General features: G+C 61.3%; 96 protein-coding genes and 3 tRNA genes (1 of these 99 running past the window's edge). 64 read left to right on the top strand and 35 right to left on the bottom strand.

Features of this window, described 5'->3' with window-relative positions; all coding sequences use genetic code 11:
- The first annotated feature begins 199 nt into the window (after positions 1 to 199).
- From AC09SL_RS05105 to nudC, 11 genes are all read left to right on the top strand, one after another.
- Positions 200 to 1180 carry a LysR family transcriptional regulator gene (locus AC09SL_RS05105; protein ID WP_058546008.1) on the top strand — a complete coding sequence of 327 codons (981 nt, stop codon included), beginning with the start codon at positions 200 to 202 and terminating at the stop codon, positions 1178 to 1180.
- A gap of 178 nt (positions 1181 to 1358) precedes the next feature.
- Positions 1359 to 1856: a GNAT family N-acetyltransferase gene (locus AC09SL_RS05110; protein ID WP_058546007.1), complete on the top strand. Its 498-nt coding sequence runs from the start codon at positions 1359 to 1361 to the stop codon at positions 1854 to 1856.
- Positions 1857 to 1955: 99 nt separating this feature from the next.
- Positions 1956 to 2450, top strand: coding sequence for a hypothetical protein (locus AC09SL_RS05115; RefSeq protein WP_058546006.1), 495 nt, complete (start codon positions 1956 to 1958; stop codon positions 2448 to 2450).
- 92 nt (positions 2451 to 2542) lie between these two features.
- On the top strand, positions 2543 to 3214 hold the full coding sequence (locus AC09SL_RS05120; protein WP_058546005.1) for a DUF3313 domain-containing protein: 672 nt from the start codon (positions 2543 to 2545) through the stop codon (positions 3212 to 3214).
- A gap of 282 nt (positions 3215 to 3496) precedes the next feature.
- Positions 3497 to 3997, top strand: coding sequence for a thiol peroxidase (tpx, locus tag AC09SL_RS05125; protein WP_046065784.1), 501 nt, complete (start codon positions 3497 to 3499; stop codon positions 3995 to 3997).
- A 177-nt stretch (positions 3998 to 4174) separates the two neighbouring features.
- Positions 4175 to 5491, top strand: coding sequence for an MdtA/MuxA family multidrug efflux RND transporter periplasmic adaptor subunit (locus AC09SL_RS05130; RefSeq protein ID WP_058546004.1), 1317 nt, complete (start codon positions 4175 to 4177; stop codon positions 5489 to 5491).
- On the top strand, positions 5488 to 8583 hold the full coding sequence (locus AC09SL_RS05135) for an MdtB/MuxB family multidrug efflux RND transporter permease subunit (protein ID WP_058546003.1): 3096 nt from the start codon (positions 5488 to 5490) through the stop codon (positions 8581 to 8583). Before AC09SL_RS05130 ends, AC09SL_RS05135 begins: the two co-directional genes overlap by 4 nt.
- A gap of 169 nt (positions 8584 to 8752) precedes the next feature.
- Positions 8753 to 11857 (top strand): efflux RND transporter permease subunit, encoded by a 3105-nt coding sequence (locus AC09SL_RS05140; RefSeq protein ID WP_058546002.1) that lies wholly within the window; start codon positions 8753 to 8755, stop codon positions 11855 to 11857.
- A complete protein-coding gene (locus AC09SL_RS05145) occupies positions 11854 to 13341 on the top strand; it encodes an efflux transporter outer membrane subunit (protein ID WP_058546001.1) in 1488 nt (495 codons plus the stop codon). The genes AC09SL_RS05140 and AC09SL_RS05145 overlap by 4 nt, the downstream gene beginning before the upstream one ends.
- A 169-nt stretch (positions 13342 to 13510) precedes the next feature.
- Entirely contained in the window at positions 13511 to 14323 is an 813-nt protein-coding gene (locus AC09SL_RS05150; protein ID WP_058546000.1) for a crotonase/enoyl-CoA hydratase family protein, read from the top strand.
- A gap of 6 nt (positions 14324 to 14329) precedes the next feature.
- Positions 14330 to 15160, top strand: coding sequence for an NAD(+) diphosphatase (gene nudC / locus AC09SL_RS05155; protein ID WP_058545999.1), 831 nt, complete (start codon positions 14330 to 14332; stop codon positions 15158 to 15160).
- On the opposite strand, the gene AC09SL_RS05160 is transcribed toward nudC, so the two are convergent.
- Complete coding sequence (locus tag AC09SL_RS05160; RefSeq protein WP_058545998.1) at positions 15128 to 15907, bottom strand: TSUP family transporter; 780 nt, start codon at positions 15905 to 15907, stop codon at positions 15128 to 15130. The genes nudC and AC09SL_RS05160 overlap by 33 nt on opposite strands.
- 397 nt (positions 15908 to 16304) lie before the next feature.
- On the opposite strand from AC09SL_RS05160, the gene AC09SL_RS05165 reads away from it, so the two are divergent.
- The 3 genes from AC09SL_RS05165 (at position 16305) to AC09SL_RS05175 (ending at position 17356) form a co-directional block, all read left to right on the top strand.
- Positions 16305 to 16378 (top strand) — tRNA-Cys (locus AC09SL_RS05165).
- Between the two features lie 193 nt (positions 16379 to 16571).
- Positions 16572 to 16658, top strand: a tRNA-Leu gene (locus tag AC09SL_RS05170).
- A 230-nt stretch (positions 16659 to 16888) separates the two neighbouring features.
- Positions 16889 to 17356 carry a hypothetical protein gene (locus AC09SL_RS05175; protein ID WP_064106846.1) on the top strand — a complete coding sequence of 156 codons (468 nt, stop codon included), beginning with the start codon at positions 16889 to 16891 and terminating at the stop codon, positions 17354 to 17356.
- A 128-nt stretch (positions 17357 to 17484) separates the two neighbouring features.
- On the opposite strand, the gene AC09SL_RS05180 is transcribed toward AC09SL_RS05175, so the two are convergent.
- Positions 17485 to 17847 carry an NUDIX hydrolase gene (locus AC09SL_RS05180; RefSeq protein ID WP_058545996.1) on the bottom strand — a complete coding sequence of 121 codons (363 nt, stop codon included), beginning with the start codon at positions 17845 to 17847 and terminating at the stop codon, positions 17485 to 17487.
- A gap of 283 nt (positions 17848 to 18130) precedes the next feature.
- On the opposite strand from AC09SL_RS05180, the gene AC09SL_RS05185 reads away from it, so the two are divergent.
- Together AC09SL_RS05185 and AC09SL_RS05190 are read left to right on the top strand one after the other, a co-directional pair.
- The gene (locus AC09SL_RS05185) at positions 18131 to 18316 is read left to right on the top strand and encodes a hypothetical protein (protein ID WP_003201747.1); all 186 of its coding nucleotides are present in this window, start codon (positions 18131 to 18133) and stop codon (positions 18314 to 18316) included.
- Positions 18317 to 18389: 73 nt separating this feature from the next.
- A complete protein-coding gene (locus AC09SL_RS05190; protein ID WP_014338117.1) occupies positions 18390 to 18617 on the top strand; it encodes a PLD nuclease N-terminal domain-containing protein in 228 nt (75 codons plus the stop codon).
- Between the two features lie 28 nt (positions 18618 to 18645).
- Here AC09SL_RS05190 and AC09SL_RS05195 read toward each other — a convergent pair whose 3' ends face one another.
- From AC09SL_RS05195 to AC09SL_RS05205, 3 genes are all read right to left on the bottom strand, one after another.
- Positions 18646 to 19071, bottom strand: coding sequence for a hypothetical protein (locus AC09SL_RS05195; protein ID WP_058545995.1), 426 nt, complete (start codon positions 19069 to 19071; stop codon positions 18646 to 18648).
- 119 nt (positions 19072 to 19190) lie between these two features.
- A complete protein-coding gene (locus AC09SL_RS05200; protein ID WP_058545994.1) occupies positions 19191 to 19421 on the bottom strand; it encodes a hypothetical protein in 231 nt (76 codons plus the stop codon).
- A gap of 151 nt (positions 19422 to 19572) precedes the next feature.
- The gene (locus tag AC09SL_RS05205; RefSeq protein ID WP_058545993.1) at positions 19573 to 19827 is read right to left on the bottom strand and encodes a DUF6555 family protein; all 255 of its coding nucleotides are present in this window, start codon (positions 19825 to 19827) and stop codon (positions 19573 to 19575) included.
- 238 nt (positions 19828 to 20065) lie between these two features.
- Here AC09SL_RS05205 and AC09SL_RS05210 point away from each other — a divergent pair, with 238 nt between their 5' ends.
- Positions 20066 to 20965 (top strand): polysaccharide deacetylase family protein, encoded by a 900-nt coding sequence (locus AC09SL_RS05210; RefSeq protein ID WP_058545992.1) that lies wholly within the window; start codon positions 20066 to 20068, stop codon positions 20963 to 20965.
- Positions 20966 to 21067: 102 nt separating this feature from the next.
- Positions 21068 to 21259, top strand: coding sequence for a DUF2188 domain-containing protein (locus AC09SL_RS05215; protein WP_081264414.1), 192 nt, complete (start codon positions 21068 to 21070; stop codon positions 21257 to 21259).
- Between the two features lie 135 nt (positions 21260 to 21394).
- Here AC09SL_RS05215 and AC09SL_RS05220 read toward each other — a convergent pair whose 3' ends face one another.
- The 3 genes from AC09SL_RS05220 to AC09SL_RS05230 all read right to left on the bottom strand — a co-directional run bounded on the left by AC09SL_RS05220 (position 21395) and on the right by AC09SL_RS05230 (position 24523).
- Complete coding sequence (locus AC09SL_RS05220) at positions 21395 to 23191, bottom strand: DAHL domain-containing protein (protein WP_058545991.1); 1797 nt, start codon at positions 23189 to 23191, stop codon at positions 21395 to 21397.
- Between the two features lie 266 nt (positions 23192 to 23457).
- Positions 23458 to 24312, bottom strand: a complete 855-nt coding sequence (locus AC09SL_RS05225) for a prohibitin family protein (RefSeq protein WP_081264418.1) — start codon at positions 24310 to 24312, stop codon at positions 23458 to 23460.
- A gap of 123 nt (positions 24313 to 24435) precedes the next feature.
- A tRNA-Ser gene (locus tag AC09SL_RS05230) sits at positions 24436 to 24523 on the bottom strand.
- 124 nt (positions 24524 to 24647) lie between these two features.
- On the opposite strand from AC09SL_RS05230, the gene AC09SL_RS05235 reads away from it, so the two are divergent.
- Positions 24648 to 25316, top strand: a complete 669-nt coding sequence (locus AC09SL_RS05235; protein ID WP_058544159.1) for a Bax inhibitor-1/YccA family protein — start codon at positions 24648 to 24650, stop codon at positions 25314 to 25316.
- Between the two features lie 356 nt (positions 25317 to 25672).
- On the opposite strand, the gene AC09SL_RS05240 is transcribed toward AC09SL_RS05235, so the two are convergent.
- Together AC09SL_RS05240 and AC09SL_RS05245 are read right to left on the bottom strand one after the other, a co-directional pair.
- Positions 25673 to 25951 (bottom strand): DUF1652 domain-containing protein, encoded by a 279-nt coding sequence (locus tag AC09SL_RS05240; protein WP_003201764.1) that lies wholly within the window; start codon positions 25949 to 25951, stop codon positions 25673 to 25675.
- Positions 25952 to 26144: 193 nt separating this feature from the next.
- Positions 26145 to 27608 (bottom strand): MFS transporter, encoded by a 1464-nt coding sequence (locus AC09SL_RS05245; RefSeq protein WP_058544158.1) that lies wholly within the window; start codon positions 27606 to 27608, stop codon positions 26145 to 26147.
- Positions 27609 to 27741: 133 nt separating this feature from the next.
- Here AC09SL_RS05245 and AC09SL_RS05250 point away from each other — a divergent pair, with 133 nt between their 5' ends.
- The 9 genes from AC09SL_RS05250 (at position 27742) to AC09SL_RS05290 (ending at position 41634) form a co-directional block, all read left to right on the top strand.
- Entirely contained in the window at positions 27742 to 28647 is a 906-nt protein-coding gene (locus AC09SL_RS05250; protein ID WP_058544157.1) for a LysR family transcriptional regulator, read from the top strand.
- A gap of 332 nt (positions 28648 to 28979) precedes the next feature.
- Entirely contained in the window at positions 28980 to 30437 is a 1458-nt protein-coding gene (locus AC09SL_RS05255; protein ID WP_058544156.1) for a serralysin family metalloprotease, read from the top strand.
- Between the two features lie 149 nt (positions 30438 to 30586).
- Positions 30587 to 31009, top strand: coding sequence for an AprI/Inh family metalloprotease inhibitor (locus AC09SL_RS05260; protein ID WP_058544161.1), 423 nt, complete (start codon positions 30587 to 30589; stop codon positions 31007 to 31009).
- 139 nt (positions 31010 to 31148) lie between these two features.
- Positions 31149 to 32948 carry a type I secretion system permease/ATPase gene (locus AC09SL_RS05265; protein WP_064106831.1) on the top strand — a complete coding sequence of 600 codons (1800 nt, stop codon included), beginning with the start codon at positions 31149 to 31151 and terminating at the stop codon, positions 32946 to 32948.
- Positions 32945 to 34279 carry an HlyD family type I secretion periplasmic adaptor subunit gene (locus AC09SL_RS05270; protein WP_058542494.1) on the top strand — a complete coding sequence of 445 codons (1335 nt, stop codon included), beginning with the start codon at positions 32945 to 32947 and terminating at the stop codon, positions 34277 to 34279. The genes AC09SL_RS05265 and AC09SL_RS05270 overlap by 4 nt, the downstream gene beginning before the upstream one ends.
- 14 nt (positions 34280 to 34293) lie before the next feature.
- The gene (locus tag AC09SL_RS05275; protein ID WP_058542495.1) at positions 34294 to 35643 is read left to right on the top strand and encodes a TolC family outer membrane protein; all 1350 of its coding nucleotides are present in this window, start codon (positions 34294 to 34296) and stop codon (positions 35641 to 35643) included.
- 232 nt (positions 35644 to 35875) lie between these two features.
- The gene (locus tag AC09SL_RS05280) at positions 35876 to 38968 is read left to right on the top strand and encodes an autotransporter serine protease (RefSeq protein WP_064106830.1); all 3093 of its coding nucleotides are present in this window, start codon (positions 35876 to 35878) and stop codon (positions 38966 to 38968) included.
- 267 nt (positions 38969 to 39235) lie between these two features.
- Complete coding sequence (locus tag AC09SL_RS05285) at positions 39236 to 41089, top strand: polyurethane esterase (RefSeq protein WP_058543089.1); 1854 nt, start codon at positions 39236 to 39238, stop codon at positions 41087 to 41089.
- 158 nt (positions 41090 to 41247) lie between these two features.
- Entirely contained in the window at positions 41248 to 41634 is a 387-nt protein-coding gene (locus tag AC09SL_RS05290) for a hypothetical protein (protein WP_058543090.1), read from the top strand.
- A gap of 41 nt (positions 41635 to 41675) precedes the next feature.
- Here the strand turns inward: AC09SL_RS05290 and AC09SL_RS05295 are convergent, their stop codons facing one another.
- Positions 41676 to 41900, bottom strand: a complete 225-nt coding sequence (locus AC09SL_RS05295) for a YgdI/YgdR family lipoprotein (protein WP_058543094.1) — start codon at positions 41898 to 41900, stop codon at positions 41676 to 41678.
- A 222-nt stretch (positions 41901 to 42122) separates the two neighbouring features.
- Between AC09SL_RS05295 and AC09SL_RS05300 the strand changes: the two genes are divergently transcribed.
- From AC09SL_RS05300 to AC09SL_RS05310, 3 genes are all read left to right on the top strand, one after another.
- The gene (locus tag AC09SL_RS05300; RefSeq protein WP_064106829.1) at positions 42123 to 43853 is read left to right on the top strand and encodes a VRR-NUC domain-containing protein; all 1731 of its coding nucleotides are present in this window, start codon (positions 42123 to 42125) and stop codon (positions 43851 to 43853) included.
- Positions 43850 to 46180 carry an ATP-dependent DNA helicase gene (locus AC09SL_RS05305; RefSeq protein WP_058543095.1) on the top strand — a complete coding sequence of 777 codons (2331 nt, stop codon included), beginning with the start codon at positions 43850 to 43852 and terminating at the stop codon, positions 46178 to 46180. Before AC09SL_RS05300 ends, AC09SL_RS05305 begins: the two co-directional genes overlap by 4 nt.
- A gap of 172 nt (positions 46181 to 46352) precedes the next feature.
- Positions 46353 to 48281: a hybrid sensor histidine kinase/response regulator gene (locus tag AC09SL_RS05310; protein ID WP_058543091.1), complete on the top strand. Its 1929-nt coding sequence runs from the start codon at positions 46353 to 46355 to the stop codon at positions 48279 to 48281.
- 213 nt (positions 48282 to 48494) lie between these two features.
- Here the strand turns inward: AC09SL_RS05310 and AC09SL_RS05315 are convergent, their stop codons facing one another.
- Positions 48495 to 48725 carry a hypothetical protein gene (locus AC09SL_RS05315; RefSeq protein ID WP_058543092.1) on the bottom strand — a complete coding sequence of 77 codons (231 nt, stop codon included), beginning with the start codon at positions 48723 to 48725 and terminating at the stop codon, positions 48495 to 48497.
- Positions 48726 to 48877: 152 nt separating this feature from the next.
- Between AC09SL_RS05315 and AC09SL_RS05320 the strand changes: the two genes are divergently transcribed.
- Positions 48878 to 49414, top strand: coding sequence for a hypothetical protein (locus tag AC09SL_RS05320; protein ID WP_058543093.1), 537 nt, complete (start codon positions 48878 to 48880; stop codon positions 49412 to 49414).
- A gap of 12 nt (positions 49415 to 49426) precedes the next feature.
- On the opposite strand, the gene AC09SL_RS05325 is transcribed toward AC09SL_RS05320, so the two are convergent.
- Positions 49427 to 50764: a cation:proton antiporter gene (locus AC09SL_RS05325; protein ID WP_064106828.1), complete on the bottom strand. Its 1338-nt coding sequence runs from the start codon at positions 50762 to 50764 to the stop codon at positions 49427 to 49429.
- A gap of 379 nt (positions 50765 to 51143) precedes the next feature.
- On the opposite strand from AC09SL_RS05325, the gene AC09SL_RS05330 reads away from it, so the two are divergent.
- From AC09SL_RS05330 to AC09SL_RS05360, 7 genes are all read left to right on the top strand, one after another.
- A complete protein-coding gene (locus AC09SL_RS05330) occupies positions 51144 to 52529 on the top strand; it encodes an iron-containing redox enzyme family protein (protein WP_058543712.1) in 1386 nt (461 codons plus the stop codon).
- A gap of 10 nt (positions 52530 to 52539) precedes the next feature.
- On the top strand, positions 52540 to 53553 hold the full coding sequence (locus AC09SL_RS05335) for a methyltransferase (RefSeq protein ID WP_058543711.1): 1014 nt from the start codon (positions 52540 to 52542) through the stop codon (positions 53551 to 53553).
- On the top strand, positions 53525 to 54688 hold the full coding sequence (locus AC09SL_RS05340; protein ID WP_058543710.1) for a carboxylate-amine ligase: 1164 nt from the start codon (positions 53525 to 53527) through the stop codon (positions 54686 to 54688). Before AC09SL_RS05335 ends, AC09SL_RS05340 begins: the two co-directional genes overlap by 29 nt.
- Entirely contained in the window at positions 54685 to 57288 is a 2604-nt protein-coding gene (gene ligD, locus AC09SL_RS05345; RefSeq protein ID WP_058543709.1) for a DNA ligase D, read from the top strand. Before AC09SL_RS05340 ends, ligD begins: the two co-directional genes overlap by 4 nt.
- 167 nt (positions 57289 to 57455) lie before the next feature.
- The gene (locus AC09SL_RS05350) at positions 57456 to 58292 is read left to right on the top strand and encodes an AraC family transcriptional regulator (RefSeq protein WP_058543708.1); all 837 of its coding nucleotides are present in this window, start codon (positions 57456 to 57458) and stop codon (positions 58290 to 58292) included.
- Positions 58293 to 58346: 54 nt separating this feature from the next.
- Positions 58347 to 58949, top strand: coding sequence for a LysE family translocator (locus AC09SL_RS05355; RefSeq protein ID WP_058543707.1), 603 nt, complete (start codon positions 58347 to 58349; stop codon positions 58947 to 58949).
- 124 nt (positions 58950 to 59073) lie between these two features.
- Positions 59074 to 59400 carry a four-helix bundle copper-binding protein gene (locus AC09SL_RS05360; protein WP_081264413.1) on the top strand — a complete coding sequence of 109 codons (327 nt, stop codon included), beginning with the start codon at positions 59074 to 59076 and terminating at the stop codon, positions 59398 to 59400.
- A gap of 70 nt (positions 59401 to 59470) precedes the next feature.
- Here AC09SL_RS05360 and aldA read toward each other — a convergent pair whose 3' ends face one another.
- Genes aldA through AC09SL_RS05380 form a run of 4 tightly spaced genes read right to left on the bottom strand, consistent with a single transcriptional unit; the run spans position 59471 to position 64226 of the window.
- The gene (gene aldA, locus AC09SL_RS05365; protein ID WP_058543706.1) at positions 59471 to 60904 is read right to left on the bottom strand and encodes an aldehyde dehydrogenase; all 1434 of its coding nucleotides are present in this window, start codon (positions 60902 to 60904) and stop codon (positions 59471 to 59473) included.
- A gap of 12 nt (positions 60905 to 60916) precedes the next feature.
- Positions 60917 to 61717 carry an aldolase/citrate lyase family protein gene (locus AC09SL_RS05370; protein ID WP_058543705.1) on the bottom strand — a complete coding sequence of 267 codons (801 nt, stop codon included), beginning with the start codon at positions 61715 to 61717 and terminating at the stop codon, positions 60917 to 60919.
- The gene (gene rhmD / locus AC09SL_RS05375; protein WP_058543704.1) at positions 61714 to 62913 is read right to left on the bottom strand and encodes an L-rhamnonate dehydratase; all 1200 of its coding nucleotides are present in this window, start codon (positions 62911 to 62913) and stop codon (positions 61714 to 61716) included. The genes AC09SL_RS05370 and rhmD overlap by 4 nt, the downstream gene beginning before the upstream one ends.
- 17 nt (positions 62914 to 62930) lie before the next feature.
- Positions 62931 to 64226: an MFS transporter gene (locus AC09SL_RS05380; protein WP_058543703.1), complete on the bottom strand. Its 1296-nt coding sequence runs from the start codon at positions 64224 to 64226 to the stop codon at positions 62931 to 62933.
- Between the two features lie 124 nt (positions 64227 to 64350).
- Between AC09SL_RS05380 and AC09SL_RS05385 the strand changes: the two genes are divergently transcribed.
- Together AC09SL_RS05385 and AC09SL_RS05390 are read left to right on the top strand one after the other, a co-directional pair.
- Positions 64351 to 65301, top strand: coding sequence for a LysR family transcriptional regulator (locus tag AC09SL_RS05385; protein ID WP_058543702.1), 951 nt, complete (start codon positions 64351 to 64353; stop codon positions 65299 to 65301).
- 132 nt (positions 65302 to 65433) lie between these two features.
- Positions 65434 to 70536, top strand: a complete 5103-nt coding sequence (locus AC09SL_RS05390; RefSeq protein ID WP_058543701.1) for a leucine-rich repeat domain-containing protein — start codon at positions 65434 to 65436, stop codon at positions 70534 to 70536.
- A 160-nt stretch (positions 70537 to 70696) separates the two neighbouring features.
- Here AC09SL_RS05390 and AC09SL_RS05395 read toward each other — a convergent pair whose 3' ends face one another.
- Positions 70697 to 71644 (bottom strand): class I SAM-dependent methyltransferase, encoded by a 948-nt coding sequence (locus AC09SL_RS05395; protein WP_058543700.1) that lies wholly within the window; start codon positions 71642 to 71644, stop codon positions 70697 to 70699.
- A 278-nt stretch (positions 71645 to 71922) separates the two neighbouring features.
- Positions 71923 to 72606 (bottom strand): murein L,D-transpeptidase catalytic domain family protein, encoded by a 684-nt coding sequence (locus AC09SL_RS05400; RefSeq protein WP_058543713.1) that lies wholly within the window; start codon positions 72604 to 72606, stop codon positions 71923 to 71925.
- Positions 72607 to 72768: 162 nt separating this feature from the next.
- On the opposite strand from AC09SL_RS05400, the gene AC09SL_RS05405 reads away from it, so the two are divergent.
- Positions 72769 to 74331 carry a L,D-transpeptidase family protein gene (locus AC09SL_RS05405; protein WP_058543699.1) on the top strand — a complete coding sequence of 521 codons (1563 nt, stop codon included), beginning with the start codon at positions 72769 to 72771 and terminating at the stop codon, positions 74329 to 74331.
- 2 nt (positions 74332 to 74333) lie between these two features.
- On the opposite strand, the gene AC09SL_RS05410 is transcribed toward AC09SL_RS05405, so the two are convergent.
- Entirely contained in the window at positions 74334 to 74966 is a 633-nt protein-coding gene (locus AC09SL_RS05410; RefSeq protein ID WP_058543698.1) for an NAD(P)H-dependent oxidoreductase, read from the bottom strand.
- An 86-nt stretch (positions 74967 to 75052) separates the two neighbouring features.
- Between AC09SL_RS05410 and AC09SL_RS05415 the strand changes: the two genes are divergently transcribed.
- The 4 genes from AC09SL_RS05415 (at position 75053) to AC09SL_RS05430 (ending at position 79675) form a co-directional block, all read left to right on the top strand.
- Positions 75053 to 75676: a TetR/AcrR family transcriptional regulator gene (locus tag AC09SL_RS05415; RefSeq protein ID WP_058543697.1), complete on the top strand. Its 624-nt coding sequence runs from the start codon at positions 75053 to 75055 to the stop codon at positions 75674 to 75676.
- 451 nt (positions 75677 to 76127) lie between these two features.
- Positions 76128 to 78689, top strand: coding sequence for a nitrite reductase large subunit NirB (gene nirB, locus AC09SL_RS05420; RefSeq protein WP_058543696.1), 2562 nt, complete (start codon positions 76128 to 76130; stop codon positions 78687 to 78689).
- A complete protein-coding gene (nirD, locus tag AC09SL_RS05425; RefSeq protein ID WP_058543695.1) occupies positions 78689 to 79075 on the top strand; it encodes a nitrite reductase small subunit NirD in 387 nt (128 codons plus the stop codon). The genes nirB and nirD overlap by 1 nt, the downstream gene beginning before the upstream one ends.
- Positions 79076 to 79234: 159 nt before the next feature.
- Complete coding sequence (locus AC09SL_RS05430) at positions 79235 to 79675, top strand: CBS domain-containing protein (RefSeq protein ID WP_003202071.1); 441 nt, start codon at positions 79235 to 79237, stop codon at positions 79673 to 79675.
- 44 nt (positions 79676 to 79719) lie between these two features.
- Here the strand turns inward: AC09SL_RS05430 and AC09SL_RS05435 are convergent, their stop codons facing one another.
- Together AC09SL_RS05435 and AC09SL_RS05440 are read right to left on the bottom strand one after the other, a co-directional pair.
- Complete coding sequence (locus AC09SL_RS05435) at positions 79720 to 80757, bottom strand: AraC family transcriptional regulator (RefSeq protein WP_058543694.1); 1038 nt, start codon at positions 80755 to 80757, stop codon at positions 79720 to 79722.
- Positions 80754 to 81668, bottom strand: coding sequence for a GGDEF domain-containing protein (locus tag AC09SL_RS05440; RefSeq protein ID WP_058543693.1), 915 nt, complete (start codon positions 81666 to 81668; stop codon positions 80754 to 80756). The genes AC09SL_RS05435 and AC09SL_RS05440 overlap by 4 nt, the downstream gene beginning before the upstream one ends.
- Positions 81669 to 82140: 472 nt before the next feature.
- On the opposite strand from AC09SL_RS05440, the gene AC09SL_RS05445 reads away from it, so the two are divergent.
- From AC09SL_RS05445 to AC09SL_RS05465, 5 genes are all read left to right on the top strand, one after another.
- Complete coding sequence (locus AC09SL_RS05445; protein ID WP_058543691.1) at positions 82141 to 84663, top strand: TonB-dependent receptor; 2523 nt, start codon at positions 82141 to 82143, stop codon at positions 84661 to 84663.
- A gap of 94 nt (positions 84664 to 84757) precedes the next feature.
- Positions 84758 to 86674, top strand: a complete 1917-nt coding sequence (locus tag AC09SL_RS05450) for a phytase (protein ID WP_231139232.1) — start codon at positions 84758 to 84760, stop codon at positions 86672 to 86674.
- A 64-nt stretch (positions 86675 to 86738) separates the two neighbouring features.
- The gene (tolQ, locus tag AC09SL_RS05455; RefSeq protein WP_058543689.1) at positions 86739 to 87446 is read left to right on the top strand and encodes a protein TolQ; all 708 of its coding nucleotides are present in this window, start codon (positions 86739 to 86741) and stop codon (positions 87444 to 87446) included.
- A gap of 13 nt (positions 87447 to 87459) precedes the next feature.
- Positions 87460 to 87906 (top strand): protein TolR, encoded by a 447-nt coding sequence (gene tolR / locus AC09SL_RS05460; protein ID WP_058543688.1) that lies wholly within the window; start codon positions 87460 to 87462, stop codon positions 87904 to 87906.
- Positions 87903 to 88718 (top strand): energy transducer TonB, encoded by an 816-nt coding sequence (locus AC09SL_RS05465; protein WP_058543687.1) that lies wholly within the window; start codon positions 87903 to 87905, stop codon positions 88716 to 88718. Before tolR ends, AC09SL_RS05465 begins: the two co-directional genes overlap by 4 nt.
- Before the next feature lie 470 nt (positions 88719 to 89188).
- Here AC09SL_RS05465 and AC09SL_RS05470 read toward each other — a convergent pair whose 3' ends face one another.
- The 3 genes from AC09SL_RS05470 to AC09SL_RS05480 all read right to left on the bottom strand — a co-directional run bounded on the left by AC09SL_RS05470 (position 89189) and on the right by AC09SL_RS05480 (position 90942).
- Positions 89189 to 89590 (bottom strand): hypothetical protein, encoded by a 402-nt coding sequence (locus AC09SL_RS05470; RefSeq protein WP_058543686.1) that lies wholly within the window; start codon positions 89588 to 89590, stop codon positions 89189 to 89191.
- Between the two features lie 263 nt (positions 89591 to 89853).
- On the bottom strand, positions 89854 to 90333 hold the full coding sequence (locus AC09SL_RS05475; protein ID WP_058543685.1) for a nuclear transport factor 2 family protein: 480 nt from the start codon (positions 90331 to 90333) through the stop codon (positions 89854 to 89856).
- Between the two features lie 45 nt (positions 90334 to 90378).
- Positions 90379 to 90942, bottom strand: coding sequence for a TetR/AcrR family transcriptional regulator (locus AC09SL_RS05480; RefSeq protein WP_058543684.1), 564 nt, complete (start codon positions 90940 to 90942; stop codon positions 90379 to 90381).
- Between the two features lie 122 nt (positions 90943 to 91064).
- On the opposite strand from AC09SL_RS05480, the gene pssA reads away from it, so the two are divergent.
- From pssA to AC09SL_RS05535, 11 genes are all read left to right on the top strand, one after another.
- Positions 91065 to 92408 (top strand): CDP-diacylglycerol--serine O-phosphatidyltransferase, encoded by a 1344-nt coding sequence (gene pssA / locus AC09SL_RS05485; protein WP_058543683.1) that lies wholly within the window; start codon positions 91065 to 91067, stop codon positions 92406 to 92408.
- 11 nt (positions 92409 to 92419) lie between these two features.
- Complete coding sequence (locus AC09SL_RS05490) at positions 92420 to 93436, top strand: AraC family transcriptional regulator (RefSeq protein ID WP_064106845.1); 1017 nt, start codon at positions 92420 to 92422, stop codon at positions 93434 to 93436.
- A gap of 244 nt (positions 93437 to 93680) precedes the next feature.
- Positions 93681 to 94652 carry an NAD-dependent epimerase gene (locus AC09SL_RS05495; RefSeq protein ID WP_058542150.1) on the top strand — a complete coding sequence of 324 codons (972 nt, stop codon included), beginning with the start codon at positions 93681 to 93683 and terminating at the stop codon, positions 94650 to 94652.
- A gap of 33 nt (positions 94653 to 94685) precedes the next feature.
- Entirely contained in the window at positions 94686 to 95429 is a 744-nt protein-coding gene (locus AC09SL_RS05500) for a glycosyltransferase family 2 protein (RefSeq protein WP_058542151.1), read from the top strand.
- Position 95430: 1 nt separating this feature from the next.
- Positions 95431 to 95724, top strand: a complete 294-nt coding sequence (locus AC09SL_RS05505) for a lipid-A-disaccharide synthase N-terminal domain-containing protein (protein WP_058542152.1) — start codon at positions 95431 to 95433, stop codon at positions 95722 to 95724.
- Between the two features lie 67 nt (positions 95725 to 95791).
- Complete coding sequence (locus AC09SL_RS05510; RefSeq protein ID WP_058542180.1) at positions 95792 to 97249, top strand: ArnT family glycosyltransferase; 1458 nt, start codon at positions 95792 to 95794, stop codon at positions 97247 to 97249.
- Positions 97250 to 97509: 260 nt separating this feature from the next.
- The gene (locus AC09SL_RS05515; RefSeq protein ID WP_058542153.1) at positions 97510 to 99174 is read left to right on the top strand and encodes an AMP-binding protein; all 1665 of its coding nucleotides are present in this window, start codon (positions 97510 to 97512) and stop codon (positions 99172 to 99174) included.
- Positions 99175 to 99190: 16 nt separating this feature from the next.
- Entirely contained in the window at positions 99191 to 99952 is a 762-nt protein-coding gene (locus AC09SL_RS05520) for an SDR family NAD(P)-dependent oxidoreductase (protein WP_058542154.1), read from the top strand.
- A 12-nt stretch (positions 99953 to 99964) separates the two neighbouring features.
- Positions 99965 to 101155: an acetyl-CoA C-acyltransferase gene (locus AC09SL_RS05525; RefSeq protein WP_165826027.1), complete on the top strand. Its 1191-nt coding sequence runs from the start codon at positions 99965 to 99967 to the stop codon at positions 101153 to 101155.
- Positions 101156 to 101164: 9 nt separating this feature from the next.
- The gene (locus AC09SL_RS05530; protein ID WP_058542155.1) at positions 101165 to 102292 is read left to right on the top strand and encodes an acyl-CoA dehydrogenase; all 1128 of its coding nucleotides are present in this window, start codon (positions 101165 to 101167) and stop codon (positions 102290 to 102292) included.
- Positions 102293 to 102421: 129 nt separating this feature from the next.
- Positions 102422 to 103195: an enoyl-CoA hydratase gene (locus AC09SL_RS05535; RefSeq protein WP_058542156.1), complete on the top strand. Its 774-nt coding sequence runs from the start codon at positions 102422 to 102424 to the stop codon at positions 103193 to 103195.
- 261 nt (positions 103196 to 103456) lie between these two features.
- Here AC09SL_RS05535 and AC09SL_RS05540 read toward each other — a convergent pair whose 3' ends face one another.
- The 8 genes from AC09SL_RS05540 to AC09SL_RS05575 form a co-directional block, all read right to left on the bottom strand.
- Entirely contained in the window at positions 103457 to 104608 is a 1152-nt protein-coding gene (locus AC09SL_RS05540; RefSeq protein ID WP_058542157.1) for an acyl-CoA dehydrogenase family protein, read from the bottom strand.
- A 3-nt stretch (positions 104609 to 104611) separates the two neighbouring features.
- Positions 104612 to 105718 (bottom strand): enoyl-CoA hydratase/isomerase family protein, encoded by a 1107-nt coding sequence (locus AC09SL_RS05545; protein WP_058542158.1) that lies wholly within the window; start codon positions 105716 to 105718, stop codon positions 104612 to 104614.
- A gap of 134 nt (positions 105719 to 105852) precedes the next feature.
- On the bottom strand, positions 105853 to 106560 hold the full coding sequence (locus AC09SL_RS05550) for an HPP family protein (RefSeq protein ID WP_058542159.1): 708 nt from the start codon (positions 106558 to 106560) through the stop codon (positions 105853 to 105855).
- A 178-nt stretch (positions 106561 to 106738) separates the two neighbouring features.
- Positions 106739 to 108118: a UDP-glucose dehydrogenase family protein gene (locus AC09SL_RS05555; RefSeq protein ID WP_058542160.1), complete on the bottom strand. Its 1380-nt coding sequence runs from the start codon at positions 108116 to 108118 to the stop codon at positions 106739 to 106741.
- A 97-nt stretch (positions 108119 to 108215) separates the two neighbouring features.
- On the bottom strand, positions 108216 to 109151 hold the full coding sequence (locus tag AC09SL_RS05560; RefSeq protein ID WP_058542161.1) for a LysR family transcriptional regulator: 936 nt from the start codon (positions 109149 to 109151) through the stop codon (positions 108216 to 108218).
- A 56-nt stretch (positions 109152 to 109207) separates the two neighbouring features.
- Positions 109208 to 109741 carry a hypothetical protein gene (locus tag AC09SL_RS05565; RefSeq protein ID WP_058542162.1) on the bottom strand — a complete coding sequence of 178 codons (534 nt, stop codon included), beginning with the start codon at positions 109739 to 109741 and terminating at the stop codon, positions 109208 to 109210.
- 40 nt (positions 109742 to 109781) lie between these two features.
- The gene (locus AC09SL_RS05570) at positions 109782 to 110573 is read right to left on the bottom strand and encodes a putative hydro-lyase (RefSeq protein ID WP_058542163.1); all 792 of its coding nucleotides are present in this window, start codon (positions 110571 to 110573) and stop codon (positions 109782 to 109784) included.
- Positions 110574 to 110665: 92 nt separating this feature from the next.
- On the bottom strand, positions 110666 to 111613 hold the full coding sequence (locus AC09SL_RS05575; RefSeq protein ID WP_058542164.1) for a LysR family transcriptional regulator: 948 nt from the start codon (positions 111611 to 111613) through the stop codon (positions 110666 to 110668).
- A 250-nt stretch (positions 111614 to 111863) separates the two neighbouring features.
- Here AC09SL_RS05575 and AC09SL_RS05580 point away from each other — a divergent pair, with 250 nt between their 5' ends.
- Positions 111864 to 113105, top strand: coding sequence for an OprD family porin (locus AC09SL_RS05580; protein ID WP_058542165.1), 1242 nt, complete (start codon positions 111864 to 111866; stop codon positions 113103 to 113105).
- 341 nt (positions 113106 to 113446) lie between these two features.
- The gene (locus tag AC09SL_RS05585; protein WP_058542167.1) at positions 113447 to 114019 is read left to right on the top strand and encodes a phosphoglycerate mutase family protein; all 573 of its coding nucleotides are present in this window, start codon (positions 113447 to 113449) and stop codon (positions 114017 to 114019) included.
- Here the strand turns inward: AC09SL_RS05585 and AC09SL_RS05590 are convergent.
- Complete coding sequence (locus AC09SL_RS05590) at positions 114008 to 114688, bottom strand: class I SAM-dependent methyltransferase (RefSeq protein ID WP_058542168.1); 681 nt, start codon at positions 114686 to 114688, stop codon at positions 114008 to 114010. The genes AC09SL_RS05585 and AC09SL_RS05590 overlap by 12 nt on opposite strands.
- 55 nt (positions 114689 to 114743) lie before the next feature.
- Positions 114744 to 115343, bottom strand: partial view of a TerC family protein gene (locus AC09SL_RS05595; RefSeq protein ID WP_058542169.1) — the 3' end only. Its footprint extends 948 nt past the window's final position; the window shows 600 of its 1548 coding nt (coding positions 949-1548); its start codon lies beyond the right edge, outside the window; its stop codon occupies positions 114744 to 114746.

Raw genomic sequence — 115343 nt, forward strand, 5'->3', positions numbered from 1 at the left:
TTGATCTTGATCTTGATCTTGATCTTGATCTTGATCTTGATCTTTCGCTTGGAATTCAAGTGTCTTTGGAAAGATCGCAGCCTCGTTGCACTCGACAGCTCCTACACAGCTCCTACACAGCTCCCATACAGTTTCTTCGCAGTTTCTTCGCAGTTCCTACACAGTTCCACGCATTCGTACAACCGACAGGGAGTCACCCATGACCTTCACCGAGCCCGCAGGACGCCAGGCTGTCACCGCATACCGCACGCCATTGCGTGTCCCCGATCCCTGGCTGACATTGGCCGGCGGTATCGAGCCGCAGGTGGCGCAGTGTTTTCTGGTCAGTGCCCGCTGCGGCTGCTTCATGCAAGCGGCCCGTAGCCTCAACGTCAAGGCAACCTGGCTGCGCAAGCAGTTGGCGCAGTTGGAGACGCGGCTGCAACGCTCGCTGTTCAGCTTCCAGGGCAGCGCCTTGACTCTCACCCGTGAAGGTCGGCAGTTGCAGGCGCGATTGATCACTCTGGCCCACGAAAGTGCCCCGCCGCTGAACGATCAACCGTTGATTCGCCTCGCCGTGGCCGAGTCGATTCTGCATGACATCCTGGGCCGCGACCTGATCTCGTTGCTACGGCGCAATGCCAGCGTGCGACTGCAGATCATCACCCTGGACAGTGAACTGGCGCTGCAAGCCGTCAGCGCCGATCTGGTGCTTTGGTTGAGTGATGCCCACGTGTCGGTGTCAGGGCCGAGCTTCGCTACGTTGCCAGCGGACCGACTGGCGCGCCTGGACTATGTGCCGCACATCGCCAAGCGTTACTCACGATCGGCCACACGCCCGGATTGCCTGGACGACCTGAACGACTACATGCTGGTGCAATGGCAGACGGACCGACACGTAGATGGCTTTGCCCCGTGGAACGCCCTGATAGACCAGCGCCGGGCCGGCGTGGTGCAGGTGCAATCCTACGAATTGATGCTGGAAATGATTCGCTGCAGCGCCTGCATCGGCCTGTTGCCGCTGTACATGAGCCGTTTCGACCGAGGCCTGGTCGCCTTGCCGGAAATATTCGGTCCGTCGATGCAGCGGTACTTGTGGATGGCCGTCAATGTCCAGGCCGAAGGCTCGCCAGAGGTGCAGATGCTTCGTGAGCTGATCCATCACACGCTGGATGAGCGCCGGGATTGGTTCCAAACATAACCGAAAAAGGAAGTCTCCCTCTTGTGGGAACGAGCTTGCTCGCGATAGCGGTCTTTCATTCAACACCGACGCCGGCTGAAAGGGCCTCATCGCGAGCAGGCTCGCTCTCACAGGCTCGCCCTAGAGCCTGGCACGGCTTATAGTGATCGGCCTTGTCACGCCTCCAGGGAGGAGCCGCATGTCCGAATCATCGATCACCCTCGCACGCTTCACCGAAGCCCATATCGCCGGTGTCACCGCGCTCTACAACGATCCGGCGGTGACTCGCCAGGTGCTGCAGATGCCGTTCCAGTCCACCGAAATCTGGCGCAAGCGCCTGGCAATGGAAGACGAGCGCTTGTTGAAGCTGGTGGCCCTGCACGAGGGTGAAGTCATCGGCAACCTGGGGCTGGAGCAGTTTTCGCGCGTGCGGCGTGCCCATTGCGGCAGCCTCGGCATGGGCGTGGCTGTCGCCTGGCAGGGCAAGGGCGTGGGTTCGATGCTGCTGGCCGCCGCGCTGGAGGTCGCGGACAACTGGATGAACCTGCGGCGGGTCGAGCTGACGGTCTACGCGGACAATGAGGCGGCCATCGGGCTGTACCGCAAGTTCGGCTTCGAAACCGAAGGCCTGATGCGCGACTATGCCGTGCGTGACGGGCGCTGGGTGGACACCCTGGCGATGGCGCGGCTGCGCTGAAGGATCCGTCGCGCAGGCAAAGAGGGCTTTTACGTACGCCAACGTCTTGAACCTGTCATCATCGCGTTTCGCAGTACTCCCTTAATCGAGGACCGGCCCATGGACGACGTACAGCAATTGGGCGAGATGCTTCGTCACTACGCCGACAGCGAAGCGCACAAGAAACAATTGCACCAGGCCCAGTCGGCTGTTTGGGCCGAGCAGATCAAGGCGTTGTATGGACAAATCGAACAATGGTTGGCGCCAGTCCTGGCGCCCGGTCTTTTGACGTTGAGCCGTGAGGGGTATGTGGCTCACGGGCCGAGCGTTCCGGTAGAGGTATCCAGTTTCAAGACGGAAAAATTGACCTTGACCATTACCGGGAAACCGGTGGAGTTCGTGCCGGAGGTGATGGGCGCGGGCGGGCAGATATCCTTGTCGATCATGGGCCTTGCCGCGACCCGTCACGGCAGTATTTCCCTGGTTTGCCAACCGCCATCGACGCAATGGCAATGGCGTCGGACCAACGGCTTGAAGGACCCCGATACGTTTGCTTTCGATGCCAACTTCCTTGCACAACAATTGCAGAGCCTGATACCGCGCGAGCGCAACTGAATCATGCATTCTTTTCCGAGCAGGCAAAAACCTGCCCATCGGCTATACCTGTAGTTCCGGCCCCGCCTGGTGTGGCTTATAGGAGTGACAGCATGAAGTTTTCGTCGATGATAGGCACTGTTTGCATCGCCTCGCTCGCCTTGGCGGGTTGCTCCAGCAAAGTTACCCAGCCGGATGAGTACTCCGGGTTCCTGGGTGATTACAGCCGGCTCAAGGAGGAGAAGTCGCCGTCGGGGGCCGTGGTGATGCGTTGGGTCGATCCGAAGATCGATCCGGGCAAGTACACCAGTCTGTATATCGAGCCGACGCAGCTCTACCCCAAGCCGCAGCCGACCGCGAAGATCCCCCAGGCCACGCTGTCGGGCATCACCGCTTATTACGACCAGGCCCTCAAGCGCGAAGCGGGGAAATCCTTGCCCTTGGCGACCAGTCCAGGGCCGGGCGTTCTGGTGATGCGGGCGGCCATCACCGCTGTCAGCAGCAAGACCGAAGGCTTGAAACCGTATGAGGTGATCCCGATTGCGCTGGTGGCGGCCGCTGTCAGCACGGCCAGCGGCATTCGCGACCAGGAAACCACCCTGGGTACCGAAGCGGTTTTTCTCGACGGCGGCAACAACGCGGTGGTCGCACAAGTGGTGCGCAAAGGCACGGGCAAGCCGCTGTCCAACGAGTCCCAGGTGATGAAGCCCGATGACGTCAAAGGGGTCATCGATGGCTGGGCGTCGGATTTGCATCAGTCGTTTCTGAAATTCAAGGCCAAATAGCCACGAATCCCCCTATGGGAGCGGAGCCATGCAGGAGCCATGTAGGAGCCATGTAGGAGCCATGTAGGAGCTGTCGAGTGCAACGAGGCTGCGATCTTTCCAAAGACACTTGAATCCCAAGTGAAAGATCAAAAGATCAAAAGATCAAAAGATCGCAGCCTTCGCCAGCGCCCACACAGGATGGCGAAGCTACGACTTTTTATGTCCAGCGGTAGGTCGCGCAGGCATTTCGTGGTTAACTCCGGCCTCACCATTTTCAAACCTGTCAGAAGGAATCCGTTCATGGCTCAAGTCACCCTCAAAGGCAACCCGGTCCAAGTCAACGGCCAGTTGCCACAAGCCGGTTCCAAGGCGCCAGCCTTTTCCCTGGTTGCCGGCAATCTGTCGGACGTTTCCCTGAAAGACTTCGCCGGCAAGCGCAAAGTGCTGAACATCTTCCCAAGCGTCGACACGCCGACTTGCGCCACCTCCGTGCGCAAGTTCAATGCCCAGGCCAATGATCTGACCAACACTGTGGTGCTGTGCATCTCCGCCGACCTGCCATTCGCCCAGGCGCGTTTCTGCGGCGCCGAAGGCCTGGAAAACGTCCAGAACCTGTCGACCCTGCGCGGCGCCGAGTTCATCCAGGACTATGGCGTGGCAATTGCTGATGGCCCGTTGAAAGGCCTGACCGCCCGTGCCGTGGTGGTGCTGGACGAAAACGACACTGTGCTGCACAGCGAACTGGTCAAGGAAATTGGTGAGGAGCCGAACTACGACGCTGCGCTGGCCGTTCTGAAATAAGGTATTTATTACAATTGTTAACGGCCTGGCCCTGTCCAGGCCGTTTTCTTTTGTGCTTCAAGGCGTTAGCCGACTATGTGCCAGATAAGCCCAACGTAAATTGCCGGTAAAGGCGCTTTGCTAAACACCCGTCAGTGCTTATCGTTCAGCCTCCCGTAAAAGAAGTCCACGCGCCCAATGGTTGATCACTCCATGCAATCCTCTGTTTCCCGCAATTCCCTTCGCTGGCTGTTTGGCCTGTTCATCGTATTGGTCGTCGCGGCGCTAGCCTGGAAGTTCTGGCCCAGTGGCTCGGCGCAGAAGCCTGGAGCAGGGGAGAAAGCGGCGGCGGGGCACGTGGGGCGCTCGGGCAGCATGCGGCCAGGGTTCGGTGGGGCGACGGGGCCGATTCCGGTGCGGGTGGCGCCGGCGGTGACCGGCGATTTCCCGCTGTACTTCAAGGCGTTGGGCACGGTCACGGCCCTCAATACCATCAATGTGCGCAGCCGCGTGGGTGGCGAACTGGTCAAGATCGCCTTCGAAGAGGGGCAAATGGTCAAGGCCGGGGACCTGCTGGCCGAGATCGACCCGCGTCCGTACCAGAACGCCTTGCTCCAGGCCGAAGGCACGCTGTTGCAGAACCAGGCCCAGTTGAAAAACGCCCAGGTAGACCTTGAGCGGTATCGCGGCCTGTACGCTGAAGACAGTATTGCCAAGCAGACCCTCGACACCGCCGCCGCGCTGGTGGGGCAGTACCAGGGCACGGTCAAGACCAACCAGGCGGCGGTCAATGACGCCAAGCTCAACCTCGAATTCACCAAGATCCGCGCGCCCATCTCCGGGCGGGTCGGCCTGCGGCAACTGGACACCGGCAACCTGGTGGCGGCCAACGACACCACGTCCCTGGCGGTCATCACCCAGACCCAACCCATCAACGTCGTGTTCACCCTGCCGGAAAACAACCTCGACACGGTGCTCGCCCGTTACCGCAGCGGGGCGAAACTGCCCGTCGAAGCCTGGGACCGGAGCGATGTGAAACTGCAGGCCAGCGGTGTGCTGCAAAGCCTGGACAACCAGATTGATATCACCACCGGCACCTTGAAGTTCAAGGCCCGCTACGAGAACCGCGACCAGTCGCTGTTCCCCAACCAGTTTGTCAATGTCCGCCTGCTGGCGGACACCCTCAAAGGCGTGACCCTGGCGCCGACGGCGGCCATCCAGTTCGGCACCAACGGCACCTTCGTCTATGCCCTGGATGGCGACAAGAAGGTCACCATCAAAAAACTGAAGATCGGTGCCAGCGACGGCGCGAACACCGTGGTCACCGAAGGTTTGGCCGCCGGTGACCGGGTGGTGCTCGAAGGCACCGATCGCTTGAAGGAAGGCAGTGAAGTAGAAGTGGTCAGCGACAGCCAGGCAGTGCCTGCCACGCCGACCGAACACTTGCAGGGCAAGTCCGCAGCGGTGCCCACTGAGCCGGTCGCGGCTGACAAGGCGAAAAAGGGCGGCGCATGAATCTCTCGCGGCTGTTCATCCTTCGCCCGGTCGCCACCACCCTGAGCATGCTGGCGATCATCCTGGCCGGCCTGATCGCCTATCGGCTGCTGCCGGTGTCGGCATTGCCCCAGGTCGATTACCCGACCATCCGTGTGATGACCCTGTACCCGGGCGCCAGCCCCGATGTGATGACCAGCGCGGTGACCGCGCCCCTGGAGCGCCAGTTCGGGCAGATGCCGGGCCTGACGCAGATGGCCTCCACCAGTTCCGGTGGCGCCTCGGTGATTACCCTGCGCTTCAACCTCGACATCAACATGGACGTCGCCGAGCAGCAGGTGCAGGCCGCGATCAATGCGGCCACCAACCTGCTGCCCAAGGACCTGCCGGCGCCGCCGGTGTACAACAAGGTCAACCCGGCCGACACCCCGGTGCTGACCCTGGCTATCACCTCCAAGACCATGCTGCTGCCCAAGCTCAACGACTTGGTGGACACCCGCATGGCGCAGAAAATCGCCCAGATCAGCGGCGTCGGCATGGTCAGCATCGCCGGTGGCCAGCGCCAGGCCGTGCGAATCAAGGTCAACCCCGAGGCCCTGGCGGCCAACGGCCTGAACCTGGCCGATGTGCGCACGTTGATCGGTGCTTCCAACGTCAACCAGCCCAAGGGCAACTTCGATGGCCCGACCCGGGTCTCGATGCTCGACGCCAACGACCAGTTGACCTCGCCCAAGGACTACGCCGAACTGATCCTGGCCTATGCCAACGGTGCGCCGCTGCGGCTCAAGGACGTGGCGCAGATCGTCGACGGCGCCGAAAACGAACGCCTTGCCGCCTGGGCCAACGAAAACCAGGCCGTGCTGCTGAACATCCAGCGCCAGCCGGGAGCCAACGTCATCGAAGTGGTGGATCGGATCAAGGCCCTGCTGCCAAGCATCACTGACAACCTGCCGGCCGGCCTGGACGTCACTGTGCTGACCGACCGTACCCAGACCATCCGCGCGTCGGTCACCGACGTGCAGCATGAATTGCTGATCGCCATCGCCCTGGTGGTCATGGTGACGTTCCTGTTCCTGCGTCGTGTCAGCGCCACCATCATTCCCTCGGTGGCCGTGCCGTTGTCGCTGATCGGCACCTTCGGTGTGATGTACCTGGCTGGTTTCTCCATCAACAACCTGACCTTGATGGCCCTGACGATTGCCACCGGTTTCGTGGTGGACGATGCCATCGTCATGCTGGAGAACATCGCCCGTTTCATCGAGGAGGGCGACAGTCCGCTGCAGGCCGCGCTCAAAGGCGCGAAGCAGATCGGCTTCACGCTGATTTCCCTGACGCTGTCGCTGATCGCCGTGCTGATCCCGTTGCTGTTCATGGCCGATGTCGTGGGGCGGTTGTTCCGCGAGTTCGCCATCACCCTGGCTGTGGCCATCCTGATTTCCCTGGTGGTGTCCCTGACCCTGACACCAATGATGTGTGCCCGCTTGCTCAAGCGTGAACCCAAGGAAGCGGAGCAGGGCCGTTTCTACCGCGCCAGCGGCGCCTGGATCGACTGGTTGATCGCCGCCTACGGACGCAAGTTGCAGTGGGTGCTCAAGCATCAGCCGCTGACCCTGCTGGTGGCGGTGGGCAGCCTGGTGTTGACGGTGGTGCTGTACCTGGCCGTGCCCAAGGGGTTCTTTCCGGTGCAGGACACCGGGGTGATCCAGGGCATTTCCGAGGCGCCGCAATCGATCTCCTTTGCCGCCATGAGCGAGCGTCAGCAACAACTGGCGAAAGTGATCCTGGCGGACCCGGCGGTGCAGAGCCTGTCGTCCTACATCGGTGTGGACGGCGACAACGCCACGCTCAACAGCGGTCGCCTGCTGATCAACCTCAAACCCCACAGCGAACGGGATGACAGCGCCACCGAGATCATTGCCCGCTTGCAACCGCAACTGGATCGGCTGGTGGGCATTCGCCTGTTCATGCAGCCGGTGCAGGACCTGACCATCGAAGATCGGGTCAGCCGGACCCAATACCAGTTCAGCCTGTCGTCGCCGGACGCCGAATTGCTCAGCCTGTGGAGCGGGCGCCTGGTTGAAGCCCTGGCCCAACAGGCGGAGCTGACCGATGTGGCCAGCGACCTGCAGGACAAGGGCCTGCAGGTCTACCTGGTGATCGACCGCGATGCTGCCTCGCGCCTGGGCGTCTCGGTGTCGAACATCACCGATGCGCTGTATGACGCCTTCGGCCAGCGGCAGATATCCACCATCTACACCCAGGCCAGCCAGTACCGCGTGGTGTTGCAGGCCCAGGCCGGGGAGCGGATCGGGCCGCAGGCGCTGGACCAGATTCACGTCAAGACCACCGACGGCGGGCAGGTGCGGCTGTCGAGCCTGGCCCGGGTCGAAGAACGCCAGGCGCAACTGGCGATTGCCCACATCGGCCAGTTCCCGGCGGTGATGATGTCGTTCAACCTTGCGCCGGGCGTGGCCCTGGGGCACGCGGTGGATCTGATCGAAAAGGTCCAGCGGGACATCGGCATGCCGGTGGGCGTGCAGACCGAGTTCCAGGGCGCAGCCCAGGCATTCCAGGCGTCGCTGTCGAGTACCTTGCTGCTGATCCTGGCGGCGGTGGTGACCATGTACATCGTCCTGGGCGTGCTGTACGAGAGCTACATCCACCCGATCACCATTCTTTCAACCTTGCCCTCGGCGGCCATCGGCGCCTTGCTGGCCTTGATCCTCAGCGGCAATGACCTGGGCATGATCGCGATCATCGGCATTATTCTGCTGATCGGCATCGTCAAGAAGAACGCGATCATGATGATCGACTTTGCCCTCGACGCCGAACGCAACCAGGGCATGGACCCACAGACGGCGATCTACCAGGCTGCATTGCTGCGCTTCCGTCCGATCCTGATGACCACCCTGGCGGCCTTGTTCGGCGCGATACCGCTGATGTTCGCCACCGGTTCCGGCGCCGAACTGCGCCAGCCCCTGGGCTTGGTGATGGTCGGTGGGTTGTTGGTGAGCCAGGTGTTGACGTTGTTCACCACCCCGGTGATCTACCTGTATTTCGATCGGCTGGGACGGCGGTTTGCCAGGCCTGATGCGAATGAGGTGCAGGTATGACCTCTTCCCTGGAATGCAGCGGGTTTTTGTGGCGAGGGGATTTATCCCCGCTTGAGTGCGCAGCACTCACCGAAGGGGCTGCTGCGCACCCCCGCGGGGATAAATCCCCTCGCCACAAAAGCCCAGCTACTACTATCGGTTTGTCATGTGCAGTCCGGAGCTTGTGCCGATGAACCTCTCCGGCCCATTCATCAAGCGTCCGGTCGCGACCATGCTCCTGAGCTTCGCCATCATACTGCTCGGTGGTGTGAGCTTCGGGCTGCTGCCGGTTGCGCCGCTGCCGCAAATGGATTTCCCGGTGATCGTGGTCCAGGCCAACCTGCCCGGGGCCAGCCCCGAGGTAATGGCTTCGACGGTGGCTACGCCCCTGGAGCGCTCCTTCGGCGCCATCGCCGGGGTCAACACCATGAGCAGCCGCTCCAGCCAGGGCTCTACCCGCGTCATCCTGCAATTTGACCTGGACCGTGACATCAACGGTGCCGCCCGGGAAGTGCAGGCGGCCATCAATGCCTCGCGCAACCTGTTGCCCAGCGGCATGCGCAGCATGCCGACCTATAAGAAGGTCAACCCGTCCCAGGCGCCGATCATGGTGCTGTCGCTGACCTCGGATGTGTTGAAAAAAGGCCAGCTCTACGACCTGGCCTCGACCATCCTGTCCCAGAGCCTGTCCCAGGTGTCGGGCGTCGGCGAAGTGCAGATCGGCGGCAGCTCGTTGCCGGCGGTGCGCATCGAACTGGAGCCGCAGTTGCTCAACCAGTACGGCGTGGCCCTCGATGACGTGCGCACCGCCGTTGCCGATAGCAACGTGCGCCGGCCCAAGGGGTCGGTAGAGGACGATCAGCGCATGTGGCAGGTCCAGGCCAACGACCAGTTGGAAAAGGCCAAGGACTACGAAACGCTGATCATCCGCTACCAGGACGGCTCGGTATTGCGGCTCAAGGACGTGGCGAAAGTCACCGACAGCGTCGAGGATCGCTACAACAGCGGGTTCTTCAACAACGATGCCGCCGTGTTGCTGGTGATCAACCGCCAGGCCGGGGCCAACATCATCGAGACGGTCAATGAGATCAAGGCGCAGCTGCCGGCGTTGCAGGCCGTGCTGCCGGCCAGCGTCAAGCTGAACCTGGCGATGGACCGTTCGCCAGTGATCAAGGCCACCCTGCATGAAGCGGAAATGACCTTGCTGATCGCCGTGGCCCTGGTGGTGCTGGTGGTGTTCCTGTTCCTCGGCAACTTCCGCGCCTCGCTGATCCCGACCCTGGCGGTGCCGGTGTCGCTGGTGGGCACGTTTGCGGTGATGTACCTGTACGGTTTCTCCCTGAACAACCTGTCGTTGATGGCGTTGATCCTGGCGACCGGCCTGGTGGTGGACGATGCCATCGTGGTGCTGGAGAACATCTCCCGGCATATCGACGAAGGTATGCCACCGATGAAGGCCGCATACCGGGGAGCCGAGGAGGTGGGCTTTACCCTGCTGTCGATGAACGTCTCGCTGGTGGTGGTGTTCCTGTCGATCCTGTTCATGGGCGGGATCATCGCGAGCCTGTTTCGCGAATTTTCCATCACCCTGGCGGCGTCCATCGTGGTTTCGCTGGTGGTCTCGCTGACCCTCACGCCGATGCTCTGCGCCCGCTGGCTCAAGCCTCACGTGCCGGGGCAGGAAAACCGCTTGCAGCGCTGGAGCCAGCGGCTCAATGAGTGGATGGTCCGTGGCTATGCCAGCAGCCTGGACTGGGTGCTGCGTCATCGCCGCCTGACCTTGCTGAGCCTGCTGGTGACCATCGGCGTGAACGTTGCGCTGTATGTGGTGGTGCCGAAAACCTTCATGCCGCAGCAGGACACCGGTCAGTTGATCGGTTTCGTGCGTGGCGACGACGGGCTGTCGTTCAACGTGATGCAGCCGAAGATGGAAATCTTCCGCCGCGCCGTGCTCAAGGACGAGGCGGTGCAAAGCGTCGCCGGTTTCATCGGTGGCAACAACGGCACCAACAACGCTTTCATGCTGGTGCGCCTCAAACCGATCAAGGAGCGTAATATTTCTGCACAAAAGGTCATCGAGCGCCTTCGTAAAGAAATGCCCAAGGTCCCCGGCGCTCAGCTGATGTTAATGGCCGACCAGGACCTGCAGTTCGGTGGCGGTCGCGAGCAGACCACCTCGCAGTATTCCTACATCCTGCAAAGCGCCGACCTGGCGTCGCTGCGTACCTGGTATCCCAAGGTCGTGGCGGCCTTCCGGGCCTTGCCGGAACTGACCGCCATCGACGCCCGTGACGGTGGTGGGGCACAGCAGGTGACGCTGATGGTGGACCGCGACCAGGCCAAGCGCCTGGGCATCGACATGGACATGGTTACTGCAGTGCTCAACAACGCCTATAGCCAGCGGCAGATCTCGACCATCTACGACAGCCTCAACCAATACCAAGTGGTGATGGAGGTCAATCCCAAGTATGCCCAGGACCCGAGTACCCTCGAGCAGGTCCAGGTGATCACCGCCGATGGCGCGCGCGTACCGCTGTCGGCCATAGCACACTATGAGAAAAGCCTGGAGGACGACCGGGTCAGCCATGAAGGCCAGTTTGCTTCCGAGGACATTTCCTTCGACATGGCCGAAGGCGTCACGGTAGAGCAGGGCACCGCGGCCATCGAGCGGGCGATCGCCAAGCTTGGCATGCCCGAGGATGTCATCGCGAAAATGGCCGGCACCGCCGATGCGTTCGCCGCCACCCAGAAGAGCCAGCCGTTCATGATCCTCGGAGCATTGCTGGCGGTGTACCTGGTGCTGGGGGTGTTGTATGAAAGCTACATCCATCCGTTGACCATCCTGTCCACGTTGCCATCGGCTGGGGTCGGCGCGTTGCTGTCGATCTATGCGCTGGGTGGCGAGTTCAGCCTGATCTCGCTGTTGGGGCTGTTTCTGCTGATCGGCGTGGTGAAGAAAAACGCCATTCTGATGATCGATCTGGCGCTGCAACTGGAACGTGCCGGGCAGACGCCGCAGGAGTCGATCCGCAGTGCTTGCCTGCTGCGGTTGCGGCCGATCCTGATGACCACGCTGGCGGCGATCCTTGGCGCCTTGCCGCTGTTGCTCGGCACTGCCGAGGGCTCGGAAATGCGCCAGCCACTGGGCCTGACCATCATTGGTGGGTTGGTGTTCAGCCAGGTACTGACGCTCTACACCACCCCGGTGGTTTACCTTTATCTCGACAAACTGCGCCATCGCTTCAATCGCTGGCGCGGCGTGCGCACTGATGCTGCCCTGGAAACTCCGCTATGACCGACCGTTCGCCTTTCAATCTTGCCGCGACGCTGGCAACCGCCCGTGGCTCGCGGGTGCTGAGCCTGGTGCTGTGCGTGGCGATGCTCAGCGCCTGCGCCGTCGGGCCGGATTATCAACGTCCCCAGGCTGCCGCCCCGGTGCAATACAAGGAAGCCCAGGGTTGGCGACAGGCCAATCCCAGCGATGCAATGGCCAGGGGCGCCTGGTGGGAGTTGTACGGCGATGCGCAACTCAATGGCCTGGTGGACCAGCTCAATACGTCCAACCAGACCGTGGCCCAGGCCGCCGCCCAATACCGGCAAGCCCGGGCGTTGGTGCGCAATGCCCGTGGCGCATTTTTCCCCACCGTCGACCTGACCGTTGGCAAGACGCGCTCCAGCCAGGGCACCGGCAGCAGCAGTTCGAGCCTGAGCAGTTCATCCAGCGGCATTCGCGACACCTACAACGCCCAGGCTGGCGTCAGTTGGGAGGCGGATGTATGGGGCAAGTTGCGCCGCACCCTGGAAGCTGACGAGGCGAGCGCGCAAGCCAGTTTTGCCGACCTGGCGGCGATGCGCCTGAGCCAGCAATCGGAACTGGTGCAGAATTACTTGCAGTTGCGGGTGATCGATGAACAGAAGCGTCTGTTGCAGACCACGGTCGACAACTATCAGCGCTCCCTGAAAATGACCGAAAACCAGTACCGTGCCGGGGTGTCCGGCAAGGACGCGGTGGCCCAGGCACAGAACCAGCTCAAGACCGCCCAGGGCGACCTGATCGACCTGATCTGGCAACGGGCCCAGTTTGAAAACGCCATCGCCGTGCTGATCGGCCTGCCGCCGGCCGAGTTCAACCTGGCCGAGACCCAGGACATCCCGTCGCTGCCGCAGATCCCGGTGGCGCTGCCTTCGCAGTTGCTCGAACGCCGGCCGGATATCGCCTCGGCAGAACGCTCGGTGATGGCCGCCAACGCCAACATCGGGGTCGCCAAGGCCGCGTATTACCCGGACCTGACCCTGAGCCTCAGTGGCGGCTACAGCAGCAGTACCTACGACAACTGGGTGAGCGTGCCGAACCGCTTCTGGTCGGTAGGGCCACAATTGGCGATGACGCTGTTCGATGGTGGCCAGCGTTCGGCAGAGGTCGACCGTACTGTCGCGGCCTACGACCAGACCGTCGCCACCTATCGCCAGACCGTGCTCGACGGCTTGCGCGAGGTAGAAAACTACATGATCCAGCTCAAGGTGCTGGAAGACGAAGCCCGCGTGCGCCAGGAAGCCCTGGACGCCGCCCGGGAATCCCTGCGCCTGACGCAGAACCAGTACAAGGCAGGGTTGATTGCCTACCTCGATGTCGTGACCGTCCAGGCCACGGCCTTGAGCAATGAACGCAGTGTGCTGAGCCTGCAGCAGAGCCGCCTGATTGCCAGTGTGCAGTTGATTGCGGCGCTGGGGGGTGGTTGGGACGGGCAGTTGCAGGCGCAGGCGCACGAGAAGCCCTGATCACTGTTGATGGGGTAAGCCTTGCTCCCACAGGGTTCCCCATTTTCAATAAAGACTTCCGTGGTCATGTCGGCGGTCAGTCCCGCTTTTGGCCGATGCACTGCCTACGTCCTGTCGCGATGGCTTGTTATAGTTCGAGCCTCTTTTCAGCCGGTAAAGGATCACTGCCATGTCGCAATACCAAGCGTTCAATGTCGAACTTGCAGACAACATTGCCCATGTGCAGATCAATCGCCCGGAAAAGATCAATTCGATGAACGCCGCGTTCTGGAGCGAGATCATCGATATCTTCCAATGGATCGACGACACCGATGCCGTGCGGGTGGTGGTGTTGAGCGGCGCCGGCAAGCATTTTTCCTCAGGGATCGACCTGATGATGCTGGCGGGCGTGGCCAACGAGCTGGGCAAGGACGTCGGGCGCAATGCACGCCTGCTGCGACGCAAGATCCTGCAACTGCAAGCCTCGTTCAACGCCGTGGACAACTGCCGCAAACCCGTGATCGCGGCGATCCAGGGCTACTGCCTGGGCGGGGCCATCGACCTGATTGCCGCCTGCGACATGCGTTACGCGGCCCAGGACGCCCAGTTCTCCATCAAGGAAATCGATATCGGCATGGCCGCCGATGTTGGCACATTGCAACGCTTGCCCCGAATCATCGGGGACGGCATGCTGCGTGAACTCGCTTATACGGGGCGCACCTTCGGTGCCGACGAAGCGCGCAGCATCGGCTTGGTCAATCGTGTCTACAGTGATACCGCCAGCCTGCTCGACGGCGTAATGGACATCGCCCGGGAAATCGCCGCCAAGTCGCCGATTGCCGTGACCGGCACCAAGGAAATGATCAGCTACATGCGCGACCACCGCATCGACGACGGCCTGGAATACGTCGCCACCTGGAACGCCGCCATGTTGCAATCGACCGACCTGCGCGTGGCCATGGCCGCCCATATGAGCAAACAGAAACCTGAATTTCAGGATTGATCGACCATGATTTCACGCTGGACCACCGCAGTACTCGATACCGCTCTTGCTGGTGGCTGGGCCGTCGCCCGTAGCCCTGAGGGCTTTCTGTTCGATGACAACGGCGCGCTGTTTCCCCGCGAATGGCTCAAGCGCCAGGATTTGTCGATCCTCGCCGAGCACGGCATCGGTCACCTGGATGGCGAGCCGGTCTACCTGCTGGAATTGCACAGCCCGCTGGACATCCCTGGCTGTAACTGGAAAGGCCTGCGGGCGTTCATGCTCGAGGAGGACCACACGCTGTACAAAGTGCTGGGTTATGCCGCGCAGGTCGGCACCTGGGCCCGGGAGCATCGTTTCTGTGGCAGTTGCGGCACGCGCATGGACCAGATTCCGTTGGAGCGGGCCATGTATTGCGAGGCCTGTGAGCTGCGGCACTATCCGCGGATTTCACCGAGCATGATCGTGCTGATCACTCGAGGCGATGAAGTCCTGCTGGCCCGTTCGCCGCGTTTCGTCCCGGGCGTCTACAGCACCCTGGCGGGGTTTGCCGAACCGGGCGAGTCGGCCGAGGATTGCCTGGTGCGAGAGGTGCGCGAGGAAGTCAGCATCGAGGTGAAGAACATCCAGTACATGGGCAGCCAGTGCTGGCCGTTCCCCCATTCGATGATGCTGGGTTTCCACGCTGAATACGCCAGTGGCGACATCGTGCCCCAGGAAGATGAAATCGAGGACGCCCAGTGGTTCAACGTCCATGACCTGCCACCGCTGCCGGCCTCGCGCTCCATTGCCCGCTACCTGATCGACCTGTATGTGGCGCGGCGCCTAGGCCATGCTGAACCAGTGCTGCCAGGCTAGGCGCACAGTCAAGCCGAGCACCACGGTGATGAACACCGGTCGGATGAATTTCGCGCCGCCGCTGATGGCGGTGCGAGCGCCGAAGAACGCGCCGATCATCACCGACAGGCCCATGCTCAGGCCGATGACCCAGTCCACTTGCCCGGAAAAGATGAACACCGACAGCGCCGCGATGTTGCTGACGAAATTCATGCTGCGGGCCACGCCACTGGCCTTGACCAGGTCGATGGGGTAGAGCAGCAGGCTGCTGACCGTCCAGAATGCCCCGGTACCCGGCCCGGCCACGCCGTCATAGAAACCCAGGCTGAAGCCTTGGGGCGATTGCCATGTCTTCTTGATCGGCGCGTCACTGTCCAGCGGTGCCTTGGGCGTGCCGCCGAACAACAGGTACAGACCGCAGGCGAAGACGATCACTGGCAGCATCTTGTTCAGCCACTCGGCAGGCAGGTAATGGGCGACGATAGCGCCGGTCAGGGCCCCGACCAGGGTGCCGACGAGGGCGTGGGTCCATTGCCTTGGGTGGAACAACTTGCGCTTGTAGAAGGTGAAGCTGGCCGTCGCCGAGCCGAAGGTCGAACTGAGTTTGTTGGTCCCCAGGACCAGATGAGGCGGCAAGCCTGCCGTCAGCAGGGCTGGCGTGGTCAGCAACCCACCGCCACCGGCAATGGCATCGATGAAACCGGCAATGAACGCGACAACAGCAAGGATAGCGAGGGTAGTGAGGTCAACGCTGAGTTCAAAAGGCATGAAATAGGCTTATTTGGCAGGTCGCAGAAGGGCTGCGGGGAGGGCCGGTATGTTACCCATAATGGTGCAGGGCTGCGACAGCCGGTTGGGGCGTTGCACTGTAAGATCCCACAACCCCACAAATCGCCCGTGGCGTGGGAGCCTGCTCTCGCTGGGCTGCGCAGCAGTCCCAAAAGGCTTCCTGATATCTGCCTGGCACACCGAGACCGCTGGACGATTTTTTTTTGAAATCAAGGGGTTGTCAGCCTAGGCAAATGAGTACATAATTGCGCCCATCGAACGCACTGGGACGTAAAAAATCTCAATGTTTTCAAGGAGATAGCGGCGCCTAGATGCCCTGTATCCTGATCAGGTTTGTACCGCGGTTGATGTGGCTGCATTGCATCAAACGTTCTGAGGCCGAATAGCAAAATGGTTATGCAGTGGATTGCAAATCCACCTACGCCGGTTCGATTCCGACTTCGGCCTCCACTTTTAAAAAGCTCTGTAGATCTATGATTTACAGAGCTTTTTTATTTTCGAAGCATTGAAAGCTTTTGTATTGAAAAGGGCATGAGCTACCTTGCTTCGCAGGGGAGGGATGTATATATTCCCCCTCTTGCTGCACCAGCCAGAACATCGGCCACTGGATTTTGCCGACGTTCCCAAGGCTAACCGCGCTACCGCCCGAATGGCGAAACTGGTAGACGCATGGGACTTAAAATCCCCCGCTCGTAAGGGCGTGCCGGTTCGATTCCGGCTTCGGGCACCATCTAAAATCAAGGGTTTGCGAGCGAAAGCTAATGCAAACCCTTGTTCGTTTCCGCTTCTGAAAACTGCTGCGGAAGCGGAGTCCAAGCCTGCGGGTATTTTCAAGCGCAAGCCTCTACACTCGGCGTTGAGATTAGCAAGGTGAGTGGCTGGTGGTTACGTCCTCCAGCCCTTGCCCAGTACGCTAATCCTTTGACCATGGAGAGGTAACGCGTGAAAACGATCGCAACGATGAGTCTGTTGGCCTTGATGAGCAGCAGCGCTGTATGCGCTGGGGAGACAACCTCCGTTGATGGGAAAACGCTGGCCGTGAACTTTGGCGAGCCGACCGTCAAGCAGGTTCTGCACTATCGGAAAATGTACGATAAGAAGCCCTTTCCCGACGCGGAAATTTATTACTACAGCAACGGTTTGTACAAAATCATCTCTCAGGGAGAAAATCATTACGGTGTCTACGTCTTGCAGGGCCAGCACACCGACGAGACATACACCGTAAAGTTCATCTCCCTGCCTTCCGCTGACTGGGGCAATAAAACAGCGTATCACCAGCTCACCTTTATTCGAGGTGATGCACAAAACGTATTTATCCAGAACGCAATTGTCGACACCGGCGAGGCGATAGCCCAGCAGAACGGGACCTATACGCAGGAAGAAAATACCGTGGTCAATCCGATCAGCACCGCCTGGCAGAAAAAGTGAGCCCGTTGCCCTCAGCGGTTTGATGGCAGATTTCGGGCAATTTTTTGATCATCTAGTATTTATAAAACAATAGGTTGCATGATATTTCTCATGCAACCTATCCGGTGTTGGTCATCAGTGCCGGTGCCTCACAACCGTCGCCGAAACGCCTCGAGAATGTCCCTCATCCCCTTTTTCATTTGCAGCTGGGTAATGGCGTCCAACGGATGCCAGAGGCAATCGCTGATTTCATTCTGTGGCTTGGCCACCGTCGAGTCGCTGACCGATGCTTCGAACACATGATGTTCGGTTTGCCCGTCATTGACTCGCATCAAGTAGAGCAGATTCTCGACGTCCAGCCCGGTTTCCTCTGCCAATTCCCGGACGGCGGCCCCGGCATGGGTTTCGCCGCGCTCGACGGTACCGCCCGGCAACGCCCAACGGCTATTGGCTTTACGCACCAGCAAGATGTGGCGATTTTCCTCGCAGATGACGGTCGCTCGAATTTTCATGGCCGTGCTCGATCAGTGACTGTCATTAGATTGAAATATAACTGCAATATTTGAGCCTGGCATTATCTGCTTCGTTCAATGGCAGGTTTTTCAAGGTCTTATCCCTTACGACCACGACAGAGCGGGAAAGACTGAGCTTTTTTTAAACAGTCATCGCTCCAGCCCTCTGTCCAACCGCCAGCGCCAAGCTTTCGACCGGTTATCGCCTCAAATTGAATCAGCTTCAAAAAAATGAATCCATGTTGGGTGCACTGGCCGGCCCCGTAGGGGAAGGAAGCGAGAAATGACCACCGTTGAAGACTTCAAGATTAAATCCCACGAGCTCCTGGTGGAGCTCGATACGGCAACATCGGAGATGATGAAACTCATATGTGTCCATCAAATGAGCGGATCGACCTGGGATGAAGCAGTCCAGCGTCAACATGAAGCCTATGAGCAGTGGGTTGCTTATCTGAACGAGCGGGGATAAGTGCGGGGGCAATTTCTTTGAACGGCGCCTCGACGGCTATGCCTAATCCTTAGACCAACAAGAGGATTAGGCCATGTCTGAATTAGCCAGTTATTTCTGGATCGCTGTTGCGGTGCTTTTGCTGCTCGTCGATTTGTGGGCGATTGTCAGCGTCTTTCGAAGCGACAAGTCGGCCGGTACCAAGGCTGGATGGGCCCTGTTGCTGATCATTCTGCCGGTTTTGGGCCTGGTCATCTGGGGGGTAGCCGGCCCTCGCGGCGTCAAGGAAGGGCCGTCATCGCCGGAGCACAGCAAAGGTTAGCCAGGAAGCGGCTGTACGGGCCGTCCTTTCATTGGTTGGTCCAATCGCCGCCGGTGGTTTCGCAATCCTCCTGGGCCTGCTGTAGCTGCTCGATACTGTAGTAGTACCAGGTCACCTTTGCATTGTCGGGAAGGTTGGCTGACCCGCCGTGCTTGTCCCTGCTGGTTGAGTGCGGGTTGGCCAACGCTTCCTGGGTCAGCCTCGCCTGGCATGTCGCTACGTAACCCTCGGCGCAACGTTCGACCTTACGCTTTTGGGTTGTGAGCATTCCCTTGCTTTCATTGCTGCACGACCAATCGAGGGTTTCGGTGGGGATGCCTTTGTATTCGTAACAGCTGTGGTTTTCGATCACTGGAACGGCCTGGCTTTGGGATCGAGTGATGACGTCGCAGCCTTGGGCCAGGACGGCGGTGGGGCTTGCACAAACGATCAACAACAGGATTCTGGCATTCATGAGTTTCTCCCTTCGCGGTTTCTGCACCGGTGCCTATCCATTTCGAGGTGCAAAAAAAGCCCGCGTTCCATCAGTTTTCCAACCGGTAGAACTCAGGGGGAACAGCCAGGCGCTGCGCGTCAGCGGAACTTGGGCAGAGGGGGCTCGGCAGGCTTGAGCGCCGTTAGCGCGCTTTGGATCGACGGGGCGTCTTTGTCGATGTCGTTGAGCCGGTCCCGGATGCGCACTGCGGTGGGATGCCCGCCTTGGTGGTCGACCCAATCGGCAATTTCCTTGCAGGCTGCCGTGAGCCTGGTCTGACGCGATTCCAGCAAGGTGAGCAGGGTGGTGATGGACTCTTTTTCGGACATGTCACACCTCCATTCAGGGTTGATGAGACAGCACAAGACCCGCCAGGGGCGGGCCATGCCGTGGTTTAAGCGTAGTTGAGTTATTCAAGCTCTGTGGAAGAATCCGGCGCCCGGCTAGACAGCCGGTGCGCCGGAAACAATGCAAGTGGCGTTAGCCGGACTCCTTGACCCAGGACGGCGTGACGCTCGCCCGCCAACGCACGTCGGTAATACCGTATTTTTCAGCAAGGGGTTTGGAGACCCGCTTGACCTTCTCTCTCCCGAATTTCGGTATGCGCCCGACCCCCGCGTCGCAACTGGCCCAATGCCAAGCCTCGGAGTTATTCATCACTTCAGCGCGAATAATGAATGACTTGGGCTCGCCATGGAGCATGTAGTCAATGATGTAAAGCGATGGCCCGCCCATAAATCCTCCCTAATTAGTTCTATACGGATGGATACAAAGGCACTCGGAAAATTCCATCGAATTTCCAGATGGTTAAATTGATGCCGCCCAGGCTCAAGCTCGGGGCAACGGAAATATTTGCAACCAGCCGGAACTCACGGCAAGGAACCAAACCCGGTTACCCTTCTCCAAGGTGAGCTTCAACACCGTAGGCCAGGGATCAAAGGCGACGCAGTGCGGCATCAACAAAAGGCACAACATGAAAAACACCGCCAGGGTGCTGTTCATTGCAGCCCTCGCCATCGGTTTGTCGGGCTGCATTGGCGCGCCCATCGAACTGACGCCGCAAACCGAGCAACGCTTGCGTGAACAACCTCCGATCCGTTTCCTGCTGACATTCGATGATGGGCCCAGCGCCTCGTCTATCTGGAACCCTAGCCTGGAGGTGCTCGACGCACTCGCAGACAACCCGGTACAGCCCGGTATCAAGGCGGTGTTTTTCCTGCAGACCCGCGCCCCCCGTGCCGGTGGCAGTGACATTGGCCGCTCGATAATGCGCCGTCAACAGCAGGAAGGCCATGTGCTGGGCTTTCATACGGCGACCCATTGGCACAGTAACCACCGGTTCCTCAAACCTGATGAGCTGGAACAATCGCTTGCCCATGGCGCAAGCGATATCGCCTCCATCACAGGTGCGCCGCCGACCTTGGTAAGGCCGCCATTCTGGAGCTTCGACAGGCGCACTTCCGCCGCCTACCGACAACATGGCTTGCACATTCTGTTGACCGACTTGAGCGCAAATGACGGCAAAGTCTGGGGCATCACGATGAGCCCGCGGCGGCGGATCAACCTGACCCGGCAACTCTCCGAAGTGCGCGAGCGCATTGCCGCCGGGCAATTGCCGGTGGTCGATGGGGTCATTCCGGTGGTGGTGACGTTTCACGACATCAACCGTTACACCGCCCGGCATGCCCGCGAATACCTGCAAATCCTGCTCGACAGTGCCAAGGCTACCGGCGTGAGGACTGCCGCCAAGCCGTTCTATGATGACCACCAGGCACTGGCGAGAGCGGCCTTGGCTCGGACGGTCGACCACAGCACAGAGCCCGTGCATCTGCCGGGGCTGTGGGATTGGTTGTGGGATTCGGATTCGCACTGATGCGCCACGAATGCGGCGGGTGACGCGACGTTCGGTTGGCCGCCCTGGGCAATCAGCGTGTATGGTAGGCCGTGCACCCTTGGTTAAAGTCGGAGGTGACCAATGAGTACTGCGATGCTGACGAAAATGCACATCAACGGTTATGACGTGCTTAGCGTAAACAGCGGTCCCTGGAGGGTCTGTACCCAGGCTGACCGGTTGGGTTCCTTTGCTTCCCGTGAGGAAGCCCTGGCCTACGCTGCCGCGTTGCCAACACGGAGAAACAGTAGCGGCCGGCCTGTGAACACAAAATAGGTGGTGGGCGGTGCATCCAATCTCTCGGTGACAGGTACACCCCCATCGCGAGCAAGCTCGCTCCCACAGCGTTTCGAGTGTTCACCAAAAAAAACCTGTGGGAGCGATGGGGTCAGCCTGGGCCCATCACGGTGATCAGACGCGTGCCAATTCCAGCGGGACTTCCAGGGTAAACAGAGCGCCTTGCCCCGGTCCGTCGCTATGAACATAAAGACGGCCATTCATTTCAACCGCTGCCAGAGCGCAGCTGTGCAGGCCAAACCCATGGCCGTCCTTGCGGGTCGTGAAACCGTGGTTGAAGATGCGCGCCAGGTTCTGTGCAGAAATGCCTTCGCCTCGGTCCTTGACGCTGAGGCAGAGCGTTGTTTCGTCGAGGATGCGGATCCCCAGGGTGATTTCCCGCGGGTGCTCGCTGATGTGCGACATCGCGAATTTGGCGTTGCTGATCAGGTTGATCAGGATCAGCAGCAACCGGTGCTTGTCCCCCATGATCGCAGGAACGTCCTGATAGTCCTTGATGACGGTGACATGATGTCGACTGAGCGCGCCCGAGTTCATGCGTAGCGCATCTTCGAACAGATCGCTGACATTGAGCGGTTCGATCAGCCTGGCGGCTCCTGCATAGGTTTGTTGAGTGGTGACGATTTCCTTGATGTGATCGATGCTCTTGGTCAACTGTGCCAGCTCATCGATAAGCACTGCCTGTTCCGCGGCGATGGAGTCGACCAGTTCGTTGAAATAACGCGGTAGCAACCGGCCTTTTTCATCAAGGGTGATGAACTGGCCAAGATCCTCGGCATGCTCATTCATCATTTTGACCGCTTTGGTGAGCCCAACGGTCTTGCTGTTCCTCAACTTGCGGGTCACGACCTCGGCTGAAATATTCACGCTGTTGAGCACATTCCCGACATTGTGCAGCACGTTCGTGGCAATCTCGGCCATGCCTGCCATGCGGGCCGCATCCACCAATTCGCGTTCGGCCTCCTTCAGCTCTCGGGTACGCTCCTGCACGCGTTCCTCGAGTCGTTCATTGGACGTTTGCAGTTGCTGGTTGATCTGATTGATGACGGCGTAACTGCGAACCAGCCGCACCGCCAGGTAGATCATCAGAATTGCCATCAGGCCAGCAAGTACGACCAGGTAGATATGATATTGGCGGTCCGTTGCGGCTGTCCTGCGCTGTGTCTCGTTCAACAGCTCATTGATGCTATCCAGTTCCTGGGCAACCGGAATGACGCTGATGCGATCGAGCAGGTCATTGACGACAGGTTGTTCCTGGACGATGGTCTTGACGTGCTGGGTCAAGGTAGTGAAGGGCGTCTGATAGGTCGGGGGCAACTGATCGATGTAGGGTTCCAGCTCGGTTAATTTGCCTTGCACTTCCCGGGCTTTTTCAGAGGTGACATAAAGCGCGAACTCCAGTGTCGTCAGGGTCAATTCAAGCACATTGGACGCTGCGGTCAGGCGCTCCATGGGGCTTTCTATGCTCATCTCCTTGAGCTGCGTTTGAATTTCGTCTTCAACCAGCGGCAGCGCATCCAGGGACGTGCGTAGATTGGCGTTGTGCTGTTCGAATTGCTCTACCAAAAAGGTCTTGTTCTTGACGGCGTCCACATAACCCTTGCGCCTGGATGCCCAAAGCGCCGCCAAGGGGCCGGAGTTATTGAGTCGTTCCAGCTGCTGCCAGCGACTGTCCGCCTCTGCCGGCGGGGCCAGTGACAGGTTGTTGTTGACGCCGATCTTCTTCCTGAGGATCTTGCCGTTCCAGTTCGCGTCGGCCTGCTTGAGTTGTCGGATGAAGTCACGAGATTCGAAATAGGTCGATGAGTCGTACGTGTATGACTTGATTAAAAAGAATATCAGGGCAGAAAACACGACAAACGCGACGGCCAGCAGGGCGGGCCATTTATATTTTTTAATAATGGTGGTCACTCTACTCTCCTGTTCAGGGGGCTTGTCGAAGGAGTCGGTGAATTTTCGAGGGGAGGGAGGGGCTCAAGGCGTGAGCCGAAGGGGGAAAAAGGAAATTGTCGTACGGTTTGTCGTGCCGGTCTGTTTTTGCCTGGGTACACGTTGGGCTCCCTGCTAACGATGAACGTCGGGTTCATGGCTGAGTGTAGCGCTAACGAGCGGGGCACTTTGCAGCGAAAATGCGCCGAAGTGGAGCAGGCGCGGCCGGGCAGGCCGCGCCGGTGGCATTACTTGATGTCGATGAAGGGCAGGGCGCCGTTTGGCAGCACGGTGGTTGGCAAGACGCCGTTCCAGCGCTCGGCCTTGGTCAGTTCCACCAGATTCTGGTTGCTGGCCAGGGCCTGGGCCCGTGCCTTGATGGCTTCGGCTTCGGCTTTGCCGCGCAACTCGGTAGCCAGTGCGTCTGCCTTGGCCTGCGCCACTTGCGAATCGGCCTCCGCCTGGGCCTGAGTCACACGAATCTGTGCTTGCACCTGTTCGGTGGCGAGTTGCTGCTCGCGGGTCTTGACCTGGACTTCCGCAGCCATGCGCGCTTCGATGGCTTTTTCATAGGCGTCGCTGAAGTCGATGTTTTCGACCTGGACGCTGTCGATGATCACCGGCCCGGTAATGCTGGCCTTGATCGCTGTGGAAATATCGTTGACCAGTTGGACGCGGTTCTGCACGGCAGCCACGGCGTTGAACTTGCCGAATACGTTTTCCACTTGTGTCGGCACCTGGCGGCTGATCATCCGGTCGCGGATGCCTTCAAGATCCTTGAACTGGGTATAGACCTTCGCTACATCGGAAGGCGCAATATGCCAGGACACGGACACCTTGAGCTGGGCGGACTGTTGGTCCTTGCTGTAGGCCTGGAGGTCTTCATAAGCCGTGACTTGGCTCTGGACACTGATCAGGCGTACCGACTCGATAAATGGCATCTTGAAGGACAGGCCCGGTTCAATCACCCCGACCAGCGCCCCGTTGCGCAGCAGTACGCCACGCTCGGTTTCGTCGACCGTGTACCAGCTGCCAAAGAAGACGCACAACAGGAGAATGCCCACGATTGCAGCAACGATGGAGCCGATGGTTTTACGGGTCACTTTTCTTTCCTTGAGTGGCTGGATGGGGTTTGCCATAGCTGCGTCCAGTGTTGAAGCTGCATCGGTATTGCGAATGCCAGACACGAAAAAGCCCTGAATAATCAGGGCTTTAACGTTAGAAGATGGCGGAGGCGATGGGATTCGAACTCATGGACCTGTTACAGTCGACGGTTTTCAAGACCGTTGCCTTAAACCACTCGGCCACACCTCCGTATTGCGTTGCGGGCGCCATAATACCCGAATGAAACACACTGTCAAACTCTCTACGTAGCTTGTTACAGAGCGTCTGTTATGATCCTTGCCACTGAATGTTTCAAAACCGGAGGAGTGTCGCCATGCGCGAACAGGATTACGCAGTGAACAACGTGCAGGCTGAGCAGCTAGAGGTTAGCCGCGTCCTGCGCAACACTTATGGCTTGCTGGCACTCACACTCGCTTTCAGCGGTGTGATGGCCTACGTCGCACAACAGATGCGGGTGGGTTACCCGAACATCTTCGTCGTGCTGATCGGTTTCTACGGCCTTTTCTTCCTCACCAACAAACTCCGTGATTCGGCCTGGGGCCTGGTGTCGGCTTTCGCCCTGACCGGCTTCATGGGCTTTTTGCTCGGCCCGATCCTCAATCGCTACCTGCAAATGCAGGGTGGCGCTGAAGTGGTCAGCTCGGCCTTCGCAATGACCGCATTGGTGTTCGGTGGCCTGTCGGCCTACGTGCTGATTTCCCGCAAGGACATGAGCTTCCTGGGTGGTTTCATCACCGCAGGCTTCTTTGTCCTGCTGGGGGCAGTGCTGGCCAGCTTCTTCTTCCAGATCAGCGGCCTGCAACTGGCGATCAGCGCCGGCTTCGTGCTGTTCTCGTCGGTCTGCATCCTGTACCAGACCAGCGCCATCATCCATGGCGGCGAGCGTAACTACATCATGGCTACCATCAGCCTGTATGTATCGATCTACAACCTGTTCGTCAGCCTGCTGCAGCTGTTTGGCCTGATGGGTCGCGACGACTGATTGCATTGGCGATGAGTGAGAAGCCCGCTTCGGCGTGATGCTGTTCACATAGAAACAACGGCGTTTTTCAGAAATGAAAAGCGCCGTTTTTTTGGTTTTTTAGGTGCGTTTTTGGGGGGTATATCCATTTCTGCGGTAACGGCGGCTGGCGGTTTCGCTCCTACAGCGGCTCACTTTTGCGCTTCTCAAAAGTGAGCCGCCGTTGGGCGGAACCCTAAGCCGCCGTTACCGCAGAAATGGATATACACACCAACGCAAAAAAACCGAGCCCTCTCAAAAAAAACGGCACCTCCCCTTGGAAAAAGGGAGGTGCCGCTTTTGGAGCGTGGGTGAGCGGATTGCCACATGAAGTGGACTTAAGAGGCAAACCGCCGCAATCCCACTGGTGGCACGAAGGCTTCCAGTTCGGCCTCCACCGCCTCGATTATTCGTTCAACATCCGGGGCATTCATCACAGTCGCGCAGGGGATACCCGCAATGGCGATCATGGTCTCGCCGCTGGCACGGTCAAACAGCCGGGCAACCATACTGCCAGGCGCATCCATGCTCGCTTCGAATCCCATGGGATGGAAGTGCCAGCGCATCAACTGGCAAGCGTTGGGGAACGTAACCTTGCTGAAAGATCCTTTATTCATGTGTTGCCCGCCTTCTTCAATCGAGCGCTTCCTTTTGCTCATGTCAGGAAGGAAGAGCCATCATGGCTCTACCAGTGAGAACTAAAAATAGCACCTGAAAATGAAGCTCATGTGGATTTTTTCAGTCCGTTTTGCGATTGGTTCACTTTTTTTGATCTGGATCACGACTTAAGCGGCAATCTTCAAAATGCCATTACGCTTGGTTGGGATTGCCCTGGGGTATGGACAAAGGCTCTGGCACACGGCATTTCCAAGCGATGAACTGGGCCAGGATCATCATTGCCAGGGCAACGGCGAAGGTTGTGTGCAGACCGTTCGTCACGTCCTCGGGGCTTGCGCGGGTGATGTCATTCGTCGCCGCTGCGGCCGCAAACACTGCGCCGAGCACGGAAGCTCCGGTGAAGAAACCCAAGTTGCGTGACAGGTTGAGCAGACCGGCGATGACGCCTCGCCTCTGGGCAGCCACATTGGCCATGACTGCCGTGTTGTTGGCTGTCTGGAAGAACGCGTAGCCCAGGGTCGTCACCACGATGGCCGTAAGGTAGCCGACGATGCCAAGGGCAGGGGGAACCAGCGACAGCATCAGGCAGCCGAGGGCCATGGTCGCCAGGCCGGCGAGCCGCATGGGCTGCACGCCGAAGCGATCCGTCAGGCGTCCGGCAGGCACCCCGGTCAGCGCCGCGACGGACGGCCCCGCGGCCAGCACCAGCCCCACGAAGGCCGCTGGCAGTCCGAGGGTGATGGACAAGTAAAAAGGCCCGACCAGCAGCGTCGCCATCATGACCGTCGCGACCAGCGCGCTCGTCGCCAGGCCTGAGACCAATGATTTGTCGCGAAACACTGTCAAGGGAATCAGCGGCGATACGGCCCGGGACTGGGACCGAATGAACAGTCCGCCGCCCACGAGCGCGATCAGCAGCAGTGCAATATTCAGTCCGCCAAAGCTCCCGCGCCCGGAGGTCATGGCCAAGGCATAGGCGGCGAGCGTCATTGCCAACAGCAATGTACCGGTTACATCGAAGCGGGTTTTTGCGGGCTTCGGCGGTACTTCACCCGCCGGGATCGAGTACCACGCCAGCCCTAGCGTCAGCAGGCCAAGGGGTATGTTGATCAGGAACAAGGCTGGCCAACCGAACCCGCTGATCAACATGCCACCAACGGACGGCCCAAGGGCTGTGCCCACCGCCGACAGCGTTGCCAGCAGGCCCATGGCGCTGCCGGCTTTTTCCTGAGCGACTGTTTCGCCGACCAGGGCCAACGTCAGCGTCATCATGATGGCGGCCCCCAGGCCTTGCAGCGCCCGACCTGCGACCAGCAGCCAAAGCGAGGGCGCCAGGCCGCATACCGCCGATGCCAAGGTGAACAGGGCGATACCGGCCAACAGCAGCTTGCGCCGGCCCATCAAGTCTCCCAAGCGACCGACACTGACAATCAGCGTAGTGATTGCCAGCAGATAGGCCAGCACCACCCATTGGACCTGCTGGAAAGAGGCGCCGAGCGCCTGGGCCAGCGTCGGCAGTGCCACTGCGGCCACACTGGCACCAAGGGCGGCCAGCAGCGTCGAGAGCGCAAGGCTGGCCAGGGCCCAGCGGGGTGAAAAGAGCCGGTGTGCGGTCGCGGTTGCCGGCCGGTTTGGTTGCGTGTTGATAGGGTTCATCGTGTCACCTGTATCCGTGGCGCTCGAAAACGGAGCTGTCAGAACGTTACGCCTGGGCATAACATGGCGGAAGGCGCAGCATTTGCACGTTATAGCTGCAACAAACGCCATCTATTCAATTCGAGATACCACCATGTCCTCGCCTGACCTCAATCTGCTCGTCACCCTTGATGTGCTGCTCTCGGAAGGCAGCGTGGCCCGGGCCGCCCGGCGGCTGCGGCTCAGCCCGTCGGCCATGAGCCGGGCGCTGGCGCGGTTGCGTGAGACTACCGGTGACCCGCTGTTGGTTCGGGCCGGGCGAGGGCTGGTGCCGACGCCCCGCGCGCTGGAGTTGCGCGAACAGGTCAGCCACCTGGTGCAGCAGGCCCAGGCGGTGCTGCGGCCAGTGATGACCCCGGATCTTGGGCGCCTGAGCCGAACGTTCACGTTGCGCACCCGTGAGGGGTTCGTGGAAAACTTTGCCATAGATCTGATCACCCGCATCCACGAGCAAGCGCCCGGCGTGCGGCTGCGTTTCGTGGAAAAGACCGACCGGGACAGCACGGCGCTGCGCGAAGGTTCCGCGGACTTGGAGACCGCCGTCGTGGACAAGGACACCAGCCCGGAACTGCGAACCCAGGCGTTGTTCAACGACCGCTTGATTGGCGTGGTGCGCGCGGGTCACCCGCTGAGCCAGGCAGGGGTGAGCGCCACCGGTTATGCCGCTGGTGGGCATGTCGGTGTCTCGATGCGCGGCCTGGATCATGGCCTCATCGACCAGGCCCTGGCGACGTTGAACTTGTCCCGGGAAATCGTCACCACCGTGCCAGGCTTTTCCTCGGCGCTGGGGCTGGCCCGCGCCAGTGACCTGATTGCCAGCGTTCCGGAACGCTACACCGGGAGCCTGCGGGTTGGCCTGCACAGCTTTGCGCTGCCGTTTGCGGTGCCTGGGTTCACGATCGCCATGCTGTGGCATCCGCGGATGGACGCCGACCCTGTGCATCGCTGGCTTCGAGGCTGTCTGCGGGAAGTGTGCGCCCGTAAATCGGTAGAGGTTTAGTCGTTATTAATTAATAGCACTTCGCTGGCACTTAGTTGGCGAAAGTGCGACGCCATCCGCAAATTGCTAGTTATCGATATTTAATATTTAAATAGAATTTTGTCCGACAATCTGTAACTCGGGCAGTTCAATGGGCGCATTAAAGAGGCAGAAACCTATTGTTTATGGGCGTTAAAGGGCTGACCACGAAATTATGCGAAAAAATTGCTAGACGTTTGATTTCCAATTGTGTCAGGTTTCTTACGTCCTCATTGGGCGAGTGATAGGACGATCTCGCCAGAGATTGCCTGTCTGACTAGAACTGTTCCATTTGCAAACAAGGAAGTGTGTTTATGTCGAAAGTCAAAAGCAGCGCTATTGATTCTGCCGAACAACTCCTTTGGGCGCCGCAATCATTGGCGGCTCCCAGTAATGCGTTCAACCAGATCAATAGTTTCAGCCACCAATACGACCGGGGCGGTAACCTGACCGTCAACGGTAAACCGTCGTACTCCGTCGACGAGGCGGCCACGCAGTTGTTGCGCGACGGTGCGGCTTACCAGGACCGGGATGGCAGCGGCAAGATCGAGCTGACCTACACCTTCCTGACGTCCGCCTCTTCCAGCACCCTGTACAAACATGGGATCAGCGGCTTCAGCCAGTTCAGTGCACAGCAGAAAGGCCAAGCGGCCCTGGCCATGCAATCCTGGGCGGACGTCGCCAACGTTACCTTCACTGAAAGAGCCAGCGGCGGCGACGGTCACATGACCTTCGGCAACTACAGCAGCGGGCAGGACGGCGCGGCGGCATTCGCTTATCTGCCGGGGACCGGCGCCGGCTATGACGGGACCTCCTGGTACCTGATCAACAACAGCTACACCCAGAACAAGAACCCGGGCCTGAACAACTACGGTCGCCAGACCCTGACCCACGAAATCGGTCATACCCTCGGCCTGGCCCACCCGGGTGACTACAACGCGGGCGAAGGCAGCCCGACCTACGATGACGCCACGTATGGCCAGGACACCCGTGGCTACAGCATCATGAGCTACTGGAGCGAAAGCAATACCGACCAGAACTTCAGCAAGGGTGGCGTCGAAGCCTATGCCTCCGGCCCACTGATGGATGACATCGCGGCCATCCAGAAACTCTATGGTGCCAACACCACGACCCGTACTGGCGATTCGACCTACGGTTTCAACTCCAACACCGGTCGCGATTTTCTCAGTGCGTATTCGTCCTCGGACAAGGTGGTGTTTTCGGTATGGGACGCGGGCGGACGTGACACCCTGGATTTCTCCGGCTTCACCCAGAACCAGAAAATCAACCTCAATGACGCCTCGTTTTCCGACGTGGGCGGCATGGTCGGCAACGTGTCCATCGCCCAGGGTGCCGTCATCGAAAACGCCATCGGCGGCTCGGGCAGCGATCTGCTGATCGGCAACACCGTGGCCAACGAGCTCAAGGGCGGCGCGGGCAACGATATCCTTTGGGGCGGCGGCGGTGCAGACAAACTCTGGGGTGGCTCGGGGTCGGACACGTTCGTGTTCGCCGCCAGTTCCGATTCGCGACCGGGGGCGACGGACCAGATCCTCGATTTCGTCAGCGGCCTGGACAAGATCGACCTGACCGGTATCACCAAGGGCGCAGGCCTGCACTTCGTAAGCGCCTTCAGCGGTGCGGCGGGCGATGCGGTGTTGTCGACATCGGGTGGCAACAGCCTGTTGTCGGTGGACTTCTCCGGGCACGGCGTAGCCGACTTCCTGGTCAGCACCGTTGGCCAGGCAGCGGTCTCGGATATCGTGGCCTAATGCCAAAACTCCTGTAGGAACTGTCGAGCGGAGCGAGGCTGCGATCTTTCCCCTACCACTTGAGTCTCAAGCGAAAAGATCGCAGCCTCGCTTCGCTCGACAGCTCCTACAGGACCTCGGCGAGGGTGAAGGACATGCGTCGGAAATTCATGCCCAGTAGCGCTCAAGTAACCACCGGGTTGCTCGCTACGCTGATGATGTTTTGTGGAGAAGTCGCCATGGCGCGCAGCCTGTTGTTAGCAGATCCCTCGCAGTTGGCCGGTCAGTGGCAGGCCGTTCTGTCGAGCCCGCAGGACGATGCGCAAACCCGGACGATGCAGGACAAACCGTCCAACAGGTGCCTCGTCGAACTCAAGGTGGACCAGACCCTGGGCGGGCAAACCGATTGCCTGGGCCAGTGGCTGGGGGATGAGCCGGTTCGTTGGTTCACCGAGCCCGACGGTCTTTCCCTGATCGGTAAACAAAATTCCAGGACTCACTTGGGGCTGCGTCAGGGAGGTCATTATCAAATGACGCTGAAGTCCGGTTTGATACTCAGGCTTGAGCGCAATAAGTCCCAGAGTGCTCATTAACGAGTGAGTGCAGTTGAGTCTTGATCGAAGTGCGCTTGTTTAAACAGGCGTGCGTTTCGGTGTGGACTGAATCGAAAAACAAAGATTGGTAAGTTGAATAACGGCCAGTTTGCTGGCGAAGCCAACAGCAAGGATGATCATGAATAGGGTAAGGAGCGTTGCCGCGGCGCCGCTGTTTAAGGCGCTGGGCGATTATAAAAATATTCTGATAAGTGTTGGATGTTTCACCGCACTGATTAATGTGCTGATGCTTGCGCCTTCGATTTATATGCTCCAAGTGTATGACCGCGGGTTGTCATCACAGAACGAGACCACGCTGGCGATGCTGTCATTGATGGTCGTCGGTTTCTTCCTATTCATCGGGCTGCTGGAAATGGTACGCAGCTTCGTGGTCATCCGCATCGGCAGCCAATTGGAGAGACGTTTCAATCTCCAGGTGTACAAGGCCGCGTTCGAGCGCAATCTGCGCCAGGGGGAAGGCAACGCCGGGCAATCGCTGGGCGACCTCACGCATATTCGTCAATTCCTCACCGGGCCGGCGCTGTTCGCTTTCTTCGACGCACCGTGGTTTCCCATCTATCTGCTGGTGATCTACCTGTTCAACGTGTGGCTCGGCGTGTTTGCCTCCGTCGGCACGTTGCTGCTGATCGGCCTGGCCTGCCTGAACGAGGCCATGACCAAAAAAGCCTTGGGACAGGCCAGCGTCTACTCACAACAGTCCAGCCAACTGGCTACCAGCCATTTGCACAACGCCGAAACGATCCAGGCCATGGGCATGCTCGGGGCGCTGCGCAGCCGCTGGTTCGCCGTGCACTCACGGTTTCTCGGCCTGCAAAACCAGGCCAGCGATACCGGTGCGGTGATCAGCTCCTTGAGCAAGACCCTGCGCCTGTGCCTGCAATCGCTGGTGCTGGGGTTGGGGGCACTGCTGGTAATCAAGGGCGACATGACCGCCGGGATGATGATTGCCGGCTCGATCCTGATGGGACGGGTATTGAGTCCCATCGACCAGTTGATCGCCGTATGGAAGCAGTGGAGCGGCGCCAAGCTGGCTTACCGGCGTCTCGATGCGCTGTTACAGGCGTTTGCGCCTCAGGATGACGGCATGACGCTGCCAGCGCCCAAGGGCCAGGTGAGCTTCGAACACGTGAGCGCAGGGCCGCCGGGGCAGCGTAACGCAACGTTGCAGCAGGTCAGCTTCAGCTTGGCTGCCGGGGAAGTGCTTGGCGTGCTGGGGGCCTCGGGGTCGGGCAAGTCCACCCTGGCCCGAGTCCTGGTGGGCGTGTGGCCGGCCCTCGCGGGTGCGGTGCGCCTCGACGGGGCCGATATTCATCGCTGGAATCGCGAGCAACTCGGCCCGCACATCGGCTATCTGCCCCAGGACATCGAGCTGTTCAGCGGCAGCATTGCCGAGAACATCGCCCGGTTTCGCCAGGCCGATCCGCAAAAAGTCGTCGCCGCCGCGCAGCAGGCCGGGGTCCATGAGCTGATCCTGCGCCTGCCCCAGGGCTATGACACGGTGCTGGGGGAGGACGGCGGTGGTTTATCCGGCGGGCAGAAACAACGGGTTGCGCTGGCCCGGGCGATGTACGACCGGCCGAGCCTGGTGGTGCTCGACGAACCCAACTCCAACCTCGACACCGTTGGCGAAGCGGCGCTCGCCAATGCCATTGCGCAGATGAAGGCCCAGGGCACCAGCGTCGTGTTGGTCACTCATCGCTCCTCGGCACTGGCCCAGGCCGACAAATTGCTGGTGCTCGACGAAGGCCGGCTACAAGCCTTCGGCCCGAGCCAGCAAGTGTTGCGGGCGCTTTCCGGCCAGTCGGACTCGCAGGGCAACGCGGCGCGCAGCTCACCGCCACACAGCCCCCAGGCGACTCCCAACGGAATAAGCATGAGTCGCCAGTACCAGGCCGCCAGCAAACCCGGTGGCGCATGAGCAAGGATCGCGACATGAATCTTGAACATTCTCAGGACGTTGAGCACCCGGAGCGCGACGCTCGTTTCTTCACGCGCATGGGCTGGGCACTGGCGCTTGTTGGCGCGGGCAGTTTTTTCACCTGGGCCAGCCTGGCGCCGCTGGACCAGGGCATCCCCGTGCAGGGCACCGTGGTGGTTTCAGGTAAGCGCAAGGCGGTGCAGTCGATGAGCAGCGGCGTGGTCAACCGAATCCTGGTACGCGAAGGCGAAGCGGTGAAGCAGGGCCAGCCGTTGTTTCGCCTGGACCAGACCCAGGCTGCCGCCGATGTGCAATCGCTGCAGGCGCAGTACCGGATGACCTGGGCGAGCCTGGCGCGCTGGCAAAGCGAGCGGGACAATCTGTTGCAGGTGAGTTTCCCGGCTGAGCTGAGTCGTGACCCCGATCCGCGCCTGGCCCTGGTGCTGGAAGGCCAGCGACAACTGTTCAGCAGCCGCCGCGAAGCTTTCGCCCGGGAGCAGGCGGCGTTGCGCGCCAGCATCGAAGGGGCTGCGGCGCAATTGGCGGGCATGCGCCGGGCCCGCAGCGACTTGACCGCCCAGGCCGAATCCCTGCGCCTGCAACTGGGCAACCTGCAACCCTTGGCCGACAACGGCTACATCCCGCGCAACCGGTTGCTGGACTATCAACGCCAGCTGTCGCAAGTGCAGCAGGAACTGGCGCAGAACAGCGGCGAAAGCGGGCGGGTGGAGCAAGGGATCGTCGAGTCGCGCCTGAAGTTGCAGCAGCACAACGAGGAATACCAGAAAGAGGTACGCAGCCAGTTGGCCGACGCCCAGCTCAAGAGCGAAACCCTGCAACAGCAACTGAAATCCGCCGGCTTCGAGCTGCAACACAGCGAAATCCTCGCCACCGCCGATGGCATCGCCGTGAACTTGGGTGTGCACACCGAGGGCGCGGTGGTGCGCCAGGGCGACACCTTGCTGGAAATCGTGCCCCAGGGCGCGCGGCTGGAGGTGGAAGGGCACTTGCCGGTGCACCTGGTCGACAAGGTCGGCCCGCATTTGCCGGTGGACATTCTGTTTACCGCCTTCAACCAGAACCGCACGCCAAGGGTGCCGGGGGAGGTCAGCTTGATTTCTGCCGATCAGATGCTCGATGAGAAAACCGGCGCGCCGTATTACGTCTTGCGCAGCAGTGTCAGCGACGTGGCGATGGACAAGCTCAACGGCCTGGTGATCAAGCCCGGCATGCCGGCCGAGATGTTCGTGCGCACGGGCGAGCGCTCGTTGCTCAACTACTTGTTCAAACCGCTGCTCGACCGAGCCGGCTCTGCGTTGACCGAAGAATAAGGATGTCCGGCGGTATGAAGCGTTTCCATTGGTTGGCCGTACTGGCCGTTTCCGTGTGCAACAACGCCTGGGCCATGGGGCCCTTCGAGGTCTATGAGCAGGCCCTGCGCAATGACCCGGTCTACCTGGGCGCGATCAAGGAGCGTGATGCGGGCCTGGAAAACCGCGCCATTGGCCGCGCCGGGCTGTTGCCGCACCTGGGCTACAGCTACAACAAGGGTCGCAACCAATCCAAGGTCACGTACCTCAACGATCGCGGGGCCAGCCAGCATGACGATCGCAACTACAGCAGCTACGGCTCCAGCCTGACGCTGCAACAACCGCTGCTGGACTACGAGGCGTACGCGGCCTACCGCAAGGGCGTGGCCCAGGCGTTGTTCGCTGATGAAAGTTTTCGTGGCAAGAGCCAGGAGCTGCTGGTGCGGGTGCTCAGTCATTACACCCAGGCGTTGTTCGCCCAGGACCAGATCGACATTGCCCAGGCCAAGAAAAAGGCGTTCGAGCAGCAATTTCGCCAGAACGAACATCTGTTTCGCCAGGGCGAAGGTACGCGCACCGACATCCTCGAGGCCGAGTCGCGTTACGAGCTGGCAACCGCCGAAGAAATCGAGGCCCGCAACGAGCAAGACGCGTCCTTGCGCGAGCTTGGCGCACTGATTGGCGTTCCGACCCTGAATATCGGTGACCTTGAACCCCTGAACGACAGCTTCCAGACCTTTACCCTGCAGCCGGCCAGTTTCGACACTTGGCACGAGCTGGCGGTGAGCAACAACCCCAGCCTGGCGTCCCAGCGCCAAGCGGTGGACGTGGCGCGTTTCGAGGTGGAGCGAAACCGCGCCGGGCACCTGCCCAAGATCAGTGCCTACGCAACGATGCGCCAGAACGAGTCGGAAAGTGGCAACACCTACAACCAGCGCTACGACACCAACACCATCGGCCTGGAAGTCAGCGTGCCGCTGTACGCCGGTGGCGGGGTCTCGGCGTCGACCCGCCAGGCCAGCCGCAACATGGAACAGGCCGAATACGAGTTGGATGCCAAGACCCGCGAGACGCTGATCGAACTGCGTCGCCAGTTCAGCGCCTGCGTGTCCGGGGTGAACAAACTGCGCGCCTACCAGAAGGCCCTGAGTTCCGCCGAAGCGCTGGTGGTCTCGACCCGGCAAAGCATCCTGGGCGGCGAGCGGGTCAACCTCGACGCGCTCAATGCCGAGCAACAGCTCTACACCACTCGCCGCGACCTGGCCCAGGCCCGTTACGACTACCTCATGGCCTGGACCAAGCTGCATTACTACGCCGGCACCTTGGGCGCGCAGGACTTGGCGAAGGTGGATGAGGCGTTTGTGTCCCGGGGGCCAATTCAATGATCGGCGCGTTGCTTTTGTGGCCAAAGATTGCTGCCGCTGTGTTCTGTAGGAGCTGGCGAAGCCTGCGATCTTTTGATTTTGATCTTGAGACTCAAGTGTTAGGGGAAAGATCGCAGCCTCGTTGCACTCGGCAGCTCCTACAGGCGCGCCAGGCGGTGCAGCTTCGCTAAATCCCCTCGCCACAGGTGAGTTGTTGTAGCAATCCATAACGCGTTACTAAGGATGGTTCGTGATGAAAGTCGATAATAAAAAACAACCCGGACAGACGGGCCGCGTGTTTGTGCCCAAGGTCCTCAATCGCGCCGTGCTCTGCGCCCTGGCAACCTTGGGCACGGCCCAGGCGGCGCCTTATGTCGAGAGCGGCAGGGCGGGCAACCCGGACAGTTGGCGCAGCAGTGAATTCAACGCCGAATGGGGGTTGGGGGCAATCAATGCGCAGCAGGCCTACGCCGCCGGGTATACCGGCAAGGGCGTCAAGCTGGGGATTTTCGACCAGCCGGTCTACGCGGCTCACCCGGAATTCTCCGGCACCGACAAAGTCGTGACCCTGGTCACCAGCGGCATTCGTGAATACACCGATCCCTACATTCCGGTGAAGGCCGGTGATGCGTTCCGCTACGACGGTTCACCCACCGTGGGCTCCGATGGCAAGCTGGGCTCCCATGGCACCCATGTCGGCGGAATCGCTGCCGGCAGTCGCGATGGCAGCCCGATGCACGGCGTGGCGTACGATGCGCAGATCATCAGCGCCGACAACGGCGACCCGGGCCCCGAGGACGGCATCATCCTGGGCAACGATGGCGCGGTGTACAAGGCAGGTTGGGACGCGTTGATCGCCAGCGGCGCCCGCATCATCAACAACAGCTGGGGCATCGGCATCACCGATCGCTTCGACCAGGGCGGCCGCGATCCGGCGTTCCCGCACTTCACCGTGCAGGACGCGCAACTGCAATTCGACCAGATCAAGCCGCTGCTGGGCACCAAGCCCGGCGGCGCCTACGAGGGCGCCATCGCCGCGGCCCGCAGCGGGATCGTGACGATCTTCGCCGCCGGCAACGACTACAACCTCAATAACCCCGATGCCATTGCGGGCTTGGCGTATTTCGTGCCGGATATCGCGCCGAACTGGCTCACCGTGGCGGCGCTGCAAATCAACCCCGACACCGCCAGCGCCGATCCGTACACCATCAGTACCTTCTCGTCGCGCTGCGGCTACACCGCCAGTTTCTGCGTGTCGGCACCCGGTACCCGGGTCTACAGCGCCGTGATCGGCGGCACCCGTGCCGACGACCTGACCGTCGGCTACGCCAACAAGAGCGGCACCTCCATGGCCGCGCCCCATGTCGCCGGCAGCGTGGCGGTGTTGATGGAGCGTTTTCCGTACATGACCGGCGCCCAGGTCGCCAGCGTGCTGCGCACCACCGCCACCGACATGGGCGCGCCGGGCGTTGATTCGTTGTATGGCTGGGGCATGATCAACCTGGGCAAGGCCATCGACGGCCCCGCGATGCTGGTGACCGAGCAGGACATTCCCGAGGCATTTCGCATCGAGGGCGCCTATGGCTCCGGTCAGTTCGTGGCGGACCTGCCGGGTATCGGCGCGATCATCGATGCCGGTAAACCCACGGAGCGGGTGTGCAGCGGCATCCAATGTGGCCTGGACGTTTGGCGCAACGACATCGCCGGTCACGGTGGCTTGACCAAGGAGGGCATCGGCACCCTGGTGCTCACCGGCGCAAACACTTACAGCGGTCCAACCCTGGTCAATCAAGGACGACTGGCAATCAATGGCTCGCTGGCGTCGGCCGTGACGGTCAACGACGGCGGCATCCTCGGCGGCAACGGGCGCGTCGCCAGCCTGACCGCCAACCGTGGCGCCAGCGTGGCGCCGGGTAACTCCATCGGCACGTTGCAAGTGGCCGGCGATGTGACGTTCCAGCCTGGCTCGAACTACGCGGTGGAAGTCTCGCCCACCTCCAGCGACCTGATCGTTGCCGATGGCAAGGCGTCCATTGACGGGGCGACGGTGTCGCTGTCCCTGGAAAACAGCCCGACGCTGCTGACGGCCAGCGAAGTGAAAAGCCTGCTGGGCAGGCAGTTCAATATCCTGCAGGCCGCCGATGGTATTGACGGGCGCTTTGCTGAAGTCTTGCCCAACTATGCGTTTCTGGGGGGCGACCTGGCGTACAGCGCCAGCGGCATTCAACTGGCGGTCGAGCGTAACGACGCGTCATTTGCCAGCCTCGGCCTGACGCCTAACCAGCGCGCCGTTGCCTCGGCCGCCGAACAACTGGGCGCGGGCAACGGACTCTATGAAGCCTTGCTGCTCTCGCCCAGCGCCGCCGTGGCGCAACAGGCATTCCAGCAACTGTCGGGTGAAATCCATCCGGCCATCGGCACGCTGTTGATCAATGACAGCCGTCAATTGCGCGACGCCATGGGTGATCGCCTGCGCCAGGATGCGCTGTACGACGCCGGCACGCCGAGCGATGCCAGCAGCAATGCCTGGTTCAAGGTGCTGGGCGCTTGGGGCAAGAACGATGGCGGACATGATCACGCCAGTACGACCAGCTCCATCGGCGGGCTGCTGGCCGGTGTCGACGGCCTGATCAGCGACCAGACGCGACTGGGCTTCGTCACCGGCTACAGCGACAGTTCGTTGAGCATGGGCGACGGCACTCATTCCTCGGCCAAGGCCGACAGCTATCACCTGGGTGTCTATCTGGGGCATGAAATCGACGCGCTGCGCCTGACCGTCGGCGGTGCTCACAGCTGGCATCGCATCGACGTCAAGCGTGACTTGCAATGGGGCGACGTCAGCGGCCGGGAGAAAACCAAGCGCGATGCCCGGACCACCCAGCTCTTCACCGAAGCGGCGTATCGCCTCGACTTGCAACCGGTAGCCCTGGAGCCGTTTGCCAACCTGGCCTATGTGCACCTGGACAGCGACAGCTTCCATGAGAAAGGCGACAACGCAGCCCTGCACGCGGGCGACGACCGCCGCGATGCGGTGCTCTCGACCCTGGGCGTGCGGGCCAGCCACACCCTGGCCCTGTCGGAGCAACAGCAACTGCAGCTGTCCGGCTCCCTCGGTTGGCAGCACAACCTGAGCAGCACCACGTCCGAGCAAGACCTGGCATTTGCCGACAGCAGCCACACCTTCGCGGTGCAGAGCGTGTCCATGGACCGCAACGCCGCCGTGATCGGCGCCCGTGCGGGCCTCGCGGTCGCCAAGGATGTGCGGGTCAATCTCGATTACAACGGCTTGCTCGGCTCGCGGGATAAAACCCATGGCGTGGGCCTGACGCTGGACTGGCAGTTCTGACCCAAATGCAGAACTCAACACGCACTTCTATGGCGTATAGCAGCTACGTAGGAGCTACGTAGGAGCTATGTAGGAGCTGTGTAGGAGCTGTGTAGGAGCTGTCGAGTGCAACGAGGCTGCGATCTTTCCAAAGCCACTTAAATCTCAAGCGAAAGATCAAGGATCAAGGATCAAGATCAAGATCAAGATCAAAAGATCGCAGCCTTCGGCAGCTCCTACAGGGTTCGCTCGCTTCCAATATTCCAACAACAAAAGAGAGCAACAACCATGGGTATCTACGATTACAAGAACCTCGGCACCACCGAATCCAAGGCGTTGGTCAGCGATGCAATGGCGATCATGCTGTATTCCTACCACAATCTCGACAACGGCTTTGCCGCCGGTTACCAGCACAACGGCTTCGGTGCCGGCCTGCCGGCGACCCTGGTGACCGCGCTGCTGGGGGGCACCGATTCCCAAGGGGTGATTCCCGGCGTGCCGTGGAATCCCGACTCGGAGAAACTGGCCCTGGAGGCGGTACAAAAGGCCGGCTGGACGCCCATCAGCGCCGAGCAACTGGGCTACGCCGGCAAGGTGGATGGCCGCGGGACGTTTTTCGGTGAAAAGGCCGGCTACACCACCGCGCAGGTAGAGATCCTCGGCAAGTACGACGCCGAGGGTCACTTGCAGGAAATCGGCGTGTCGTTTCGCGGCACCAGCGGCCCTCGGGAAAACCTGATTGGCGACTCCATCGGCGACGTGATCAACGACCTGATGGCCGCGCTGGGCCCCAAGGACTATGCGAAAAACTACGTCGGCGAAGCCTTTGGCAACCTGCTGGGGGACGTCGCCAAGTTTGCCCAGGCCAATGGCCTGACGGGCAACGACGTGCTGGTCAGCGGTCACAGCCTGGGCGGGCTGGCGGTCAACAGCCTGGCGGACTTGAGCGTCAGCAAATGGTCAGGGTTCTACTCCAATGCCAACTACATCGCCTACGCCTCGCCAACCCAGAGCAGTACCGACAAGGTCCTGAACATCGGTTACGAGAACGATCCGGTGTTCCGCGCCCTGGACGGCTCGACGTTCAACCTTGCGTCGGTGGGTGTGCACGATGGGCAACAGGAATCGGCCACCAACAACATCGTCAGCTTCAACGACCACTACGCTTCGACGGCATGGAACGTGTTGCCATTTTCAATCCTCAACATCCCCACCTGGATTTCCCACCTGCCGACCGGCTATGGCGATGGCATGGGCCGGATCATGGGCTCGGTGTTCTACGACCTCACCGAAAAAGACTCCACCATCATCGTTGCCAACCTGTCGGACCCCGCGCGCGCCAATACCTGGGTGCAGGACCTCAACCGCAATGCGCAAACCCACACCGGCAGCACGTTCATCATCGGCAGCGACAGCAATGACCTGATCCAGGGTGGCCAGGGCAACGACTACCTGGAAGGCCGCGCCGGCAACGACACCTTTCGCGATGGCGGTGGCTACAACGTGATCGTGGGCGGGCAGGGCAGCAACAGCCTGCAACTGCAGCAATCGATAAAGGACTTCAGCTTCGCCCACGACGGGATGGGGACGCTGTATGTTCGCGATGCCCAGGGCGGGATCAGCATGACACGGGACATCGGCACGCTGGTCAGCAAAGAGCCCGGTCTGCTTTGGGGGTTGTTCAAGGATGAAGTGAGCCACAGCGTTACCACCAACGGTTTGCTCACCGGGGGCCACCTTAGCGCGTATGCGTCGTCGCTCAACGGCGGTGCGGCCAACGATACCCTGGTGGCGCGGGCTACGGGCGACTGGCTGTTCGGCCAGGACGGCAACGATGTGCTGGTGGGCGGTGCGGGTAACGACACCTTTATCGGCGGCACGGGCAATGACCTGATGCAATCGGGTGGTGGCAATGACACATTCGTCTTCAATGGCGCATTCGGCCTGGATCGAATCAGCGGTTATGATGCAGGCGACAAACTGGTATTCCTCGGTGTCGAGGGCGCTGGGTCGGGGTACGACTACAGCCAGCACATGACCGAGGTGGGCAACGACACGCTGCTCAAGGTCGGCGACAGTTCCGTGACTTTGGTGGGTGTTGGCCTGGGACAAGTTGCAGGCGAGGGCATCGTGTTCGCCTGAACTGAGGTTGTTTGAGTCTGTGGCGAGGGTGCTTGCTCGTGCCGGGCGCGAAGCGGCCCTAAATCTGGCGTCTGTCTGGACGTTACCGGTTAAGGGCCAGCAGCGCAGCGGGAGCGAGCGCCCTCGGCACAGTTGTTAGCGCTAGGGGAGGTAAAGCAGTGAGCAGTAAACAAAGCACTATCGTCGGCCTGATCTGTGGCCTGGTCTCCAGCAGCGCACTGGCGGAATTGCCGGATCAGTCGATTCTGACCCGCTACGGCATAACGTCGGATCAGTTGCCCGCCGCCCAGGCAGGCAAACCCGAGGAGGCGCCAACGCCAAGGTCGCGCTTCGAAGTACAGCCTGAAAAGCCTTGGGTGTCGGTAAGCCTCGGGGAAACGAAGAAGCCGGACACCACCGGAAACCTCAGCATCGATCGTTCCAATCAGCAGGAGCATGAACGTTGCCTGCGACTGCAAGGTGATTCGTTGCGGCGCAAAGGCGCGATGATCAGTTGTCAGGAGAGCGGCCCGATGCCAGGGGGAAGCAGGGGATTCTCCCAATGATTTAAAAGCGAGCCCTCTGCGGGGAGAGGGCGGGCAGATGCTCAGTCTTCCTTGCGGATGGTCGCCACGTCATCGGCGCGAACCCGGACTTTCTTGCCGGAAATATCTTCGAACTCGTAGAAACCGTCGGCGGTGCGGGTATTGGGGGTGTCCTTGGTCAAATACTGGGTACCGTTCTGCAAGGTCACCACGGTAGGCGACGCGCAGCCAGCCAGAGCCATGAATGCTACGGCAGCCAGAGGCAGTCCCAGAAACCTGATGTTCATATCCATAACCTCTCAATCAAAAGTACGCGGACAGCTGATTGGACCACGCCATCACATTAGCTAACCGCCATTGGTCTCGCTTGCCGTAGGAAAGTTCATCGCTCACTGAGGGATTTCATCTCTAAATATAGGAGACCGCTCATCTTTTGCAGTTGCCTGGAGCGGTCGCAGCTGATATCTGTACGCATAACCAGTACTTCAGCATCCGTGGCGCTTCTTTCCGTGACAGCCAACCCCCTCGACGATCCCTTCTACTATCTGAACAACTTCCAGCGCGTGCTCAGCTGGCTGGAGCAACGCTATGCCGACGTGCTCAGCCCCGAAGAGCAACTGTTTATCGGCGAGTTTGCCGCACTGCCGCGTGCGTCACAGGGCTTGCTGGTAAGGATGGTGATGCGCAAAGGGCTGCGGTTTCGCCACAGCAAGCTCAGTTATCCGGAAATCGGTGATATTGGCAGCGCCGTCGAGCCGTTGCTGGCGTTGGGCTGGGTTGAGGAACAGGCGCCGCTGAGCCTTGTCGAGCTGTTCGAGGTACTGCTCAAGTCGGAAATCCTGGTGTGCCTGGGCCACCTGATCGAACAACCCAAGGCGAAAAAAACCGAATGGCTCCAGGCCTTGAATGAGCCATTGAGCCAACCACAGCCCTTTGGCAGTTGGTGCCCGCAACTTGAGGACCGCCTGTTCAGCCTGACGATCATGGACCTGTGCGACCGACTGCGGCTGATGTTCTTCGGCAACCTTTACCAGGACTGGTCGGAGTTCGTACTGGCGGACCTGGGCATCTTCACCTACGAAACCGTCGAGTTCAGCGCCGAGTCACGGGGTTTGCGCAATCGTGAGGACGTCGATGCCTGCCTGTTCCTGCACGACTGCCAACAGCGCTTCGAAGCCGGCGAGCCCCTGGAAGCGATTGTCGCCCAGGTCAATGAACTGTCCTTGGATAATCCGTGGCTGGAGCGGCGACGGGGCAAGTTGTTGTTCCACATCGGCCAGCACGGCGAGCGCATCGGCGACTTCGCCTTGGCCTTGAGGATCTATCGCGATTGCACCTACCCAGGTGCGCGGTTGCGGATGGTCCGGGTGCTGGAGCGCATCGGCGAATACGCTCTGGCCCTGGAACTGGGCGAGGCGGCGGTCCTCGCACCGCAAAGTGCTGCCGAAACCCAAGCCTTGCTGCGGATCGTGCCCCGTCTTCGGCGCAAGTTGGGCGGGCCGCCGGTGCCACGGAGCCTGGCCTGTGAAGTGGAACGCCTGGAGCTGCAGCTGCCTCGCGTCGATCCGACCTTGTCGGTGGAGTACCATGTCCAGGCCCACCTGCACGACGAAACCGCACCAGTGCATTACGTCGAGAACAGCCTGATCAATTCGCTGTTTGGCCTGCTGTGCTGGCCGGCGATTTTTGCGCCGTTGCCGGGGGCGTTTTTCCACCCATTCCAGCGCGGACCGGTCGACCTGCTCAACGAAGACTTCCATGCCCGCCGTGCCGAGCTGTTCGCGGCCTGCTTCGCCGAGCTGGACGACGGGCGCTATCGGGACACCATTGGCCGCCGCTATGCAGAAAAATGGGGCGTGCAGTCGCCTTTCGTGTTCTGGGGCGCGCTGACCGAAGAATTGTTGGCCCAGGCGCTCGATTGCCTGCCGGCCGCACACCTCAAGCAGTGGTTTAGCCGGCTGCTGCTGGACATCAAGGCCAACCGTGCCGGCATGCCAGACCTGATCCAGTTCTGGCCGCAGCAAAAGACCTACCGCATGATCGAAGTCAAAGGCCCCGGCGATCGCCTGCAAGACAACCAACTGCGTTGGCTGGAGTTCTGCCATGAACACCAGATGCCAGTGGCCGTTTGTTATGTGCAATGGGCGGAGTCAGCCATCGCGAGCGAGCTCGCTTCCACAGGGGATGAGTCACCACAGATCAAATGTGGGAGCGAGCTTGCTCGCGATGAGGCCCCATGAACCCTGCACCCAGCTACAGCATTGCCGTGCGAGCGTTGTGTGAGTTCACCGCCAAGGTGGGCGACCTTGACCTGCGTTTCACACCGTCACCGACGGCCCTGGAAGGCATTGCCGGCCATCGCACCGTGGCCTCGCGACGCAGCGAGGGTTATCAGGCTGAAGTGGCCCTCGAAGGGCATTACCAGACACTGACAGTCAAAGGCCGGGCCGATGGCTACGACCCTGTTCGCCATTGCCTTGAAGAAGTGAAGACCTATCGGGGTGACCTTACCAAGCAGCCGGCCAATCATCGCCAGCTGCATTGGGCCCAGGCGAAAATCTACGGCGGGTTGATGTGCCAAAAACTGCAATTGCCGCACATCGACGTGGCCCTGGTGTACTTCGACATCGTCAGCGAAAAGGAAACCTGTATCACCCAACGTTTCGAGGCGACACAGCTGCAAGCCTTCTTCGAAGCGCAATGTGCGCTGTTCCTGGCCTGGGCCGAACAGGAAATGGCCCATCGACAGGCACGCAACCTCGGCGCGCAATCGCTGGTGTTTCCCCATGCGGGTTTCAGGCCCGGGCAACGGCACCTGGCCGAATCGGTGTTCAAGGCTGTCAGCACCGGCCGCTGCCTGATGGCCCAGGCGCCCACCGGCATCGGCAAGACCGTCGGTACGCTGTTCCCAATGCTCAAGGCCCTGGCGCCGCAGCAACTGGACAAGGTGTTCTTCCTCACGGCGAAGACCCCCGGGCGCAAGCTGGCCCTGGATGCGGCGCGCGTGATCACCCACGGCGCGCCGTCGATGCCATTGCGGGTGTTGGAGATGATTGCCCGGGACAAGGCTTGCGAACACCCGGACAAGGCCTGCCATGGCGAATCCTGCCCGCTGGCCCGTGGTTTCTATGACCGTTTGCCGGGCGCCCGGGCAGCGGCGAGCCAGGTCACGTTGCTCGACCAGGCGGCGTTGCGCGAGATTGCGCTGGCCCATGAAGTCTGTCCGTATTACCTCAGCCAGGAAATGGCCCGCTGGGCCGACGTGGTGGTGGCCGACTACAACTATTACTTCGATTTCAGTGCGTTGCTTTTCGGCCTGGCCCAGGCCAATGGCTGGACTGTCGCGACCTTGGTGGATGAGGCCCATAACCTGGTGGAGCGGGGGCGGCAGATGTACAGCGCGACCCTCGACCAGGCCACGCTGACCAGCGTGCGCAAAACCGCCCCCGAACCGCTGAAAAAATCCCTGGACAGGGTCAATCGCCAGTGGAACACCTTGCATTCGCCCCAGGTGGCGGCCTATCAGGCCTATGAAAAGCTGCCCGAAAAACTGCTCCAGGCCCTGTCCACCTGTACCACAGCCATCGGTGATTACCTCAACGACCATCCCCAGGGCCTGGACAGCGGATTGCAGGCGTTTTACTTCGACGCCTTGCAGTTTGGCCGGGTGGCGGAAACCTTCGACGAACATTTCCTGTTCGACATCCACAAGCGCGAACTCGGCCGCCAGCGCAGCCTGTCGACGCTGTGCCTGCGCAACGTGGTACCGGCTGCATTCCTGCGGCCCAGGCTGACGGCGGCCCGCAGCACGGTGCTGTTTTCGGCGACCCTGAGCCCTCGGCATTACTACGCAGATTTGTTGGGGACGCCGGGCGACACGGTGTGGATCGATGTGGAGTCGCCGTTCAAGGCCGAACAACTGGACGTACAGGTCGTCAGTCGCATTTCCACTCGTTTTGCCCATCGCCAGGCGTCCCTGGAGCCGATAGTCACGTTGATGGCCCGCCAGTTCGGCGAGCGCCCGGGCAATTACCTGGCTTTTTTCAGCAGCTTCGATTACTTGCAGCAAGTGGCCGGGCTGTTCGCCGAGCGGTACCCGCACATTGCACTCTGGACGCAATCGCGCGGCATGGGCGAAGCGCCTCGGCAGGCGTTTATCGAGCGGTTCATGGAACACAGCCAAGGCATTGGCTTTGCGGTGCTGGGCGGCGCGTTCGGCGAGGGCATCGATTTGCCAGGTTCACGCCTGATCGGCGCATTCATCGCCACTTTGGGGCTGGCCCAGTTCAACCCGGTCAATGAGCAGATGAAACAACGCATGGCGGCGATCTTCGGCGATGGCTATGACTACACTTACCTGTATCCCGGCCTGCAGAAAGTCGTACAAGCGGCCGGTCGCGTCATCCGCACCCAACAGGATAGCGGGGTGGTGATGCTGATCGACGACCGGTTTGGCGAGGCCCGGGTGCAGCAATTGTTGCCGCGTTGGTGGTCGGTCACCGAGGAAACACACCCCGCCACCTGTGGGAGCGAGCTTGCTCGCGATAGCGGTCTGTCAGTGACATGAGGGCTGGCTGAAACACCGCCATCGCGAGCAAGCTCCCACAGGGAGCCCACTAGGGCTCGGGTTTGTGAATAGCCTGGGAGACCTGCGTATTGCGCTCCCAACGCTCAATAATTTTTCCTGGCGCCAGACTTGTTCCATACTCCGCAAAAGTCCACACGGATGCCCCGGCCAGATGCTTGAGAAAGACCCCAAGACCCCACTCATGAACGAGGAAGAGCGCTTTCGCCTGCTCATCGACGCTGTGGTCGACTACGCCATCTACATGACCGACCCGTCTGGCATCATCACCAGCTGGAACTCCGGCGCCAGGCGCTTCAAGGGCTACGAGGAATCCGAGGTCCTGGGGCAGCATTTCTCCCGTTTCTACACCGATCACGACCGCGCCGCCGGCCTGCCGCAACGGGCGCTGGATACAGCCATGCATGAGGGGCGTTTCGAAGGCGAGGGCTGGCGGGTGCGCAAGGACGGCACGCTGTTCTGGTCCCATGTGGTGATTGATCCGATCATCGACAGCCAGAGCGGTACCTTGCTTGGTTTCGCCAAGATCACCCGCGACCTGACCGACCGCAAGATAGCCGAGGAAACCCTCAAGCAAAGCGAGCAGCAGTTCCGCCTGCTGGTGCAAAGCGTCACCGATTACGCCATCTACATGCTCGACCCGCAGGGCCAGGTCACCAACTGGAACCTGGGGGCGCAGCGGATCAAGGGCTATCTTCCGACGGAAGCCATTGGCCGGCATTTTTCGATGTTCTACACCCCCGAAGATCGCGATACCGGCGAACCACAACGCGCGTTGAGCATCGCTGCCAGCGAAGGGCGTTTCGAGAAAAAGGGCTGGCGCATGCGCAAGGATGGCACGCGCTTCATGGCCCACGTGGTCATCGATGCGATCCGCAGCGACACCGGCACGCTGTTGGGATTTGCCAAGGTCACCCGCGACATTACCGATGCCACCCAGGCCCAGCAGGCCCTCGAGCAGGCCCGCGAGGCGCTGTTCCAATCCCAGAAACTGCAAGCCATCGGCCAGCTCACCGGCGGCATCGCCCATGATTTCAATAACCTGTTGACGGTCATCCTTGGCAACCTGGAAATCGTGCGCAAGCGCATGCCCGACGAGCCGAAGCTCACTCAATTGCTGGACAACGCGACCCAGGGCGCGCTACGCGGGGTTTCGCTGACCCAGCGCATGCTGGCGTTTGCCCGCCGGCAAAAACTGACCTACGAATCGGTCGAGCTGTCGGCCCTGCTGCAAGGTATCAGCGGCCTGCTGCAAAGCTCCCTGGGCCCGTCGATACACGTCCAGACCCGTTTCGCCGAGGCACTGTCGCCGGTGCTGGCCGATGTCAACCAACTGGAACTGGCGATTCTAAACCTGGCAACCAATGCCCGGGACGCCATGCCCCACGGCGGCCAGGTCATGATTACAGCCGATGAGCGGCAAGGGTGCGATGCGCCCCCGGACGAGCCGATGGCCCCCGGGCGCTACATTTGCCTGGCGATTACCGACGAAGGCGAGGGCATGGACGAAGCCACGCTGGCCTCGGCGGTGGAACCGTTCTTCACCACCAAGGGGGTCGGCAAGGGCACGGGCCTGGGGTTGTCCATGGTGCACGGCCTGGCGGAACAGTTGGGTGGCCGCCTGACGCTCAGGAGCCGCAAAGGCGTCGGTACCACCGCGCAGTTGTGGCTACCGGTGGCTGACAACCCGGCACCGGGCAAAGTGTCGATCCAGGAAACATCACAGCCGGTCGACGAGTTGAAAGTGCTGGTGGTCGATGATGACAGCCTGGTGCTGACCAGCACGCGCCTGTTGATCGAAGACCTCGGACACCGGGTCCTTTGCGCCGCCTCGGGCGCCCAGGCGCTGGAGTTGCATGAGCGCAACCCGGACATCGACCTGGTGATCACCGACATGGCCATGCCGCAGATGGACGGTGCGCAGTTGGCGAAACTGCTGCGCGACCGCCAACCGAGCCTGCCCATCATCCTGGCCACCGGTTATGCCGAACGCCTGGAAGGTTCTGCCACGCAATTGCCTCGGTTGATCAAGCCGTTCAAGCAGATTGACCTGGTGCAGATCATTGGGCAGACGATGAAATAGTCAGGAGCACAACGTCCGCCTCCTGTGGCGAGGGCTCTGTGTAGGAGCTGCGTAGGAGCTGCGTAGGAGCGGTGTAGGAGCGGTGTAGGAGCTGTCGAGTGCAACGAGGCTGCGATCTTTCCCCAGACACTTGAGCCTCAAGCGAAAGATCAAAAGATCAAAAGATCAAAAGATCGCAGCCTTCGGCAGCTCCTACAGCACAAGAGCAGTCGCTTATTCAGTGTTCTTCTTGAACCCACGCAAATTCATCGCGCACAGGCAAAACTGCAACACGATCAATGCATACGCGTGGGTATGAACCCCCCAGACCACCCACAGAATATTGCTCGCAATAAAACAACTGAATCCCGCCACCCTGCGTTGCGGTTGGCGTGAGCCGATCAGCCAGGCGGCCAGCACCGTGACGAGCATCGCCGGCCATTGCACCCATCCAAGATAATCCACACAAACATCCTCTTGCCCTTACGAACTAAAGACCTTGGCAGTGAGGGAGCGTTTCCTCGGACTTTGATGCACCTGCTGTCCATTGGCTTGAACTTGCCGCGCACCGGGTTTTTCTAAAGAGTCCTGATCATCACCGAGGCACCGCCTGCGCAATGCCCAGAATACTCACCGGGCCCACCCCGGAAGAAGAACTGACGGAACACAACGCCAAACTGTTCGGCTCGCCCAAGGAACGACTGGATTTCTATCGCCGGGAGATCCAGTACGAAACCAGCATCCTGGCCAACCGAACCGATGCTTACCTGGCAGCCCAATCGTTCCTGGTGATCGCCTTTGCCTCGTGCATGGCCAACCTGAACCCGGAGTGGGGCAAGTTGTTCACGCTGATCGTGCCGCCATTTTTGGCTTTGCTAGGGTTCTTGAGTTCACTCAATGCCTGGCCGGGCATTCGAGCGGCCTACGAGATCATCGATCACTGGCATTTCAAACAGAGCGAGTTATTGCGCGCCGAACCCTTGATGGGCCTGGCCTACGACGAGTCGCCGTTGTTCAACGAGCAGGAGTCGACGCACAAGGGCTACCGCAAGTCGTTGCTGTTCTCGGTGCGTACGCCGTGGATCTTCGCCACCTTCTGGGTATTGCTGGGCGTGTATTCGGTTTATATCCAGGTGGGTGATCCGGGCGGTTGAGGCACCCGTGTCTCAGCCACCACGCTTGTGGCGCTCATACCATGCCAGGGTGGGCTGGGTCGTAACACCATGGACCAGAATGCTCAACGCCACCACCGACAAGGTGAGGTCGATGCACAGTTGCGCCACTGGCGGCTGCAGGCCATGGTTCAAGGCGTAAAACAGATAAAACAGGCTGCCGATCCCGCGAATGCCAAACCAGCCGATCAGCAGCCGTTGCGGTCCGTCGAGCAGTCGCCCCCAAGGTAGCGCCAGCACACTCAACGGGCGGATGACGGCAAACAACAGGGCACCGATCGCCAGGGCCCGCCAGTCCCAATGGTTGGCCAGCACAACGCCGAGCAGGGTGACCAGGAACACCTCCATCGACCGCTCCACAAGGCTGCCGAAGGCCAGCATGTCGCTCATCATCACCCCGGCGGCCAATTGACCATCGTCCAGCGACTCGGTATCGCCCACGACAGCCTGCTGGGGCTCGACGGTTTCGTGGCCCACCACCGGTTGCACCAAGTGTTCCGCCGGCGTCGCCGCTTCATCGGTGGATTTGACCTCGGCCTGGCGCAGTCCCAGGCCGGCGGCGAACACTGAGAGAAAGCCATAACCCTGGATCCACTCGGCCACGACGTAGGCCAGGGCAATCAGCGCCAGGGCCAGGTAGTCGTTGGGCGACAAGGTGCTGTCGGCATTCCTGATGCGCATCGACAAGGTCAGCTTGCCAATGCCGCGGCCCATCCAATAGCCGACCAGCAAACCGGCCGGCACGGCCCACAGGACATCACGCAGCAGCCAATCATCGAGAAAGCCGCTGCCATCTTCGCGCAGTATCAACAGGCCGAGGATCACGAAGGGAAACGCCGTACCGTCGTTCAGTCCCGCTTCACCCGACAGGCCGAAACGCACCCGGTCTTTATCACGCGCATCATTGACCTGCACCAGCGCCGCCAGCACCGGATCGGTGGGCGCCAGTATCGCGCCGATCAGCATCGACACCCCCCAACTGAGCCCGAACAGATAATGCAATGCCAGGCACAGGCTGGCGATGCACAGGATCATCACCGGCCCGGCCAGCCCAAAGGCCACGCGCCAGGTACGGTCCTTGAGGGGCAAGCGCAACTTGAGGCCGCTGACGAACAACGAAAACACCACCGCGACTTCCGTGAGGTGCTCCATCCAGACCGCCGAGTCGCTGATGTCCAGCTTCAGCACATCCAACCCCATCGGCCCGATGGCAACACCCAGCACCAGGCACATCGCCGAGGTGGTGACCGGCATCCAGCGCAGATAGGAGGAGGTCAGGGCCAGCGTCAGCAACACCGCACCGAGCACCGCTACCCATAATGTGAACGTCATCGTTGCTCCTTGGGTAGCAGGGAGCCAGTTGCAACACCCTGTAGGTCCATCCAGCATAATTGTGTGGCGAGGGGATTTATCCCCGTTGGGCTGCGCAGCAGCCCCCCTCATTCAACCTGATACACCGAGCGTTAGCGCCATGGGGCCGCTTCGCGTCCCCAGCGGGGATAAATCCCCTCGCCACAAGGTGTTCACTCGTTGGTATTTGGCGCACTTGTTAATCATTCGAGGCCCGGAGCGAAGCGAGGGTTCCCACCATTAACGGACAGCCCGTTTATCCGCCTGCCTTTCAACCCAACGGAATTTTTCGTCGTTTCCGGCGCTCTGCAACAAAAGAGACGTGCTGATCCAGCGTCCGCCGAAAACCCAAGAGGCCCTTATGACTGCGCTGACACCCCTCCAATCCCAGCCGGCCACCGTGCACCCTGTTATTCCTGAGGGCCACGTACGCCAATGTTATGAACGACTGTTCCAGGGTCCCGACGACGCAGACAAGCAAGCGCTCGCCCAAGCGTTCCTCCATGAATGCATCGCAAAAGCCGCGACGCTTCCCCAGGAGATGCCCGATGACCCCATGGCGTTGCAGGCCTGGGTCGAGCAGCACAGCGCCGGCGTGGCCCGGCAATACGCTGACTACCTGGAGCGGCGCAAAAGTGGCGGCGCGCGCGAGTTCTTCAGCGGCAAGGCCCATGCCCTGTACTTCCTGCAGGCTGTGGCGCCGACCAAACGGGTCGACGGCGCCTGGCTGTATGGCGTGGTCAAGCACTGGCAAGACCACCGTTTCGAAGGGTTGCTGTGCACCTACCTGGAAGAATTGGGGGACGGTCATCCCGCGCAAAACCACGTGGTGCTCTATCGCAAGCTGCTCGCCGAGCACGACTTGTCGGACGCCCCGGACATCGACGACGACCGTTATCTGCAAGGCGCCGTACAGTTGGCCTTGGGTTACGCCGGCGACGAATACCTGCCGGAGGTCATCGGCTACAACCTGGGCTATGAACAATTGCCCTTACATCTGTTGATCAGCGCCTATGAGCTGAGCGAACTGGACATCGATCCGTACTATTTCACCCTTCACGTCACCATCGACAACGCCAGCACCGGCCACGCCCATAAAGCCGTGCAAGCGTTGCTGCAACTGATGCCGATGGAAGCCGACCGTGAAGCCTTCTGGCACCGGGTCACCTTGGGCTATCGCCTCAACGACCTGGGGCAGGGCAGCCGGGACATCATCGGCTCGTTCGACCTGGATCGCGAAGTGCTGGAGATGCTTGAACGCAAACGCCCCTTCGGCCAGCACATGCATTCCGATTACTGCAAGTTCGAAGGCAAGACCGTCAACCAGTGGCTTTCGGCGCCAGGCCAGTTGGAAGGGTTCCTGGCGGCCATGCAGAACAAGGGCTGGATCAAACGCCATGAAGACCCGCAGAACAGCCGCTTCTGGACGCTGATCAACGGGGCTGGCGCAGCCATGTTCGGGGTGTTCAGCCCCTACGAAAAACAGCTGCTGCATGACTGGATTGCCGGTGATTGGCTGGACGAGGGCACAAGGTCCAGTGCCCGACGCGCCCCGGCTGCTGCTTGCGAGCCTGCGACGCCGATGGATGATCCCGATGTGCAAAGCCTGCAACAGGCGCTGCAAGGCCGGGCGCCCGATGAGCAGATGCAGGTGCTGATGCCCTGGCTCTGTGCCAGGCGTCATAGCCATCCGGCCGGGCTGTTGGCGACTCGTCGGTTCATCGAACTCAAATCCGCACTTCGCTAGGGAGCCCTGCATGAATGAGCAAGAACGCCTGTCCGAGCCGGACCTTGCACTGCTGCAATTGGGTCGACGCCTGCAAGCCGACGGCTACCGTTTCATCACCCCGACGCCGTTGACCCATGAACGGGTCAACCAGCGACCCGGCAATGAGCGCGCCAAGACTCTGCGGGATGTGTTCGGCTGGTCACGGCCATTTGCGCCGGGGCTGATCAGCACCGACGAACAGCGACAACTGCAAGACGCCCAGGTGCTGGAAGCACACGACGGCTTGTTGCGCAGCCGGGTGCGCTGGTCGAGCCTGGATGGCTTGCTGTTCGCTCATTCGCAGTTCCCCACCGAGGCCACCGACGCGGTGTTTTTCGGCCCTGACAGCTACCGCTTCGCCCAACTGATCCATACTCATCTGCAACAGAACTTCACGGCGGTGCATCGCGCCGTGGACATCGGTTGTGGTGCCGGCGTCGGTGCGATCGTGATTGCCCGTGCCCGGCGTGAAGCGCAAGTGCTGGCGGTGGACATCAACCCGCAAGCCCTGCGCCTTTGCGCCGTGAACGCCGCGCTGGCGCAAGTGACCAACGTCGAGGTCGCTCGCAGCGACGTGCTGCAGGACGTGCCAGGCCAGTTCGACCTGATTGTCGCCAACCCGCCGTACATGGCCGATCCGTCCGAGCGCGCCTATCGCCATGGAGGCGGCGCACTGGGTGCGGGGCTGTCGTTGCGCATTGTCGAGCAGGCCTTGCCTCGGCTTACACCTGGCGGCTCGCTGGTGCTCTACACCGGGGTGGCGATGGTGGATGGACGCGACCCGTTCCTGGAAGCGCTGGAGCAATGGCGTGACTCGGCGGATTTCGGCTGGACCTACAAGGAATTGGACCCGGACGTTTTCGGTGAGGAATTGCTGACACCGGGTTATCAGGACGTGGAAAGGATCGCCGTGGTGGCGTTGGTTGTAACCCGCATTGGCGCAGGTATCGGCGGGGTTATCGGAGGGATTATCGATGAACAGGCGCATGAAATTCGGCATTGAAGAGGAGTATTTCATCACCGATCTGCAAACCCGTTGCATGCCAGGCGAGCCACCCGCCCAAGCGGTCGCTGCTTGTCAGGCCGAACTGGGCAAGCATTTCGCCCATGAGATGTTCCTGTGCCAGGTGGAGATGGCATCGCCCATCTTTCGTGGCCTGTCCGAAGCCGCCGACTACCTGAACCAGGTACGTGCGGGCTTGAACCAGCGGTTGGCACCGTATGGCCTGGGCCTGCTCAGCGCCGGTTCACACCCGATGGCCACCCAAGTGCTGCAACCGACCGACGAACTGCATTTCCAACAGTTGTTCGATGACTACCAGCGGGTGGCGCGGCGCAGCGTGCTGTCGGGCCTGCATGTCCATGTGGAAGTCCCGGCCACCCAGGACCGGGTGCGGGTGATGAATGAAATCCTGCCCTGGTTGCCGATGTTCCTGGCCCTGAGCGCTTCATCGCCGTTCTGGAACGGTGGCTACAGCGGTTTCAGCAGCTACCGGCAAGTGGCCTGCGATGAATGGCCACGCATGGGCGTGCCAGAGTATTTCGAGGACGAGTCGGCGTTCGCCAGCTACGTCGACATGCTCATGCGTACCGGGTCCATTCGCCAACCCAGCGATTGCTGGTGGGTAATACGGCCTTCCTCACGCTATCCCACGCTGGAACTGCGCATTTGCGATGCCTGTCCGCGGGTCGACGACGTCCTGTGTCTGGTCTCGCTGTTTCGCCTGATGGTGGCCCATGCCGTGGCGCAGCGCCGGCCTGGCGCCAACTACAGCCAGATGTCGCAGTGGATTCTCAAGGAGAATCGCTGGCGGGCCAAGCGTCACGGGATTCTCGCCGAGTTTATCGTCGAGGGGCAGGAACAGCCGATGCTGATCGGTGAATGGCTGACGCTGGCCGAGCAAACCTTCGGTGAGACCGCGGCAGAGCTGGGTGTCCAGGACGTGTTCAAGCAGGCGCGCCGTATCGTGCAGGAAGGCACCAGCGCCGACCGGCAGATCGTCCTCTTCGAACAGGGACTGCTACTGGGTGATTCCGTCGAACAGGCCTTGAGCCGCGTGGTCGATCAATTGCTCGCGGAAACCGCCGGGCTGCCGGTCGCCGATCCGGCGTTGCAACAGGTGGCAGGTGGTCCATGAGCCGCAAGACCCTGGATGATTACAACCGCATGCGTGACTTCGCCGCCACTCCGGAGCCTGCGGCGAAGCGCTCGCGCAAATCGGCGAAGACGGCCCATGCCTTGCAGTTCTGCATTCAAAAACACGACGCTTCGCGGCTGCATTACGACTTTCGGCTGGAGCTGGACGGCGCGCTCAAGAGTTGGGCGGTGCCCAAAGGCCCCTCCCTGGACCCGAAAGTCAAGCACCTGGCAGTGCATGTCGAAGACCATCCGCTGGAGTACGCCACGTTCGAAGGCAACATCCCCGAGGGCCATTACGGCGCCGGTGACGTTATCGTCTGGGACCGGGGCGTCTGGATACCCCAAGGAGATCCCCATGAGGCCTATGAAAAAGGCCGGCTAAAGTTCGAGCTGCAAGGCGAAAAGCTCAGCGGCCTGTGGAACCTGGTGCGCACCCACATGCCCGGTAAACAGGAGCAGTGGTTCCTCATCAAGCATCAAGACCAGGCCGCCCGCCCCGAGAGCGAATACGACGTGGTCCAGGCCGAACCGAACAGCGTGCTCAGCGATCGCACCCTGGTGCCCAAGCGCCGCGCCAAGGCCGCTGCAGCCAACGCGGTGAAACAACCGGAAAAGGCCGCCCGGCCGAAATCGCCGAAACGCCCCTCGAAAACCACCCTCACCGGTGCGGTCGCCGGGCTGCTGCCGCAAACCCTCAAGCCGGAACTGGCGACACTGGTGGAAAGCGCGCCCGACGGCGAATGGCTCTATGAGATCAAGTTCGACGGTTATCGGGTCATGGCGCGCATCGAAAATGGCGACGTCAGGCTGCTGACCCGCAACGGCCATGATTGGACCCACAAGTTGCCCAAACAGGCCGAGGCCCTGGCCGCGCTGGGATTGGCATCGGCCTGGCTCGACGGTGAGATGGTGGTCGCCGATGACGAGGGCGTCCCGGATTTCCAAGCCCTGCAAAACGCCTTCGAGGCCGGTAGCAGCGGCAAGATCGCTTATTACCTGTTCGACGTGCCTTACCTCAATGGCATGGATTTGCGCAAAGTGCCGGTGCAAGAGCGCCGGGCCGCATTGGCTGCGGTGCTGGAGCCCAACGAAAGCCCCTTGCTGCGGTTTTCCGACGCCTTTGAGCAAACCCCCGACGCGTTGCTCAACAGCGCCTGCCAGATGAAGATGGAAGGGCTGATCGGCAAGCGCATCGGCAGTGCCTATGTGTCCAGGCGCAGCAACGACTGGATCAAGCTCAAGTGCAAAAATCGCCAGGAATTCGTGGTGGTGGGCTTCAGCGATCCCAAGGGCGCCCGAAGCGCCTTCGGTGCCTTGCTGCTGGGGCTGCATGATGCCGACAGCGGCCAGTTACGCTACGCCGGCAAGGTCGGCACCGGGTTCAACGAAACCACCCTTAAAAGCATCTACCAGCAACTGCTGCCCCTGGAGACGAAAAAGGCCGCCGTGGTCAATCCGCCCACCGGTCATGAAGCCAAGGGCGTTCATTGGCTCGAACCGACGCTGTTGGCCGAAGTGGCCTTTGCCGAAATGACCAAGGACGGCTCGGTGCGCCATGCGGTCTTCCATGGCTTGCGCAACGACAAGCCGGCCAAGGACATCACCCAGGAGCTGGCCAAACCCGTGAAAAAAAACGCTGCGGCAAAAAAAACCAAAGCCAAGGATGAACCTGGCGCGACACCGGCTAAAGCCAAGACCAAGGCACCGGCCCTGGCCGGCAAGGTCCGCATCACCCACCCAGACCGGGTCATTGACGCCAGCAGCGGCACCACCAAGCTGCAACTGGCCGAGTACTACGCCAGCGTGGCCGAATTCATCCTGCCGGAATTGGCGGATCGCCCGGTGGCCTTGGTCAGGGCGCCGGATGGCATCGCCGGGGAACTGTTTTTCCAGAAGAACGCCGAGCACCTGGCGATTCCCGGCATCACCCGTCTGGACAAGGCGCTGACCGGGCAGCCGGTGATGATCATCAACAACGCCGAGGCGTTGATTGGCGCGGTGCAGATGAGCACGGTGGAACTGCACACCTGGAATGCCACCACCGTCGACCTGGACAAGCCTGACCGCTTCGTCCTCGACCTTGACCCGGACCCGGCGTTGCCCTGGAAGAGCATGGTCGAGGCGACGCAGCTCACGTTATCGGTGCTCGATGAGCTGGGGCTCAAGGCGTTCCTCAAGACCAGCGGTGGCAAGGGCATCCATGTGGTGGTGCCGCTGACGCGCAAACTGGGTTGGGACGAGGTCAAGGGGTTCAGCCATGCGATTGTCAGCCACATGGCCAAGCTGCTGCCGGACCGTTTTTCGGCGGTGTCCGGGCCGAAGAACCGGGTAGGGCGGATCTTCATCGATTATCTGCGCAATGGTTTGGGCGCCACCACCATCTGCGCCTATGCCGCCCGGACCCGGGAAGGGTTGCCGGTGTCGGTGCCGATCTTTCGCGAGGAGGTGGCCGAGCTCAAGGGGGCGAATTTGTGGAATGTGCACAACGTTCATGAGCGGCTGGCGGAAGTGGGGCATGAGCCTTGGGCTGGGCTGAAGAAAACTCGCCAGAGCATTACTGCTGAGATGCGTAGGCGTATTGGTATGAGGAAGGCTTAAGGTGGTTTTGGTGGCGACCGCGTTTCTCCTGTGGGAGCAAAGCTTGCTCGCGATAGCGGTGGAGGTGTCAACAGACCCGATTCCACAAGGTGTGCACAAATCTTCCAGACACTCTCCTCATCGGCAGTTAATCTGCCAAGAGCACATTCACTCAGCGGGATCGGGGCATGACAGCGCGCAACTGGATCGATCTCAAGCAGGACGCCACGTCCGGTATCGAGACCGTGCACGCGCATTTCGAGGGGCATGCCTATGATCCCCACTGGCATGACACTTATCTGGTGGGTGTGACCGAGCAGGGCGTGCAGCAGTTTCATTGCCGGCGCCAGCAGCACAACAGCACGCCGGGTAAAGTATTCCTGCTTGAGCCCGGCGAGTTGCATGACGGCAACGCCCCCCATGAACACGGGTTTACCTACCGTACGTTGTACCTGGAACCCCGATGGCTGGAACGTGAATTGCGTTCCTTGTTCGACGTGGCACCGGACAACGCCCAACTCGGGTTTGCGGCCACCCTGACTGACGACGCGCGGCTGGCGAGTGCCACGGCCATGGCCTTCCAGAGCCTGCATGAGCAGGAGATCCGCATCGTGCGCCAGACGGCCCTCGATACCCTGTTGGCCAACCTGACCCAACACCTGCACTGGCGGGCGCGGATCAACCCGGATCCACGGCTGCCGTTGGTGGCGCAGCAGGCCCGAGACTACCTGCACAGTCACCTGAGCGAAGACATCGGCCTGGATGACCTGGCGCAGGTCACCGGCGTGGATCGTTTCCGCTTGACCCGTGCGTTCAAGGCGGCCTTCGGCCTCGCGCCCCATGCCTATCTGATCCAGTTGCGCCTGGCCCGCGCCCGACGCCTGCTGGCCTGTGGCGAGAGCGCCGTGGCAGTGGCGGCCATGCTCGGTTTTGCCGACCAAAGCCACTTGGGTCGCTGGTTCCAGCGCGCCTATCGCCTGAGCCCGGCGGACTACCGCAAGCGCTGCTCAATTGTTCCAGACTGACCACGGCTTCATGGGGATGATCAAGCGATCGATCATTCACCGAGACGTTGCTCCATGGACCAGTTACTGCCGTTTGCCTTGTTCGCGTTTGTCGCCTCCATCACCCCGGGCCCGACCAATATCCTGGTGTTGAGCCATAGCTCGCGTTTCGGCCTGGCAACCACCGTGCCGATCATCCTCGGCGCCTGCGCGGCGGCGGCCTTGTTGGTGCTTTTGGTCGGCACCGGGTTGGGAGACGTGTTGGCGCGCCATGCGACGATTCAGACGCTGCTCTCATGGGCGGGCATCGCCTGGTTGAGTTGGATGGCCTGGCAGATTTTCAGCGCGCCGGCCCAGGCCATCGACCCGCAGCGTCCCGTCGAAGGCCCGCGGCTGGGCCTGGCAGGGGCCGCCGGGTTGCAGTTGGTGAACCCGAAAACCTGGATGATGGCGTTGGCGGTGGTCAGCGTTTTCGCGGGTGCCGAGGCCGACCGCACCGTGCGGGTCCTCTGGCTGTCCCTGGCATTTTTCGCCATTTCGATCCCATGCATGATCGTCTGGGCCTGCCTGGGCCGCGGCGCCGCACGGTTCTGCCGTTCCGCCGTGGCGATGGGACGGTTCAATCGGGTCATGGCGGTGATGCTGCTGGTGTCGGCGTGGTTGACCTTGGTGGTCTGAGCGACTGACAAAATTGTAATTTTTTTTTCGAAACCTCCGGACTGAAGGCTGAGTCGGACCTTATATCGCCCTTGTTCAGGCGCGGTACAACTCCCTTGAATCGACCTCGCAACAGGAGATTTCCATGAACAGTCGTTACGAAGCCTGCATAGCCGAATGCATCGCCTGCGCCATGGCCTGTGAAACCTGCGCGGCTTCTTGCCTGCGTGAGCAGAACGTACAGATGATGGCCAAGTGCATCGAACTGGACCGTGACTGCGCCGACCTTTGTCGGCTTGCCGCCACGCTCATGAAGCGCGACAGCCGCGTCGCCGCACAACTGTGCAGCGTGTGCGCGGCTATTTGCCGTGCATGTGGTGAGGAGTGTGGCAAACACGAATCGACACACTGCCAGGATTGTGCAAAAGCCTGCCGGTCTTGTGCCGACGCGTGTGAGCGAATGGCAGCTTGATGACCACGGCCTGGCAGGGCGCTTAGCTTGACGGGCAAGCGCTTCTCGCCAGGCCTTGGTTTATCGCAGGTCAGCTTTGCAAGTACACCGCATGGGTATGGGTGTACTCATACAAACCATGCTTGCCGTCGGCCCCGCCCACCCCGGACTTGCGCACCCCGGCATGGAACCCTTGCATGGCTTCGAAGTTTTCGCGGTTGACGTAGGTCTCGCCAAAGTCCAGGCCTCGAATGGCGTGCATGGCGCGGCTCAAGTCCCGGGTATAGACCGAAGAGGTCAGGCCATAGTCGCAGTCATTGGCCAGGGCGATCGCTTCGTCCAGGTCGTCGACGATCTGGATGGGCAATACCGGACCGAAGATTTCCTCGCGCATGATGTCCATCGAGGCGTTGCAACCGGCCAGTACGGTGGGTTGGAAGTGCAAGCCGTCGGGGCGGTCTGCCACGCGGCCTCCGCTGATCAGGCTGGCACCTTGCTGCAGGGCGGTCCGCACTTTGCGCTCGACGCTGTCCAAGCCCTGGCGGTTGATCAAAGGGCCCATTTCGACATCAGGCTCGGCCAGCGGGTCGCCGTAGCGAGTGGCGGACATGGCCGCGCTGATGCGTTCGATGAATTGATCGGCGACCTTGCGCTCCACGTAGACCCGCTCGGCACAGTTACAGACTTGACCGGTGTTGATGATCCGCGAGTCGCGAATCGCCTTGACCGCCAACGCCAAGTCAGCGTCTGCCAACACAATGGCCGGGGCCTTGCCGCCCAGCTCCAGGTTGAGTTTGGTGATGTTCGCCGCAGCCGCCGTCATGATCCGCGAGCCGGTATCAACGCTGCCGGTAAAACTGATCATGTCCACGCCTTTGTGACTGCTCAAGGCCGCGCCCACTTGGCCGTCGCCACACACCACGTTGAATACGCCGGGTGGCAAATCGGTTTCGGCCACCAACCGGGCGAATTCGAAACAGTTGTTCGGGGTTTCTTCGCTGGGCTTGATAACGATGGTGTTGCCGGTCAACAGGGCCGGGGCCATTTTGCGAGCAATCAGGAAAAACGGAAAATTCCACGGCAGGATGCCCGCCACCACACCCAGGGGCTTGCGGAACAGGAAAATGTTTTCCCCAGGGCGGTCACTGGTGATGATTTCGCCTTCGATGCGCCGGGCCCACTCGGCCATGTAGTCGAGGTAGTCAGCGGTGAAGTTCACCTCCACTTCGGCCAGAGCACTGATCTTGCCCTGTTCCAGGGTGATGGTGCGTGCCAGGTGCGCAACGTTCTCCCGCAGTTTGCTGGCGATGCGCCGCAGGTAGCCGGCGCGTTCGATGGCCGGTTTGGCTGACCAGTCTTGCTGCGCGGCGCGGGCGGCAGCCAAGGCCCGGTCAACGTCGCTGGCAGTGGAGGCCGGGACCCGGGACAGCAATGCACCGGTGGCCGGGTTGTACACGTCCAGGTGCGTTTCGCTGTGGGTGAACTGGCCGTTGATGAAGTTCTGGAATACGGGAACGGATGACATGGACAGCTCCTTTCAGTACGTGCGCGATGGCGCTTGGGGGGCGCTCGGTTCGCGATAGCGGGCGAGGGTGGCCTGGGCGCTCTGGCGCAGCAGGCTGATGTCGATGGCCACCGCAATGAACTGGCAGCCCCAAGCCTGATAGCGACGCGCATCGGCTTCGTTGGGCGCCAGGATGCCGCAGGCCTTGCCCGCCGCGAGGGTGGCGTCAACCGCGTGCCGGATGCGTTCCTGTACCTCGGGATGCCCCGGGTTGCCTGCATGGCCGAGGCCGATGGACAGGTCGGCGGGGCCGATGAACACCGCGTCCACGCCCTCCACTGCAGCGATGGCTTCGACGTTTTCCACACCCGTGCGCGATTCCACCTGGACGATCAGGCACAGTTCTTCATGGGCGGTGGTGAGGTAGTTCGCCACACCGTCCCAACGAGTGGCGCGGGTCAGGCCGCCGCCCACGCCACGAATGCCATGGGGCGGGTAACGCATGGCGCGCACCAGGGCCAGGGCCTGCTCGGCGGTTTCGACCATGGGAATCATCAGGGTCTGGGCACCGACATCCAGCAACTGCTTGATCAGGTTGGTATCGCCGGTCACCGCCCGCACCACCGGCGAGGTGGCATAGGGCGCCACGGCCTGGAGCTGGCCGAGTACGCTGGGTACGGTGTTGGGCGCGTGTTCGCCATCGATCAGCATCCAGTCGTAACCGGTGCCGGCGATGATCTCGGCGGCATAGCCGGTGGCGAAACCGGCCCAGATACCGTATTGGGTTTGCGTTGAGCTGAGCGCGGCCTTGAAGGCGTTGCGGGGCATGTTCATGGCGTGCTCCTTTCGCGGTGATAAGGTCGATGCAACTGGCAATCGGGATTGAGCGTCACGCCGAAGCCAGGCTGGTCAAGGACCGACAGGCGCATGCGGCCTTCCACCGGCACCGGTTCGCCCAGCAGTTGCGGATGGAACATCGGCACCACTTCGTCGGCCTTGGGCGCCATCATCAGGAACTCGGCGAACGGGCTGTTATGTCGGGTAGCGACGAAGTGATAGCTGTAGACCGAGGAGCCGTGGGGGATCACCAGCGCGTTGTGGGCGTCGGCCAAGGCCGAGATCTTCACCAGTTCGGTGAGGCCGCCGCACCAGCCAACGTCCGGCTGGATGATGTCGCAGCAACCCATTTCCAGCAGCATGCGAAAGCCCCAGCGGGTGGCCTCATGTTCACCGGTGGTCACCAGCATGCCCTTGGGCACGTTGTTGCGCAGCGCGGCGTAGCCCCAGTAGTCGTCGGGCGGCAGCGCTTCTTCGATCCATTTCAAACCGTGCTCATGGGCGCCGACTGCGAGTTTGGTCGCGTAGTTGAGGTCCAGGCTCATCCAGCAATCGAGCATCAGCCAGAAGTCCGGGCCGACCCGCTCGCGCATGGTCGCCAGCGCCTCGAGGTTCTTGCGCAAGCCTTCCTCGCCTTCGGCTGGGCCGTGATGCAAAGGCATCTTGCCGCCAATGAAACCCATTTTCTGCGCCAGATCCGGCCGCGCGCCGGTGGCATAGAACTGCAACTCGTCACGCACCGCGCCACCGAGCAATTGATGCACCGGCTCCTGGCGGATCTTGCCGAGCAAGTCCCAGAGCGCCAGGTCCACACCGGATATCGTGTTGATCACCAGGCCCTTGCGACCGTAGTAAAGCGTCGACTGGTACATCTGGTCCCAGATCTTCTCGGTGTCGGTCACCCGGGCGCCTTCGACAAATCGTGCCAGGTGCTTTTCAACGATGTAGGCCGCAGGCTCGCCACCGGTCGTCACGGCGAACCCGACGGTGCCATCGCTGGCTTCGATTTCCACCACCAGGGTGCCGAGCACATTGATGCCGAAACTGCGACGGCTCTGGCGGTAGTCCGGGTACTTGCTCATGGGTGTGGCGATGTGATCGTCGATCCAATGGCCATCGGCCTGATCGTGATAATCCGCGCCGCCGCCTCGAAGCACGAAGGCGCGAACGTGTTTGATTGTGGGAATACCCATGTGTGCAGCTCCTTGAGTTAAACAGTGGCAGGCGTCTTCGAAGCGCGTTGGCCGGGCGAGTGGATACCCAGCACCAGCAACGCGGCGATAACGGTAGTAACGGAGAGCAGGTAGAGGCCCGCGGCGGGGGAGTGGAAGGCGCCTTCGGCCCAATTTTTCAGCACCGGGGCGATGAAGCCGCCGAGGGCGCCAAAGGAATTGATCAACGCGATGCCCGCTGCTGCCGCGCTGCCGGCCAGGTAGCTGGACGGAAAGGTCCAGAACACCGGTTGCACGGCGATGAAGCCGGAAGCGGCGAAGCACAGGGCAACGATCCCCAGCAATGGGCTGGACACGCTCACCGAACAGGCGATCCCGGCGGCTGCCATCAGCAAAGTCAACGCGGCGGTACGGCGGCGCTGGCCGGTGCGGTCGCTGTAACCGGGAATCAGATAGGCCGCGCACAGGGCGCAGATCCACGGAATTGCCGTGACCAGCCCCACCATCAGCCCGACCTTGCTGCCCATCAGGCCGCCCACCTGGGTCGGCAGGTAAAACACCACGCCATAGACGCTGGCCTGGATCAGCAGATAAATCAGGCACAGGTACAACACGGAGGGTTGGCACAGCACGCTGAGCAAGCCGCGGCCGTGGGATTGTTTGTGCTGGTCCTCGGCATCGAGCAGCGCCTGGACCTGACGGCGTTCTTCTGCCGTCAGCCATTTGGCATCGGCGGGACGGTTGTCCAGGTACCAATAGGCCCAGATGCCCACGGCCGAGGCCATCAGGCCTTCAACGGCGAACAACCACTGCCAGCCCTGAACACCGGCAAAACCGTCCAGCTCCAACAACAGGCCCGACAGCGGGCTGCCGAAGATGAACGCCAGCGGCGCGCCGAAATAGAAGAAGCCCATGGCCTTGCCCCGGGCCGCCGAGGGGAACCAATAGGTGAGGTAGAGGATGACACCGGGAAAGAACCCGGCTTCGGCCACGCCCAGCAAGAAGCGCAGCACGTAGAAACTCGTTTCGTCGTGGGCAAAGACCATGGCGGCCGACACCAGGCCCCAGGTGACCATGATCCGGCACATCCACAACCTGGCACCGACGCGGTGCAGGATCAGGTTGCTCGGCACTTCCAGTAGCGCGTAGCCGGCAAAGAACACCCCGGCACCAAAGGCGAAGGCCGCATCGCCTATACCGGTGTCGGCCTGGAAGGCCTGTTTGGCGAACCCGACGTTGGCGCGGTCGAGAAACGCCATGATGTACATCAGCAACAGGAAGGGCAGCAGACGCCAGGAAATCTTGGCCAGCACAGACGCAGGAAGAGTCTTCATCGCGGGGTTCCTTTAGCAGGTATTTGTTCTTATGGGCTGGACTGTACGGCCGGCTAACGATGCGTTACAAATCGAATCTCGCTAACAAGCGATACCTTTACGGTATCGATACAAGAGGCCCTCGATGACCCATCCCGTGCTGTCCCGCAGCCTGTTCAACCGCCTGCGTTATAAACACCTGCACATGCTGGTGGCCCTGAGCGCCAGCCAGAACCTGCATCGCGCCTCCCAGAGCCTGAACATGTCGCAACCGGCGGCGACCCGGATGCTGCACGAGATCGAGGACATGTTCGGTTGCGATCTGTTCGAGCGCCTGCCCCGGGGGATGCGCCCGACCGCCCTGGGCCAGGAGTTGATCCGTTTCGCCGAGTTGGCCCTCAGCGGCCTGGACCGCTGCGCCGAAGACCTGCTGGCGCGCCAGCAGGGCGGTTACGGCTATTTGTCGATCGGCACCATCATGGGCGCCGCGCCGGACCTGGTGATGGACTCCATCGCCCGCATCAAGGCCCTCAACCCACAACTGCGGATCCGCATCATGGGCGACACCAGCGACCAGGTGATCCAGTTGCTGGAACAGGGCCGCATCGACCTGGCCATCGCCCGGCGCAACGCGGCCACCGACAGTGAGCACTACGCGTTCGAACAGTTGGGCAACGAACGCTTGCTGGTGGTGGTCCACGCCGGCCACCCCCTGGCGCGACGCAAGAAACTGGCGCTGGCCGAACTGGTCAGCGACTGGCCGTGGATCCTGCAACCGGAAACCAGCCCGGCGCGCATCGGCCTCGATCAGGCGTTGCAACGCCTGGCGCTGCCAACGCCGGCGGACATCATCGAGTGCAGCTCGGTGTATTCCATGCAGCAACTGATTCAACTGACCGACGCGATCATGGTGCTCTCGGAAACCGCCTTGCGCGATTACCTGAAGATGGGCCTGGTGGTGGCGTTGCCGGTGGCGCTGGATGTGCAACTGGCGCCATTCGGGTTGCTGCGCCGCAAGGGCGAACCGGTGAGCCGGGAGTTGGGCTTGTTCATTGATCTGCTGCGCAGCCGGGCGGGTGAAAAAGCGGCGTACTGACGGGCCCCGCAACCCCTTGCAACGGTTGGACGGTTTCAAAGAGCCCCTGTTTTGGCGAGCATCGCAGGCACTTCAATCCCGTGTGCTTCAGCATTTCGAAAGCCCAATCGACCCCAAGGAAGGAGGTCCATCGTGTCCACTCAAGATACCCATGTCGATTTTATCCAGGCCAGACTACCCATCTGGCTGAAACGAGCGTCGCGAGAACGACAGCAGCGCTTCAAGAGCCTGACCCAGCAATTGCAGCGCGACAGCGACGCACTCAACGCACGGCTTGTCGACCTGCCCGCGCCGGAAACCTTCACGCGCAACCTGCTGCAGGTCCAGCCGGAAATACAGGCCTGGCCTGCGGTGAATGGCTTCGGCGGTGCTGGCGACGCCATACGCCGGGCAAGGGTCAGGCGCAGCCCCTACAGCTATGAGCCCTCGCTGTCGGTGGTGGAAGCGGCCATGCGCAATTACGCGCCCGACGAGGCGGTCACTGGCAGCGATTTCGACAACAAGGGCCAGTTGTTCATTCAGGGAAAGCCGCAAGAGTTCCGCCCATGGGGCGTGCCGTCGGACACTACCCTGTTACCCACGACCCCGGCCGAATTCGCGCGTCTGTGCCGGCGCATGGATGCCGGCGGCGCTTACCGCAAGGTGCTTGAACGGCGTCTGCCGCGCATTGGCGGCGAGGTACCTGCCATCGCCAGCGCCTATATGGCGTATGCACGCAGCCTGCTCACTCATGACGCCTACGAGGCGAAGTTGGACGGGCGCCTCGATGAAACCGGTGAGCGGCTGCTGGCCTCTGTCGGCATTCAACTTCAAGCCCGGCCCGTTGCGCCTTTGGCCTGTGAGGTCAAGTCGCTGGAGCTGCTGTCCGTGCCGCTGTTCGGGGCCCGGGTGTATTGGGGCGTGCAAGGAGACGCCCAAGGCGTGCGCCCGATCGTCCTGCACATGCCCCATGATGTGGTGGCACCGCTCAAGCAATTCAGCAGTTTGCAAGCCATGTCCGCTGAATTGACCGAGCGGGTACGCAGACGCAGCTATCGAGAAAGCCTGATGCGCTACCTACCGCTGCGTTTGCAGGCCTGGCTGGGAGCGGCCCTGCATGATCAGGTGGAGTGGGAGGTGGATACTCACCCCAACGTGATCCAGGAAATCTATGCCCGTATCACGGGATGGCGCGAGGGCGAGCGGGGCGAGGACGGCGGCCGTATTCGGGTACCTATGCCCAAGGTATCCTGGAGTTTGAGTGATCTGCGAGAGGCGCCCTGGCCGGCCTGTTATCACGAATGGCGTGCCCATGCCTTTGCCAATGCCAGTGCGCTGATGGTCTCCACCGAGGCCCAGGACCGGGAGGCGCTGATGGCGCGCCTCGCTTACTGGGAAAGCCTTGTCGAGCGCACGCTCATGCTCGCGGCGACGTTCTTTCCGTTCTGCGCGCCCATCGGCATGACGGCGGCAGCGGTCGGGGGCGTGCGGCTGGTGTATGACATCTTCGAAGGTATCCAGGCGTTCAATGAAGGTCATGCCCAAGAAGGTATCGAACATATCTTCAACGTTTTATTCGGGATCGCCCAAGGTGCCTACCTGGGTTTCGTCGGTGGGACGGTGGAGCCGATGCCTGTGGGTGACGGCTCCACACGCCTGTGGAATGGCGATGTCCGGCCTTTTGAAGCCAGGCGCTTGCCTCCTGTGGAAGCGGAGCAAGACGCCTGGGGTGTCTGGCGCACGACCAACGAGGCGTGGGTGCGAATCGATGACCGCTACTTCGAGGTCCAAGGCACGAACGATGCCTTGGACCTGCGCCTGCCGGCGGGGCATCAAGGCGTGCGGCCGCCCCTGGAATGGAGCCGTGCCCGTGGTTGGCAATGGGCACATCGCAACCCATTGCAACGGGCCCGCCTGGAACTGCTGCGCAACTTCGCCGAGACGCCGACCGAACTGGATGACAATACGATCTTTATCCTGCAGCGCCAGGTCGGCATCAGCGATGCGCATCTGCGTTACCTGCAAGTAGAGGGGCAGCCGATGCCGGCGATACTCGCCGATGCACTGGATGAGGCAAGGTGTTGGCAGCAAGTGCAGTACACCATTGGACGGCTACTGCGCAATGAAACACCACGAGCCGGGCATTTGCGCATCGTCCAGACGGTTGCGGAGTTGCCGGGTTGGCCCAGCGACCTGACGTTGCGCTACCACGATGGCGTGACCCTGCATTCCATTGGAGACATGGCCGACACGCGCTCGCTCTACCTGTACAAGGCGGACCTGGAACATGACGCCTGGGCGGAGCGTATCCTGGCGGGGCTGAGCACGCCTGAACAGACCTCATTGCTGGGCCAAGCCAGTCTCAGTTTGTCGCCTTTGGAGCGCAGTCGACTGTTGGCCGGGCGCTGGGGCCGGTATCTGCAACGCAATGCACGGCGGGTGGTCGACGCCATGACCCGTTCCACTGAGGCCGATCCACTGGCCGGCCCTGTGGCCCGGGCTTTCCCAGGCTTGCCCGAATCCATCGCCAACGAGCTTGCCAGCCAGGCCCTTGGCCAGGACCGGGTGCGCCTGTATGACGGACGGGTGGGAGAGGGCTTGGGCTCTCGATGCGCCGAAGCCCTGCGCGAGCTGCGCCTGAGCCGCGCCTTGCGGGCCCTGGATCGCGGTGAAAGTGGTGTTGATCGGGATCGCATCATCATGGGCCTGGTCGGTAGCGCTCCCCAACTAAAAGGCCGGGTGCGCCTGCGCCTGTTTTTGCGCGAGCTTGAAAACCCGCTGGAGGCGGGGGAAACAGGGCCGTTGAAAATCATTCGCCAGGAAGGCGAACAGTACCGCCCTTTTGACGATGAGGGTAATGAGCTGGCCAATGCCCTGGACTTGGAAGATGCCTTGCTCAGAGCGCTGCCGGACGACGCTCGCCAGGCGCTTGGCTTGAACATCTGGCAGGGTGCCACGCTTCGCAGTTGGCTGCTCGCACAAGCCCTTGATGATCGACCAGGCCTGCGTCCCTATTTGCTGATAAAACCCCTGGGCTCTCGTGGCGTCCGTCCGCAATGGCTGAACGGGCGCTTGGGTTACCCATTCAGCGGGCGTGGACGGCTTCCGTTGCAGGTTTGGAGTACAAGTCTGCAAGCGCGTCTCGAGCGACTCTATCCCAGCCATGCCGGAATAGAACTGGCGAGGCTTCAAGAGATCCTGGCCAGAGAGGCCAGTCGCCAGGGCTTGAGCGTGGAGAACTTGGTCACCCAACGGGAAAACCAATGGACCACGTTGGATCAGGAGCTGCATCAATGGGAGATCCATGAGGGCCTTCACCACCCGGCCGAGAGCGGTATCGAGGCCGAGACGCGGCGCTCGTTGCGCCAGGACGTTGCGGCAGAAATTCGCCGTGCCTGGCGACGCGCACCGGATCCGGACCAAGAGGGCGGCGAGCAGTCGTTGCGGCTGGTGGGCCACAACATCGGCCGCTTGCCGCCGATCAGTGTGCGGTTCGAACATGTAGAAGAGCTGGTACTGGTGAACATGGGGCTGAGCGAGGACCCTTCGGCATTCCTGCGGATGTTCCCCAATTTGGATACGCTGCACCTGCACGACAACAGCCTCACCGCGGTGCCCATGGCTGCCAGCGAATTGCCAGCGCTGATAGAGCTGTCACTGAGCAACAATCCGCTCAATATGGACGCGGATGTATTTGCTCCTTTGCTCGGTGCCGATTCTGCGCTGCATGTGCGGATGTTGCATCTATCGGGGATCAGCAGCGGCGGGGAGGCCGGGGCCAGTGCAGCCATGGTCGCGGCCATCGACCGTCTGAGCGGATTGTCCTCCCTGCGTGAGCTGGTATGGGCTGACAACTTGCATTTCACGCCCCAGGAGTTACAGGCCATCACCGCCTTACCCCGGTTGCGTGCATTGGACCTGGTGCGCTGCGGTTTACGCCTGGACGAGCAGGGCAGTGCGTTCCTGCGCAGGGCCACTGGCTTGGAGGACCTGCGTCTGAGCGGCAACAATTGCCGGGACCTGCCGGACTTGCCGGAACTTGTAAACCTGCAGGAACTGGAGCTTTCCAATACCGGGCTTGATCGAGTGCCGGCGTTGGTCTTGACGGTCTTATCGAGACCTTCATCCGACATGCTTATCCTGGACCTCAGGAACAATCGTATCGCCAACATTCAGGATGACCTGCTGCCTGCCCTGGTCGAGCGCCCAAGAGACGATACCGTTGGGCTGTGGCTGGACGACAATCCGTTGCCAAGCGCACAAATCCAAGCCCTTCGGGCAATGGCGCCGGAAGCTTTCCGCTACACCGTCGACGACTGGCTGTATCTCTCCCCCGACTTTCAGCGGGCCCTGGAAGTTGCTCGCGACGACCCCGGAGACCGACGATTCATCGACTGGTTCTCCGGCGCTCTGCGAGACGCCGATATAAGCTCGCCCGTCGGGGTGGCCTTCGGGGATCGCCAGCGGGCTGCTACTGTTTTGCGGCGCTATACCGGGTATCAGGACGCTTATTCGCCCTTGCCGGAACTGATCGGGGACTTCGACCAACAACTGAGGCAACTGCGCGTGCGCCTGCAAGCGCGTAGCCTGGACCGACAACCGCCAGATCTTGCTGAGCTGGAACTGCATTTCTCAATGTTCGAAGCGGTCCAGCGCGCTCGTCTCGCGCAACGCGACGTACCTTTTGAAGGTTTCCTGTTCGAGCAGTACGCCTTCTGGACTTACGGGCTGGCGCAGCGCTATCCGCTAGCCGAGCTGCATCAGGCGCAAATGACCCGCGAGACTTTCATTGATTGGCTCTGCGATGCCCAGGACACCTTCAACAACAATGATCAAACCGCCCGTACCGGAGAGATGACCTGGCGGCCCTATCTGGGGCTGATGTCCCAGGACTGGTCCGAAGGGCTGGCGATCTGGGATGTGGTCGATGACGATTTGGTGGATGCGTTCAGTGGGCCGGTGAATCCATCCCGTTGGCCCCAGGTTCTGTTGGATAACCTGGCGCACCCGGATGCCGACCTGCCCAGCCCGCTGGAGTCGTTCATGCAGGGTGACCGCATCGTCTGGCACCGCGTGGGCCTGGAGGCCGTAGCGGATGTGGATTGGGCCACAAACCAGCCGGTGACGCTCACTGAAGATCAGTTGCGACGTACCATGGCGATCTACCGCTCGCTCAAGAGTCGGGAGGTCGAAGCATTGGTGCGCCGGATAACCACTGAGTTGGTCAGCGCCTGGTGGACGACGGGAGCGCGGTAGGAGCTGCGCTCCTACACAGCGGGGCCCGGTAGGAGCTGGCGAAGCCTGCGATCTTTTGATCTTTCGCTTGAGATACGGGGGACTGGGGAAAGATCGCAGCCTCGTTGCACTCGACAGCTCCTACATAGCTCCTACATAGCTCCTACATAGCCTAGCGGCGTCAGTGGCCAGGCGTCGTCTGGAAGACCAGCGCCTTGAGGCCACATTCCAGGTCGACGTCAGGAAATTCCGGTGGGTTTTCCAGGCGTTTCTCGAAGACCAGCCCCGGCGCTTGCTGGGTAACGCCGTCGATGAGGAAGTCCGAACCGGTGGCCGGGTCGTTGCTGCAGGCCAGGACTGTGCCGTGGGCCGTCAGCAGTTCCGGCAGGCGGCGCAATACCCGCTGATAGTCCTTGGTCAGCAGGAAGCTGCCTTTTTGGAAGGTGGGTGGATCGATGATCACCAGGTCGTAAGGGCCACTGTTGATCACCTTGCCCCAGGACTTGAACAAGTCGTGGCCGAGGAAACTCACCTGGCTCAGGTCGTGGCCATTGAGGCGATGGTTGTCGCGGCCTCGGCTCAGGGCCGCGCGGGACATGTCCAGATTGACCACATGTTGCGCGCCGCCGGCAATGGCCGCTACCGAGAAGCCGCAGGTGTAGGCGAACAGGTTCAGTACCCGTTTGCCATCGGCGTTGGCCCGTACCCATTCGCGGCCATAACGCATGTCGAGGAACAGGCCGTTGTTCTGCTTCTTGCCCAGGTCGATCCGGTAACGCAGGCCGTCTTCGGTCAGGGTCCATTCGTCAATGGGCTCGCCCACCAGCCATTGGGTGACGCTTTGCGGCAGGTAGCGGTGCTGCACCGCCAGCGTATGGGCCTGGCTGTGTTGCCAGGCCGGCGATGCAGTCAGCGCCAGCAACGTGGCGATCAAGTCGTCCAACTGCGTGGGTTCCGGCTCCTTGAACAGCGAGACCAGCACCACCCCTTGCAACCAGTCGACCGTGACCTGCTCCAGGCCCGGCCAGCAGCGCCCGCGGCCGTGGAACAGGCGCCGGGTTTCTTCTGGCACCGACTCCAGGGCTGTCAGCAAATGGACGTGAAGGGTTTGAAGGGCTACGCAATTCATTCAGGCAACGCCAGGGATTCGAAAGGCCGGCATTTTAACCGCAGCTGTACCCGGCGCAATCCCTGTGGAGAGGGTGCTTGCTCCCGCTGCGCGGCGTCCATAGGACCCGTGTAGGACCCGTGTAGGAGCTGTGTAGGAGCTGTGTAGGAGCTGTCGAGTGCAACGAGGCTGCGATCTTTCCCCCAACACTTAAATCCCAAGCGAAAGATCAAAAGATCGTCCGAACGCGGCCCGAGCCTTCGGCAGCTCCTACACAACCAGCAGGAACAAGGTGCTACCTAACTGCCGCTTGTAGCCAAAATACTGGCAACCTGTTGCGGCTGGCAGTTGAGGTACGCCGAACGCTTGAGCCACCTTGGGTCCGGGTACCAGGAAAACATGAATTGTCCACCCTTGAGCTTGTCGATCACCTGGCGCGCCACCTGGGGGCGTACGGCAGGGCAACCCTGGCTGCGTCCGATGCGTCCCTGGCGCACGCTCCATAACGGGTTCACATAGTCGGCGGCATGGATCACGATCGCTCGGTCACGGGCCAGGTCATTGAAGCCTGGCTCCAGGCCGTCCATGCGCAGCGAATAGCCGTGGGCACCCTGGTAGCTCTCCTGGGTGCGAAACAGGCCAAGGCTGGATTGGTAACTGCCCAGGCGATTGGAAAATTGCGTAGCGAAGTTTTCCCCGGATTTTTGCCCGTGGGCCACCAGGTCGCGCAATACCAGCTTCTTCTGGCGCAGGTCGAAGATCCACAGGCGACGGGCCGTGGAGGGTTGCGAGTAGTCGATGACCGCCAGGTGGCGGGCCTGGCTGGCGCCATTGGCGAGCGCACATTGCATGGCGCTCAAGGCACTTTTGAGCGCCAGGGGATTGAGTTCCGGCGCTACGTGGGAGAGGCTGTTGTAAAGCGTTTGCGAATTCGCCTTTTTTTCCGCCAGCGCCGGGCTGCAAATGGCACCCAGGCCCAGGATGACCAGACAGACTCGGCGCAAAAAGCCCTGTACAGGCGAAGCGTTTCCAGCGTGGTGTTCGTTCGCGGCATCCCGTCCGATTTTGTTTGTATGCATGATGGCGGGTCGTACCTATCGCAAAATTCACCGTCAACGAGACGGCCATGGATTGGAGTAAAGCAGTTGTTCAAAAAGTCCGCATGTTACCTGAGCCTTTTATTGCTCACTGCGCCATTGGTCGCGACAGCCGAAGATAGCGATCCGGCACTCGTGCAGACCACATTGGCGCAATTGGCGGTCACTTGCCCGGGCGTGGTGGCGGACGGCGACTTTCCGACGTTGCTCGACTTGCAGGCGTTCTATCAGCAAAACGCAGGCCAGGAAGTCTGGTCGGACAACGAACGACGCAGGACGTTGCAGGTCCAGTTGCAACAACTGGCCGACGACGGCCTGGATCCCGCGAGCTATGGCCTGCCGGCCCAGGGCGCAGACCAGGGCGGTCATTGCATCGACATCGCCACCAGCCAGCGCTATCTGCAGGCCTTGCATGACCTGCGTTTCGGCTATTTGCCCCAAGACCGGCTGGAGCCAGTATGGAGGGCCAACCCGCCGCCACAGGATCATCAGGCCGTGGTGCTCGCCATCGCCGGGCTAGGCCTGCAGAACGTCGCCGATGCCTTTGAACAGGCGCGGCCGAACCTGGACCTCTATCGCAACCTGCGCGACCTCTATGCCCGGCTGCGGCAACAGCCTTTGTCCAACTGGCAACCCGTGCCGGGTGGGCCGCTGCTGCAACCGGACAAGCAGGACGCCCGCGTACCCGCACTGGCCCAGCGACTGTTCAACGAAGGTTACCTGAGCGCGCCGCCGCTGCTTAGCGACGAGCACTACAGCCCCACGCTGGTGGACGCGATGAAAAGCTTCCAGGCCCAGCATTCGCTGCAGGCCGATGGGGTGGTGGGACCGTGGACCGTTACCGAGCTGAACATCAGCCCGGCCATGCGTCGCGAGCAGTTGCGCATCAATCTGGAGCGCATGCGCTGGCTGGCTCAGGACGTAGAAACCGACAGCGTCCTGGTCAATGTAGCGGCGGCCCAGTTGACGGTTTACCGAGGCGGCGCCCCGGTCTGGCAAACCCGCACCCAGGTAGGCCGTGCGCAACGGCAGACACCGTTGCTCAAATCCCATATCACCCGACTGACGCTCAACCCGAGCTGGACCGTACCCCCGACCATCATGCGTGAAGACAAATTGCCCGAGATCCGCCGTGATCCGGAGTTTCTCCGCCGCAACAACCTGCGGATCCTCGACAGTGATGGCCTGCCGTTGCAGGCCGAGGATGTCGACTGGGATCATCCGGGCAACCTCATGTTGCGCCAGGATCCAGGTCCGAAGAACCCGTTGGGCAAAATGGCGATCCGCTTTCCCAACCCGTTCTCGGTGTATCTGCATGACACACCGAGCCAGGCGCTGTTCAGCAAAGGTCCGCGGGCCTTCAGTTCGGGCTGTGTGCGAATCGAACAAGCGATGCACTTGCGCGACCTGCTGGTAAGCCCGGCCGAGCGTGCACGCACCGACACGCTACTGGCCACTGAGACGACCCATGAGTTCAGGCTGGCCCGGCCCGTGCCGATCCTGCTGGGGTACTGGACAGTACAAGCGGACAGTCAGGGCCAGGCGATGTATATCCCGGATATCTATGGGCGTGACGCCAGACTGTCTGCTGCCCATGGCCGCGCACTCTGAGATCAAGCGCAGGCAGTGGCGATTGGCCCGTGCGTGGTCTCGTCGAGCGTTGCAAATAACCGCTGGCCGATGACGCGAGCGGCCTGCAAGTGCAGGTGCGGATCGGCGGTTTCCGATTCGAGCAAACGTTGGGAACTCACCACGCGGGCGCCGCAGTAATCGAAAATGCCATGGTCGATCTGCGTGGTCATCGCCTCGCCGTAGCCGTGGCGCTGAAAGCTGTCGGCATCGGCGCCACCGACTGCCACCAAGTGCACCCGCAAGTGCTGCAGTTGTTGGGCAAACGGCTTGTCGAGGCTGAAATCGAACGCCCAGCCGTTGGAAAACACCCGGTCGATCCAGCCCTTGAGCAACGCCGGCATGGACCACCAGTAAATCGGATAGACCAGCACCAACGCATCGGCACGGTCGATCCTGGCTTGCTCGGCCAGCACATCCGCAGGCGGCGCGGCCTCGCGATGGTGGACCGCATGGTCGGCAAAACTGAAACGCGGATCGAAGCCTTCGGCGGCCAGGTCGGCGATCTCGAGCGTATTGGCGGGGTTGGCGCGGGTAATGCCCTCGGCGATTTCTCCGGCCAGGCTGTGGGTGAGGGAGCGTGGGTCGTGATGGGCAATGACGATGAGTGCATGCATGGCGAAACTCCTTCTGGTCAGGCAGTCTGGAAGACAGGTATGCTGGGTTAAGTTACGATTAGTAAGTTACGATTGGTAAAGTTAGCATGTCAAGCACTGACGAACATTCGCAGTCTTCACCCCGTCGTCGTTTATCCCGGCATGACCGGCAACGACAATTGCTGGATGTCGCCTGGCGACTGGTGCGCGAGGAGGGCAGCGACGCCCTGACGCTGGCTCGGTTGGCGGACCAGGCGGGGGTGACCAAGCCCATCGTCTACGACCACTTCATCACCCGGTCCGGGTTGCTGGCGGCGCTGTACCAGGATTTCGACGCCCGCCAGACCGCGCTGATGGACGCGGCCCTGGACGCGAGCGACGCCACCCTGCAAAGCAGGGCTTCGGTGATTGCTTGTTCCTACGTCGAGTGTGTGCTGTTGCAAGGTCGAGAGATTCCCGGGGTGATCGCGGCGTTGACCAGCTCGCCGGAACTGGAACGCATCAAGCGGGAATACGAGGGAATTTTCCTCGACAAGTGCCGCGCCGTGCTGGAACCGTTCGCCGGCACGAAGGGCATCACCCAGGCCGGTTTGCGGGCGATGCTGGGGGCGGCAGAGGCCCTGTCCAATGCTGCTGCCACCGGGGAGATCAGCGCTCACGAGGCGAAGGAAGAGCTGCTGGTCAGTATCGTTGCGATGGTGACCAGGACCGTCGAGACCTCTTCAAGCTGAACCACCGCTATCGCGAGCAAGCCTCTCCTCAGGGCTGGCTGCACTTTTATGAAGCCGCAGGCGGGGTGATCGCACCATCGCAAGGCAGTTGGCGGGGCTTGCGCAGCGGAGGTGGGCGCCGGTTGGCTTGCGGTGACTGAGCTGGCATCTTCGCGGACAAGCCCGCTCCCACAGGGGGGTGTGGCTGATCGGGAGGGCGTGAACAGGGTTGTGAAGGAGGTTTGGCACGCTCGCTGCAAGAGGCTACCCAGGCCCGCCGCGAATACAGTCGAGTGGGCAACCCCGTCGGTCAACGAAGATCGAGTGCCAGCAGGCCGGGGGACAACGGTAGGTCAGGGCGCAGTCGCCGGGCCGATACCGCACAGAACAGGCAAAGACGCCTGGAACCGCAAGGTTTCAGGCGTCTTTTTTTTGCTTTCAAAATCGTGATGGGCTTTTGTCGGGTGCTTTTATGAACTCCAACGTTGCTTCTCTGAACAAGCTGCAAACGCTGATCGTGATCGGCAATGGCATGGTCGGCCATCACTGCGTCGAGCAATTGATCGAGCGCGGTGCCCTCAATCACTACCGCGTGCATGTATTCAGCGAAGAGCCGATGCGTGCCTATGATCGCGTGCATCTGTCCGAGTATTTCTCCGGCCGCGATGCCGAGTCCCTGGCCCTTGGCGAAGCGTCGTTGTACCAGACTCCCGGCGTCACGTTGCACCTGGGTGTGCCGGTACTGGAAATCGACCGTGACGCGCATCAAGTGGTGACCGCCCATGATCGCCTTCACTACGACAAGCTGGTGCTCGCCACCGGTTCCTACCCGTTCGTGCCACCGATTGAAGGCGCCGAAGGCGATTCGTGCCTGGTTTATCGCACCCTCGAGGACCTGGACGCGATCCGCGCGGCCGCCAGCAATGCGCGCCGTGGCGTGGTGGTCGGTGGCGGCCTGCTGGGCCTGGAGGCGGCCAATGCCCTCAAGACCCTGGGCCTCGAAGCCCATGTGGTGGAATTCGCCCCCCGACTGATGCCGGTGCAATTGGACACCCAGGGCGGCTTGGCCCTCAAGGCCCGTATCGAGAAGCTGGGCGTCGGCGTGCATCTGTCCAAGGGCACCCAGTCCATCAGCGCCGGTGAGCAGTATCGTTATCGGATGAACTTCGGCGCCGACGATTTCCTGGAAACCGACCTCATCGTGTTTTCCGCCGGCATCCGTGCCCAGGATGCCTTGGCGCGCCAGAGCGACCTGCAGATCGGCCCGCGCGGTGGCGTGGTAATCGACGACCATTGCCAGAGCAGCGACCCGGACATTTACGCCATCGGCGAATGCGCGGCTTGGAACGGCAGCATTTTCGGCCTGGTCGCCCCGGGCTACCAGATGGCCCGCAACGTCGCGGCCCGGCTGTGCGGCGAAAGCGCTGAAGCGTTCACCGGCGCCGACATGTCCACCAAGCTCAAGTTGCTCGGCGTGGACGTCGGCTCCATCGGCGATGCCCATGGCAACACGCCGGGTTCGCGCAGCTTTCAATTCATCGACGAAACCAGCGCCAGCTACCGGCGACTGGTGGTCGACGCCGACGGCAAGCGTGTGATTGGTGCAGTGCTGGTAGGCGACAACAGCTACTACGACACCTTGCTGCAATACATGCAGAACGGCATCGCCTTGCCCAAGGACGCTGCCAGCCTCATCCTCCCATCGTCCGAAGGCGCCCCGACCCTGGGCCCTGCGGCACTGCCCGAAACCGCCACAATCTGCTCGTGCCACAACGTCACCAAGGGCTCGATCTGCTCAGCCATCGACGGTGGCTGCACCGATCTGGGCCAGCTCAAATGCGACACTAAGGCTGGTACCGGGTGTGGTGGTTGCGCGGCCCTGGTCAAGCAAGTGTTCGAGCATGAATTGACGGCCCGCGGCGTCAGCGTCGACAAGAGCCTGTGCGAACATTTCGCCTACACCCGCCAGGAGTTGTATGCGCTGGTGCGGGTCGAAGGCATCATCAGTTTCGACGAACTGCTGGCCAAGCACGGCCGTGGTCACACTGGCTGCGACCTGTGCAAGCCGGCGGTGGGCTCGATCCTGGCGTCGTGCTGGAACCAGCCGATCATGGACCCGTCCCTGGTGCCGTTGCAGGACACCAACGACACCTTCATGGCGAACATGCAGAAAAACGGCACCTACTCAGTGGTGCCGCGTATCGCTGGTGGGGAAATCACCGCCGACAAACTGATCGCCATCGGCGTGGTCGCCAAGAAATACGACCTCTACACCAAGATCACCGGCGGCCAGCGCATCGACCTGTTCGGCGCCCAATTGCATCAGTTGCCGGACATCTGGGCCGAGCTGATCGAAGCCGGTTTCGAAACCGGGCATGCCTACGGCAAATCCACGCGCACGGTGAAATCCTGCGTGGGCAGCACCTGGTGCCGCTACGGCGTGCAGGACAGCGTGCAGATGGCCCTGACCATCGAGGATCGCTACAAAGGCCTGCGCTCGCCGCACAAGCTCAAGTTCGCGGTGTCCGGTTGCACCCGCGAGTGCGCCGAGGCCCAGAGCAAGGACGTCGGCGTGATCGCCACCGAGAAGGGCTGGAACCTCTACGTGGCCGGCAACGGCGGCATGCGCCCACGTCACGCCGAGCTGTTTGCCACGGACCTGGATGACGCCACGCTGATCCGCTACATCGACCGCTTCCTGATGTTCTACATCCGCACCGCCGACAAGTTGCAACGGACCTCGGTCTGGCGCGAAAGCCTGGAAGGCGGCCTGGACTACCTCAAGGACGTGATCATCCACGACAGCCTGGGCCTGGGCGCCGAGCTCGAAGCCCAGATGCAACTGGTGGTCGACCGCTACGAATGCGAATGGGCCAATGCCCTCAAGGATCCGGAGAAGCTCAAGCGTTTCCGCACCTTCGTCAATGACGGGCGCGGCGATCCGGATGTTCATTTCGTCAGGGAACGCGGCCAGCGCCGGCCGGTTCACGCCCACGAACTCCACCTGATTCCCGTTACCGAGGAGGTGCTCTGATGAGCCAGTCAAACGTCGTTCGTATTCCTGTCCGCGATGTCGCCCAACAACCGCTGCAATGGCGCGCCCTGTGCAGCCGCGACGATCTGGTGCCCAACTCTGGCGTGGTCGCCTGGCACGACGGCAGCCAAGTGGCGTTGCTGTACCTGCCCGAGCATCAGGACAAGCCGCTGTACGCCATCGACAATCGCGACCCCAAGTCCGGTGCGAACGTCATCGGCCGCGGTTTGTTGGGCAGCATCAAGGGTGACCTGGTGATTGCCTCGCCGATGTACAAGCAGCATTTCCGCCTGGAAGACGGCCAATGCCTGGAATACCCGGAGCAAAGCCTGCGGGTATGGCCGGTGCGGCTCAATGGTGATGTGGTTGAGATTGGCCAGGACTGACCAGTTTACCCATTTGTGGCGAGGGGATTTATCCCCGCTGGGCTGCGCAGCGGCCCAAAAAATCTTACGGTCGCTACGCAACCGAGCGGGGATAAATCCCCTCGCCACAGGAATGGTTTAGCTCGAATTATTGTTTGATTCGCAACCTGGGGATTAGTAATGAAAACCGCCGCCCAACTGGTGAGACTCAAGAGTGTGCAGAACCAGCAGGTCCACAGCATCGCCCCCGAGCAGACGGTGCTCGAAGCACTGCAAATCATGGCCGAGAAAAATGTCGGCGCGCTGCCGGTGATCGAGGACGGCCAGGTGGTGGGTGTGTTCAGCGAGCGGGACTACGCGCGCAAGATGGTGCTCAAGGGGCGTTCATCGGTGGGGACGACGGTGCGCACCATCATGAGCGCGCCGGTGGTCACCGCCGACAGCCAGCAGAGCATCGATCGCTGTATGGAAGTCATGACTGACAGCCACTTGCGACACCTGCCAGTGCTGGATAACGGGCAGTTGATCGGCCTGTTGTCCATTGGTGACCTGGTGAAGGAGGCGATTGTCGAGCAGGCGGATCTGATCCGGCAGTTGGAGCACTACATTCGCGGACACTGAGCCACAGGGAATTTATCGGTGGGAGCAAGCCTTGCTCCCACCGTTCAGCCCAACATCAGCAACTGCCGGATCAGATTCGGCGTACTGCCGGTCCAGCGCTTGAATGAGCGACGAAAGTTCGCCGTATCGTTGAAGCGCAAGTACTGCGCCACTTCCTCGTTGCTGAACCCCTTGACCTGATACAGATACAAGGCCACATGGGTGTGCACCCGGTCCACCTGTTGCTGGAACCCACTGTGGTGCTTGTGCAGCTTGCGCTTGAGGGTCGCCGGGCTCATGGCGAAGGCCTGGGCGGTCTGTTCCAGGCTGGGCGTCTGCTGCACATGGGCGTGCAGATAGTCGTAGAGGCAATCCAGGAAACTTGATGTGAAGCCCAATTGATCGAGCTGTTCCCGGGCTTCGATCCGCGCCACCTGGCCGGCGGTGACTGACACGTTGGGCCAGGGCTGGGCGAGGCAGTGGCGGGGCAGGCGCATCAGGTCCAGGGGACGGTCGAACTGGGTGTGCTCACCCAGGTGCACCCAATATTGCTCGACGTATCGCGGCTCGCTGTGGCGAAAGTTGCACTGCCAGGGCAGGCGTTCGCCGCTGAGCCAGGCGCTCATCGCCACCATCGAGGTCATGCTCGCCTCCAGCACGAAACGCCATTGTTCATCGGCACCGCAACTGTCGAGCCAATGGATATAGGCATAGTGCTCGTCCAACAGCAGTCTCGGGGCGGCCAACGGGCTGAGCAGCGCCTGCTGGTCGATCAGGGTTTGCAGGGCTTGATGCAGATTCTGTGCGTGACGCAAGGCGTGGCTCGCGGGCCCGTAGTGGCCCGGCAACAGCCGCTGGCCAAACAGAAAGCTGCTGTCGCTGGCATCCAGCAGGCGCCGGCTGTTGTCGATCAGGCCGAGGAACTGTTGCGGGCTGATGCGGCTCTGTCCGGCGAGGATATCCTCATGGAACAGCCCGGTGCCGCGTAGCAGGCGATGACTGTCGATGTCCCGCGACAGCGCCAGGTCGATCAGCGCGGCAGGTTGATAGTGCCCCGGAATGAAGCGGCTGTCGGTTTCGTACCAGCAGGTCTTGAGTGTCATGCGCTTTTCGCCAACGTGGTCCGGCACTGGGCCAGTGCCAGGTTCAGGCGTTTGAGCAAGGCCTCGGGGGATTCGTCGAACGCCATCACCACCGCCGTGCTGGCGACCAGCTGCAACCGTTCGCTGTGTTGCCGGGTCTTGTGGGCCAGGCTGCGAATGGCAATTTCCAGCTCCAGGGCCAGGCGCCGGGCCTGGCTCTCGCCGGTGTCGGGCAGCAGCACCACGAAGCGATCACCGGCCAGGCGGCACAGCAGATCCTGGCGCCGCAGGTTCAGTACCAACAACTGGCTGACGGCCTGCAGTACCGCGTCGCCCTCGCCGTGGCCGAAACGCTGGTTGATGGCCGTGAAGTTGTCCAGGTCCAGGGCCAGCAGCGACAAGGGTTGCTGGCGGCGTCGACTGTCTTCCAGGCTGGCGGACAGTTCGTGCTTGAGAAAGTCGGCGCCGCCCAACGGCGTGAGTTTGTCGAACAGGCGATGCTCACGGAACAGCCGCTCGCGCTTCTCCATCTGCCCGTTGATTGCCAGTTGCTCTCGGTGCCAGTGATAGATACCGAGGGTCAGCAGGATCATGCCCACCGGCATCGGCCCGGATTCGAGCCAGTGGTCCCAGGTGATGCTGTCGGGCAGGCGGATGAATTCGTCGAGGCTGTCGATCCACCAGGAAAAAAAGATGCAGCCCAGGCCCAGGATCAAGTAGTTGGTCACCCGTCCGGCCGGCCGGCTTTTGAGCACCAGCCCCAGCCAGACCAGCGCCAGCAGCGCCGAGCCACCTTCGCCGAGGATGTCCAGCCAGACCCATTCGCTGACGGGTTTGAGTTCGCCGCAGGCCAAGTGCAGCATCAACCCGAGGTTGGCCGCCAGCAGGAGCAGGGCGAGTTTGAGACGGTGCGGGCGCAGCACGGAGAACATGGCCGGAATCCTTTGCCAGAAGCGGAATGCGGCCCAGCACAGCAGATGAATGTGACAGTGCGGTGACGGCAGGGGATGGGGTGGGGGAGGTCGAATCAGCTCATGCATTGTCTGAACTTTTCATTCATGACATCGCCACCTATCTCAGTTGTGGCGAGGGGATTTTGTGGGGGCAAAGCTTGCTCGCGATGAAGACGACGCGGTTTTTCAGGGAATCGAGGCGCCTGCATCGCGAGCAAGCTTTGCTCCCACAGCGGTGCGACGTTTCGCCAAATTCCTTCGCCCTTCAGATTCCCTGAGCCTGTAAAAAGGTCATTTCAGCTCATTCCGGCTCGCAAGCCCCCCTAAATCAGCCGATTGCAGCCCCTGCAGCCAAACCCTGTCACAGAACCGTCATTCCCCACCCCTAGCGTGCCCTCCCAGTTGCCGGGCCATTGCCTGGCGGATTTCCGGATTCCTGGGGAGGATCACCATGTATCACCGCACAAGCACTGCCGGGCTCGTCGGTTTCACGTTCACCGCATTGGCGATGGCCGTTGCCAGTGAGCGACTGAGCGCCGCCGAGCAGACGGCCACTGAACACGTTGAAGTGGTCGGCCAGGCGGCCAGTATCGACCAGGCCCTCAAGGAGCAGCGCAGCGCCGACAGCATCAAGAGCGTGGTGCATGCCGATGGCGTGGCGCAGTTGCCGGATGAAAACGTCGCCGAAGCGGTGCAGCGCCTGCCCGGCGTCAGCGTCGAGCGCGACCAGGGTGAAGGCCGGTTTGTCAGCGTGCGCGGCCTGGGGCCGGACCTCAACAGTGTGACCATCAACGGCACGCTGGTACCGGCTCCGGAAAGCGAGCGTCGAGCCGTTGCCCTGGATGTGCTGCCTTCGGAACTGGTGCAATCGTTGTCGGTGATCAAGACCCTGACGCCGGACATGGACGCCAATTCCCTGGGAGGCACGGTGGACGTCAAGAGCCTGTCGGCTTTCGACCACAAAGGCCTGTTCTACACCGGCAGCAGCGAAGCCAGCTACGACAAGAACACCAGCCAGACCAGCCCGAAATTCTCCGGCGCCATCAGCGACCGTTTCAGCCTCGGCGACGGCATCGACAACTTCGGCGTGGCCGCGGCACTGAGCTGGCAGAAGCGTGACTTCGGTTCGGACAACGTCGAAACCGGCGGCGCCTGGGACTTCGAGCAAGGCTCGCGCCTCGAAGAGTTCGAACAGCGCGACTACGACATCAGTCGCGAGCGTGCCGGTGGCGGGTTGAACTTCGACTACAAGCCCGATGACTTGAGCAGCTATTACCTGCGCACGTTGTACAGCCGCTACAAGGACAGCGAAACCCGCAACGCCGCCAGCATTGCCTTCGAGGACCCGCAAGCAGCCGGCGAACTGGGGAATGCCGAGGGCAAGCGCAAACTCAAGCAACGTGAAGAAACCCAGGAGATCCAATCCTACGTGCTCGGTGGCGAGCGCCTGTTCGGGCTCTGGACCCTGAGTGGCCAGGGCGGCTACAGCCAATCCAGCGAAGACAGCCCCGGCCACATCGCCGGTGCCACCTTCAAAGGCATCGACGATTTCAGCGGCGGCTTCTACGACAACGACAAACCGCGGCCGATCATTGGCTCGGGGTTCTATGATCCGGCGAACTTCAGCCTCGACAAGGTCGATTGGGAAGAGCAGAAGACCACCGACACAGAGAAAAACCTGCGCTTGGACCTGGCCCGGGACTATGACTTGAGTGGTTACGCTTCCCAAGTCAAATTCGGCGGCAAAGTCAGTCGACGCGACAAGGATAATGACCTCGATGCCTGGGTCTACGAAGACTTCGATGATTTGGGCTTCACCGATGACCAGCTCAACCTCGGGCAATTCCAGAAAGGTAACGTCGATTATCGCCTCGGCCGCTTCGGCCCGGGCATCAGCGCCGATGCCATCAAGCAACTGCTGGGCGGTCTGAATCGCGATGAGTTCTTTGACGAGCAGGAGTCGCGAGTCAACGACTTCAAGATGAGCGAGGACATCAACGCCGCCTACCTGATGAACACAGTCGATATCGATGACTGGCGCTTCATCGCCGGCATGCGCTACGAGGGCACCGAATTCGACGCCAAGGGCACCGGCGTCACTGACGGCGTATTCACCGACACCGAGACCCGCCGCAAGTATCACCACTGGTTGCCGGGCCTGCACGCGCGCTACCAACTGGACAAGAACACCCAGGTGCGTGCGGCGTGGACCAAATCCGTGGTGCGTCCGACCTTCGGGCAATTGGCACCGGGTTTTGTCATCGACGATGACGAGGCCTCCTTCGGCAACCCGGACCTCAAACCCCTGGAGTCGAGCAACCTGGACCTGGGCATCGAGCACTTCATGGGCCACGCCGGTACGGTCTCGGCCTTCGTGTTCTATAAGGACATCAAGAACTTCGTCTACAACACCGACCTGGCCGGCACCGGTGCCTGGACCGATTTTTCAGAAGCCCACAGCTACGCCAACGGCGACAGCGCCAAGCTGTATGGCCTGGAATTGGCCTACTCGCAAAAATTCGACTGGCTGCCGGCGCCCTGGAACGGCCTGCTGCTCGGCGCCAACACCACCTTCAGCCGTTCGGACGCCGAGATCGAGGGCTTCGACCAAGCCAGTGGTACCCAGCGCAAACGCAGCATCGACCTGCCAAACCAGTCGGACACGGTCGGCAACCTGATGCTGGGTTGGGAAAACGACAAGCTGAGCCTGCGGTTGTCGGCCAACTACAAGTCAGCGTACCTGTTCGAGCTGGCATCCATCGGCGACCGCGACCATGACCTGTACGTCGACGCCCAGACCTTCGTCGATTTCAGCGCGCGCTATTCGCTGACCAAAAACCTGCAAGTCAGCCTGGAAGCCCAGAACCTCACCGACGAGCCCTATTTCGTCTACACCGGCCACCGCTCCTACAACGGCCAGTACGAAGAGTACGGCCCGACCTACAAGCTGGGACTGACCTTTACCCATTTCTAGATTGCGAGGCTGATCACGTGTGGCAATGCCACAGAAGTGAGCAGCAAGCCCATTTGAATCTGACTGAACGACAAGGATTTTCCCGTTGAACACGATGTTTTTCCTGCCCAAGCGCTACCTACTGGCGATGGCGATCAGCCTGGCGTCAGCCGCCGCCCTGGCGGCTTCCCCAGCGCCCAAGTTCAAGCTGCAACCTTGGTCTCAAGCCGAGCAATTGTCGATCAACGCCCTGGCATTCCTGCCCGGCCCTTCGACGACCGAGCGACTGGCCAGTGCCCGCGAAGGCTTGTTCTTGCTCGATGCCCAAGGTCGCGAACTGACGCGCCTGAAGGGCACCTTCGAAAGCCTCGACAGCCGTAGCCAGGGCGCGAACGTGCTGGTCGCCAGCCTCGACAGCACGCGCCAGCAAGCCCTGGTCGTGAGCCTCAATCCGCAACACCGTCAGTGGGGCCTGCCGTTGTACCTGCCCGCGCGGGATTTTCCGGTCAACGGCCTGTGCCTGTACCGCGACGAGGCGAGCAACCTGTTTGTGTTTCTGGTCGGCGAGGAGGGCAAGGGCGAGCAATGGTGGGTAGGCAATGGCGAGCGTTTGGGCGACACCGCGCAACGAGTGCGCGGCCTGCCGTTGCCGCCGGACGCCAAGACCTGCCAGGTGCAGGACAACGCCAATCAATTGTTCGTCAACGAAGAACGGGTGGGCTGGTGGGCTTATCCGGCATCCTCGGAGGCCGAGGCCGTTAGGGTTCCCGTAGCGATGCGTGCACCGTTCGGCGACCTCCAGCAAAGCGCCGGCGCCATGGCCGTGTTGCCGGGAGGCCTGTTGGGGCTGGACCCGGAAGCGGCGCAACTGCATGTGTATCAGCAACAGGGAGAGGGTTGGAGTGCCAAAGCCAACCTGCCGTTGGCGGGCCTGAAAGAACCAGAAAACTTCGCCGCGCGGCTGACGAAAACTGGCGTCGAAGTGCTGCTGCGCGACGATGACAACGGGCACCTGTACCAAGGCGAAATCAGCTGGAAACCCACGCCGGTGCCCTTGCCGCCGGTTCTGCCCACAGTGGCTGCCATCGTCCAGAGCGAGCCGGTGGCCCGCCAGGGCGATGCAGCCGATGACCCGGCGATCTGGGTCCATCCGACGACGCCCGGGCTGAGCCGGGTGTTGGGCACCAACAAGAAGCAAGGCCTGCTGGCCTATGACCTGCAAGGCAAGTTGCTGCAGGAACTGGCGGTCGGGCGCCTGAATAACGTCGATGTGCGGGCGAACTTCAAGCTGGGCACGCAAACCGTCGATCTGGCCGTGGCCAGCAACCGAGATCGCAACAGCTTGAGCCTGTTCAGCATCGACCGCGCCAGCGGCGAGTTGCGCGAAGCGGGCGAGATTGCGACGTCATTGAAGCAAATCTACGGCATCTGCCTGTTCCAGCCTGCCGAAGGTGAACTGTATGCCTTCGCCAACGGCAAGGACGGGCGCTTCGTGCAGTACCGCCTGAGCGCGCCGGACGGTGTGGTGAAAGGCGAGTTGGTGCGCCAGTTCAGTGTCGACAGCCAGCCTGAAGGTTGCGTCGCCGACGAGCAACGCCAGCGCTTGTTTCTCGGTGAGGAGGACGTCGGCGTCTGGGCGGTGGATGCCCGGGCCGACCAACCGGCGACCTTGAGCCGTGTGATCAAGGTCGGCCCGTCGTTGCACGCCGACGTCGAAGGCATGGCCTTGTACCAGGCCAACGGCCACGACTATCTGGTGATTTCCAGCCAGGGCAACGACAGCTACCTGGTGCTCGATGCCGAACCTCCCTATGCCGTGCGCGGCGCCTTTCGGATCGGTCTGAACGCGGCCGCAGGCATTGATGGTGCGTCGGAAACCGACGGCCTGGAGGTGACCTCGACGAACCTCGGCGGGCCTTGGAGCCAGGGCATGCTGGTGGTCCAGGATGGCCGCAAGCGCATGCCCGAGCAAACCCAGAACTTCAAGTTCGTGCCTTGGGCCGACGTGGCCGAAGCGCTGCGCCTGCCTTGAGCGACGCTGTCATCAACCGGTCACGAACATTTCATCGAATAACCGCCAGACAGGAGTTTCAACCATGCAAGCCACTTTGGAACACATGACGATCTGGGGCCTGATCAGTGACGCGAGTCTGCTGGTCAAGGCGGTCATGCTCACGTTGCTGCTGGCCTCGTTATTGAGCTGGTACCTGATTATCCAGCGCAGCGCCGTGCTGCAACGCAACGAGCGCCAACTCAACGGTTTCTTGCAGCGCTTTCGCAGCGCCCAGGATCTGCTGCCCTTGTACCGGGAACACGCGCAGGTCGGCGAAGACGACGGTGGTGTCTCCCCGATTTTCCAGGCGGGTGTGTTGGCCTTCACTCAGCTCAACCAACCTTCAAGCACGCCACAAGTGGTGCTTGAAGGCGTCGAGCGCTCGTTGCAGGTGGCGATCAGCGAACAGGAAATACAGCTGGAAAAAGGCCTGCAGTTTCTCGCCACCGTCGGCTCGGTCAGCCCCTACATCGGATTGTTCGGCACCGTCTGGGGGATCATGAATGCCTTTATCGGCCTCTCCCAGGTGCAACAAGCGAGCCTTTCCACCGTGGCGCCGGGCATTGCCGAGGCGTTGATCGCCACGGCCATCGGCTTGTTCGCGGCGATCCCGGCGGTGATTGCCTATAACCGTTTTGCTGCTCGCGGCCAGACCCTGCTGACCCGTTACTACGCCTTCGGCAACGAGCTGCAGGCACGTCTGCACCGCAAGCTGCACGGTGCCCCGGTGAACCTGGCCACGGCCGCTTGAGAGGAGAGGGCAGATGCTCGTCAAGCCACAACGCAAGCACGGTCCCAAGGCCGAAATGAACGTGGTGCCGTACATCGACGTGATGTTGGTGCTGCTGGTGATTTTCATGGTCACCGCGCCCATGCTGACCCAGGGGGTGAAGATCGAACTGCCCAAGGTCGCCAGCGAAGCACTGGCCAACGACAGTCGCCAGCAAATCCTGACTCTGTCGGTCAAGGCCGAGGGCGGGTATTACTGGAACCTGGGCGGTGAGCTGGACACCCATCACCAGACCGACAGCGCCGTGGATCTGGAGCAGATGCGCGCCAAGGTGGCCCAGGTCGTGGCCGAGCGCAGCGATACCCAGGTGTACATTCGTGCCGACGATCATGCCGATTACGGCCGGGTCGTTGCGGCCATGGCCGCGTTGCAGCAGGGCGGCGTGAGCAACCTGGGGCTGGTGACCGAGGCGCCGCAATGACGGCGATGATCATGCACAGTCCATCCCTGGGCGCACCTGCGTCGAGGCGCGGCTTATGGAAAAACAGCCTGGCAGCGGGGCTCGCGTTGGCCCTGCACGCTGGCGTGGTGGCGTTGTTGGTGCTGGGTTGGAGCGTGGAGAAGCCAACCGCCGAGGTGCCACGGGTGCTGCACACGCAACTGGTGATGTTGCCGGCGACAGCCGTGCCTGAAGCGCCTGCACCGGCACCGGTCATCCCTGTTGCACCGCCAGCGGTCGAATCCACCCCATCACCCATGGAAGCGCCACGTCCCGCCCCCACCAAGCCGGTTGTAGACCCGCGGATCCAGGCACAGAAACTGGAACAGGCGGCCCTGGCCCGCAAACGGGTCGAGGAGCAAAAGCGCGAGCAACAGGCCCGACAGCAGCGCGAACGCCAGGAAAGCGAACGACGCAGGCAAGACGCCGAGCAGCAGGCCGCCGAACAGCAGCGCCAGGCCCGGCAAGCACGAGCACTCGCCGAGCAACGCCAAGCCGAACAGGCGCGTCAGGCCGCCGCCGACAGCCGCAGCTACCAACCGCTGAGCAAGCAAGCCCCGGACTATCCGCAACGCGCCCTGGACAAGGGCCTGGAAGGCGATTGCACCGTGGAATACAGCGTGACGCCGGACGGGCGGATCGATAACCCCAAGGTGCTCGAGGGCTGCCACCCACTGTTCATCCGACCGTCCCTGGCCGCCGCCCAGACGTTTCGTTATCAGCCGCGGATCATCGATGGCAGGGCGGTGACGGTACCGGCGGTACGCAATACTTTTCACTACCGGATCAAATAAACGCTTGATATTGCCCCAGGCAGTAGAAGCCATCTACGAACTATGTAGGGCCCACGTAAGAGCTGCCGTGTAGGAGCTGTGTAGGAGCTGTGTAGGAGCTGTCGAGTGCAACGAGGCTGCGATCTTTCCCCAGACACTTGAATCCCAAGCGAAAGATCAAGATCAAGATCAAGATCAAGATCAAGATCAAGATCAAGATCAAGATCAAGATCAAAAGATCGCAGGCTTCGCCAGCTCCTACAAAGCCCGCCACGAGCCTGCCCCACCCATTCCATCCCATGTTCAGACACACGTTGCATAAAGAGCTTGGATTAACGCGCGAACATTAATTAGAATCAGTCTCATTTAAGACTTTGCGCAGGCTTCTGGACATGTGTGATGCAGTTACGCCGACGGAGCATTCCCTCCTACTTTCCGCGACGGTGGATTTCTAGGTCGATGTGCCGCTCCAGGGAAGGAGCTGCCTGGGTTCAGATGTCGCGAAACAGATCGTGGGCATCGAGCAGCCGCCAGGCGATTTCGGGGCGTTTTTCCAACCCACGGCGGATGGCGGCGGGAATCGACTGGCGAATCTTGCGGCACAGGCCGGGCTGGTCCTGAAATTCGATGGCGATGCCGCGCATGGTCCGCACTTCGTTGTGGCCGGGCTCGACGCTCAGGTGGATCCCCAGGTTTTCGTACAGGCGTTGCTGCAGGCGCTGGAGTTCGTCGAGGCTCTGGATGTTCTCCAGGCGTTCAAGCAGGCGTTTTTCTTCCTGGCGATTCAGGCAAAGGATGCGCAGGTCGCTGCCAGGCGCCTGCAGCAAGGCATCACGGCCACAATCGCAGACACCGGGCGGGCAGGGGGGACGGATCGGGATCGACGCGGTCATGGGCTCCACAAAAATCTGCTGCACAACGAAACAGCGAGCTTATCGCCGGCCCAGGCAATGTGATGCCTGGCGGCATGTGGGTCAAGCCTGTTGGAGGGGCCGCTTGTCTGGCGCTGCTGTGGGAGTTTGCTCGTGATAGCGGTGAGTCAGCCTGCACCTTTGTCGGATTTGCCACCGCCATCGCGAGCAAGCTTTGCTCCCACAGGCCTGACGGGTGCATGGCTGGGAGAACCAGGCCAGCTGTCAGGCCGCTATCGCGAGCGTTACAACCCCAACTCAGACAACCCCGGATGATCGTCCGGCCGGCGACCCAGCGGCCAGCGGAACTTGCGCTCGCTTTCCTTGATCGGCATGTCGTTGATGCAGGCGTATCGGTTGTACATCAGGCCTTGCTCGTCGAACTCCCAGTTTTCATTGCCGTAGGAGCGGAACCAGTTGCCCGAATCATCGTGCCATTCGTAGGCGTAGCGCACGGCGATGCGGTTATCGGTGAAGGCCCAGAGCTCCTTGATCAACCGATAATCCAGCTCCTTGGCCCATTTGCGGGTCAGGAACGCCTTGGCTTCCTCGCGGTTATGGGCGAATTCGGCGCGGTTACGCCATTGAGTATCCAGCGTGTAGGCCAGGGATACTCTTTGTGGGTCACGAGAGTTCCAGCCGTCTTCGGCCAGGCGAACTTTCTCGATCGCCGATTCACGAGTGAACGGCGGCAACGGCGGACGAACTTCGGAAGAGGCAGACATGGCGGATCTCCAGTGAGTTGACGAATGGCACAGCGGTTCTACGGGTCAGACGTGTAACAGTTGTTTCAGCATGTCCTGGGCGTGATCAGCCGCGCTGTGGTCGCCCATGACCAGCGCCACGGTAATGGCGCCGTCAATCAGAATCAGGAGCTGGCGGGCCAGTGCGTCCGGGTTCTGGACACCTTGTTCGACGCACAGCCGGGTCACGTAATCGAGCAACTTCTGTTTGTGCAGCTTTGCCACTTGGCGGACCGGATCCTGAGGGTCGCCGGTTTCGCCGCTGGTATTGATGAAGGCACAGCCGCGGAAACCTTCGCTGTCGAACCAGCCCTTGAGCACGGTGAACAGGTTGAGCAGCCGCGCAGTTGGCGTGGGCGCCTTGTCCACCTCGGTGCTGAACCAGTGCATCCAACGTTCGTCCCGCCGCTTGAGGGCGGCCACGATCAGGTCGTCCTTGTTGGCGAAGTAGCGATAGACACTTTTCCTCGAGACGCCGGCGGTTTTCACCAGAAGGTCCATGCCGGTGGCGGCGATGCCACTTTTATAGATCAACTTTTCGGCGACATCGAGGATGATGTCGCGTGTTTCATTACCAGTAATTTCATTCATGAGCGAAAAGTAGAATGATCGTTCTCCTTGGTCAAGTCTTTTTTTCTTGGGGACAGGAAGACCCAAACCCATCCATGGTGTAAGCTCATCCGTTCTTCGGAATCGACCTTTTTGCGAGCCCTATGCCGTCGCTTTTCAAACGCTCCCTGCTGCCCAAGCTGCGCAGCTTTGCACTGACCGCCGATGCGGTGACCATCCTCGATGGCGCTGCCCAATTCCGCCGTTGCCTGCTGGAGAAAATCACCCAGGCCACCCAGCGCATCTACATCGTCGCGCTGTACCTGCAACAGGATGAGGCCGGCCAGGAAATCCTCGATGCCCTGCATGCCGCCAAGGCCGCGCGTCCGGAATTGGACGTGGTCGTGGTGGTGGACTGGCTGCGGGCCCAGCGTGGGCTGATCGGCGCCAAGAAGCAGCCGGGCAACTCGGCGTGGTACCAGGAACAGACTCGTACCCATGCCAGCGAAGTGCCGATCTACGGCGTGCCGGTGCAGACCCGCGAACTGTTCGGCGTGCTGCACTTGAAAGGCTTCGTGATTGACGATTGTGTGCTCTACAGCGGCGCCAGCCTGAATAACGTCTACCTGCACAAGTTCGACAAATACCGCTACGACCGCTATCACCTGCTGCAGAACGCGGCACTGGCCGATTCGATGCACCATCTGGTGCAGCACGGCCTGGTCGCCTCCAGGGCCGTGCACCGCCTGGACCTGCCTGACCTGCCCAGCACCCGCAGTTTGCGCAAGGACATCGGTGACCTGCGCAGTCGCCTCAAGTACGCGACCTATGACACCAGCGTTGGCAGCCTCGACAAGGGCGGCCTGTCGGTAAGCCCGTTGCTGGGCGTGGGCAAGAACAACCCGCTGAGCCGGGTGATCGGTGAACTGATCGCCAGCAGCCGCCAGCAACTGACCATTTGCACACCGTACTTCAACTTGCCCCTGGCGGTGACCCGGGAGCTCAATCGCGCCCTGGCCCGTGGGGTCAAGATCGACATCATCGTCGGCGACAAGACCGCCAACGACTTCTACATTGCGCCAAGCGAGCCGTTCAAGATCATCGCGGCGCTGCCATACCTCTATGAAATCAGCCTGCGGCGCTTCGCCAAACGCCATCAGCGCTATATCGACAGCGGCCAGTTGAACCTGCACCTGTGGCGTGACGGGGACAACACCTATCACCTCAAGGGCATGTGGATCGACGAGCGCTACACCTTGCTGACCGGCAATAACCTCAACCCCCGGGCCTTTCGCCTGGACCTGGAAAACGCGCTGTTGCTGGACGACCCCAAGGGCGAGTTGCTGGCGCCGCGCCAGGCCGAGCTTGAGCAGATCTACTGCCACACCCGCCGGATCGAACGTTACCTGGACCTGGAAACCCTGCCGGATTACCCCGAGGCCGTGGCCAGGTTCCTGAAACGGGTCAGCCGGGTGCGGATAGAACGGCTGCTTTACCGGATCCTGTGAATACCCGCGCCATGTCGAAAAAAGACACCATCTCCATCCAGTTGGTGCGTGAGGCGCTGCTGCAAAGCTGCGCCCCCGGCGCGGCTACCGATGAGGTCCTGAGCAAGGTCGGCATAGACCCTGCGTTGCTCGACGACAGCCAGGCGCGGGTCCCGGCCCATGCCTATGCGCGGCTCTGGCGTTTACTCGCCCGGCGCCTGGATGACGAGTTTTTTGGCATGGACCCGCGCAAGCTCAAGTCCGGCAGCCTGGCGTTTCTCTGCCAGTGCGCCATGGCCCAGCCCACGCTGGCGAGCGGCTTGACGGCGGGGCTGGGGTTTCTGTCGCTGATGCTCGAACACCTGCCGGCACAGTGGGTGCGCCAGCAAAGCCTGGCGGAGATCGTGCTGCTGGAAGACGATCAGCCGCCGCGCCGGGCCTTTACCTATTTCACCTACTGGATGATTGTCCATGGCGTGGCCTGCTGGCTGGCCGGGCGGCGCATTCCCATTCTCTCCGTCGAACTGCGCTGCCCGGCGCCGGATTTCTGCGACGACTATCGCGTGATGTTCTCCCAGAACCTGCGCTTTGACCGCCCGCGCACCCGCATGATTTTCGCGGCTCAATGCCTCGACCTGCCGATCAGGCGCAACGCTGATGAGCTCAAGCGCTTCCTGGCCCAGGCCCCGGCCAACATCCTGGTCAAATACCGCAACCCGCAAAGCCTGGCCAGCCGTATCCGGCAAGACCTGCGGCAGTTGCCTGCCGAACAATGGCCGGAGACCGAAGCCCTGGCCCAGCAGTTCTGCGTGTCCGCGTCTACCTTGCGCCGACGCCTGGCGGAGGAAGGCCAGACTTACCAAGGCCTCAAGGACAGCGTGCGCAAGGATCTGGCAATCACCTGGCTGGCCGAGCCCTCCATCAGCTTCGTCGAAATCGCCTCGCGCCTGGGCTTTGCCGATGCTAGCTCCTTCTACAAGGCGTTTCGCAAGTGGTCAGGGTCCAACCCGGGGCATTATCGCAGCCTGATTCTCAACGACATCAACTGACCTGTTGCTTGGCAGAGTCGAACCCTGTGGGAGCGGGCTTGCTCGCGAAGAGGGTCTGGCAGCCAATGAAAAGGCGGCTGAACCACCGCTATCGCGAGCAGGCTCGCTCCCACAGGGTTTTTCGCTTGGCACACTGGCACGCTCATAAAACCGTCATTTATTTCTGATACAAGCCTGTGCAGGCCCCGGAAAAGCCGGGCCATCCATCAGGGTAATGTATGCAAATGACCGTTTTGAGCCGCGTATGAGAGTACTGGTCACCGGCGTCGCAGGGTTCATCGGGTTTCATACCGCCAAGCGGCTGTGCAGCGATGGCCATCAGGTCATTGGCATCGACAACCTCAACAGCTACTACAGCGTCGAGCTGAAACAGGCACGCCTGGCGCAGTTGGCCGAATGCCGCAACTTTCGCTTCCAGCGGCTGGATGTGGCCGACAAGCAGGCGTTGCTGGACCTGTTTGCACAAAACGCATTCGAGCAAGTCGTCCACCTGGCGGCCCAAGCCGGCGTGCGTTATTCCATCGACAATCCGGACGTTTATGCGCAAAGCAACCTGGTGGGCTTCCTCAACGTGTTGGAAGCCTGCCGTACTCATCGACCGGCGCACCTGGTGTTTGCCTCGAGCAGCTCGGTGTATGGCTTGAATGACCGTCTGCCGTATGCCACCACCGACCCGGTCGATCAGCCGGTGTCTTTCTATGCGGCGACCAAGCGCGCCAATGAACTGATGGCCCACGCCTACTCGCATCTCTACGGTATTCCCACCACCGGCCTGCGGTTTTTTACCGTCTATGGACCTTGGGGACGGCCCGACATGGCGCCGTTCAAATTCACCGACGCCATCCTCAACGGCCGCGCCATTGACCTCTATAACGATGGTGCGATGTCGCGGGACTTCACCTATATCGACGACATCGTCGAAGGCCTGGTGCGGTTGTTACCGCTGCCGCCTGCCACTGATTCGGGCGTACGCAACAAGGTCTACAACATCGGGTTCGGCGCGCCGGTCAAGCTCCTGCAGTTTGTCGAGTGCCTTGAAGAGGCACTGGGCATCCCTGCGATAAAGCATTTCTTGCCGTTGCAACCGGGCGACGTGGTCGACACGTGGGCAGACACGCGTGAGCTGGAGGATCTCGTGGGATTTCGCCCACAGGTCGCAGTGCCCGTCGGCGTGCAGTCGTTTGTCGATTGGTACCGCGACTATTACCGCGTTTAACCCCCTCACTCCTCAGCTTTTCACTGGAACGTCATGCACGAAACCCCTTATGTGTCGGTCCTGATTCCGGCAAAGAACGAAGCAGGCAACCTCATTCCATTGCTGGAAGAAGTACGTACGGCGCTGGTTGACGAGGCCTTTGAAGTCATTGTGGTCGACGATGGCAGCACCGACGCCACCGCCGCTGAATTGCGGACGCTGCAAGCCAGTGGCTATCGCCAGTTGCGGGTGCTCAGCCACACCCGCTCCCTGGGGCAGAGCACCTCGATCTACCACGCCGCTGAAGTGGCACGCGGGCATTGGTTGGCCACCCTGGACGGCGACGGTCAGAACGACCCGGCCGATCTGCCGAAAATGCTCGACCTGGTGCGCGGTTCCGAAGGCACGCCCGGGGGCGTCAAGCTGGTGGCGGGGCATCGCGTCAACCGCCGGGACACGGCGAGCAAGCGTTGGGCCTCGCGATTTGCCAACAAACTGCGCGCCAGCCTGCTCAAGGACCAGACGCCCGACACCGGTTGCGGCATCAAGCTGATCGAGCGCGAGGCGTTTCTGCGCCTGCCGTATTTCGATCATATGCACCGTTTTATTCCGGCGCTGATCCGCCGTCACAACGGCCGGATGCTGGTTCAGCCGGTCAATCACCGTGAGCGCGGGGCCGGGGTGTCCAACTACGGCAACCTGGACCGGGCGCTGGTGGGCATTGTCGATCTGTTCGGGGTGTGGTGGCTGATCAAGCGCACCCGCCTGGACGTCAACGCACAAGAAACCGAGGTCTGAGATGGGCAGAGAAACGTTGTGGCTGGTCGTTGGTTTCGCGGGGCAATTGGCGTTCACCGGGCGTTTTGCCCTGCAATGGCTGTATAGCGAGTACAAGAAGCGCAGCATGATTCCCGTTGGCTTCTGGTACCTGAGCATCATCGGTAGCTCGCTGTTGCTGGCCTATGCCATCTACCGCGAAGACCCTGTGTTCATCGTCGGCCAGTCCTTCGGTTTTATCGTTTACCTGCGCAACTTGCAGTTGATCGCCAAGCATCATGAGCAGCAAAAACGTGAACTGGCAGAGAAGGGCTGAGACGGTGCGGATACGATTATCTTCCTCGCGGCTCGAGCTCCTGGCGGTTGTGGTATTGGCCTTGATCATGGTCGGTGCCGGCCTTGGCTGGCGCCAACCGATGAACGTCGATGAGGAGCGTTTCCTCGGCGTTGCCCTGGAGATGCTGCAGAACGGCTCATGGTTCATTCCCCATCGCGCCGGTGAAATCTACGCCGACAAACCACCGCTGTTCATGTGGACCGTGGCCCTGTTCGTGCAACTGACCCACCTGCCCAAAGTTGCCCTGTACTTGCCCGCGCTGCTGGCCGGTGCCGTCACCACTGCGTGTCTGTATGACCTGGGCCGACGCTTGTGGGGACGGCGCGTGGGGGTGATCGCGGCGCTGTTGTTTCTCGCCACCTACCAGACCTACAGCATCCTGCGTACCGGGCAGATCGATGGTTTCCTTGCGCTCTGGACCATCCTGGGAATCTATGGCTTGTGCCGGCACGTGTTGCTCGGCCCGGCCTGGCGTTGGTACTACGTGGCTTGTGCGGCGATGGGGTTGGGGATCATCAGCAAAGGCGTGGGTTTTCTGCCGGTGCTACTGCTCATTCCCTACGCCTATGCGCTGCGCAAAGGTTGGAAAGGGGTGGTGGCAATGCCTGGCCAGGCAGGACGCTGGTGGCTGGGCCTGGTTGTCGCATTGGCCGCCATCGCGTTATGGCTGGGGCCTTTGCTGATGATTGTCTGGCAGGGCAGCCCCGACAGCCTGGCATATGCCCAGGAAATCCTGTTCAAGCAGACGGCCGGGCGTTATGCCAACGCATGGGAACACCGCGAACCTTTCTGGTATTTCTTCGTCCAGGTGATTCCCAAGTACTGGCTGCCGATTGTGTTCATGCTCCCCTGGCTGGTGCCGGCCTGGCGCAAACAACTGCTCAAGCACGACGGTCGGGTGTTGGTACTGCTCGGTTGGGTGCTGTTGGTGTTGGTGTTCTTTAGCCTGAGCAGCGGCAAGCGCAAGCTGTACATCTTTCCCGCGCTACCCGCGTTGATCCTGGTGGTTGCGCCGCTTGTGCCGTGGATGCTGCGCCGCTGGTTTGGCCGGCGGCCGAAGGGCAGGGTGGTATTCGCGACATTGACGGCCGTGTGGTTGTGCGCCTGGCTGGTACGCGGCTTCGTCGAGCCCCACAAGGAAGGCGTCAACCCCCACCAGACCTTGATGCGCGATGTCGCCGGGCTGACTTCAAATGCCGAGCTGGTGCTCGTGGGGTGGCGTGAGGGCCATTGGCTGTTCGCCCAGCAACCGATCGTGCATTTCGGCTTTCATAACGGCAACACCCTGGAACAATCCGCCACCTGGCTGCGCAGCCACCCGCAGGCCTTCGCCTTGGTGCCCTCCCGGGACCTGGCCCGCTGTTACGACCCACAAAAAGCGCGCCGGGTCGGCAATACCTCAAGGGCCGAGTGGTTCCTCGTGGGGGCTGACGCGGATAACCAGCGCTGCCAGTCGCCGGTGCCGGAGAAGGTTTATTCATTTGCCTGGAAGCAGCCCTTGTAGCGGCTAAACCACCGCCATCGCGAGCAAGTTCGCGCCCACAGAGGCTTGGACGATCACAAAGCCGAAGTCCGCCACAAATCCCCTGTGGGAGCGGGCTTGCTCGCGATAAGGGCCAAAAGAACACCACATCCCTAAACCATGGCCAAACCAGTCAAGCAACTTGAAAGCTTTGACCATTGCCGCCACAACCCTTCGGCGCGAGTATTTGCCTGCTATTCACGGTTCCCCCAACCAATAAAAAGTACAGAGGGATTCTGGTCATGCGCGATTATTCGTCCGCCACGTCACAGTTCGATTACCAACACACCGTCAACGCCGCGCTGCACGGCTCGCTCGAGGCGCTCAATGCCTGTGTCGAGTGTTGCGACCGGCATGCATTGCCGGGCCGCATCGCCTTGTTCTGGGAGGGCCGTGACGGCAGCGAGGCAACCTGGACTTACCGTGACCTGCAGGACAACGCCGCGCGGTTCGCCAATTTCCTGCGCGCCCAAGGCGTCGGCAAGGGCGACAAAGTGGCCGGCCTGCTGCCGCGCACCGCTGAACTGTTGATCGTGGTGCTCGCCACCTGGCGCATTGGGGCGGTGTATCAGCCGCTGTTCACCGCGTTCGGGCCCAAGGCCATCGAGCACCGCCTGGGCAGCTCGGGGGCACGCGTGGTCGTCACCGATGCGGTCAACCGTTCCAAGCTCGACGAAGTCGCCGATTGCCCCACCATCGTCACGGTCGGCGGCGAAAAGGGCCAGGGCATCGTGCGCGGCGACTACAGTTTCTGGGCCGAGGTGGCGAACCACTCCAGCCAGTGCGAACCGCTGATGCTCACCGGCGAAGACCCGTTCCTGCTGATGTTCACCTCCGGCACCACGGGACCTGCCAAGGCGCTGTCGGTACCGCTCAAAGCCATCGTTGCGTTCCAGAGCTATACCCGTGACGCGGTAGACCTGCGCCCTGAAGACGCCTTCTGGAACGTCGCCGACCCGGGTTGGGCCTACGGCATCTATTTCGGCGTGACCGGGCCGTTGGCCATGGGGCATCCGATTACCTTCTACGATGGCCCGTTTACCCTGGAAAGCACCTGCCGGGTCATCAACAAATACGGCATCACCAACCTGACCGGCTCGCCCACGGCCTATCGCCTGTTGATTGCCGGTGGCGAGCAGTTTGCCCGCTCGATCAAGGGCAAGCTGCGCATCGTCAGCAGCGCCGGTGAGCCGTTGAACCCGGAAGTGATCCGTTGGTTCGCCGATAACCTGGAAGTGGTGATTCACGACCATTACGGCCAGACCGAACTGGGCATGGTGCTGTGCAACCACCATGGGCTGGAACACCCGGTGCACCTGGGCGCGGCCGGTTTCGCCTCGCCGGGTCATCGGATCGTGGTGTTGGATGAAAATCAGCGCGAGCTGGGCGTGGGCCAGCCGGGCATTCTCGCGCTGGACCGCAGCCAGTCGCCCATGTGCTGGTTCGCCGGTTACGAAGGCGGGCCGACCAAGGCCTTCGTCGGTGACTACTACTTGAGCGGCGACACTGTGGAGCTGAACCCGGACGGCAGCATCAGTTTCGTGGGCCGCAGCGATGACGTGATTACCACCTCCGGCTACCGGGTCGGTCCGTTCGACGTCGAAAGCGCGCTGATCGAACACCCGGCCGTGGTGGAAGCGGCGGTGATCGGCAAGCCTGATCCGGAACGCACCGAGTTGGTGAAGGCCTTCGTGGTGCTCAGCGCGCAGTTCCGTGCCTCATCGGAGCTGGCCGAAGAATTGCGCCTGCACGTGCGCAAGCGCCTGGCGGCCCATGCGTATCCCCGTGAAATCGAATTTGTCAGCGACTTGCCGAAAACCCCAAGCGGCAAGTTGCAGCGCTTTATCTTGCGCAACCAGGAGATCGCCAAAGCCCAAGAGGCCGCGGCGCAGAACGTTTCAGCTTGAATCCAAGGAAACCATGATGCAGATCGACAACAAGATTTTTCTCGTCAGCGGCGGCGCTTCCGGCCTCGGCGCGGCCACCGGCGAGATGCTGGTCAAGGCCGGCGCCAAGGTGATGCTGGTGGACCTCAACGCCGACGCCGTGGCCGCCCAGGCGCAAAAACTGGGTTGCCAAAGCGTGGTGGCCGACATCAGTAACGAAGCGGCGGCTGAAGCGGCGGTGAAGGCCACGGTCGATGCGTTCGGTGGCCTCAATGGCCTGGTGAACTGCGCCGGTATCGTGCGTGGCGAGAAGATCCTCGGCAAGAACGGTCCCCACGCGCTGGCCAGTTTCAGTCAGGTGATCAACGTCAACCTGATCGGCAGCTTCAACCTGCTGCGCCTGGCAGCTGCGGCCATTGCCGAAACCGAGGCCAACGCTGACGGCGAGCGCGGGGTGATCATCAATACGGCGTCGGTGGCGGCTTTCGATGGTCAGATCGGCCAGGCGGCTTACGCCGCATCCAAAGGCGCCATCGCCAGCCTGACATTGCCGGCCGCCCGTGAACTGGCGCGCTTCGGTATCCGGGTGATGACCATTGCGCCAGGGATCTTCGAGACCCCGATGATGGCCGGCATGAGCCCGGAAGTGCGCGATTCCCTGGCCGCCGGCGTGCCGTTTCCGCCACGCCTTGGGAAACCTTGCGAGTACGCGGCGCTGGTCAGGCATATCATTGAGAACAGCATGCTCAACGGCGAGGTGATCCGTCTCGACGGCGCCTTGCGCATGGCAGCCAAATAATCAGGAGGATTCATGATGTCCAACGATCCTATTGTCATCGTCAGTGCCGTCCGCACCCCCATGGGCGGTTTCCAGGGCGAGCTGAAAAGCCTCAGCGCCCCCCAGCTGGGTGCCGCCGCCATCAAGGCCGCCGTGGAGCGAGCCGGCATCGCACCTGACGCGGTTGAAGAAGTGCTGTTCGGTTGCGTACTCGCCGCCGGCCAGGGCCAGGCACCGGCGCGTCAGGCCGCGCTGGGCGCCGGGCTCGACAAATCGACCCGCTGCACCACGCTCAACAAGATGTGTGGCTCGGGCATGGAAGCGGCGATCCTCGCCCATGACATGCTCATCGCCGGCAGCGCCGAAGTGGTGGTGGCCGGCGGCATGGAAAGCATGTCCAACGCCCCGTACCTGCTCGATCGTGCGCGCAGCGGTTACCGGATGGGCCATGGCCGGGTGCTGGACCACATGTTCCTCGACGGTCTGGAAGACGCCTACGACAAAGGTCGGCTGATGGGCACCTTCGCCGAAGACTGCGCCGAGGCCAATGGCTTGAGTCGCGAGGCCCAGGATGCGTTCGCCATTGCATCCACCACCCGCGCCCAGCAGGCGATCAAGGACGGCAGTTTCGACGCCGAGATCGTGCCGTTGCAGGTCATGGTCGGCAAGGAACAAGTGACCGTGCGCCACGACGAGCAGCCACCCAAGGCCCGGATCGACAAGATCGCCTCCCTCAAGCCGGCGTTCCGCGAGGGCGGCACAGTGACGGCGGCCAATTCCAGTTCCATTTCCGATGGCGCCGCGGCGCTGGTGCTGATGCGCCAGAGCCAGGCGGCCCAGCGTGGTCTCAAGCCCCTGGCGGTGATCCACGGTCATGCGGCGTTTGCCGATACCCCGGGCCTGTTTCCCACCGCACCGATTGGCGCCGTGAAGAAACTGATGCAGAAAACCGGTTGGTCGCTGGATCAAGTCGACCTGTTCGAAGTCAACGAAGCCTTTGCCGTGGTGGGACTGGTGACCATGGACAAGCTGGAGATTGCCCATGACAAGGTCAACGTCCACGGCGGCGCCTGTGCGCTGGGCCACCCGATTGGCGCGTCTGGCGCACGGATCCTGGTGACCCTGCTCTCGGCCCTGCGCCAGAAGGGTCTCAAGCGCGGCGTTGCGGCGATCTGCATTGGTGGCGGCGAAGCCACGGCCATGGCCGTCGAATGCCTGTATTAAGGAATCACCATGCTCCCGACTGAAGAACAGACACAAATCCGCGACATGGCCCGGCAGTTCGCCCAGGAACGCTTGAAGCCGTTCGCCGCCGAATGGGACCGCGAGCATCGTTTCCCCCGGGAAGCCATCGATGAAATGGCCGAACTGGGCTTTTTCGGCATGCTGGTGCCGGAGCAGTGGGGTGGCTGTGACACCGGTTACCTGGCCTACGCGATGACCCTGGAGGAAATCGCCGCCGGCGACGGCGCGTGCTCGACCATCATGAGCGTGCACAACTCGGTGGGCTGCGTGCCGATCCTCAAGTTCGGCAACGATGAGCAGAAGGCAAAATTCCTCACGCCCCTGGCCAGTGGCGCGATGCTCGGCGCGTTCGCCCTGACCGAGCCACAGGCCGGTTCGGACGCCAGCAGCCTCAAGACGCGGGCGCGCCTGGAGGGCGATCATTACGTGCTCAACGGTTGCAAGCAGTTCATCACGTCCGGGCAGAACGCCGGGGTGGTGATTGTGTTCGCGGTGACCGATCCGAGCGCCGGCAAGCGTGGCATCAGTGCGTTCATCGTGCCGACCGATTCGCCGGGCTACAGTGTGGCGCGGGTCGAAGACAAACTTGGCCAGCACGCGTCCGACACCTGCCAGATCCTCTTTGAGGAGGTGAAGGTGCCGGTGGGCAATCGCCTGGGGGAGGAGGGAGAGGGCTACAAGATCGCCCTGGCGAACCTGGAAGGCGGACGGGTGGGCATCGCGGCGCAGGCGGTGGGCATGGCCCGCGCCGCGTTCGAGGCGGCTCGGGACTATGCCCGGGAACGCGCAAGTTTCGGCAAGCCGATCATCGAGCACCAGGCCGTGGCGTTCCGCCTGGCAGACATGGCGACCCAGATCGCCGTGGCCCGGCAAATGGTGCACTACGCCGCCGCCCTGCGAGACAGCGGTCAGCCGGCACTGGTGGAGGCTTCCATGGCCAAGCTGTTCGCCTCGGAAATGGCTGAAAAAGTCTGCTCCATGGCGTTGCAAACCCTGGGCGGTTACGGTTACCTCAACGACTTCCCGCTGGAGCGGATCTATCGCGACGTGCGGGTCTGCCAGATCTACGAAGGCACCAGCGACATTCAGCGCATGGTCATTTCGCGCAATCTGTAGGAGCTGCCGCAGGCTGCGATCTTTTCCTGTCAATTGAGTCTTGAACGAAAGAACAACGTCAAAAGATCGCAGCCTTCGGCAGCTCCTACAGGGCATAGAGCCAAATACAGTGCTTAACAGGAGTCATACATGAGCTACGAAACGATTTTATTGGAGATCAAGGACCGCGTCGGCCTGATCACCCTCAACCGTCCCCAGGCATTGAATGCCTTGAATGCGCAGATCGTCAGCGAACTGAACCAGGCGTTGGACGGCCTGGAGGCGGATCCGAAGATTGGCTGCATCGTGCTGACCGGCTCAAAAAAAGCCTTTGCCGCCGGTGCCGACATCAAGGAAATGGCCGAGCTGACCTACCCGCAGATCTACCTGGACGACCTGTTCAGCGACAGCGACCGCGTGGCCAACCGCCGCAAGCCGATCATCGCGGCGGTGAACGGCTTCGCCTTGGGCGGTGGTTGTGAGCTGGCATTGATGTGCGATTTCATCCTGGCCGGCGACAACGCCAAGTTCGGCCAGCCGGAAATCAACCTCGGCGTGCTGCCGGGCATGGGCGGCACCCAGCGCCTGACCCGCGCAGTGGGCAAGGCCAAGGCCATGGAAATGTGCCTGACCGGGCGCTTTATCGATGCGGTGGAAGCCGAGCGCTGCGGCATCGTCGCGCGGATCGTGCCGGCTGATGAGCTGCTGGACGAGGCATTGAAAACGGCGGCGTTGATCGCCTCCAAGTCGGTGCCCATCAGCATGATGGTCAAGGAAAGCGTCAACCGCGCCTTTGAAGTCAGCCTGTCCGAAGGCGTGCGTTTCGAGCGCCGGGTATTCCACGCAGCGTTTGCGACGCAGGATCAGAAAGAAGGCATGGCGGCGTTCGTGGCCAAGCGGGCGGCGGAGTTTCAGGACAAGTAACGCGGCGTTCTCACTGACGCCATCGCGGGCAAGCCTTGCTCCCACAGTGGGTCTGGAGTGTACGCAGCATTTGTGTACACCGCTAAACCCTGTGGGAGCTGGGCTTGCCCGCGAAGGCGGCGGCACATTCAGCCTATCAATGACTGATACACCGCTATCGCGGACAAGCCTTGCTCCCACAGGTCCGTGACCTGACACAGTATTCTGTGTGCAGCGCAGATTCAGTGGGAGCAAGGCTTGCCCGCGATGCTTTTCTTACCATCACACCAGGTAGTGCTTCAGCTCCCGGGCAATCACCATCCGCTGTATTTCGCTCGACCCTTCATAAATCTGGGTAATCCGTGCATCGCGGTAGTAGCGCTCTACCGGATAATCCTCGAGATACCCGTACCCACCATGAATCTGTATGGCCGAGGAGCAGACTTTCTCGGCCATTTCCGAGGCGAACAGCTTGGCCTGGGAGGCTTCTGACAGGCACGGCTTACCAGCGCTGCGCAGGCGGGCGGCGTGGAGGATGAGCAGGCGGGTGGCGTTGATGCGGGTATGCATGTCGGCCAGGAGGTTGGCGATGCTCTGGTGTTCGATGATCGGCTTTTCGAACTGTACGCGATCGCGCGCGTAAGCCAGCGCCGCTTCAAAGGCGGCACGGGCGATGCCCAAGGCTTGCGCAGCGATACCGATGCGGCCGCCTTCCAGGTTGGACAGGGCGATGGCCAGGCCTTTACCGCGAGCCCCCAACAGGTTGGCCTCGGGGATGGTGCAATTGCTCAAGGTGACTGCGCAGGTGTCCGAGGCGCGGATGCCCATTTTGTGTTCAGTGCGATCGACGATGAAACCCGGCGTATCGGTGGGCACCAGGAACGCCGAAATGCCTTTCTTGCCTAGATCCGGGTCCGTCACGGCAAACACAATCGCCAATTTCGCTCGCTTGCCATTGCTGACGAACTGCTTGGCGCCGTTGATGACCCACTGACCATCGCGCAATTCGGCCCGGGTACGCAGGTTGTGGGCTTCGGAGCCGGCCTGGGGCTCGGTCAGGCAGAAGCAGCCAATGGCCTGGCCACTGGCGAGATCGGCCAGCCATGTCTGCTTTTGTTCGTCGGTGCCGAAATTCAGCACCGGCCCGCAACCCACCGAGTTGTGGATGCTCATCAGTGCGCCGGTGGCACCGTCGCCCGCGGAGATCTCCTCCACGGCCAGGGCATAGGCCACATAATCGACGTAGGTACCGCCCCATTCTTCCGGCACCACCATCCCCAACAGGCCCAGTTCACCCATCTTCGCCACCAGGCCATCGTCAATCCAGCCGGCCTTTTCCCACGCCTGGGCGTGAGGGGCGATTTCACCACGGGCGAAGTCCCGGGCCATGTCGCGGATCATCACTTGTTCTTCGGTCAGTTCGAGGTCATGCATGGCTCAGTTCCCGTGGTCGTCGAAGCCGTCGAAGAAACTCGCCACATGGTCGGCGTCCAGCGCCTCCAGGGTCGGCGGGTTCCAACGCGGGTTCTTGTCTTTGTCGATCAGCAAGGCGCGCACGCCTTCGATCAGGTCTCCGCGCTCGAACCATTGTTGGTCCAGATGCAGTTCCAAGGAAAAACAGTCTTCCAGGCTCAAATGCCGACCGCGCCGCAGCATTTCCAGGGTCACGGCCATGGCCAAGGGGGAGCGGGTGTCCAGCAGGTCGGCAGTCTTTGTCGCCCATTCGTGGCTGTTGGCGACGGTGACCTGCCGCAACTGCTCGACCATGCTCGGCACGTCGGGCAGGCTAAAGAAATGGTCGATGGCTGGCCGCAAGTCGGCCAGGGGTGGGGCAGGCAATTGTTGCACACCGAGTTTGGCCAGCAGGCTTTGCAGGTCCTTGAGTGGTGTATCACCCCATTCCAGGCGATCGAGGCGCGCGTCGAGTTGTTCAAGCTTGCGACTGTCCAGATACCAGTCGGCCAGCCCGCAATACAAGGCGTCAGCCGCACGGATCTGCACGCCGCTGACGCCCAGGTAGATGCCCAGTTCGCCAGGAATGCGCGGCAGGAAGTAACTGCCGCCCACATCCGGGAAGTAACCGATGCCGACTTCCGGCATGCCCAGGCGGCTGCGTTCGGTCACCACCCGCAGGTCGGCTCCTTGTGCCAGCCCCATGCCGCCGCCCAGCACGAAGCCGTCCATGAAGGCGAGGATCGGTTTGCGGTAGTGATGAATTGTCAGGTCGAGAGCGTATTCCTCGACGAAGAAATCCTCATGCAGGGTGTCGCCCTGCTTGTGGCTGTCGTACAAGGACCGGATATCACCGCCAGCGCAAAACGCCTTCTCGCCTGCGCCACGCAGTACCACGGCGCGGATCTGTGGGTCGAGAGCCCAGGTATCGAGTTGTTGTTGCAAGCTGCGCACCATGCCCAAGGTAAGGGCATTGAGGCCGGCGGGGCGGTTCAGGGTCAAATGGCCAATGTGATTGCGAACTTCGACCAGCACCTCAGAGGCCGCAGTTTCGAGGGTTTCCGCAGCTTGTGATGAAACCTGAGCTGTCATCGCTAACTCCCTGCTTTTATTCTTCTTTATGAATTGTGTCGCGCGTATCCATTCAGGATCGTACCAGTGCAAATTTGCATTGCACAACCGGGATACGTGCAGGTCCTTCCTGCATATTTATAGCAGCCACAGGCTCAACCGCGACTAGAGAGAACCTCCGCGATGCTACGGCGCTTGGCATTTCGCTCGCTGGCGTGGATCAATTGCTCAAGATCTTCCGGCGTGACGTCAAAGAATGCTTCCATTTGCGCCAAGGCCAGTTTCAGGTCTTCGGCCGTAATGGCCTGGCGGTCGACGGGAGGGTGGTCAGCCGGTATGACGGCCACCGGTTCGTTGGCACGCTTGGGATAGCGCACCCGCGTCAGGTTGTTGTAGGCCAGCGCAAAGGCCAGCAGCCCGGAACCGGCCAGCATGGCCGCACCGACGGCCTGCCAGTCCAACGCGATGATAGAAGGGGCGGCCAGGACCAACGTCGCCGCCAGGGCGCCTGCCGGCGGATGCAAGCAACGCAGCCAGCACATCAACACCAGTGCCATGCCAGCCGCCAGGCAGGCGCTACCCAACGTGCGGCCCAATACATGGGCCACCAGCAGCGCCACGACCGACGCACACAGGTAACCGCCGACAATCGACCAGGGCTGGGCGAGGGCGCCCGATGACACCGCAAACAACAGCACGGCCGAGGCGCCGAGGGGGCCGATCAGGTGTTGCGCTACCTCGAGGCCAAATACTTGCCCGCAAAGCCAGACACTGAACATCGTTCCCAGCGCCATGCCGATGGCGGCGCGGCTCCATTCGGTGGGACGGGTGTTGATAGCAGCGGGGAACCAGCGAGAGAGCATTAAGTGAAAATCCAAAAAAAACGAACAAAAAAAGGGGCTTACGGGAGAATCCCAGAAAGCCCTTTAAGTGTTCCAACAGTTGGGGGAGGAACGGGGCACAGTGTGCCGATCCCGCCCCTTGCTTACAAATTCATATTAATGCTGGTTGAGTGCATTAATTTTGAGGTAAAGCCACCGCTCATGCGCTTCTCGAAGCGGGGAACCACGTTTGCTGGGCAACAGGCAGGTTTCGCGATTGCCCGCGACCCATCGGGAAATAGGTGAAGCCCTTGTCGGCCATGCGCTCGGGGTCGAACAGGTTACGGCCGTCGAATATCACCGGGGCCTTGAGCCGTTGCTGGATCAGGTCGAAGTCCGGTGCCTTGAAGGGCTGCCATTCGGTGCAGATGACCAGCGCGTCGGCCCCCGGCAACACCGATTCCGGCGTGCCCATCAGCATCAGTTTGGGCTCGTCGGGGTAGAGCAACTGCGTTTGCTGCATGGCTTCCGGGTCAAACGCGCGGACGCTGGCACCCGCGGCCCAAAGCGATTCCAGCAAGGTGCGACTCGGTGCGTCGCGCATGTCGTCGGTGTTGGGCTTGAAGGCCAGGCCCCACAGGGCGAAGGTCTTGCCGCGCAGGTCGCCCTGGTAGAACGCGTTGATCCGCTCGAACAGCTTGTGTTTCTGCCGGCCGTTGATGGCTTCCACTGCTTGCAGCAGGTCGCTGGAGCAATGAGCCTGTTCGGCGGTGTGGATCAGGGCACGCATGTCTTTGGGAAAGCACGAGCCGCCGTAGCCGCATCCCGGGTAAATGAAGTGATAACCGATGCGCGAGTCGGCGCCGATGCCCAGGCGCACCGACTCGATGTCGGCTCCCAGGTGTTCGGCCAGTTCGGCGATCTGGTTGATAAAACTGATCTTGGTCGCCAGCATGCCGTTGGCGGCGTATTTGGTCAGCTCGGCGCTGCGCAGGTCCATGAACAGAACCCGGTCGTGGTTGCGGTTGAACGGGGCGTACAGGTCGCGCATGGTTTCGCGCACTTCATCGCGCTCGCAGCCGATCACGATGCGATCCGGACGACGGCAATCGGCGACCGCCGAGCCTTCCTTGAGAAATTCGGGGTTGGAGACGATATCGAACTGCAGCAAGCGACTGGCCTTGAGCAGGCATTTGTCGATGTGCGCCCGCAGAACATCGCCGGTGCCCACCGGCACGGTGGACTTCTCCACCACGATGAGCGGTTGCTCGCGGTGGCGGGCGACAGCCTCGCCGACGGCCAGGACCTGGGCCAAATCGGCACTGCCATCGTCCCGGGAAGGCGTGCCCACCGCGATAAACAGCACCTGGCCGTGCTGCACGGCAAGCTGTTCGTCACTGGTAAAGTGCAAGCGACCGGCCTCCAGGCCTTCACGCACCAGCGTGGCCAGGCCGGGCTCGAAAATACTCACCTGGCCTTGGCGCAGGCTGTCGACCTTGCGCTCGTCGATGTCCATGCACACCACGTCATGGCCCACTTCGGCCAACACCGCGGCTTGTACCAAGCCCACGTAGCCACTTCCGAATACACTGATTTTCATGGCGGACTCCCTGGGTCATTCCGTGCGAGCGACATTCACAGCCGGCGTTCGCCGCTGTGCGCTCGGCCCAGAATAAGTCGGGGATGTTGCAGTTCACTTACAGCCCGCTGAAATCTTGCGTCGCCAATCGGTACGCTGCCGGCAACTGCGCGACGAACTCGCCCACCACTTCCCGGGTCAGGCTGACGATGTCTTCCACCCGTTCCATTCCCGCGCCGGTCCGCCAACTGGCCACGATGTCCATGACCGATGGCAGCGGCACACCGTCCACCAAGGTCAATGTGCCTTGGGCCAGTTCGCCGACAACCAGCGCGGCCGGCATGGCACCAATGCCAAAACCGTCGCGAACCAGGCGGGTGATGGCCGAGGCCGAGTTCACACAGTTGATGCGTGGCGAGACGATGTTGGCCGAGTGCAACAGGTTGAGAATGTCCTGGTGGGGGCGTGAGTTGCGCGAGAACGTCACGATGCGTTCCTGGGACAAGTCTTCCAGCGATGCATAGGACCGGTCATAGGCCGAGCCGGTGCGCACCACCCAGTGCATCGGGTAACGGGTCAGCAGGGCGTTGCGCACGCTGTCCAGGCGCAGGATGTCGGTCTGGAAAATGATGTCCTGGTAGCCTTTCTCCAGTTGCGAGCACAGGTTGCTCGCGGTGTCGGCCGACAGTTCGATTTCCAGGGCCGGGTAACATTCCATCAGGCGTGTCACCAAGGGGCTGAGCCAAGTGTGGATCACCGTATCCATCGCACCGATGCGGATCCGGCCGCGCACCTGGCGTGGGTCCTTGATCACGGCTTTCATGCTTTGCATGGTGTCCATGATGCGCTCGGCGTACTCCAGCACGCGCTGGCCTTCGGAGGTCAGCGACACACCTTTGGAATCGCGCACGAACAGGCGCACGCCCATTTCGTCCTCCAGGGCGGCGATCCGACTGGAAATCGACGCCTGGGTGGTGAACAGCTTTTCCGCGGTAAGGCGAAAGCTCTTCAGGCGGGCGACCCAGACGAAGGTTTCGAGAAACTTGATGTTCATTTGGGGCGATTCCTTGAAACAGTCATGCAGATTCTGAAAGCGCACGGGCGGCCTGATCAAAGATTTTCCAGGTACCGGATAACATCCTGAAGCGCACCTGAATCCGGCACGTTATCGATAATCGCTTCAGGCCGGCACCATGGGTACTCCAGCCGCGATGCCCAGGCCATGATCATCGGCAGATTGGTCGCCGGCAGGGTCTTCATGTGTTCGATGGTGATGGTCAGTCGCTCGGCCAGGCTCGACGCTGGATCGAACTGCCAGTCATACAGGCCACAACCGACGCGTGCCTGGCCACTGTTCTTGTCGGACATCGCCACCAGCCATTTGCACTGGAACGCCTCGGCGTTGGCCGGTGGCGGGGCGGCCAGGCAGAACGTGTAGACGTTTTCGAAGGTCTGGCCAAAGCGACTGACCAGCACGTCGCCGATGGCGGTACGGCCTTCGACATGGTCGGGAAACGTGATGGAACCGGTGCGCACGACCATGTGCAAAAGAGCAGTCGGCGTGAAAGCCTGGTCCAGCAGGTGAGGGCGGTTGCCGTCCTTGGCGCTGATGTACTGTTGAATCGATCGCTGAGCGGTGTTCATCGTGTGTCCCTTCAAGTTGAAAAACAGCCTCGTTCGAGGCTTACAAGTCACTGTTCCATAAGTCCGTCACCAGCATGCAGCCCGGGGCGTGGGTGATGCACAGCGGTGGACGTGAGGCCTGGACCACCGATTGAGGCGTTACGCCGCAGGCCCAGAATACCGGGATCTCGTCCGCTTCCACCGGCACGGCATCGCCGTAATCCGGCGAGTCCAGGGATTGAATGCCGATCAGTGACGGATCGCCGATGTGCACCGGGGCACCGTGGACGTTGGGCATGCGCCCGGTAATCTGGATCGCCTGGATCGCTGCGGCGGCTTTCATCGGCCGCATGGTCACCACCATTTTGCCAGACAGGCGGGCGGTCGGACGGGTGTCGATGTTGGTCTGGAACATCGCGACATTGCGCCCCAACTCAATGTGTCGCAAACGGATGCCGGCCTCCAGCAGGGGTTGTTCGAACGAGAACGAGCAACCGAGGGCGAAGGCCACCAGGTCGTCCTGCCACAGGTGTGCGATGTCCAGCGGCGCTTCGCTCAACTCGCCGTGGCGGTAGACCCGGTATTGAGGCACCTCGTGGCGGATATCGATGGCGGCACCCAGGTTGCGCAAGAACGGATCGCCTGGCTCGGTCACGTCGAGTACCGGGCAGGCCTGGCGGTTGAGGGTGCAGTAGCGCAGGAATTCATTGGCCCAGTCGCCGGGCAGGATCACGATATTGGCTTGCACGCGGCCCTGGCCCAGGCCGCTGGTATGGCCCTGGTATCGGCCGGCGGCGATGTTTTGGCGCAGGGCCAGGGGCGTGCATTGCTGCAGTTGTTCGAAGGACATCATTACGGGGCTCTCCAAGCGGTCGTTCGCTACTTTGAGAACACCGTGGCGATGGCGTCCAACAAGGAATATTGGTACCCCGTGACAACAAAAAGTTATTCAAGAGGTGGCTGGCTGTTCAGCCCGGGAGCCACCACCATGCGTTGCGGCCCGACATCAACGGCGTACTGGCTGACCACCTGGCGACTCATCTGGACGATGTTCTCGATCAGTTCCAGGCCGACACCCGCGCGCCACGAGGCAACGACGTCGAGTTGGGGCAGGGCGGTGCCGGGTTCGAGCTGGATCAATTCGCCGCTGGACAGGGGCTTGGCCACCAGCGCGGCGGGCAAGGCGCCGATGCCGAATCCGTCGCGAATCAATCGGGTCATGGCCGACACCGAGTTGACGCAACTGACCCGCGGCGCACTCACGCCATGGGCGTACAACAAATTGAGTACATCCTGATGCGGTCGCGAATGCTTGACGAAGGTGATGATGCGCTCGCCGGCCATCTCCACCAGCGACGCATAGGGGCGGGCGTAGATCGACTGGCTGGCAGCGATCCAGTGCATGGGGTAGTGACCCAGTTCCAGGTTGCGCACGCTTTCATGGCGGACCAGATCGGTCTGGAACACGATGTCCAGGTAGCCTTTCTGCAATTGCTCACAGAGATTGCGCGCGGCATCGGCGGTGATTTCAATTTCCACGGCGGGGAAGGCTTGCATCAGCATCGACATCAAGGGGCTGAGCCAGGTGTGAATCACCGTGTCCATCACGCCGATGCGCACCAGGCCTTGTTGCGGGCTGGTGGTGTCCAGTGACTGCTTCAACGCCCGCTGCACATCGAGCATCTGTTCGGCGTAGTCGAGCACCTTGAGGCCTTCGGGTGTCAGCGAAACCCCGCGTGAGTCCCGTACGAACAGGCGCAGGCCCAACTCCTCTTCCAGCGAAGCGATCCGGCTGGAGATCGCCGCCTGGGTGCTGAACATCTTCTCGGCGGTGAGGCTGAAACTCTGTAGCCGGGCGACCCAGACAAAGGTTTCGAGGAATTTGAGGTTCATGGAGGCTCTCTGGGTGCGTGTGGTTCTTGTGATTGCAATTATTTTGCAATTGTTACTCCAGATCGGGCCGTTGGGCGCATCAAATTTTCTTATGTCCGATCCGGCTTTTTTCCCGTTTGACGTTGTGCCGATTCGCCGCAAAGAATCCGCTCCACGACCCAGGCCCACTGCGTCGGCATCCCATGACAACAATAACGAGGCGTGCGCACAGCCCTGGAGGGTTCGCTCGCGCCCATAAAAGGAGCGCGCCATGCAACACGCCACATTCCTTCGTTGGACCTGCACTTCGGCGAGCACCTTGCTCGGCCTGAGTCTGATTGGCGTGCCGAACGCCCAGGCCGACTTCATCGCCGACAGCAAAGGCAGCCTGGAGGCCCGCAACTTCTATTTCAACCGCGACTTCCGCCAGAAGGGAGCACGGGATAAGGCCGAAGAATGGGCGCAGGGCTTTTTGCTGCGGATGGAGTCGGGATACACCGCCGGAACCGTGGGTTTGGGCCTCGATGCCTTGGGCATGGCCGGCTTCAAACTGGACTCTGGGGGCGGTACAGCGGGCACCAACCTGTTGCCGGCGGATTTGTCTGGCGGCTCACAAGACCGCTATGGCGAACTGGGCCTGACCGCCAAAGTCCGCGTTTCCAACAGCACCTTGAAGCTGGGAACCTTGCAGATCAAGGACCCGGCGGTGAGTTCCAACGACACGCGCCTGTTGCCGGGAACCTTCAAGGGCGGCTTGCTGAGCGTGCAGCAAATCGATCGCTTGAAGCTGACCGCCGGGCAACTCACGCAGATCAACTTTGTCGACTCCACCGACTACCAAGACATGACCGCCAACCGCATCGGCGGCAGCAGCGACAAGTTCCAGTTCGCCGGAGCGGACTATCAGTTCCTGCCGAACCTCACGGCGCAATACCGCTATAGCCTGTTGGAAGACATCTACCAGCAAAACTACCTCGGCTTCGTCCACACCCTGGACCTGGGCGCAGGCCAGTCGTTCAAGAGTGACGTGCGCTATTCGCGCAGCACCGAAGACGGCAGTTTTCGCGAACTCGACAACCAGGCCTTCGGCGCCCTGTTTACCTACAGCCTGGCGGGGCATGCGTTGGGCCTGGGCTACCAGCGCATGAGCGGCGACGATCCGTTCCCGTACATCGGACGCAGCGATCCCTACCTGGTCAACTTTGTGCAGATCGGCGACTTCGCCAACATCGACGAGCGCTCCTGGCAAGCGCGTTATGACTACAACTTTGCCGCCATTGGCGTACCTGGGTTGACCTTTATGACCCGCTACATCACTGGCGACAACGTCCAGCGCAGCGCACCGGGCGAAGGCAAGGAATGGGAGCGCAACACGGATATCGCCTATGTCGTGCAGGACGGCACGTTGAAGGGGCTGGGCTTGAAATGGCGCAACGCGACGGTGCGCTCGAATTTTGGCAACGACCTGGATGAAAACCGGTTGATCGTCAGCTACACGATGGCGCTTTGGTAAGCTCCCGACAAAATTTTGGCCAAAGCATGCTCCCGCTGGGTTCTGTAGGAGCTGGCGAAGCCTGCGATCTTTTGATTTTGATCTTGATCTTGATCTTTCGCTTGAGATTCAAGTGTCAGGGGAAAGATCGCAGCCTCGTTGCACTCGACAGCTCCTACACAGCTCCACACAGCTCCTACCAGCTCCTACCAGCTCCCTGCACAGCTCCTACACAGCTCGTGCACAGTCCTTTCAGCCGAGCGGGCGCACGTGTCATCTTTACCGAACTCGATCAATGGCGTCGTTACGGGTATACAGGTGCTCTTCGAAAGGGATTTACCGGAAACAAAGGAGCTGTTGTTGTGATTTACCTGATACGTCATGCCACGCCGTTGATCGATTACAAGCCCTGCAATGCGCATTCAGCCAAGCTGCTTCTGGATGAATACAATCAGACCTCATCCATCGACGAAGACGAAATTGCCGCATTCCTGAGACAACCGGACTTGTCTCAAGTGCTTTTGGCGACCGAAGCCAACATCATTTCCTCGCCCGTAAACAGAGCCTACGCGACGGCATGCCAGCTATTCGATGCCACACGTATCCAACAGGATGTTCGATTACGCGAGTACGACCTGCGGCTGAGCAGCATTCCCGTCTTGAAAATGGGTTTGAGGCGTTGGTTCGCGTTGCACAGGATCCTGTGGTTGCTGGGGATTTCAATGGGGGCCGCCAGCCGAAAAGCCGAACACCAGCGGGCGCTCGGTGTCGCCGATGAGCTTTACAAAAGCTGCGGCGAATCAGGGAAGACCACGATCGTTGTCTCTCACGGCATGTTTCTCAGAACCGTCAGGAAAACCCTGCAAAAGCGCGGACTGCAGGCGCGCAGGGTTTATCGCTCGGGGTGTTTTACCGTCGAGTTGCTAACGCCATGACGGGGATTGCTCGGCCACCAGCAGCAATGACTGCGGCATCGGGCTTTGTGGGTGCTGCGGTTCCTGCAGGCCGACCAGTCGAAAGCCGGCCATGTCCAGTGCATTGAGCCAACTGGACAACGTCCGGAAATACCACGGCATGGGTTGCCATTGGCCCTTGAACCCATCGAAGGTTTCTTCTCGCCAACCGTCCTGATAATCGCCTGCGGCCATGGTCCATGGATGCAGCGTCTGAACCACCAGCGCGCCGCCTGGGCAGAGCAGGGCGTTCATCGCGGTGAGCAATGGGATGATGTCCTGGTGCAGCAGGGCGAAATTGGCGCAGATCAGGTCGTAGCCGCTGCCGACGTCCACCTTCGCCTCCACCAGCGCGTCATAGCTTGCCAGATGCACCGACGAGGAACCCGCCGCCCGCGCCGCATCGACCAGCGTCGCGTCACCATCCACACCAACCGCTTCGATGCCCCGTTCAGCCAGCGCCCGCAACAGCCAGCCTTCGCCGCAGCCCAGATCGAGCACGCGCTCGGGCTGGCGGCTCTGCACCGCCAGTAGCATGGCCTGGTCCGTGACCGTCAGCCGGCTTTCGATAGCCCCCGTGCGGATGGCTTCGATCCAGAACTGGGCGTTGTGGTGCCAGCTTTGGAGGAGGGTGGCTTCCGAGGACGACATTGATCCAGCTCCGCAATGGATTGGCTAAGCATAGGCCAATCGCCTCCTTCCAGGCTTATTCCTTGCGCAACAGCACCCTGGTCACCCGACGTTCTTCAACCTCCATCACGGTCATGCTCCACCCTTGCCAGTTGAGCGTGTCTCCAATGATTGGCAAGCGATCCAGCAGGCTCATCACTAACCCGGCAAGCGTCTGGTAATTTTCCGTTGCTTTCGCCTGGAAGCCGATGTGTTCGCGAACTTGGCTGAGATTCAGGGCACCGCTGACGAGAAAACCCTCTTGCTGGGGAACAATGTTCGGGCCTTCGATTTCACTGGCATCCGGCAGTTCACCTGCAATGGATTCCAGGATGTCAGTCATCGTGAGAAGCCCCACGAAGTCACCGAACTCGTTCACCACGAACGCGATGTGGGTCGACTCCTTACGCATTTGCTCCAGTGCATTAAGGATCGTGAAGCTGTCGAGCAGGTTGACGACTTTGCGCGCCATGACTTCCAGATTCGGCTGATTGCCTGCCAGTATTTCCTTAAGCAGTTCCTTCTTATGGACAAAGCCTAGTGGCTCATCCACGCGTCCATCCCGAATCAACGGCAAGCGGGAGTAAGAAGAGTGCATCAGCGCCGTACGGATTTCTTGCGCAGCATCTGCCAAGTC

This window comes from Pseudomonas sp. PF05 (assembly GCF_056521845.1).

What these genes read in the sequence shown, in the direction of transcription:
- ligD (WP_058543709.1), top strand. Translation starts at nt 54,685, where the DNA reads ATGAGCCGCAAGACCCTGGATGATTACAACCGCATGCGTGACTTCGCC.
- AC09SL_RS05510 (WP_058542180.1), top strand. Translation starts at nt 95,792, where the DNA reads ATGGTCGGTGCCGGCCTTGGCTGGCGCCAACCGATGAACGTCGATGAG.
- AC09SL_RS05355 (WP_058543707.1), top strand. Translation starts at nt 58,347, where the DNA reads ATGGACCAGTTACTGCCGTTTGCCTTGTTCGCGTTTGTCGCCTCCATC.
- AC09SL_RS05140 (WP_058546002.1), top strand. Translation starts at nt 8,753, where the DNA reads ATGAACCTCTCCGGCCCATTCATCAAGCGTCCGGTCGCGACCATGCTC.
- AC09SL_RS05580 (WP_058542165.1), top strand. Translation starts at nt 111,864, where the DNA reads ATGCAACACGCCACATTCCTTCGTTGGACCTGCACTTCGGCGAGCACC.
- AC09SL_RS05380 (WP_058543703.1), bottom strand. Translation starts at nt 64,226, where the DNA reads ATGAAGACTCTTCCTGCGTCTGTGCTGGCCAAGATTTCCTGGCGTCTG.
- AC09SL_RS05395 (WP_058543700.1), bottom strand. Translation starts at nt 71,644, where the DNA reads ATGAATTGCGTAGCCCTTCAAACCCTTCACGTCCATTTGCTGACAGCC.
- AC09SL_RS05235 (WP_058544159.1), top strand. Translation starts at nt 24,648, where the DNA reads ATGCGCGAACAGGATTACGCAGTGAACAACGTGCAGGCTGAGCAGCTA.
- AC09SL_RS05115 (WP_058546006.1), top strand. Translation starts at nt 1,956, where the DNA reads ATGGACGACGTACAGCAATTGGGCGAGATGCTTCGTCACTACGCCGAC.
- AC09SL_RS05185 (WP_003201747.1), top strand. Translation starts at nt 18,131, where the DNA reads ATGACCACCGTTGAAGACTTCAAGATTAAATCCCACGAGCTCCTGGTG.
- AC09SL_RS05515 (WP_058542153.1), top strand. Translation starts at nt 97,510, where the DNA reads ATGCGCGATTATTCGTCCGCCACGTCACAGTTCGATTACCAACACACC.
- aldA (WP_058543706.1), bottom strand. Translation starts at nt 60,904, where the DNA reads ATGTCATCCGTTCCCGTATTCCAGAACTTCATCAACGGCCAGTTCACC.
- AC09SL_RS05280 (WP_064106830.1), top strand. Translation starts at nt 35,876, where the DNA reads ATGAAAGTCGATAATAAAAAACAACCCGGACAGACGGGCCGCGTGTTT.
- nirB (WP_058543696.1), top strand. Translation starts at nt 76,128, where the DNA reads ATGAACTCCAACGTTGCTTCTCTGAACAAGCTGCAAACGCTGATCGTG.
- AC09SL_RS05335 (WP_058543711.1), top strand. Translation starts at nt 52,540, where the DNA reads ATGAATGAGCAAGAACGCCTGTCCGAGCCGGACCTTGCACTGCTGCAA.
- AC09SL_RS05435 (WP_058543694.1), bottom strand. Translation starts at nt 80,757, where the DNA reads ATGACACTCAAGACCTGCTGGTACGAAACCGACAGCCGCTTCATTCCG.
- AC09SL_RS05490 (WP_064106845.1), top strand. Translation starts at nt 92,420, where the DNA reads ATGTCGAAAAAAGACACCATCTCCATCCAGTTGGTGCGTGAGGCGCTG.
- AC09SL_RS05145 (WP_058546001.1), top strand. Translation starts at nt 11,854, where the DNA reads ATGACCGACCGTTCGCCTTTCAATCTTGCCGCGACGCTGGCAACCGCC.
- AC09SL_RS05385 (WP_058543702.1), top strand. Translation starts at nt 64,351, where the DNA reads ATGACCCATCCCGTGCTGTCCCGCAGCCTGTTCAACCGCCTGCGTTAT.
- nirD (WP_058543695.1), top strand. Translation starts at nt 78,689, where the DNA reads ATGAGCCAGTCAAACGTCGTTCGTATTCCTGTCCGCGATGTCGCCCAA.
- AC09SL_RS05320 (WP_058543093.1), top strand. Translation starts at nt 48,878, where the DNA reads ATGCCCAGAATACTCACCGGGCCCACCCCGGAAGAAGAACTGACGGAA.
- AC09SL_RS05440 (WP_058543693.1), bottom strand. Translation starts at nt 81,668, where the DNA reads ATGTTCTCCGTGCTGCGCCCGCACCGTCTCAAACTCGCCCTGCTCCTG.
- rhmD (WP_058543704.1), bottom strand. Translation starts at nt 62,913, where the DNA reads ATGGGTATTCCCACAATCAAACACGTTCGCGCCTTCGTGCTTCGAGGC.
- AC09SL_RS05260 (WP_058544161.1), top strand. Translation starts at nt 30,587, where the DNA reads ATGCCCAGTAGCGCTCAAGTAACCACCGGGTTGCTCGCTACGCTGATG.
- AC09SL_RS05410 (WP_058543698.1), bottom strand. Translation starts at nt 74,966, where the DNA reads ATGCATGCACTCATCGTCATTGCCCATCACGACCCACGCTCCCTCACC.
- AC09SL_RS05350 (WP_058543708.1), top strand. Translation starts at nt 57,456, where the DNA reads ATGACAGCGCGCAACTGGATCGATCTCAAGCAGGACGCCACGTCCGGT.
- AC09SL_RS05275 (WP_058542495.1), top strand. Translation starts at nt 34,294, where the DNA reads ATGAAGCGTTTCCATTGGTTGGCCGTACTGGCCGTTTCCGTGTGCAAC.
- AC09SL_RS05150 (WP_058546000.1), top strand. Translation starts at nt 13,511, where the DNA reads ATGTCGCAATACCAAGCGTTCAATGTCGAACTTGCAGACAACATTGCC.
- AC09SL_RS05135 (WP_058546003.1), top strand. Translation starts at nt 5,488, where the DNA reads ATGAATCTCTCGCGGCTGTTCATCCTTCGCCCGGTCGCCACCACCCTG.
- AC09SL_RS05340 (WP_058543710.1), top strand. Translation starts at nt 53,525, where the DNA reads ATGAACAGGCGCATGAAATTCGGCATTGAAGAGGAGTATTTCATCACC.
- AC09SL_RS05360 (WP_081264413.1), top strand. Translation starts at nt 59,074, where the DNA reads ATGAACAGTCGTTACGAAGCCTGCATAGCCGAATGCATCGCCTGCGCC.
- AC09SL_RS05470 (WP_058543686.1), bottom strand. Translation starts at nt 89,590, where the DNA reads ATGACCGCGTCGATCCCGATCCGTCCCCCCTGCCCGCCCGGTGTCTGC.
- AC09SL_RS05560 (WP_058542161.1), bottom strand. Translation starts at nt 109,151, where the DNA reads ATGAACATCAAGTTTCTCGAAACCTTCGTCTGGGTCGCCCGCCTGAAG.
- AC09SL_RS05180 (WP_058545996.1), bottom strand. Translation starts at nt 17,847, where the DNA reads ATGAAAATTCGAGCGACCGTCATCTGCGAGGAAAATCGCCACATCTTG.
- AC09SL_RS05540 (WP_058542157.1), bottom strand. Translation starts at nt 104,608, where the DNA reads ATGCATGACCTCGAACTGACCGAAGAACAAGTGATGATCCGCGACATG.
- AC09SL_RS05105 (WP_058546008.1), top strand. Translation starts at nt 200, where the DNA reads ATGACCTTCACCGAGCCCGCAGGACGCCAGGCTGTCACCGCATACCGC.
- AC09SL_RS05370 (WP_058543705.1), bottom strand. Translation starts at nt 61,717, where the DNA reads ATGAACATGCCCCGCAACGCCTTCAAGGCCGCGCTCAGCTCAACGCAA.
- AC09SL_RS05200 (WP_058545994.1), bottom strand. Translation starts at nt 19,421, where the DNA reads ATGTCCGAAAAAGAGTCCATCACCACCCTGCTCACCTTGCTGGAATCG.
- AC09SL_RS05550 (WP_058542159.1), bottom strand. Translation starts at nt 106,560, where the DNA reads ATGCTCTCTCGCTGGTTCCCCGCTGCTATCAACACCCGTCCCACCGAA.
- AC09SL_RS05475 (WP_058543685.1), bottom strand. Translation starts at nt 90,333, where the DNA reads ATGTCTGCCTCTTCCGAAGTTCGTCCGCCGTTGCCGCCGTTCACTCGT.
- AC09SL_RS05575 (WP_058542164.1), bottom strand. Translation starts at nt 111,613, where the DNA reads ATGAACCTCAAATTCCTCGAAACCTTTGTCTGGGTCGCCCGGCTACAG.
- AC09SL_RS05520 (WP_058542154.1), top strand. Translation starts at nt 99,191, where the DNA reads ATGCAGATCGACAACAAGATTTTTCTCGTCAGCGGCGGCGCTTCCGGC.
- AC09SL_RS05530 (WP_058542155.1), top strand. Translation starts at nt 101,165, where the DNA reads ATGCTCCCGACTGAAGAACAGACACAAATCCGCGACATGGCCCGGCAG.
- tolR (WP_058543688.1), top strand. Translation starts at nt 87,460, where the DNA reads ATGCTCGTCAAGCCACAACGCAAGCACGGTCCCAAGGCCGAAATGAAC.
- AC09SL_RS05590 (WP_058542168.1), bottom strand. Translation starts at nt 114,688, where the DNA reads ATGTCGTCCTCGGAAGCCACCCTCCTCCAAAGCTGGCACCACAACGCC.
- AC09SL_RS05310 (WP_058543091.1), top strand. Translation starts at nt 46,353, where the DNA reads ATGCTTGAGAAAGACCCCAAGACCCCACTCATGAACGAGGAAGAGCGC.
- AC09SL_RS05325 (WP_064106828.1), bottom strand. Translation starts at nt 50,764, where the DNA reads ATGACGTTCACATTATGGGTAGCGGTGCTCGGTGCGGTGTTGCTGACG.
- AC09SL_RS05495 (WP_058542150.1), top strand. Translation starts at nt 93,681, where the DNA reads ATGAGAGTACTGGTCACCGGCGTCGCAGGGTTCATCGGGTTTCATACC.
- AC09SL_RS05175 (WP_064106846.1), top strand. Translation starts at nt 16,889, where the DNA reads ATGAGTCTGTTGGCCTTGATGAGCAGCAGCGCTGTATGCGCTGGGGAG.
- AC09SL_RS05445 (WP_058543691.1), top strand. Translation starts at nt 82,141, where the DNA reads ATGTATCACCGCACAAGCACTGCCGGGCTCGTCGGTTTCACGTTCACC.
- tolQ (WP_058543689.1), top strand. Translation starts at nt 86,739, where the DNA reads ATGCAAGCCACTTTGGAACACATGACGATCTGGGGCCTGATCAGTGAC.
- AC09SL_RS05130 (WP_058546004.1), top strand. Translation starts at nt 4,175, where the DNA reads ATGGTTGATCACTCCATGCAATCCTCTGTTTCCCGCAATTCCCTTCGC.
- AC09SL_RS05295 (WP_058543094.1), bottom strand. Translation starts at nt 41,900, where the DNA reads ATGAACATCAGGTTTCTGGGACTGCCTCTGGCTGCCGTAGCATTCATG.
- AC09SL_RS05285 (WP_058543089.1), top strand. Translation starts at nt 39,236, where the DNA reads ATGGGTATCTACGATTACAAGAACCTCGGCACCACCGAATCCAAGGCG.
- AC09SL_RS05305 (WP_058543095.1), top strand. Translation starts at nt 43,850, where the DNA reads ATGAACCCTGCACCCAGCTACAGCATTGCCGTGCGAGCGTTGTGTGAG.
- AC09SL_RS05190 (WP_014338117.1), top strand. Translation starts at nt 18,390, where the DNA reads ATGTCTGAATTAGCCAGTTATTTCTGGATCGCTGTTGCGGTGCTTTTG.
- AC09SL_RS05160 (WP_058545998.1), bottom strand. Translation starts at nt 15,907, where the DNA reads ATGCCTTTTGAACTCAGCGTTGACCTCACTACCCTCGCTATCCTTGCT.
- AC09SL_RS05465 (WP_058543687.1), top strand. Translation starts at nt 87,903, where the DNA reads ATGACGGCGATGATCATGCACAGTCCATCCCTGGGCGCACCTGCGTCG.
- AC09SL_RS05245 (WP_058544158.1), bottom strand. Translation starts at nt 27,608, where the DNA reads ATGAACCCTATCAACACGCAACCAAACCGGCCGGCAACCGCGACCGCA.
- AC09SL_RS05250 (WP_058544157.1), top strand. Translation starts at nt 27,742, where the DNA reads ATGTCCTCGCCTGACCTCAATCTGCTCGTCACCCTTGATGTGCTGCTC.
- AC09SL_RS05545 (WP_058542158.1), bottom strand. Translation starts at nt 105,718, where the DNA reads ATGACAGCTCAGGTTTCATCACAAGCTGCGGAAACCCTCGAAACTGCG.
- AC09SL_RS05505 (WP_058542152.1), top strand. Translation starts at nt 95,431, where the DNA reads ATGGGCAGAGAAACGTTGTGGCTGGTCGTTGGTTTCGCGGGGCAATTG.
- AC09SL_RS05555 (WP_058542160.1), bottom strand. Translation starts at nt 108,118, where the DNA reads ATGAAAATCAGTGTATTCGGAAGTGGCTACGTGGGCTTGGTACAAGCC.
- AC09SL_RS05240 (WP_003201764.1), bottom strand. Translation starts at nt 25,951, where the DNA reads ATGAATAAAGGATCTTTCAGCAAGGTTACGTTCCCCAACGCTTGCCAG.
- AC09SL_RS05480 (WP_058543684.1), bottom strand. Translation starts at nt 90,942, where the DNA reads ATGAATGAAATTACTGGTAATGAAACACGCGACATCATCCTCGATGTC.
- pssA (WP_058543683.1), top strand. Translation starts at nt 91,065, where the DNA reads ATGCCGTCGCTTTTCAAACGCTCCCTGCTGCCCAAGCTGCGCAGCTTT.
- AC09SL_RS05500 (WP_058542151.1), top strand. Translation starts at nt 94,686, where the DNA reads ATGCACGAAACCCCTTATGTGTCGGTCCTGATTCCGGCAAAGAACGAA.
- AC09SL_RS05450 (WP_231139232.1), top strand. Translation starts at nt 84,758, where the DNA reads ATGTTTTTCCTGCCCAAGCGCTACCTACTGGCGATGGCGATCAGCCTG.
- nudC (WP_058545999.1), top strand. Translation starts at nt 14,330, where the DNA reads ATGATTTCACGCTGGACCACCGCAGTACTCGATACCGCTCTTGCTGGT.
- AC09SL_RS05430 (WP_003202071.1), top strand. Translation starts at nt 79,235, where the DNA reads ATGAAAACCGCCGCCCAACTGGTGAGACTCAAGAGTGTGCAGAACCAG.
- AC09SL_RS05265 (WP_064106831.1), top strand. Translation starts at nt 31,149, where the DNA reads ATGAATAGGGTAAGGAGCGTTGCCGCGGCGCCGCTGTTTAAGGCGCTG.
- AC09SL_RS05255 (WP_058544156.1), top strand. Translation starts at nt 28,980, where the DNA reads ATGTCGAAAGTCAAAAGCAGCGCTATTGATTCTGCCGAACAACTCCTT.
- AC09SL_RS05565 (WP_058542162.1), bottom strand. Translation starts at nt 109,741, where the DNA reads ATGAACACCGCTCAGCGATCGATTCAACAGTACATCAGCGCCAAGGAC.
- AC09SL_RS05330 (WP_058543712.1), top strand. Translation starts at nt 51,144, where the DNA reads ATGACTGCGCTGACACCCCTCCAATCCCAGCCGGCCACCGTGCACCCT.
- AC09SL_RS05415 (WP_058543697.1), top strand. Translation starts at nt 75,053, where the DNA reads ATGTCAAGCACTGACGAACATTCGCAGTCTTCACCCCGTCGTCGTTTA.
- AC09SL_RS05525 (WP_165826027.1), top strand. Translation starts at nt 99,965, where the DNA reads ATGATGTCCAACGATCCTATTGTCATCGTCAGTGCCGTCCGCACCCCC.
- AC09SL_RS05270 (WP_058542494.1), top strand. Translation starts at nt 32,945, where the DNA reads ATGAGCAAGGATCGCGACATGAATCTTGAACATTCTCAGGACGTTGAG.
- AC09SL_RS05110 (WP_058546007.1), top strand. Translation starts at nt 1,359, where the DNA reads ATGTCCGAATCATCGATCACCCTCGCACGCTTCACCGAAGCCCATATC.
- AC09SL_RS05205 (WP_058545993.1), bottom strand. Translation starts at nt 19,827, where the DNA reads ATGGGCGGGCCATCGCTTTACATCATTGACTACATGCTCCATGGCGAG.
- AC09SL_RS05210 (WP_058545992.1), top strand. Translation starts at nt 20,066, where the DNA reads ATGAAAAACACCGCCAGGGTGCTGTTCATTGCAGCCCTCGCCATCGGT.
- tpx (WP_046065784.1), top strand. Translation starts at nt 3,497, where the DNA reads ATGGCTCAAGTCACCCTCAAAGGCAACCCGGTCCAAGTCAACGGCCAG.
- AC09SL_RS05195 (WP_058545995.1), bottom strand. Translation starts at nt 19,071, where the DNA reads ATGAATGCCAGAATCCTGTTGTTGATCGTTTGTGCAAGCCCCACCGCC.
- AC09SL_RS05570 (WP_058542163.1), bottom strand. Translation starts at nt 110,573, where the DNA reads ATGATGTCCTTCGAACAACTGCAGCAATGCACGCCCCTGGCCCTGCGC.
- AC09SL_RS05535 (WP_058542156.1), top strand. Translation starts at nt 102,422, where the DNA reads ATGAGCTACGAAACGATTTTATTGGAGATCAAGGACCGCGTCGGCCTG.
- AC09SL_RS05215 (WP_081264414.1), top strand. Translation starts at nt 21,068, where the DNA reads ATGAGTACTGCGATGCTGACGAAAATGCACATCAACGGTTATGACGTG.
- AC09SL_RS05120 (WP_058546005.1), top strand. Translation starts at nt 2,543, where the DNA reads ATGAAGTTTTCGTCGATGATAGGCACTGTTTGCATCGCCTCGCTCGCC.